The organism is Halosimplex halobium (assembly GCF_051414055.1).
Classification (GTDB): domain Archaea; phylum Halobacteriota; class Halobacteria; order Halobacteriales; family Haloarculaceae; genus Halosimplex; species Halosimplex halobium.
In genome coordinates, this window is the sequence record NZ_JBLKNX010000016.1 from 1 (window position 1) to 114,252 (window position 114,252).

Below are 114,252 nucleotides of genomic sequence, written 5' to 3' on the forward strand. Positions count from 1 at the left end.
TCGCGTTCAACAAACTCTAAGTCGATCTCGTCTAAACATCCGCCGAGGCGGTCGTTTTCGGGCATAGAACACTCAGAAAACGAACCGCCTCACTTTTCAGCCTTATCTGAACACCGCCCGTCGTAGGCCACGATGCCGGCCGCCTCCATCGGCGGGATGCGCTCCTCGACGAGTTCCGCCCTGACGGTGTCGAGGGTGATCGCGTCCATCGTCTCGCCGTCGCTGGCGGCCTTGAACCGGGCGGCCTCGTTGACCAGCAGTACCATCCCGCGCTCGCCGTCCGGCTCGTCGAGCAGCGCCCGGACGACCAGCCGGGCGAGCGGGTCGTCCAGTCCGTCGTCGCGGTCCCGCGGCAAGGGCCCACCTTCCTTCGTTCGGTCCATGCGGAGGGTGAGCGCTACCGGGTAATAACGGTGTCTCCCCGGCGAACGACTGTCATTCCAGCGGCCGTTCCGGAGCTACCCAGAGCAGCCAGCCCGCGCCGACCCGCGACGCCGCGCGGACGACTCGGCCGACGCCCCGGCGGCGACCGATCGGTCACCCCCGGGCGCTGGTAGCTGCGATCCCTCGTTTCTCCGCCGCCCTCATCGTCGGTGGTCGTTCGTCGTGCGGCTTTGGTATCGCGCCAGACGGTTTACACCGGTCACTTCGGACCACGGAGAGCCGTCGCTGTCGGACGCCAGGGCACACCGCGGGCGAGGAAAACAGGCCGGTCAGGCGATCTGGTCGCGGTACTCGTCGGCCGACAGCAGGTCGTCGAGTTCGGACTCGTCGTCGAGGTCGACCTCGATCAGCCAGCCGTCGCCGTAGGGATCCTCGTTGACCAGTTCCGGGCGGTCGGCCAGGTCGTCGTTGACGGCCGTGACGGTGCCAGAGACGGGCGCATAGATGTCCGAGACGGCCTTGATCGACTCGACGACGCCGAAGTCCTCGCCGGCCGCGACTTCCTCGCCCTCGTCGGGGAGGTCGACGAAGACCACGTCGCCCAGCTCGTCCTGGGCGAACTCGGAGATGCCGATGCGCGCGCTGCCGTCGTCGACCCGTGCCCACTCGTGGGAGTCGAGGTAGCGCAGGTCGTCGGGAACGTCGAAGCTCATCTGTCGAGGAATGGGGGCGCGGTGGTACGTGCTTTCTTCGGTTCGCCCCGCACCGAGACGCGGACCCGCTCGTCGAGACCGACATCGACCGGGAGGTACGCCAGGCCGATCCCCCTCCCGAGCGTCGGGCTCATCGTCCCGCTCGTGACCGTCCCGAGGCGCTCGCCGTCGGTCGACTCCACGGGGTACCCCTCCCGGGGAACGCCGCGGTCGACGAGTTCGATCCCCCGGAGTTTCTCGTCGACGCCCTCGACGTCGACCCCCTCCAGCGCGTCGCGGCCGACGAACTCGCTGTCGAGGTCGACCGCGAACTCGATACCGGCCTCGTAGGGGTTGCGTGGGTTCTCGTCGGGGTCGAAGTCCTGCCCCGAGAGGAGAAAGCCCATCTCCAGGCGGAGCGTGTCGCGGGCGCCGAGCCCGCAGCGCTGACAGTCCAGGGCCGACCAGACCGTCTCGGCCTCGTCCCAGGGGTAGATCAGCTCGTACCCGGGTTCGCCGGTGTAGCCCGTCCGAGAGACGAGTGTCTCGACGCCGGCAACCGACCCGACGGTCGTCTCGAACCGCCCCAGGTCCCCCAGGTCGGCGTCGGTCTCCGCTGCGAGCAGGTCCCGGGCGTCGGGGCCCTGGAGCGCGACCATCGCCAGCGACTCCGTGCGGTTCTCGACGGTCGCGTCGAGCCCCCAGGCGTCGCGGTGGTCGACCCAGCGGTCGGCCATCTCGGCGTCGTGGCCGGCGTTGGGGACCACCAGATAGTCGGCCTCGACCGACCAGTCGGCGGGTGGGCGGGAGACGACGGTGTCGTCGAGCATCACGCCGCGGTCGTCGGTGATCGCGGCGTAGTTCGCCTCGCCCGGGTCGAGGTCGGACACGTCGTTGGTCACCAGCCGGTTGGTGAGGCGGTCGGCGTCCGGCCCGGCGACGGCCAGCTGGCCCATGTGCGACACGTCGAACCGGCCGACCGACTCGCGGACCGCCTCGTGTTCCGCCCGGATGGAATCGAACTCGACGGGCATCTCCCAGCCCCCGAACTCGGTGAGCGTCGCGCCGCTCGCCTCGTGCGATCCCGCGAGCGGCGGCTGTCTGAGCGACATACCCCGATCCCCGCCTGCCAGCGACGTAACTGTTGCCGTCGCGCTCGCGTGCGCGCCCGCGAACTCCGCCACGCACCGACAGATGCTACCCTCCCATCGACGGGTTTCACCCTCGACGGATCCTCCCCCGTCGACCCCGGCGTCCGACGCTCTCAATCGATAGCCGCTATATCAAACAGCGGTCGACGCGGAGAGCCGCGCGGCTGTCGCCCGGGGCTGCAGCTGGGCGGGCCCGCGAGTCGGCGACCGTCTGGGTCGACGGCCGCAGGTCGGGGGCCCCGCTGGTCGACGCCCCGGATCGGCGCCCGCCCGGTCCGCTCACCGATCCGCCGCGTACGGCCGGTTGCCGGTCGGTTTCCCACAGTTTCCGACCCTGAAACTGTGTTCCCCTTTATATGTCTATCCCGGCTGTCGGGTCGAACGCGATGGTTCCCGCACTGTCCGCACGGTCGACCGCCCTCCCGTCCGGCGAACCGCCGGGCGGCGCATCACAGGCACCCGCGGAGGTGGTCCCGTGAGCCGCCTCGACCGCCCGTTCCGGTTCGTCACGGAGCACAACCTCGTCGTGCTCCTGCTCATGCTGCTGGTGACCGCCGGCGTCGTCGCCGGGATCGGCCAGCTCCAGACCCAGAGCCAGCTGAACGGCTCGGAGGCGGTCGGCGACACCGAGGTCGCACAGGCCATGGAGTACATCCAGTCGAACTACGGGACGAACGACAGCGAGTCCAACGCCACGTCGGTCAGTCCCGCGCCGGTTTACGTCCGGAGCGACGACGCCCTCTCGAAGGCCGCGCTGCTGGACTCGCTGGAGTTCCAGCAGCGGGCGCTGGACAACGAGTCGGTCGCCGCCGCGCTGGGCGACCGCGAGCCGTTCGGCGTCGCGAACCTCGTCGCGATGCGCGCGGCCGGCGACCGGGACGCCTCCCTCGACGAGCAGGTAGCCGCCCTGGAGTCGGCGGACGCGAGCGAGGTCGAGTCGCTCGTCGCGGAGACGCTCTCCGCAGGCTCGGCCGCGGGCGCGCTGCTCCCCAACGACTACGAGCCCGGCACCGCGACCGCCGAGAGCCGCCGGATGCTGTTCCGGTTCGAGAGCGCCGACGCCGGCGACACCGCGGCCGAACAGCGCGCGGCCGCGACCGCGGCGCTGTACGAGCTCGCCGGCGACCGCGAGGACCCCGACTACTTCACCCTCGGCGAGCACGCGGTCGCCGCGTCGAACGCCAACATGAACCAGCAGACGATGGAGCTGATCGTCCCGGTCGCGCTGCTGGCCATCCTCGCGGTGCTGGCCTTCTCCTACCGGGACCTGGTGGACGTGGTCGTCGGGTTCACCGGCGTCGTCCTCTCGGTGCTGTGGATGTTCGGCATCCTCGGCTGGATGCAGATCCCCGCGGGGATGACGATGATCATCGGGCCCGTGCTCATCGTCGGGCTCAGCGTCGACTACGGGTTGCACGTGTTCATGCGCTACCGCGAGGAGCGCGGCGAGGGTGAGAACATCCGCGAGCCGATGGCCAGGGGGCTCTCCTCGGTCGCGGTCGCGCTCGGGCTGGTGACGCTGACGGCCGCGGTCGGGTTCATGTCGAACGTCACCAACGAGTTCGCGATCATCGAGCAGCTCGCGATTGGCATCACGCTGGGCGTCGTCTCGACGTTCGTCGTCTCGCTGACGCTCGTCCCGGCGCTGAAGGTGACCGTCGACGGCCTGCTCGAACGGGTCGGCCTCGACCGGCGCAAGCAGCCGCTCGGGCAGACGCGGCTGCTCGAACCGTTCCTCACCGGCGGCGTCCGCCTCGCCAAGCGGGCCGCGCCGGCCGTGATCGTCCTCGTGCTGGTCGCCGGGTCGGCCGGCGCCGTCGCGTGGACGGACCTCGACCGGCAGTCGGTCCAGCAGGACACCGACGGGATCGCCGAGTGGAAGCAGAACCTCCCCGGGCCGCTGGGCTGGGAGACCAGCGAGTACGACGAGCAGAGCAGCTACGTCGACGACCACTACCGGGCGGCCGAGGAGGACGCCCGCCGTCGCTCGCAGATACTGCTGGACGGGGACGTGACCTCGCCGGCGGCGCTGGCGGCCGTCGGGACGATCCACGACGGCGCCCCCGAGGAGGACGCCGTGTTCCAGCGGGCGGACTCGGTCCCGCTCCGGTCGCCGCTGTCGGTGATGGAGTCGGTCGCCGCACGGAACGACGAGTTCGCGGCGACGTTCGCCGATGCGGACACCGACGGCGACGGTGTCCCCGACCGTGACGTGACCGAAGTCTACGACGCGCTGTTCGCCGCCGCGCCCGACCGGGCGAGTCAGGTCGTCGAGCGCACGGACGGCGAGTACCGGTCGCTTCGCGTCGTCGTCCCGATCGAGGGCGGTGCGACCATCGCCCAGCAGGCCGAGGCCATGCAGGCGGTCGCCGGCGGCGTCTCGGCCGACGGCGTCGACGCCGTCGCGGCCGGGTACGGGGTGCTCAACCAGGCCGAACTGGGCCAGACCGCCGACAGCATCCTGACGACGCTGATCGTCGCCCTCGCGGCGGTCGGCGTCCTGCTGACGCTGGTCTACCGGGTCGCGACCGGCAGCGCCGCTCTCGGCGCGGTGACGGTCGTCCCCATCGTCCTCGTCACGGCGCTGGTCGTCGGCGGGATGTACCTGCTGTCGATCCCGCTGACGCTGCTGACCGCCCTCCTGTTGAGCCTCGTCGTCGGGCTCGGCATCGACTACAACATCCACGTCAGCGACCGCTTCGCACAGGAACTGGAGCGCGGGCAGACGGTCACCGGCGCGCTGCGGACGGCGGTGACCGGCACCGGCGGCGCGCTGCTGGGCAGCACGCTCACCTCCGTCGGTGCGTTCAGCGCGCTGCTGCTCCACCCCCACCCCCAGATCACGAGCTTCGGGACGCTCGTCGTCCTCGCGCTGTCGCTGTCGTTCGTCGTCGCCGTGTTCGTCCTCCCCAGCCTGCTGTTGCTGTGGGCGAACCACGGCAGCCCCGAGGCCGTCCGCAGCGAGTCGCCGACCCCCGACGGGCCGGTGGCGCAGGACTGACGGGTCGTCCGATTTTCGTCGGGGCCCCGGTACTCAGTTCCGCCGGCGCCGAACGAGCGCTCCCGCGAGAGCCGCGGCGACCGCGCCGACCGCGAGGGCGGCGCCGAGCGGGGTCGGTCCCGACCCTGACGTGGTCGTGCCGAGCAGGCTGTCGTCGCCCGATCTCGACCCGGTGTCGTCGCCGTCGCCGCCGTCGGCACCCTCACCCTCGGCTCCGTCACCGCCGGACCCGTCGGCCGCGTCGGTGCCGCCGTCGGCCGTCGCCGTCCCCGACGCGCCGATGGCCGCCAGGTCCTCGTCGGGGATCAGCCGGGTGCTCTCGAACCCGGTGAGATAGTCGTAACAGGCCGCGATGGCGTCGGCGTCGAAGTCGGCGCTGCCGGTCGGCTCGGCGACGCCGCCCTCGCCGATGTCGGCCATCGTCGGGCCGCTGGACTCGTCGCCGGTGCCGACCCGCTCCACGTCGTAGGGCTGGTACGGCGAGTACACCTCCCAGACGACCTCGCCGTCGGGCGTCACCTCGACGATGCGGTGGGCCCGCCGGTCGGCGATCAGCGTGTTGCCGTTGGGCAGGCGGTCGGCGTCCCGCGGTTCGTCGAGGTTCCCGCCCCGCAGCACCCACGTCCGGTTCCACTCGTCGCCCTCGCGCTCGTACTCGACCACGCGGTCGTTGAGGCTGTCGGCGACGATGACCGTCGCGTTGCCGTCCTCGCTCTCGAGGTAGTCGGGGTTGTGCTGCTCGTGGAGGATCGAGGTGTTGTCGTCGCTGCCGAGCGTCCACTCGACCTCCTTCGTCTCGCGGTCGATGGCGACGACCTTGTCGAAGTTGCGGACCGAGACCATGAACGTGCCGTCGCCGACCTTCTCGACGTCGTTGTTGTGGGTCCAGTCGCCGCCGAACTCACCGCCGCCGGACTTCGGGTAGTGTTCGGTGTAGTTGGCGAAGTAGTACTCCCAGGTGATCGCCTCCTGGGTGAGATTGTAGACCAGGACGCGGTCCTCGCCGTCCTGGCTCATGTCGTTCATGAGCAACTCGTCGCCGTTGATCAGGTCCACGTCGTGGGTGTCGTAGACGCCGTCGAAGTGGCGGACCGAGACGTGCTCGCCCGTCTCGGGGTCGATCTCCTCGATCTGGGTGTCGCGGTTGTACGTCGTCGCCTGGAGGATGTTGCCGTTGTCGAGCACGTCGATGTCGTAGCTCCACCAGCGGCCGGCCGCGGTGTCGTTGTGGACGCCGACGATGGAGCCGTTCGGCCGGGCGCCGACGACCATCGCCGAGGTCTTCTCGCCCTGGTAGGCGCCCTGGATCGAGAACAGGGTCGTCCGCTCGGGCGTCCGTTCGATCGTGCCGACGCAGGGGTTCGACGCCCCCTGGAGGCCGGCGGTCGCGAGACCGGCACCGGGCGCGGCGCCCGCACCGGGATCCGTACTCGCGAGGCCGCCGGTGGCGCCGGCGACCGGGACCGCCAGCAGGAGCGCGACGAACAGCGTGGGGAGGACGGTTCTTCGCATCTGTCACGGGTATCGACCGAGGCGGTTAACTCCGTTACGACTCCCGGCCGAGCGGCGCCGGCCGCGACGGGGGGTCAACTCCCCGAAACGTCACGCCTATACTCGACGGCGGGGAAATCGGGTGCATGAGCCTGCTGGGGCGGCTGTTCGGCGACGGGTCGGCGGACACGGACGGGCCGGGGTCGGCAGTGGACACCGGGACCGGGGCGGACCTGGAAGCGCGCGGCCACGACCAGCCGCGGGTGGGGTTGTTCGTCGACGGGCCGAACGTCCTGCGCGAGGAGTTCGACGTGGACCTCGACGACGTGCGGTCGGCCGCCGAGCGGTACGGCCAGCTATCCTTCGGTCGCCTCTACCTCGACGAGAACGCGCCGTCGGGGCTGATCCAGGCGGCGGAGGCGCGGGGGTTCGAAGTCGTCACGACCAGCGGCGACGTGGACGTGAAACTCGGCGTCGACGCGACGGCGGCGACCGTCGAGGAGGCCATCGACGTGCTCGTCGTCGCCTCCCGGGACACGGACTTCAAGCCGGTGCTGGAGGCGGCCGCCGAGCGGGGGCTGGCGACCATCGCCGTCGCCCCCGGCGAACACGGCCGCTCGGACGCGCTCCGCAACACCGCCCACGAGTCGATCACGCTGTAGCGGCGACCGAGTGGAGACGGGGCGACCCGGGGCCGTCCCGCCGCTCGCCAAGAGTTAACTCGCCGGGGGCGCACCGGCCGGTATGCGCAGAGTCGACGGTCGGAAGCTCGTTGCCGGGCTGGTCGCGGCGCTGCTGGTCGGCCTCCTCGCTGGGTACGCGCTCGCAGTGGTCCTGTGAGCGCGTCTCGGCCGGTCGCGTTCAGCCCGTGATAATCGGGGGCGAGTCTTTAACCGGGCGAGCGGGAATCCTCGGACATGCTCCGGATCGACGGGCGCGTGCTCGCGGCGTCCGTGTTCGGCGTGTTCCTCGTCGGCGCGCTCGTCGGGTTCGCGGTCGGCGGCGGGAGCGGCGCGCCCGGCGGCCCGGCGACGCCGACCGACGCCGGCCCGGGCGACACCGCCCCCACCCCGACGCCCTCGCCCGCGCCGACGCCGACGCTCACGCCGACCGCCGGGCCGACTGCCACCGCCACGGTAACTGCGGCGCTGACGCCCACGCCGACCCCGACAGCGACCCCCACTCCGACGGCCGTGCCGACGCCGACCGCGACGGCGACGCCGACGGTGACGCCCGAACCGACCGCGACGCCGACGCGGACGCCGATGCTGATCCGGCGGTTCGACACCGAGCGGATCGAGAACCACCTCCGACGGCTGATCAACGACTGGCGCGCCGAGCGGGACCTCCCGCGGTTCAGCCACGCCGACGGGACGGTCGTCCGGAAGTTAGACCGGATGGCGACGGCCCACAGCGTCGACATGGCCGACCTCGGCGAGACGGTCCACCGGATCGACAACCGCTCCAGCGCCGGCCGCTACCGCGATTACGCGCTGTTCGAGACGTGCAAGTTCAAGAAGCGCGGCGACCAGTACATCGTGACGCCGACGCGCAACCGCCTGGAGGTGCTGGACAAGACCTACGCCGGGGTGACCTACCGCGGGCCGGGCGGCCCCCGGTACAACGAGAACGAGTCGATGGTCGCGCGAGCCATCTTCGAGGACTGGCGGACCAACCGGGTGTTCCGCGAGCGCCTCTCCTACGCCAACGCCACGCGGCTGGGCATCGGTATCGAGACCACCGACAAGAACGAGGTGTACGTGACCGGCAACCTCTGCGGCCTCTACGGGAGCGCGTAGGGGATTCGGCCACCGCGCCGGTCCCACAGCGAACGGTTTTTTCGACCGCGCGCCGGAGGGCCGGACATGAACGCCGAGATCGACGGCCCGGTCCTCGACGACCACATGCACCTGGACCCGGTCCACGGCCGCGGCGTCGACGCCGCCCGCGAGTTCGCCGACAGCGGCGGGACGCACCTGCTCGTCGTCAACAAGCCGTCCTGGCACCTCCTCGACTCCCTGCCGGAGGGCGCCGAGGACTTCCGCGAGGTGTTCGAACTGACCGTCGACGTGGTCGAGCGCGCGAGCGAGGAACTGCCGGGACGGGCCTGGCCGGTGCTGGGCGTCCACCCGGGGCTCGTCTCGCAACTCGTCGACGACGGCCTCGACCCCGAGGAAGCCCGGGACCTGATGCAGACGGGACTGGACACTGCCGCCGAGTACGTCGCCGACGGGCCGGCGCTGGCGCTGAAGTCCGGCCGCCCCCACTACGACGTGAGCGACGCCGTCTGGGACGCCTCGAACGAGGTGATGCGACACGGGTTCGACCTCGCGGCGGAGACGGGCTGTGCCATCCAGCTCCACGCCGAGAGCAGCGAGGACTTCACCGAGGTCGCCGAGTGGGCCGAGGCGCGGGGGCTCCCGCCGGAGCGCGTCGTCAAGCACTACGCCGGCGGCCGGCTGGGGGGGATCACCAAGAGCGTCATCTCCCACAAGGACGAACTCGAACTGGCGATCGAGGAGGACGAGCCGTTCATGATGGAGACGGACTACATCGACGACCCGGACCGGCCGGGCGCGGTGCTGGGCGTCGGAACGGTCCCCTCGCGGGTGCGCTGGCTGCGCGAGGAGGGGTACGACGAGGCCATCGAGCGCGCGCACGTCGAGACGCCCGCCGCGGTCTACGGCATCGACACCGAGGCGACGCTGGAGTGAGCCGGTATCTTTTCACTCGCTGACGGGAACGCCGGAGTATGGACGACCACCGCTGTCCCGACTGCGGCGTGTCGATGGAGTCCGTCGAGTTCGGCATGAGTGACGCCTGGAACCCCCACATCAGGACCGGCGAGAAGCGCGAGGGACTGCTCGGCAAACTCGGGATGGGTGAGACCGAGGACGTGACGACGCTGATGTGTCCCGAGTGCGGCTTGCTGCGTTTCTACGCCGATATCGACGAGGACGAAGAACCGTACTGAAGTCGGGCCGTACGGCACAGTTTCGGTGCGGTTGCGGTGGCCGGGAGCGCGTGCCCGCGCATCGGCGCGGGCCGCGCGTAGCGAGGGACCGGAGGTCCCTCGGACCTCGCGGTGTAACCGCGAGAACCCGGGGAAGGGCGGGCCCGCCACGAGCATCCGGCGCCACCGGCGCCGGTTCACCGCATCGAGGCCGAAGGCCGAGATGCGGCCTTTTTCACCCATGTTTTTGCTGGGGGGGTTCCCCGCAGCGCGCCGGCGGCGCGCGAGGAAACCCCTCCAGGAAAAAGATGGGGTCGAAAGCCATATGACCGGAGCGACGAACGACGTTGTATGAGCAATCAGCCGGGGGAGTACTACACGCCCGAACGCTGGCAGAACTGGCTGGACAGGATCGACGAGGAGGACCTGGACCCGGAGGACGACGACACGGCGCAGCTGCTGTGGAACATGCAGGACGACACGGCCATCGCCGTGGTCAAGGTCGTCTCCGACTTCGAGGAGGGCATCCTCGAGGAGGAGGAGGCCCTCTCGGAGATCGAGGAGATGCGCGAGGTCGTCCTCGCCGAGCCGGCGTTCGACGACGAGGAGGCGCTAATGTTGGTCGACAGCGTCCAGACCTCGCTCGTCTGTGTCTTCTACTCCGCGGAGGAGTTCATCGTCGGCGGCACCGCCGAGGACGCCGAGATCGGCGAGTACGTCGGCGCCGCGGCCGACGCCGAAGCGGAGGAAGACCTCGACACCGCGCTGTCGTACTGCGTCCAGGCGGGGACGCTGGTCATCGACGGCGCGGAGTTCGACCCCTCCATCGCCGAGGAGGTCGAACCTGGGCTGGTCGTCCAGTGGGTCAACGGGCTCGACAGCCTCCAGACGGCGATGAAAGACCCCGAAGTCGTCGAAGAAGACGACGAGTAGCCGGCCGACAACGGGCCGTCCACGGCGGGTCCCCGCTCCGTCGTGACGCGCCCGCCGTCCGCCGAGCCCGGGCCCGTCGGTGGGAGTTATCAGGGTGGAAAATCGGGGACACAGGTTTTTGCACGCCGAGGCGGTAGTCCGGGGACATGGAGCCGTGGGACGACAGGGGCCAGTCCATCCAGATCGGGGCGGTCCTGATCTTCGCGGCGCTGATCCTCCTGCTGTCGCTGTACCAGGCGACGATCGTCCCACAGCAGAACGAGCAGGTCGAGTTCGACCACAGCCAGCAGGTCCAGAGCGACCTGCTGGACCTGCGGAACGCGGTGGTGTCGACGTTCGGCGAGTCGGCGAGTCGAGCGGTGTCGGTCCAGCTGGGGACGACCTATCCCTCGCGGGTGCTCGCGGTGAACCCGCCGCCGGTGTCGGGGTCGCTGTCGACCGCGGGGACCGCCGACGGCGACGTGTCGTTCTCGCTGGCGAACGTCGAGGCGCTGGACGAGGAGACGGACGACTTCTGGGATACCGGCGGGTCGCCGCGGGCGTACTCGACGGGGTCGGTGGTCTATCGGCCGAGCTACAACGAGTACGGGCAGCCGCCGCGGACGGTGTACGATTCGACGGTGCTGTACGACAACTTCACGTTCGAGGGGGCGACCATCGCGCGCAGCGACCAGACGCTGGTCGACGGGTCGACCATCTCGCTGGTGGCGCTGAACGGGTCGCTCCGGCGGTCGTCGTCCGGTAGCACCGCCGTGGACGTGCGGCCGGTCAGCGCGTCGAGCACGACCGTCGCCGTTCGGAACGAGCCGGGCGAACGGGTGACGTTGCGGATTGCGACCCGGTTGCCGGAGCAGCGCTGGGAGGAACTGCTGGCCGACCAGCGTGCCAGCGAGGGGGGCAATATCAGCGACGACGACGACGCGGTCCGGACGGAGCCGCTCGGCGTTCCCGGCTACAGGACGCTCGTCGTCGAGCTGGTCCCGGGCACCTACGAACTGCGGATGGCGAAGGCGGGTGTCGGGACGCGGGTGACCGACACGTCGGCGGCGTACATGACCGACGTGGCGGCCGACGGCTCGACGGTGCCCGAGGAGGGGGCGGTCCGGCTGACCGTCGAGGTGCGCGACGCGTACAACAACCCCGTCGCGGGGGTGGACGTGACCGGCGAGTCGACGGTGCCGTCGGCGGGGGTGCTGGCGACGAGCGAGACGACGACGGGCGAGGACGGGCGGGCCACCTTCCGGTTCGAGGCGAAGTCCGTCGACGCGGCGACGGAGGTACCCGTCGAGTTCACCGCCACGGTCGACGGCGCGTCGCCGTCGTTCGATCCCGGTGACCCGGAGGACGTCGAGGCCGTCGTCGAAGTCCAGAACACGCAGGTCGACGGCGCCTCCGGCGGCGGCAAAGCACCGTTCTCGGTGACGTGGGACTCACCCGAAGTCTCCGAAACCGGCACGTACCTCTCGCCCTGCGACTCCTCGGACTGTACGTGGGACGTCGGAGCGGACGCCGACGACACGCTCGACTTCTCGGCAGTGGTCGAGGATATCGCCGGCGGTGTCGACAACACGACGGTGGACGGGACGACCGTCGACTTCGCACTCAACAACGGGACGGTAGGGACGCTCTCGTCGGAATCGGACATCTCCGACAACAGCGGAACGGTCGAGACAACCCTGACAGCGAGCGAGAACGGAACGGTCCGTCTCTACGCGGTCAGTGGCGGTGCGAGCGACACGCTCAACGTCACCGTCACGAACGTGACCGGGGCGAGCAGTCAGGGGCCGACGCTCGGGTTCCGGGTCGACGACTTCAGCGACCGGCGAGACAACGAGCCCAACTTCGTCGCTTCCTACGACGTGAGCGACACCAGTTCCTCGTACGAGCGTGTTGAGGTGTCGTTCGCCGCCAGCGACGGGAACCCTTCGGGTACCAGACAGAGTACCGCGACGCGCGGCAGTCTCGGCTACCAACCAGAATCCGGAAACGGCGAACAGTTCGACATAACGCTCGACGTCATCTATACTGACGACCAGGGCAACGAGTACGTCGCGGCCAGCAAGACCATCACCGACACCGCGGATGCTCGCAACCCGACGAGCCAAAACGCGGACCTTTCGGAGTCCAACAGCGCGAGTCTCGACAGCGTGACTATCGAAGACCGATCGAAGGTGAACAATAACAATGTGTGGTACCGATATAGCTACACAGTCTCCGGCTCGGGAAGCTTCAGTCAGGTCCGGTTGTTCGCCCTCAATCTCAACGGCAACGGGGCAACGGGGTTCCGCGACGAGACGAGTCGGTCCGGGAAAAACGTGGATCTCAAGCCCGGAGACGGCACGAACACCCAGTACCGCGTCGGGGTCGCCGTCTACGACGCCGACGGAGCCATCGTCGAAGTAGTCGACCAGACGGACGCCGCGGACGGCGATGGCGTCGTTCTGACTGCCACCGTGGCACTTCTCACAGTAGCACTCGCCGGACACGCGCTTCGACGGTCGTCGATACGCTAGTCGACAGGCCCTTATACCAGTCGCGCGCAAGTGGGGCCTATGACATCGGTCGGTATCGACGCCGTCGAGATCCGGACGGGGAAGCTCAGGCTGGACCTGCCGGAGACGTTCGCCCCGGCGCAGGGCGACGACCCGGGCAAGTACACCAAGGGGCTCGGCCTCACCGGGAGTTCGTTCCCGGACGTGTACGAGGACATCGTGACGATGGGGGCCAACGCGGCCCACGACCTGATGGAGCGCAAGGGGCTCGAACCCGAGGACATCGGCCGCATCGACGTGGCGACGGAGTCGGCGTTCGACAACTCCAAGCCGGTCTCGACGTACATCGCCGGCTGTCTCGAACAGGTCTACGACGGCGACTTCCACCACGCCAACAAGGGCGAGCGGAAGTTCGCCTGCATCTCGGGCACCCAGAGTCTGGACGACGCGTACAACTGGATCCGCGCGGGGCGCAACCGCGGCCGCTCGGCGCTGGTGATCGCCACCGATACGGCGCTGTACGCCCGCGACGACCCCGGCGAGGCCACGCAGGGCGCGGGCGCGGTCGCGCTGCTGGTCAGCGAGGACCCCGACCTGGTCGAGCTGTCGGCCGAGCAGGGCTACGGCAGCGCCGACGAGACGGACTTCCTCAAACCCCAGCAGCAGTTCCCGAGCGTCGACGGCAAGCGCTCGGTGCAGGTGTACCTCGCGCGGATGCGCGAGGCCATCGAGGACTTCGAGTCGGTCGCGGACACCATCCACCCCGACGACTACGTCCTCGGGCCGTTCCACACCCCCTTCCCCGGGATGGTCCGCAAGGCCGCCGCGCTGGCGTTCCGTCACTTCAGCCGCGACACGGAGATCGAGGAGCGACTCTCCGAGGACATCGGCCGCCAGCCCCGCCGCGAGGCGTTCGACAGCGAGGAGGCGTTCCGCGAGGCCGCCGCCGACTACACCGACGAGCTGACCGACACCGACACCTACCGCGAGTGGTACGCCGAGACCGTCGAGCCCACGCTGACCATCTCCCGCGAGGTCGGCAACTGGTACACCGGCTCGGTCCACCTCGCGCGGCTCTCCGGGTTGAAAGCCGCCTACGAGGAGGGCACCGACCTGACCGGCGAGCGACTGCTCGTGGGTTCCTACGGGTCGGGCGCCCAGGCGGAGATCCACGCCGAGACCGTCCAGCCGGGCTGGGGGGCGGAGATCGAGGCCCTCGACGTGGACGACCAGCTGGCCGCCCGCTACGAGCTGACCTTCGAGGAGTACGAGGACGTCCACGACGTGCACAACCACGACGCCGAGGCCGGCGTCTCCGACGTGGACCAGTTCACCACGCCCGACTCCGAGTTCGTCTTCGACGGCTGGGGCCGGATGGGCGAGCGCAAGTACACCTACGTGGAGTGAGCGCCGGCGGTCCCGACCCGCCCCCCGCGACGCGTAGCCTGGATCCAGACCGAACCACTCAAGCGCGATTCGGCCCACGGATCGCCCACAATGGGCACGCCGCTCCCCTCGCGCACCGAGCAGGCCGAGGAGGTCATCGAACGGCTCTGGGAGGAGTACCCCGACGCCACCATCTCGCTGAACTTCTCGAACCGCCTCGAACTGCTCGTCGCCGTCGTCCTCTCCGCGCAGTGCACCGACGAGCGAGTGAACAAGGAGACAGAAGCCCTCTTCGGGAAGTACCAGTCCCCCGAGGACTACGCCGAGGCCGACGTGGACGAACTCTCCGAGGACATCGGGTCGATCACCTACCACAACAGCAAGGCCGACTACCTCAAGTCCTCCGCGCAGACGATCATCGACGAGCACGACGGGGAGGTGCCTGACACGATGGAGGAGCTGACCGACCTGAAAGGAGTGGGGCGAAAGACGGCGAACGTCATCCTCCAGCACGGCTACGACCTGGTCGAGGGCATCGTCGTCGACACGCACGTCCAGCGGCTCTCCCGCCGGCTGGGGATCACCGAGGAAGAGCGCCCCGAGGCCATCGAGGAGGACCTGTTGCCGGTCGTTCCGGAGGACGAGTGGAAGTGGTACACCCACCTGCTGATCAGCCACGGCCGCGAGGTGTGTACGGCACGCAATCCCGACTGCGACGAGTGTGTCGTCGAGGACATCTGTCCGTCGTCGAAGCTCGACCACGGGGTCGACCTGGCGAGCGGCGAGCCCTGGGACGACTGACGGGCCTGTTCCGGGGCCGACGCGGCGCGCAACTGGTCCGGACGACCGACGCGGCGACCACTCGACCCGGCCGCCGGTCGGCTACGCGTTCACGTCTTCGAGGTGGTTGGAGACGACGACGCGGCCCTTCGGAGTGAGCCTGGGGCCGTCCTCGCCGTCGACGACGAGGTCGTCGGCCCGGAGGTCGTTGAGGACCATCGTCAGCTGGCTGCTCTCCACGTCGAGGACGTTCGCCAGCGAGACGCCGGGCCCGGTCGAGTAGACGGCCACCAGGAGCTCGACCTGTTCCTCCGAGAGGGACACGTCCTCGAGGTCGGCCACGAGGTCGCTGTACTCCAGGCGGAGGTAGCGGCCGAGGATCGACAGCTTCCGCGGCGACTCCAGCGCGGCCAGCGAGAGGGTCGCCTCGCCGCCCGAGAGGTGCCGGACCGCCAGGACCGACCGCTCGGTGCCGCTGATCTCGCGGGAGGTTCGCTCGAAGTCGCTGACCGTCGAGAGGTCCACGTCGACGGTGTCGTCGGCGCGGCGAAAGCGGACGCTACCGGGCTTGAGATACAGCTTCGCGGGGGCGAACGACTCGTCGGTGACGCGCCCGCCGACGCGGGCGGGGTGTTTGACGGTCACGTCGGTCCCGTTCAGGATGGCCTTGAACAGGACGGTCGTGAACTTCTCGATCTTGTCGTCGTCGGCCTCGACGGCCGCGACCATGCGGTTCCCGCCCTTCTCGAAGGCGACCGTCACCGTCGAGTCGAAGAAGTCACCCAGGTCGTCGGGCACCTGGCCGACGGCCACGTCGAAGATGGAAGACAGGGGGATGGTCACCTTCCCCTCGTCGCCGGCGAGGACGAGCCGCTTCTCGCTGAGGAGGATCCGCCCCTTCACCGGCTCGGCGCGGGCCGAGGCCTCCGAGTTGAAGGTGGCGACGAAGTCCGCGATGACTGATTCCGACATGGGCGGCGTTAGGACACCCTTCCGCCCCACGAATATTGAGCGTTTCGTGCCAGTATCACGTACGAGAACGGTCGATGCCGGTCCGGGACAGCCGACGCCAGCCCGCGACGGCGACGCCGGTCCACGGCGGCCGACGCCGACTCACAGCGGCCTTCGACCGGTCGGGAGCCGGCGTCGGGATAGCGCGGCCGGCGGGCCGGAGATGGCCTCCGGGCCTGCTACGCGGCGTCGGGATAGCGCGGTCGACGCGCGGAGTCGTCGCTGCCATCGACGAACGGGAGGGCGACCCGCTCGGCGGGGCGTTCCGCGCCGTCGACGCGGACGGCGAGGTCGGCGGTGCCGTCGCCCGCAGTCGCGTCGCTGTCGACGGCGGCCAGCGCGACCGGTTCGTCGCGGGTCGGACTGACGGCCCCACGGGTCACCTCGCCGACGGCGGCGTCGCCGGCGAACACCGCCGCGCCGGCGTCGGGGACGGGATCGGTCTCGCTCTCCGCGTTCGCGTCGGGGTCGACGACCAGTCCCACGAGCCGCTGGCTGGGCCGGCCGCGGTTCTCGACGCGGGAGACGACCTCCTGGCCGACGTAACAGCCCTTCTCGAAGTCCAGCGCGTTGCGGACGCCGCAGACGTTGGGGATCCGGCCGGCGAGTTCGGACTCGAAGAGGGGCGTGCCGGCCTCCAGCGTCAGCGTCTCCCAGGTGCGGTAGCCGAAGGGGGCGGCCGCGTTCCCGCGATTTTCGAGGGTGTCGAACACCTCGGCGGCCGCGTCGGTGGCGCAGACCACCTCGTAGCCCTCCTCGCCTGCCAGTCCGTCGTCGCGGATCACGGTGACGCCGGCGTCCGCCATCGTCCCGCGGGCGAACGAGAGGGGGCGCTCGGGGGAGCCGGCCTTGTTGAGGACGCTGGCGATCTTCTCGGTCGCCTGGGGGCCGTAGACGCCGAAGACGCCGAAGTCGTCGGAGGCGTCCGTTATCTCCACGTCCTGGATGAACGTCTTCGAGCGCCAGTCCTCGGCGACCCGTTCGTGCTCGGTCGGCGGGAGGAAGACCAGCAGGCGGTCGCCGGCGGCGGCGTTGTAGACGTACATGTCCGTCTCGATCTTTCCCTGCGGGTCCAGCAGGAGGGCGTAGCAGCCCTCGCCGTCCTCCGTCGGGACGCGGTTCGAGACGGCGTTGTCGACGAACTCGACGCGGTCGTCGCCCTCGACGGTGAGGACGCCGTAGCCCCGCTCGGTGACGCCGACGACGTTGCGGACGGCGACGTGGGACCGCTCGGGGCGGCCGTAGTGGGCGACCACCCGGCGGTCGCCCCGCTGCTCGAACGTCGCGCCGTGGTCCTCGTGGACCGACTCGATGACCGTCATTGCCCCGACGTGGGGCCGGTGGCGGGTTACGTCTTGCGGAGCGGAGAACGGCGCTTGGGGGGCGCGATCGGTCGCGACGCCCGTCCCCTCACCGCGCCGCGCCGGCCCGGTACTGCCCGTGGGCGACGCCGATCGCCAGGCAGATCAGCCCGAAGACGACCATCGAGGGAGCGACCATCATCAGGATCGTGTCGGTGCCCATCGGGATCGGCGCGCCGATCAGTCCGCCCAGGCCGACCGCGATCAGGACGACGAACGCGGCAGCCGTCTTCGGCAGGTCGAGTTCCATGGCAGGGAGTTAGGAACGACCTCATATCAGGATTGTGACGGAGATAGCCGAACCGGACCGCCGCGGCCAGGGCGTTTTGGGGACCGGGACTGCCAACGAGCAGCCGAGAAGCGGACGGTCAGGCCGGCGTGACGGCCACGTCGCCGTCGGCGTCGACGCGGACCTCGTAGCCGAGGTACTCGAAGTGGACGGCGCCCCGCGCCGCCAGGGCATCGGCGTCGCCCGGGCGGAACAGCGCGTCGAGCGCCTCGGGGTCGACCACCGAGTAGAGCGGCGTCGCGAGTTCGCCCGGGTCGACGCCTTCACGGTCGGCCACCCGCCGGACGACGGCGGCGCTGGGTGATTCGGGGCTGTCCGGTCGGCAGACTGTGGTTGCTGTCATCCTGCGTTCCTACCGGCTCGCCGCCGACCAACCTGGCGTCGAATACTGCGGTCCTTTTTGTACCGGTGCCGACCGGCCGCGACGGCGGGTCAGGCCGGGGCGAACAGCGAGTCGAAGAGTTTGCCGACGATCCGGCGGAGGTGCGTCGAGAGCGTCGAGCGGGAGATGCCCAGTTCGTCGGCGACTGCCTGCGCGCTCGCGCCGTCGGTGTCGTAGTACCCCATCCGGGCGGCAGTCCGCGCGACCTCCAGCTGGCGCTCGGTGAGCCGCGAGCGGACGCCGCGTCTCCCGCTCTCGACGGCCTGCGGCCCGGAGCGGTAGAGCTTCCGGAGGTCGAACTGGACCCCCTCCTCGCGACAGTACTCCCAGTACTCGCCGAGTCGATCCCGCTCGGGCGCCAGCAGGCGGAACCGCCAGCCGCGGTCGGCGCTCTCCAGCGAGAGTACCTGCACACCCAGCGACGCGATCTTCGGGGTCGTGAACTTCGCGTCCGGCCCCGGGACGACCTGGTAGACGCGCTGGTCCGAGAACGTCACGGTCGCACGCCACTCCGCGACCGTCGGGTCGGCGTCGAGCGCCGCCTCGAACGACGCGAAGTCCGTCTCGGAGACCGCGTAGAAGAACACCGGGTGCTCGAACGCCGAGAACGGTTGGGACTCGACCCGGACGGTCGCGTCCGAGACCGTTCGAACGGTCGGCGTCAACGGCAGGTCGGCGTGATCGACGACGACCTCCGCGATGAAACTCTCTCCCACTCCACCACCGCCATTGTCAGATGTTCACACGCCCCGGATAAATCGTTTCCGGGCTGGCACGTTCTGTCGGCGGTCATGGAGTACACGTTCGAAAACGTCACCGCGTGAGAGGATACCAGCCCGGAACGGAGCGCATCGCGGCCCTCACCCGCGTAGCAGCGACCGGATCTGGTCGAGCGAGAAGACGGTGGTCGGCCGGTCCATGTGGACGCCGATCTCCCCGGAGAACGCCCGGAGGCCGACCCGCTGGACGGGTTCGGGCAGCGAGTAGGCCCGGCGGATCCAGTGGCCCAGTTCGATCTCCCGTTCGAGGTCGTCGCGCCACGCGCGCTCGTAGGCGGCCAGCGTCGCGGGGTCGCGGGGGTCGACCTGCCGGGCGGCGTGGTCGGCGGCCGTCATCCCGTAGAGGATGCCGCCGCCGGTGAACGGCTTGGTCTGGGCGGCGGCGTCGCCGACCAGAAACGCCCGGCGGTTCGTCACCGAGTCGGGCGGGCCGACGGGGATCAGGCCGGAACAGCGGTGGTCGGTCTCGACGCCGTAGTCGGCGGTGAACCGGTCGAAGCGGTCGCGCACGTCCGCGCTCGGCGGCGTCGCGAGGCCGTACTCGACGCCCGCCTCTCCGCGGGGGATGCGCCAGGCGAAGAAGTCGGGGACGGTGAGGTGCACGTCGACGAAATCGGAGGCGTCGTCCTCGTCGGAGAACCCGAGCACGCCGTGGAGGAGTTCGTCGGGTTCGGGCATGTCCAGTTCGCGCCGGACTCGCGATTTCGGGCCGTCGCAGCCCGCGACCATCCGCGCCTCGTGGGTCTCGACGCCCTCGGGGCCCCGGACTTCGAGTTCGACGCGGTCGCGGTGTTCGGTGACGCCGACGACGGTGTGGTCCTCCCGGAGGTCGACGCCCGCCTCCCGGGCGGCGTCGGCGAGTTCCCGGTCGAGCCCCACCCGGTCGATGACGTTCGACACCCCCTCGTCCTTGTAGAAGGGGTACGTGCGGGCCGGGAAGTCGCCGTCGCGGCCGTCCGAGCCGTGTCCGTCGTCGCCGGCCACGTTTCGGTCTCCCGGGGCGTGACCGTTCGACCGGGGGTCGCCCGGCGGGTCGCCGCGCGGGCCGCCGAGGTGGAAGCGGGCGCCGTAGACGACGTTCTGCAGGAGGCGGTCGCGGGCGCCCTCGGGGGTGTACTCCCAGATGTCGGTGGAGACGTGGCCCGAACAGGCGAGGGGTTTCCCGACCTCGCCCTGCTCGAAGGCGAGCACGTCGTGACCCCGCTCGGCGGCGCGGCGGGCGAACCGCGAGCCGGCGGGCCCACAGCCCACGACGACGAAATCGTGCATACACGCCCCGTGGCGTGTCGCGATGAAATATCTTTCAGTCCGGAGTTCGCGGGCGACGGCGGTCGGTCCCGCGGTCCGTACCGACGCTGTTTGCTGGTGGCCTTATGTCGGACCGGTGCCAGTCACCGCCATGAGCGAGTATCAGCCGGGCGTCTGCAACATCGGGCGCGACGAGCAGCGCAAGCGGCGCGCGCTGGGCGCGGTCTCCTTCCTCGCCGCGGCGGCCTACGTCGGCTTCGTCGTCGGGACGGGGCGACCCGCCGGCCTGCTGCTCGGGTCGTTCCCGCTCCTGTTCGGCGGGTTCATGGGCGTCGTCCAGGACCGGATGGGCTTCTGTGCGGGCTTCGGTGCGCTGGCCCGCTACGACCTCTCCGGGTCGGGCGGCGACAGCGGGTCCGTCGGCGATGAGGAGGCGGTGAAACAGGACCGGATCAGGGCGTTCCAGGTGGTCGCCGTCTCGGCGGCCGCGGCGGTCGTGGCGACGATGGCCGTCTACGGCGTCGGGGCGGCGCTGTGATCAGCGGGCGAAGCGGGCCTCAACCGGTCAGTCGCTTCGCTCGCTCGGCGGTCAGACCACGGCCAGCCCGTGTGGCGTCTGTGACTCGTAGGCGTCGGGCCACTCCAGCGAAATCCGCTCCCACGAGGCGCCGGCGTCGGCCGAGCGGTAGAGTCCGCGATTGTTCAGCGCGAACAGGACCGAACCGCCGGCCGCGGCGAGGAGTGACCGGACCGTCCCTTCGGGGTCGGGCAGGCCGTCCATCGCGAGGCCCCACTCGGCCGACGCCGCCGGGCCGGTGGTGTCGTCGCCGCCCGGTCCCGCGTTCGTCGTCCGGTAGACGTACGCCTCGGCGGTCGAGACCCGGTGGGCGCTCCGGGCGCCGCCCGCGGCGGAGACGACGACGGTATCCGGGTCCGAGCGCGGGACGGCCAGCCCCCAGACGTACCGGTGGTCGGGCCCTTCCTGGGGGTATACCCAGGTGTCCCCGCCGTCCTCGGACCGGGCGTAGCCGTCGCCGGCGGCGGTGTACACCCGCCCCTCGCGCTCGGGATGTGTGGCGAGCGTGTGGTTGTCGTAGCGGGCGCCCTCGGTCCGGTCCTGCCAGGTCTCGGTGCCGTCCGCGCTCTCGGCCGCCGTAGCCGCGAGCGCCTCGTCGGTCCGCACGAGTGCCCCGGCCTCGATGGCGACGTACAGCCGCCCGGGGTCGTGCGGGTCCGGTTCCAGCCAGCGGACGTGGTGGGTGTGCGGTCGCGGCGGGAACGACCACTCCGACTCCGAGGGGAGGTCGGTCAGCGGCGGCAGGGGGACCCACGAGTCGCCACCGTCGGTCGAGCGGTAGACGGCGGAGGGTTCGGTCCCGGCCCACACGGTGTCGGGGTCGTGCGGGCTGACCGCCAGCGCAGTAACGCGGTCGTCGATATCGGGGGCGACCCGTTCCCAGGTGTCGCCGCCGTCGGCGCTGCGGTGGATCCCCGACTCGACGGTGCCGACGAACGCCCGGTCAGGCTCGTCGGGACTCGCGGCGACGCACCGGCAGCCGCGGCCGACGAGGCGTTCGTCGGCGGTCCAGTCGTCGGTCGCACTCGGATCGGACCCGTCGGCCGTCGGGTCGTCTCCCCCGCCGCGGACGACGAGCACGCGGTCGTCGAGGGCGGCGTAGGCGGTGGTGTCGCTCATACCGGACGGAGAGGCGGGAGACACTTGACTGCTCGCTGAAATCGATTTCACCGGACTGGAGTCGAATGCGAGACTCGCGCTCCGGCGTTTCGCCGGCGATTCGAGCGGGTATCGAAGCCGGCGTCGTACCCGCGATCAGCGCGAGGTCCCGTCCCATACCGACAGGTCCGCGACCGTCTCGACGGCGTCGCCGCGGGTCACCGCCGCCCAGAGCCCGTCGAACGGCGGCCGCCCCGCGTCCTCGCCCGTCGTCTGTCCGTCCCACGCGTCGAGACGGCGCCGGGTCATCCCCAACCCGCCCGCGTCACCCTCGGGAGAGTCGACGGCCGCTCCGGTCGAGCCGTCGTCGGTATCCGCGCCCGTCGGACCGTCGTCGACGGCAGCGCCGGCCGAACCGTCGTCGACACCGCCGAGACCGTCGAGGCCGGTGGCGGCATCGTCCCCGCCCAGATCCGGCTCCCCGCTGTCGTCGTCCGCTCCCGGAGCTGGGCCGTCGGCGGCGCCGCCGATCTCGTCGCCGTCCGGCGATCCCAGCCCGTCGCCGGGCGCGGCCAGGCCGCCCTCACCGGACGACGACGGGTCGCCGTCCCCCGGTGCGTCCAGGTCTCCCAGTCCGCCCGACCCGCCGTCGCCCTCCCCGGAGCCGACCGACAGGTCGTCCGCCGGCGTGTCCGAGGCTGGGCCGGGGTCAGTGCTCTCGTCGACCCCGAGTTTCGCACGGAGGTCGTCGCCGTCGAGCGGGGTCACGTCGTGGGTCGCGGCAGCCGACTCCGCGACGCCGCCGGAGCCGACGGTCAGGCAGGCCGCCGAGTCGGCGCCGGTCTTCTCGGCGAGCGCGCGGAGCTGCTCCAGCTGCGCGGACTCGACCGCTCGCTCGCCGGCGACCCAGACGATCTCGCCCCGAATCCCGCCGTCGACCCGCTCTTTCGCGAAGACGAAGACGTGCGAGCCGTGTTCCTTCACGGTCGTCCGGTAGCCCTCGGCGGCCCAGGCGTCGGCGACGAGGGCGGCCAGGTCCGCGTCGCTGGCGCCGCTCAGGTCCGCGGGATCGACTGGGTAGTCGTCGGACTCGTCCGCGGGGTCGGGGTCAGCGGCCATTCGTCCGGGCGCTCACGCGTTCGCGGGTCGGTTCGTCGACGACGGTGTAACTGTTCTCGGCGGCCACGTCGTCGAGCCGCTCGACGAGCGCCTCGAAGTCGGCTTCGAGGCGGTCGCCCTCGAAGTACACCGAGTGTTTGGCGCCGAGCGTGACGAGCAGTTCCGTCGAGGACTCGGCGGCCGAGACGGCCGGCTCGTGGTGGACGACGCCCTCACCGGGCGGTTCGCCGTCGTGGACCGCCGCCGTCGGCGTGTAGACGGTTCCCTCCTCGATACAGTAGAGCTCCGCCCACTGGCGGGTCCGCCGGACGTAGTCGTAGAGGAAGGCGACGGCGCCGACCAGCAGCAGGGGAGCGCCGGCGACCCGCGGGCCGGTCACGAGCAGCGAGACGCCGACGGCGACCAGCGACAGGCTGGCGGTCGTGAGGTTGATTACCTCCGCCATCGGCGACCCCTCGGGCAGCGGACTCAGCGACGACTCGAACGGGCGCTTGCGGACCTTGAACCCGCCTTTCGAGAGGTACACCTCCTCGTCGAAGGCGGCCGCGGCGCCGCCCCGGCCGGGTGAGGTGTCGTTCGTCGGGACGTAGCCCAGGTCCTCGGCGATCTGCCGGAGGTGGACGTGGAAGGAGTGCAGCGAGAACAGATCGGGGATGCGGACCGACACGCGGTGGGTGTGGTCCATCGCTACCTCCTCGCCGTCGGTCCGGGAGGTCGCCACGACCGCCAGCCCCAGCAGGATCGCGCCGAACCACAGCGCGGTCATGGCGGCGCCGAACTCGCCGCTCAGGCCCTCGGCGTCCCCGAAGGCGACCGAGACGATCAGCGCGACCGTCCCCGCGACGGTCAGCGCGACGCCCAGCGACCGCCGCAGCCGGATCCAGTTGAGTCGCTTCCAGTTGGTCGCCTCGATGATCTCGTAGCGGTTCAGCGGGACGGTTCCCGACCCGCCCAGCAGGCCGCCGACGCCGTCGCCGCGCCCGCCGAGCAGTCGCCCGACCGCCCCGCGGTCGTAGAGGTAGAGGACGACCGCGAGGGCGACCAGCGGGACGGCCAGCCCCGAGAGCGTCGTCACCCAGTCCGGCCGCGGGCTGTACGGGCCGGGTGGCGGGAGCAACCGCCCAAGCAGCCCGAACCCGACGCCCGCGAGCCCCGAAACGACCGCGCCCGCTCGTGCGAGTCCCATGACGAGCGGGTCACTCGTCTGTCAGCAGTTATAGCTGTCCGCGCAGGTCTCAGATCTGATATCAGTCCGGTCGCGAACGTTTTTGTCGGATCGGGGGACCACGTTCGTCCGTGCGACGGACCTATTGCACTGTAACGCGTTGCAACACACATGGAGAACGTCACGACGCGCATGAGTGACGACGAGCTCGATCTGGTGGAGCGGCTGGCCGACGCGAGCGGGGAGAGCCGGAGCGACGTGATCCGGAAGGCCGTGCGTCGCGGGGCACGGGAGGAGTTGATCCGCCTGGCGCTCCAGCGGTACCGGGAAGGGGAGGTCGGGATGCGTGGCGCGGCCGACCTTGCGGACCTGCCCATCGCGGAGATGATGGCCGAAGCCAACGAGCGCGGCGTCCTCTCGAACTACGACGAGGCCGACCTGGCCGGAGACGTGGACGCGCTGCGATGAGCCCGGAGCGTGGTGAGGACGACGGAGAACGGACACTCCTCGTCGATGCGAGTGTCTTCATCACGCTGGCAGCGGTCGACGCCGTCGACCTGCTGGTCGGGATGGAAGGAACCGGCGTGGTTCCCGAGCGAGTCGCCGAGGAACTCGCCGACGATCGGTCGCGAGCAGCGCTCGCCGGATACCGGGAGGACAGTTCGATCCGCGTCGAACGCGCCGACGACCGCCTGGAATCGGCGCGGACGCATCTCGGTGTCGACGGTGAGTCGGGTGACGTAGGACTGCTTGCTCACGCCATGGCTACCGGCGAATCGGTGGTCGCGGTGACCGACGACAGACCGCTCCGGCAGACCTGCAAGGCGCTCTCGGTCCCGGTGTCCGGGTCGCTCGGTGTCGTGATACGTGCCGTCGAGCGCGGCGAGATCGGCGATGCGGAAGCGAAGGACCTGGTTTACGCGATGGACGAGGTCGGCGCGCGCCTGAGCGCGACCCTCGTCCGCCGGGCGGAACGGCTGATCGACGACGCGAGCGACGAGTGAGCGTCAGTCGTCGTCGGCCCGCGGTGCCGTCTCCGCTTCGCCGTCGGCGTCGGCGGTGACGACGCGGTCGCCGCGCGGACCCTCGAGGTCGACCTCGGGCAGCAGGTCCCGGAGGTACTTCCCGGTGTACGAGCCCTCGGTCCGAGCCACCTCCTCGGGGGTGCCCTCGGCGACGAGCCGGCCGCCGGCCTCGCCGCCCTCGGGACCCAGGTCGACGATGTGGTCGGCGTTCTTCACGAGGTCGAGCTCGTGTTCGATGACGACCACCGTGTTGCCGTCGTCGGTCAGGCGGTGGAGCACGTCGATGAGCTTGCGCTCGTCGTGGGGGTGCAGCCCCGTGGTCGGCTCGTCGAGCAGGTACAGCGTCTCGCCGGAGTCTTTCTTGCCGAGCTCCTCGGCGAGTTTGACGCGCTGGGCCTCCCCGCCGGAGAGGGTGGTCGAGGGCTGGCCGAGCTGCATGTAGCCCAGGCCCACGTCCTTCAGGAGCTTCAGGCGGCGGCGGATCTGGCTGTGGCCCTCGAAGAAGTCGTAGGCCTCGTCGATGCTCATGTCGAGCACGTCGGCGATGGTGGCGTCCTTGTAGGTCACGTCGAGCGTCTCGCGGTTGTAGCGGGCGCCGCCGCACTCCTCGCAGGGCACCTGCACGTCCGAGAGGAAGTTCATCTCGATGGTGACGGTGCCCTGGCCGCCACACTCCTCGCAGCGGCCGCCCTTGACGTTGAACGAGAACCGGCCCTTCTGGTAGCCGCGCTGGTTGGCCAGGTCCGTCTCGGCGAACAGCTCGCGGATGTGGTCGAACACGTCGGTGTAGGTCGCGGGGTTCGACCGCGGCGTGCGGCCGATGGGCGACTGGTCGATCAGCCGCACCGTCTCGATGGCGTCGAGACCGGAGAGCCCGTCGTGCTCGCCGGGGTTCACGTCGGAGTTGCCGTGCATCTCGCGGGCCAGCGCCTTGTAGAGCACGTCGTGCATCAGCGTGGACTTGCCGGAGCCCGACACGCCCGTGATCGCCGTGAAGCAGCCGACCGGCAGGTCCACGTCGAGGTCCTTCAGATTGTGCTGGCGGGCGCCCTCGATGGTGATGGTGCCGTCGGGGTCGCGGCGCTCGGCGGGGACGGGGATCGCCTTCTCGCCGGAGAGGTACTCGCCGGTGACGCTCTCCTCGGTGTCGAGCACCTCGTCGTAGTCGCCGTTGACGACGATCTCGCCGCCGCGCTTGCCGGGCCCGGGCCCCATGTCGATGATGTTGTCGGCCCGGCGCATCGTCTCGGTGTCGTGCTCGACGACGAGCAGGGTGTTCCCGAGGTCCCGCAGTTCCTCCAGGGTGTTGAGCAGGCGGTCGTTGTCGCGCTGGTGCAGCCCGATGGAGGGCTCGTCGAGGACGTAGAGCACGCCGACGAGGCCGCTCCCGATCTGCGTGGCCAGGCGGATGCGCTGGCTCTCGCCGCCGGAGAGCGTCGCGGCCTCCCGATCCAGGGTCAGGTAGTCAAGGCCGACCTCGCACATGAACCCGAGGCGGGCGCGGATCTCTTTCAGGATCTCCTCGGCGATCTTCGTGTCGCGGGGGCCGAGGTTGCGTTCGAGGTCCTCGAAGTGTTCCAGGGCGTCGCCGATCGAGAGCTGGTTCACCTCGGTGATGGCGGTCCCGTCCACGAGCACCGCACGGGACTCGGCCTTCAGGCGGGTGCCCTCGCACTCGGGGCAGGTCGTCGTGGCCATGTACTCCTCGATGTGCTCGCGGGCGCGGTCGGAGTCGGTCTCGACGTGGCGGCGCTCCAGATTGGGGATCACACCTTCGAAACGCTCGGTCTTCTCGCGAGTGCCGTTCTTGGTGCGCCACTCGAAGTGGACCCGCGAGTCCGTGCCGTAGAGGAACTGCCGCCGGATCTCGGGGTCGAGTTCCTCGAACGGCGTATCGAGGGAGACCCCGAAGTGTTCGGCGACGTTGTCCAGCTGCCGCGAGTAGTAGGTCCGGTCGTAGCTCCAGGGCTCGAAGACGTGTTTCAGCGGCTTCGAAGGGTCCTGAATGACGAGATCCTCGCTGACCTCCTTGGTCTCGCCGAGGCCCTCACATTCGGGACAGGCGCCGTAGGGGCTGTTGAACGAGAACGAGCGGGTCTCGATCTCGCTGATGTCGACGTTGCAGTGCGTGCAGGCCAGGTCCTCCGAGAACTCGACGACGAGGCGGTCGTCGGCCGCGTCGTTCTCGTCGCCGTCGTCACCGTCGCTCGCGCCGTCGGCGCCCAGGTCCCCGACCGAGCGGGCCTCCGCGCCGCCCAGTTCCACGTCCTCGGGCGGGTCGGGGACGACGACCTTGATGATGCCGTCGCTCTCCTCGAGCGCCGTCTCGACGGAGTCCGTAATTCGGGAGCGGTGCTCCGGGCCGACCTCGACGCGGTCGACCACCACGTCGATGGTGTGGTCGTAGTTCTCGTCCAGATCCGGCCGGTCCAGCGAGAGGTCGTGCTGCTCGCCGTCGACCTCGACGCGGGCGTACCCCTCGGCGACGAGGTCGTCGAAGAGGTCCTCGAAGGCGCCCTTCTGGTCGCGGACGACCGGCGCGAGGACCTTCGCGCGGGTGCCCTCCGGGAGTTCGAGGGCGCGGTCGACCATGTGCTGGGCGGACTGCTCGCCGACCTCGCGGCCGCACTCCGGGCAGTGGGGCGTGCCGACCCGGGCGTAGAGCAGGCGCAGGTAGTCGTGGAGTTCCGTCACGGTGCCGACCGTCGAGCGGGGGTTGTTGGCGGCGTTCTTCTGGTCGATGGAGATCGCCGGCGACAGCCCCTCGACGTTCTCGACCTTCGGCTTGTCCATCTGTCCGAGGAAGTTCCGGGCGTAGGCCGACAGCGACTCGATGTAGCGGCGCTGGCCCTCGGCGTAGACGGTGTCGAACGCCAGCGAGGACTTCCCCGACCCCGACAGCCCCGTGACGACCGTCAACTGCTCCCGCGGGATCGTAACGTCGACGTCCTTGAGGTTGTGTTCCTCTGCCCCTCGGACCTCGATGACGTCTTTGCTCATATGTTCGTAGTAACCATATTATGTACACGATTTCCACTCTGAACCAGGTCCATCTTACCAGCGTCCAAGCGATGCAGATACTTAATCAAACCACTTCCAGCGTCCAACGACAGGTCCGAAGACTGTGATGAAGGAGGGTTGCGGCAATATATCGAAGATGCGAAACAGTACAGTACATCTGTTGCTGCAAAACTTTCGATGCTTGCGCTTCAGGAGGGCGCGATTGATGTCCCCGGTATTTGAATAGAGCCAGACGAGGCACTACCCGGTCGATCACTCCCTTTGACCCGGTCGTTACGAAAATGAGTGGCGTCTCGAGTCGTCTATTCCGATGAATAGTCGCCTAACACTATTTTCTCTCGGAGGTTCTCTCGCGAGGTTTGTAACGAGCATAGCTCTACTTATAAGTTCAAAAGCGGATAGAGCTCGCTGAGCGGGTTTCACCTGGGTGAAACTCCATCAGTGACCCGTTTTCCTCTCGCGAGGTTTGTAACAGCAATCGATATATCGTTTTTCGCGCGCACTCATCGAGTCTCGACGCTCGAAACTCGCTCAATGACCCGTTTTCGCGCTTGCATGGTCGGGGTTTTTGTCCCAAGGATACCCCTATCATGCAGAGAAATTGGACTGGAAACAGTGGGGGTAGACAGGACTCAAAACGATGTCGACAACACTGATGAAACTATGAGAACAAACTGATAAAACGACTAGACGAACACACGAATAGACGGCTAGACGCGTAGGTGAATAGGCGACTAGACAGATGGTCAAGTAGGCACCCAGACGTGGAAGCGGATAACCGCCTACACGATTAGACGGTGAAACGACTAGCACGAACTATACACTCGAACTGGATGTACCTTGACAACGCAAAGAGTCCCTCAGGGTGTTTCCCGGGTCAACCAACCCCCACACCCTTCAGACACAGTTATCGCTCTGACAAGACCGTGACGAGTACTCAGGGTATATTATCAGTATGACGACGGCGGCGAGTTGGGTTCGAGAGAAGCCTCGGGATCACCCTCTCTAGAGGGTCTATGGGCACTGTCTAGTTGAACACCTCCTCGGCAGGAGTGCGGCCATCTAGTGCCTGGTTCGGTCGATGTCGGTTGTAGTAGTGCCTGAACCACCGCAGCCACCGTTTCGTGCTTGAGTGACTGCCCCGCCAAACCGAGTGAAAGCGGTCGATCCGCATGGCCACAGATTGAAACCACTTTTCGATGTGGTTTCGGTCGGTATAGCCTGTAGATAATTCAGACGAGACGAAATAGCGCGATACACCGTCTCCAGTCTGAACCGTCGGGGTTTGGGACGCTGATACCTGCTGTGTACGTTCCTGTGTCCACAGTTGCTTCCTCGTTGATGAAATCCACGACTTCTCTAAAAGTCCACGTATGCGTTTCACCGGGCGAGAGCGTCAATTGTCCATTACCAGATGAGCGTTTCTCAATCGGGTTCCATCCAGCGGACGATTTCATCATTATGGACCATTGGTATAGGTTGAACTCCAGTTCGGTCGATGATTTGTTGTGAAGCGTCAGTTCAACCGTTCCTGTTGACGCGTCCACCGTAGTTTGTGATGGGAGGAGATAGGCACTCGCAGACCCTGTCTCGACAGTATGTGAGCAGACAGCGGCCCCTGAATATGAATCGTGTGGTGGGCAATCGTACTTGGAGAGTAGAGTCGGTGTGATGGTGGAAGTCCCCGGCCCCGTTGCATCATTTGAACAGCCAGCAAGTCCGGCCATCGATGCACAGGTAGCGACAAGCAACTCCCTACGGTTCATATTCTATCTCTGTCTCGTCTACACAAATGACTGTGTGAGACGAAAAGGACTCTTTGAACGATAAGCAGACCGACTGACCAGCTCATTTATAACAAAGATCTTGGAACTAATTCCTGTGAGATTTCTATAACACCCTTTCTCCGATCCTCAAAAACCAACGGCCCGGACAGTGGCCGACGGTAGTGAATGGGGGCAGTTCCACCGTCAACGTTTCGGGCAGGCCGAGCCGTCAGTTGGCGAGCGTCCACGGGGTGAGTAGATCGACCGTCGTACTGGACGACAGCGTTCATGTGGGGGGTCGGGGGGAACGGTGTCGATGGCAATTGGGGTTGGAGACGACGGGTCACCCACACCCACGCTGGACGCATCCCGTGTCAGGAGTTGACGCACAAGTATGTTGCGAAGTGACGTTCTCATAACTGTACGCTGCTACCCAACTCTGTTCAGGGTATGTACGGATAGAAGGGACCCCACTACGCCGGAGGACTCGCGCTGTCACTCCCGAGCGCGTCGAGTCGCCCATATGAGATCGTGTCAGGATTGGCGTCGATCAGTCCATACTCCGCGAGGTATTTTCGGACGGTCGTCGATGAACAGTCCATCTCGTCGCGGGCCGCTATCTCGTCCGCTAACAGCGCTTGCTTGACGTGTAGGCGGCGGAGAATTTCCTCGTGTCGCCACGGTCGGGTCACTCCGAGACGTTCCATGTAGACACTGACGCGGCTCTTCTTGACACCAAGCTCGAAGGCGATCTCCCGAAAGACAGTCTGCGCTTGTGGTAGCAATGCCATAGAAATTCGCGGTCACGGTAGGGTTGCTCGTCGGGGATTTCGTCTTCAGAGAGACGAAAAGTCATGTAGGAGACTACGTGATTTGCGCCAGTAATGTGTTCGGTGACTCGGAACTGTAGTCGAAAAGCAAAAACCTAACCAGAATGGGTGCTAGATCGACTGTCATGAGTGACCGCCCTTCGCTTGAGAAGCAGGCGGAAACCCATCTCAAACAGGCTCTTGAAGCGGACAGTCCCGAAAAGAAAAACTTCCACATTCGCAGTGCGCTTCAGTTCGGAGAGTGCATAGAGGCTCCTGAACAGACCGACCGCGCTGGGACTGACTAACCAGGCTACCTCTATTCCGGAGCCACCACATCTTCGCAGGATGGACACTCCGCCCACACGCCCTCGGTGCCGTCGTCTTTCTCGTATTTGACAAGAAGCCAAACCTCCGAAATACCCTCACCGCACTCCGGACACTGCCCAAGCTCCGACGCGTCACTGTTCATGCAAAGGGGGGAAGGGGAGCGTGTGACAACCCTTCCATATGGAAATCCGCCACCCTCGAAGGTAAATCTTCGGCGGGTCTGCACCCTGAACGCACCGGATTTCCGGTGGATCTGATCGTCCACCAAGACTAACCCGGTTGCCTCGGTAGTCCGAGATATGGGTATCCGTGGGGTCTTCGCTCACCTACTGCCCGGTGACGGAACTGTGGTGGTGGTCGAGTGTCGACAGTGCGGGGCCACGGTCGATCCCGAGACGGATCAGTGTCCCGAGTGTGGGGCCAGCGAGTTTTCGAGGTACGAGATCGCGGGGTAACCGGCACTGTGTCTGTGACTGAGTGTGACAGAACTGTTGGCCCAGACATCTTCTGGCATCTCGAATCAGTCAGTACAGGGCGTATATTCAGCAGTGTGGCACGGGGAGAACTACAGTGACTGCAGCTTTGACCCAATTGATGTTTTGGCTTTATTAGTCATCAATTCTTTTGCTGGTGTTATGGAAGCTCGTTACAAGAAGGTTAGAGACCTTTTCGGTGGGAAGCGAGGAGCAGTTTTTCGTGTACCTGAGTATCAGCGAGGGTACGAGTGGGAGAAAAAGCACTGGCGGGACTTATGGACGGACGTAAACCGAATTGGTAAGCAAGTGGAACAGCACTACCTCGGAAATATTATTCTTCTCAAACGGGATTCTGGAGGTCTCTACGAGATCGTGGACGGACAGCAGCGGATGGTTACGATTTCCATTCTGATGATGGCAGTCCGTGACACGCCACACTTCGGGACTGAAGACGGGCGGCTGGATGATGTTCGTCTGGAAGATATTCTAGAGGTTAACAGAGGCGACGATCCAGAGCCGAAGATTCTTCTTGCAGATGAGGAGGCGAAGGAGGAATTCAATAAGCTCTGGCGGGGCGAGGTTGAAGAGGCTAACGGGCGGGTGCGGAACGCTTACGATTACTTTTCTGGCGAAGTCGATGGATTGGAGGAACGGGAACTGGAGGAGTTGCTGAACAATATCTGTGATTACCTCCGCGTAGTGGAAACCGTAGCCACAGACCCAAGTCTCGCATATTCAATTTTCCAGTCCCAGAATGAGAGGGGCAAGGAAGTTTCGCCTCAGATTCTCGCCAAGGCTCGGATACATGGGGCAGCGGAAGATATGGATGACTTGGAGAAGTCGAAGGAGATCACCCGCCGGTGGGGGCACATCTATAATCTGCTGGAAGACAACTTGGGCGGTCCTCGGTTCCAGAGACGGCTTCGTATTCGTCGTCCAATGACACAGATTCTCATTAATTCTGAGGTTCCTACGCCAAGACAGGTGGATAAAAGCGAACTTTATAGGAACTTCGAGAAGGTTCTGGACAACTACGATGATGTGTATGACTTCGTGATGTGGTTCCAGGATCAAGTTGACATATACCTACAAATCAGCAGCAACAGTTACGATGTTGAGGGCCAGAATATACCTGATGACGCCATACGCCATTTACAATATCTAAACTCTGCCTCAACCCACTCTGAGGTACTGTCTCTCGCCATCTACAATAATATTGAAGACGATATCTTATTGAAGGAGAACTTCAGACTGGCGTCAATCCTGGCTATGCGAATGGAACTAAGTTCAACATCGTCTGCAGATACTCGGGACGCGATTTACGGTACAGCGGCGGAGGTTAGAAAGACAGAAGACCAGAATGACATTCGACAAACGCTCCGTGACTGCATCAAAGAATATACTCCATCTGATGGAGAGATGGAAGAGTATCTGAAAGCCAACTCTATGAATATCCGTGGCTCTTGGAACTTTCGAACGCTATTAGCCTTGGTGAGTATCGAAGAGGAGCGTCGGGGTCCATGGAAGATGGAGATCGAGAATCTTCATATTGAACACATCGCTCCTCGGAATACGTACGGGAACCCTGATTATTATGAGTGGCGCGAAAAGTTGGATGATGATCGATTCGAACAGCAGAAAGATATGCTTGGAAATCTGACTCTGTTATTGGATAATGACCATGCTTCTGTAGTGGAAACGTCATTCCCCGATAAAAAGAGAACTTACAGCAATTCAGATGTGAAGATTGCAGAAGAAGTATCAAGATATGATGATTGGACGAGTGAAGATATAGATCAGCGGACGGAAGACTTGGCTAAAGAACTAATCGAACGCTGGTCTCTTTAGGGGATTAAACCGCCGGGCGATAGCGACGGTCTGTATCCTGAATATCCCCTCTCGGAATTTGGGGTATTTTTCCTTCGTGGTGAGGGTGTCATAGACGATCGACACACCCACTTTCTGACCTCCTGAATCGTTCAGTACAGCGAATAGAATTACTTCTTAGTACAGAATATTTGTTTATTAATATTTTTCTACTGCAAAACTAACTTTCCTCTGAATATTTTTTATATATATTGCGGATTGCAACCGGGGCACGTCTGAAATCGAGGCTAAGTGTGACGGTTGATAGGCTTGATTGATCTTCCTCAACTTCTTTGAGCAATTTATAAGCTTGATTCAAGTTCTCAAATCCATCTGAGTCTGGTTCAATCAGCACTTCTTTTGGTCTACGCTGGCCTGGCTCTACAAGATCCTGGAATTCAGATTTCCGTGAGGCGTAAATATCACGTACGGCGGAACCCAAAATATCATCATCCAATTCCGACAACGTGTCACTCTCAACCACTCTAACAGATTGGACTAATTTGATAGCCTTGCGGACTTTTTCGATAGCCTCTTCATTTTCCCGAGTCATCTTTCCTATGATTTTTATGAAATCACAACATAATAAATACACAGGCCAACAGAATGGAGTACCCATCCAGTACCATCTTGAAATAACTTTCTTGAGAACTGTTGTATAATACTCAACAGCATAGATTAAGACGTTACCAGCAGGCATAGATAATTGACGAAGGATGACCGAACACTTTGAGAAATTGGCAGCAATCAGTCTCCGATGCGTCAAGGAAAAATTCGGACAAGAATATCATGATCGCCTTTCCGAAATCCGAGAGAGATCAGTGGAAGACCTCGAACTCGATGAACACGAAATCGAATTAGTCAACGAAGTATATCCCGATTGTAAGGCTAGATCTTATACTCCGCCCGAACTCCGATAAAGTACGTCGGTGAGATGTTTGCAGCTCTACTTATCAGCGCATTCAGTCAGTTCTACGGTGAAAACAACCCCTTGTAAATAGTTCTACGACACCCTCCAATATCGTTCTATATCGTCTTGGAATCTACCATCATCGGAAAATACAAATCCGACAGTAAAGGGACTGAGAGGGCTTATTCAGCATCCACTTTACTCCTCCAACTCTCGTAGGAGATGTTGACTACCTCTCGACAATACCAACTAAGAATTGCTGTAGAAGAATTCTGGTTGGATGTCTTTCAATTCGTCAGCTAGGTACGCGTATGTCGCGACATCAGTGACGTATTCCTTTTCACTGTCATTAACGGCCTGAATTCGTTCGCGGATTCCACGAACTGAATCAGTGGAATTCAATGCTAAGGTCCGGGGAAGAGGCCGCGGAAGGTTTAGTATCCCAATATCACGAAGTGTGTTCATAACTTGAACAAGCACATCGCGGTTGGGGAATACCCAGACACTTGGCCCTGGTTGATACGCGAGTTTAGCGGCCTCAGTCCGAAGTCGAGAGTATTCTGGTACGGTTGTCTCCACTTCAGCACTCGTTAAAACTTTACCAGTCTCCGAATCTCGTGCGAGGAGGTCATAGACGACTCCTTCATCCGGAACATATGTATCCATAGAAAAAGTTGTCTTGGCATCTTGTTCTGCGACATTCTTCCCATAGAGTGCAATTAATGCGACTCCCAAACTGTGGACAATCGATTCGTTGAGGTCGCCCACTCCTGATCCGACTTTCGTCGTGTCGACCAAGTCCCTAGCTTCGGTTGTTAAGTTCCAAAATTCACGATGATAGATCCTCTGACGAACATCCCCGTTAACACGCGGTTGCTCCAAAAGTCCGCGATCTTGGAGAGACTCAAAGTCAACACCACTCTTCTTTCGCAACCATGTATGCCCTTCAAGCAAGTGATGGTCCTCCTCCTCATACGTAATTGTCCAGTTCGGCGTTTCGAGCATCGCCATTTTTTCCAAAACATTAACCTCTGCATCACTAAGCTGGTAAAGTTCGCGAAGATGCTCTTTACGCTCCTTCCAAAGACCCACTCGTGCATCTTGCTCAACTTTCCGAAACAGAGTTTTTTCATGAGGATTTGGTTGCTCAAAGTTCTTTTCGTGATCTGCCATACTGTAAATTATGCTTTAGTAAATAAAAATTCAACGCAATATTGGAATTCGAACTTATTTACAGTACGGTCATAGCTTACAGAACCTTTCATGGAGATACAGCACCCCCTCACATGCTGTAATAACGAGATCTAAACCATACAACCTACCAAGTAACAGGGGTTAGAGTACTGCGATTCGGGGTAAACAAGAGAGAATATCAGAAGGTCAATTTTCAGGTGTCGATGTTATTCCGGAAATTAGCTCGTTCATCTGGATCAAAATTACATATGAGTCGTTCGTTCACCTCATCCGCATCTCGTCGCATTCGGTGACGGTTCTGTTGTTCTAAAACGGTATTTCCTTCAAGTTTCTCTGGTATTGTCGAGTATGAAACAATCCAGTCACTATCGACACCTTCTAAGCAGTCGACAAAGTCTTCATGGTCAAATTCTTCCATATAGCGCTGTTCCGCGCCAATATATGGTGGATCGGCATAAAACAAAACATCAATACTAGTATCGTCGTAGTTCGAAAAGATCTTACGATAATCTTGTTTCTCTATCGTAACTTGCTGAAAACGGTCCGCGAGAGCCTGCAACCGCTTTTTTGCATTATCGAATGTTCGAGCTGGGGAGCGCTTTGCCCGAGCTTTGAAACTATTCGGTGAGTCAGATACACCGAGATACTGCATATATCTGAGCGAGAAATACCGTCCTGCTCGTTCAACAGGATCGTCAGGTCGAATCCCCTGATAGAACTCTGCTATCCACTCTTGGTATTGTGATCGTGAATAAGGCACATTCTGTAGCCATTCTGCAAGTTCATCAGGCCGATCTCGAAGAATTTTAAAGAACTGTGTCAGGTCCTCATTAATATCGTTATAAATCTCATACTTTGACCGAGGTTTACTGAATAGAACACCTGCAGCACCTCCAAACACTTCCACATATGTATCGTGAGTTGGCATCGTATCAATAATCCATTCTGCGAGATGGTCTTTGGAGCCGGGATAAGGGAATGTTCCGGTCTGGTTACTTTCTCGAGGAGTATAGCCTCCGACGTTTTCTGTTGGGTCAATTTCGCGTGGATAATAAATACGGGGAGAGCGCCCAGAACCACCGTCGCTTCGAAGATATCCAAGAGACACTAACGCATCAAGGGTATTCCGGACCGTTCGTTCGGAAGGCGGATTAGTTTCGATGCACTCTTTGATCTCGGATGCTTGAAATGACCGGCGGAACTCTATAAATCGCAACGTTTCAGCCCAAACCTTGTCCCGTTGAGTTACCACTTTATGAGAAAATATTTTCTAGCAAATTGAGCTCTTTGGTTCATTATTAAAGAGCGCGCCATAGAATCATTTGGGACCCCAGTTCACCTTTGAGCCCGGACGTTACTAACAAGGTATAGCCACAGTAAACACGATTAATGAGACGATTTGAGGTTGGAGACCGAGTTCGAGTCGACATTCCGAATAAGGATGATCCCGATCACGAGCAGTTCCATCGAAAACACGGAACAATCATCGAGATATTCGAAGATGACGCTGGCAAAGAAACAGGAGACCCGCGTGATTCGTATCTATTTAGCGTTGAAATCGATGACGGCTCAATCGAACACTTTCGATGGAAAGATCTCCGACCGGCTTCAGACCAATAACTGCATACGCTCTTGCGTAGTACATCCAAATCAACTATTCCAACTTCTCAAGACGCGATCGTACACGTTGCCATTCTTCGCCGATAAATCCCTTTCCAGACAAATAAGTTAAAAAATAGCGCAGTAAAATCCGATACAGATCAACCGGACCATCGTCAACATCAAACACAGCTACTTCCAGCCGTTTCAGATGGCCCCGCATCACTCCCTCATACTGGGCACGATCCAGATACCACACATCAGCAGCATCATAGATTCGCTTCGACTCGCCATACTCCGATATCGTATGATGTGCTACGTCGCTAATACTTTCAATATCGCCTTGCTTCGGGTGATTTTTTCGATTCGCCCAGTCTTGCACCTCTTGTAGGATTTCGCGCTCATCCCACTCTGGATCAGCACCTAGGTCCGGATACGCTGCATCGTAGTCCTGCAAATGCTCAATATAATTGTACTTTGACGGCTTCGACAGATTAAATTCGCTTTCCATCAACCCCCATACGACACCATCCGGTACTGTTCGCCCATCTCCATCAACCACTTCATCGGCCTGATATACCAACATCCCGCGCAGCACAGGCAGCCGTTGTCTGTATGTCATCGATACTACGTTTTCCTTGTCGGTCCAGTCCTCTTCCCCTGGGCGAATGTGTCTCTCGAAATCCTGTAGTCCGTCTTCAATGTTGTTAACAAGGTTGTCGTAGGTCGGATTGGGATCAGTCTGTTCCGACATTCCACCGTTTTCCTCGTCATTCTCTGGTATCTCATCATCCGTATCAAGAATGTCGACAAGAATCTCATCGGCTTTTTCTTCTACTGCGTCCCGGATAAACTCTGATTCATAGGAATAATCAGACACAGCTACTGCTTTCTTGATTTTCTCCTTGAGGTCATTGTCTGTTCTAGCCTTGATTTGAGGCATATACTTAGGCGATCCTCTCAGAAGTTAAATGTCTAATGATCGGTACCAATCTACTTTATTTTAACTAGTAGGTTATCGCATTGTTCCCACAGAATTTGTATATAATGATACAGCTTCTTTTTACGAGGCGTAGAAATTTAACCACTCGAGATCATGTGATATCATCGATTCTAGTACCACCTTTAAATATCTAGTACCACATCAGAAATTTATTTTGTACGCACTCAAACTCAGGAAAGGAGGGAGGGGGTCACCTCCACACCCCACACTGACCCCGCAACGAAATACCTAAATTACCAAAAATGGCCCCATAGCCTGCCATCACCGTTGAATCATTATGGCAACTCATAATCTTCCGGGTGAGCTTTCATTACGGCAACCGGCATTCCCCCGGTTGTCTGTCTAATATTGAATAGATATCATTTTGCAAAATACTTATCACTATAGGTAACATACTATACCGTACGCCATCCTGATCGCAGAAGTAAGGGAAGGGACTGACCGTCGACGAGAAGGAGAGTGACCAACTCTCCGACCCACGCCGTTTCTGTTGTTGTGCGTGCGAGAGTTAGATGTGTTGTAGTGGGTGATTTTGAGGGGCTCCGGTCTACCCTCCCACCTCACCTTTTGCGAGGGGCTTAGTTAAAAATAATTTTTTGAGGTAGTACCCCATTTATATATGCTGGTACCGGACATCACTAATCGCAGGCCTGCAGTGGTGAAAAACTCCCAGAGATTCTCTCTAACGAGAATACCACAGTATATTTCGATACAGAATCAAGATCTACATCCAAATTAATTAACCTATGGTGTTCCCCGAACTGGCCCGACTCGTTTGACCTTTCCGCGCTCAATTCGCTTCGGTAAATCCCTCTCGTGAGGGGGAGCTAGCTGAGGCAAGGTTTGCTGGCCCCCCTCCAAATATCTGCTAATGTAGTACTCATTTTTCCCCGGACAGCCATAAACGGTGAAACGTTCCCCATCATCGGAAAAGTCACCGTGATTATAGCAGGAAGCCGACCGCCGATAAGTCGGAACATAGAATTCATGGCTACCCATCACTGGGGGCGGAAACTGAAACTCCTCCCAGGTAATGGGTGCGCCTAGTGTGAGTTCACCGTTTGGAAGAGAAACAATACCTAGAGATGGCGGAAGACGCATATGATCTCGCAACCGACCTTCTGTTTCAAGACGTGCATCCATAGCTGCTGGTTCGAAAACCCAATATATCGAATATCCAAATCTAAGATGCTCAATCGTTGACTGAAGCCGATCTTTATTCGATGCGGTAGTTTCAATTTCAATCACAAAACGATGTGGTACACCTGGAGGAGAATTCGTGAGTTGACAGCGAATATCCGCAATTTGGTCAGATGTTTTCTTTTCTGTTTCAATTGTCCCAGAATATGAAGGGTTCGATCGAAGTCGATTAACGATAACTGACTTGATCGCCCAGTGATGGTGGGATTCGTTTTGACGCTCTACGTTTGGATCAAGCTGAAGTGTTGGGTGAATATCGATCACTAATCTCACCAGATTCATATTGAGGAATTATTCAGATAACTAGACCGCAACAAAACAGAAAACTTATCAATTTTGCACAGCCCTAACCACTATTCTCAAAGACTTCCAATGCATTATTCGATATAGGTGACTGAATCTCTTCATTTCTACCCTCACTGTAGTTATTTATGCTCAGTATCGAACGTTATCCGATGGCACCTGACCGCTCTATAGAGAGGGAGATTCTAGAGATTGTCGCTTACTTCGACCCCATCGATTACCATTTACTGAAGCGCTTGACGAGAGACAGGGTTGGGGCTGTCGAGACAGAGGTCATCCGTGGGGGGCTGGCGAATTTGAAAGAACTCGGCCTCGTTCGCCGCGAGAAGATGCACGAGCATATCCATATTACAGACCAAGGATGGAAGCACTTAGGTGGAGAGACCTCTCGCTATGACTGTTCTGTCGAGGCTGGAGATACAGCTGTCTGTCCGGTATGCGCAGTCGACGAACAAGTCGAAGAAAATTGGGAGGACTGCTGGTCTTAGTCTTTATTACTAGCCGTTGAGCAGTTGCTGGTGAGAAGCTCAGATATGCAACTGCTTCAACGGCTACGACAGAAGGTTTTGGACGAACAAAACGAGTCTGCGACTACCAGTATCCCTCCCAGCGACGCCTACGCTATTCTGCAGAATGAACGGCGGCGGCTGATTGTAGAGTATCTCGCAGAGATGGACTCTACCGAGACTGACGCCGGTGAAATTGCGGACCACCTCGCTTCCCGGGGAGAAAACCGGCAACACGCATACATCGCTGCCATCCAACAGCACTTGCCAAGAATAGCGCAGTCAGGGCTTATAAGCTATGATAACGACAGAAAGACTGTCACTGTGAAGCCGGTGTTAGAAGACGTGTGGGAGGCGCACTGTACGGTAGAGGAGCAGCTGCGTTAGTCGTCGTTCTCGACGCGTTCGCGGTGTGCTTCTAGGTCTTTTTGCACATCGTCCATCACGTTCATCAACGCTACGTATTCGCTGCCTGCGCACAGTCTAGTGCGGAATTCTTCGGCCAGTTCTGGTTCGTGTTCTTCGAGAATTTCGAGATCTTCCTCGATGCGGTCCATACGTTTTCTGATGCGGCTTTTGATTTCTGGGCGGCGGGGGTTATTGGCGTCTTGGGGGATGATTTCTCGGTCTCGTTCTGTCAGGATTCCTCTGTCTCTCATACTCACGTGTATGTGTGCGTGACTAATAAGGTCTTGGTCCATGAAACAGTAAATTGTCCTAAGCGCCAAAGTCTTTTATTTACCCATCCCCTTCTACCAAACACGATGTCACAAAACGAAAGCACAAACAACCAACCAGACATCAGCAGTGAAGACGTAGAAATAACCGCAATCGACGTGCACGATGCCTACGGCAACGACACGAACGAACGCGTCGAAACCATCGACGAAATCCCGGACGACACAGACTACATCCGCGTCTGGTACAACACCAGGTACTCAGTGCGGTACACGCGGACTGACGACGGACGCACTCAATGCGACTACTTCGACAACGATAGTTACGGGCCGCAGATTTTCGCACAGCCAGAGGTTGTTGACGACGATCCGGTCACCACAGCAAAAGTCGAGCAAGAAATCATCTTCTCGAAACTAAATCACGACGGAACGACGGAAGAAGCACTGCTGCGTGTTGTCGGGCTCGCTGAAGGGCAAACGGGGGAGATCTGATGTCTGCTGAATCGTACGCGTACAAGTACTCTGTCGTCGATACTGCCTCAGACAGACTGTACAACAGTAAAGCGAGCGCAGTTACTGATGCGTTTGATGATGCGCTGAAATTTGCGGGGTATGAGGCGTCTAACGTTGATGTACTGGAGAATGGAGAAACTGGCGACTGGGAGATTCGCGCGACGCGAGAGAAATCCGGATTACTGGCTGATGCGCCGGTCAGGGAATCGCAGATATTCCGCGTTCAGCGCGTCAAACGCAACTAACTCTTCGAGTCCCCTATGGTTCAAACCAGACATACAGCATGCAATTGAGGAAAAGAAACGAGAATACCACTGCGACGGATGCAGCCGGCATCGAGACTTCGTCGAGAAAGTCTCCACAGGCCCAAGTCCGTTAGACTGGGTCTGCAGTGACTGTCACGACGACGAACACCAGCAGCGAATAACAGGCTTTGGCGGTGACCTCAATGAATAGTTCTCTGGTCCCTCGCAGCGTTCGTCTCGAAGCGGAACACGCGGCTCCTTCGACTCTTTTCGAACCTGGCCAACGGAAGGCAGTCAGAGTCGCCATCAATTTTTACCGGACGCTTGGTGTCGCGCTAGCCGATTACCAGCGGTTGCAGAAGAAGATCGAACAAGGGATGGCCTCTTGAAGCGCCACCGGCGGCGTCTTCAAAACACCCTCAACAAGCACGCAGAACAACGCCTGACTGCGTCCAAACGAAAACTCAACAGCTGGGCACGCAGTGCCATTTGGGACGTACACAGGCCCCTAACAGCAGGCGATTCACTGTGATTTTCAAACGGTTATTTTTCTGTGCTTTAGCGCCTTTGGCGGTGATTGGCCTGTCAATGAGTGCTGCGGTTGTGACGTTCGCGGAAATTGGTGCGTAGTGTTTGGTGTGTCGATTTTTGCGCTTATTTGTTCGTTTCCGCGCCTCTGTTTTTGTTGCTAGTCCTAGGTTTTATTTTTTCGTCGTTGGTCGACGCGCTTGTATGACCAACAGAACCGACGACAAAGGAGAAGAGATTGATGAGAAGTGGGTTGAAGACCAAGCGTGGCGAATTCTGCAGGAAGAAGCGCGTATGGGCGATACTGGAGCAGAAACACCTCCACCAGAGCAAAAGTGTGAACGGGATGACTGTGGTGAAGACGCCGTTATGGGGCCTGGTGATATGTGGTTGTGTCGAGAGCATCAAAAGGAGCATTTTCGCGAACGTCACGGGTAGCACTTCTGCAATTGAAACAAACCGAATACGAACCAGAACAATCACCGTTCGTCTACTGACCAGAACACCTAGAGTACCTCATCAAAATCCCCAGCAACGGACAAGTCGTCATCACTGCGGTCCTCACCAAAGAAAACGCAGAAAACGCCTTCAACCACCTACAAACAAAAATCGAATAGCTATTCGACGAGTAACCTACTCCGAATCCGACATCGCTTTCGGCCTCACCGGCGTCGTCGGCGTCTTCACCGTCTGCTCAATATACTCTCTCGTCTCATCATCCACACCAAACACCGCATACACGACTTCATTCAATTCACTCTCAAGGTCTTTGATGTCCTGCTCAATACTATCGAGACTCCCAGCAGCCCCATCATACGTATCCACGAACTCCTGCAGCGCACTCTCAGTACGCGGCAACTGCGCCTCAGAAATCTCCTCAACCGACTCAAACCCAAGAATCTCGACAGTCTCTCGGAATGCTTCGGCAGCCGCTTCAGACGTGAATTCTATCGAGTCCTGAACATTCAACTGCAACGTCAAATGATTCAGGTACGGATCACCAATCTTCCCATCAGACAGATTCATACTGTTCACATACCCTGCCAACGACAGCGACTCCCGGTCAATGTCTTCCTGCTCGAACACTAACTCCGGGTTCTCCTTGATGTCTTTTGCCTCGTGATACTCTGAAACTCTGTCCTGCAAGTCACTCGCCAGCTTTTCGATCGTCGAAACGTGCTCGCGTTCACACTCTTCCGGGTCCGGGATCGGGATTTCCTTCAGATACTCGCTAATGTACCTGAGGAACTCGTCTTTGTAGGTTGGCGCAATCCGCCGATAATAGAACTGCACCGCATTGCTATTCAGCACTCCCAGCAAGAATTCCTCGCTAGCATCACCATTCGAAAGTACGTAGTAACAGGTATTCAGGCAGTAGAATTTCTTGGATTCGTCGAGCCAGAAGTTGTTGTACAGGACGATGTCCGGCGTTACGATTTTCTTGCGCTCGAACATCTCAGGCGACTTCGTCTTGTCAATCGCAAACCACGGCTCACCACCTTCGTCAACACACCATCGGTCTTCGAGACTATCCTTGTGTTCCTCGAGATACGACTTGATGTTCGGATAACTGTCGATGTCCGTGTCGTTCCGGGTGTAGATGACGTATCGGTCTTCCCACGGTGAATACCACCGCTCCACCTGCTTCCCTCCGACAAGCGGATGCACAAGTTCATCTTCCATGTCGTACTCGTCGATGGTGGCTTCATTAACGACGAACGCGTTGTTGTCGCCGGTCCTGAGTCCACGCTCGACGTTCTCGTCATCGCAGTACGTTTCGAGCTTCCGTCCACCCTCCTCTAACGCTTTCATCGCGGTTTCTTCTCTTGCGCTCACGAACCGCCAGTCACCGTCGCTAATCATGTCCGACGAGACCGGGTACACATCTATTGGCAAGCCGGACTCGAACTGCGTTGAGCCAATCCCGAGCTCATCAAGAACATCGCGCGTGTCTGGCGGTGTTTCTCCAGGTTCTTCAGGAACGACAGCATTGAGGAATTCGGGAATCGTGGGCGTATCTGGACCGTCACCGTTGTCGTCGACATCGTCCCACCCGCGCAGTAACTCGTTCTCTAATAGCTCCGGGAAGATCTCTGCGTCGATATCCCCGAACGTGAACCGGTAGTCATCGCTGATTATGAACTCGTCTGGACTGCGCTCGCTTTGCTCTTTGTTGATGCGTTTCCCAGTGATGACTAGCGGGAACGCCTTTGCGCTGCGGAACACGTCTACGCTCCCGAAGTCGATCAGCGTCTCCAGCTTGTAGTTTATCGGTGCGAACTGCCGTAGTTTCTCGCCGTAGCGCGACTGCACGAATTTGTTTGAGATGATGAGTCCGAGCTGTCCGTCGTTGTCGAGCCAGTTCGCTGCGCGCTCGACGAACAAGCAGTAGAGGTCGTAGTTGTAGTGTGCGCTAAAGTACTCATCATAGTCTTCGCGCGCTGGGCCTTCAGGAAGGTTTTGTACGCGCACGTACGGCGGGTTCCCGACAACAAACCCATAGTCATCTCGCAGTTTCGTTTGGCTGGCTTGCTGTTTCTCTTCCTGGTATTTCCGCTGCAGAACGTTACTGTGCAGGGACGAGAGGTTTGTTTGTGACTCTGTGCGGAGTGAGTCGGTCTGGTAAATGCGGAACCGGTCGAGCGTGTAGTCTTCGTCTTCGTCCTTGACCTCGCGGTACAGGTCAATCACCTGGAAGAGAAGATTCATCTCGCAAATGTGGGTAGCGAACGGGTTGATGTCGAGTCCATGAATGCGGTCCTGGATGATATCCAGCGACTCTTTCGGGCCAACACCCTTGTTGTCGAGGCGCTCCCGGAGACGCGATGTCGCCCGCACAAGGAATGTCCCACTCCCGCAGGCCGGATCAAGAATGTCGTACTCGGGGAGTTCTAACGGTTCATCAGACGTGTACCCGACCTGATCGAGAATGAAGTCAACAATACTGGTCGGTGTGTAGAACTCACCGAGTTCTTTCCGTTCTTGCGGGTCGAGGTGTTCTTCGTAGAGGTGCCCGAGAACGTCGCGGGAGACGTCGCTGAACTCGTAGTGGTTGAGATGCCACAGTGTCTTCTGCAGGACTTCGTCGAGCTCCTCTCCGTTTTTCAGCGGCCAGTCGAAGATCTGCTGCGTGTAGAGGTGGTCGTACACTTCGGAGAGTTCCTGGCTCGCAAAGTCGAACAGGTCGCTGTAGTCGTGTTTGGTGTAGCGACTGTAGTTTTCCCAGAACTCGAAATAGTCGGTCACGCCACCGTTACTGATCATCCGGTTCGTGAGGCCCTGGTCTTCTGCAATCCGGATGAGCAGGATTTTGTTGATTTGGACGTAGACAGATTCACGGCAGAAAATCCGCTTGTTGTCTTCTTTGTCGTTTTCTTGGCGCTGTGAGAGATTCACCCACGTCTCGTAGTCACTGTGGAACTCTCGATACTGCGCGTACTCCTCGCGTAGATTCCCAAGTTCAACCTCGAGTTCGGCAATCTCGCTGCCTTCGTGACCTTCGTCGCGCAGGCGCTCAATTTGTTGTTCGAGGTCTTCTGCTTGTGAGATGTATTCCTCGTAGCGTTCTTCGTACTCGTCGAATGCCGCCAGCGTGTACGGCATCAGGTACTCGTCCAGACAGGTAGACAGCGACTGGATTAGATTGCGGAACCCTTCGTCGGTGGCGACGTCCTGCCGGTCGTGGATCTCGAAATTATCGTACCGGTTAGGGTTGCTCACTTCCTGTTTTCGTAGCTGAATCAGCTGCTGGATGTTTTGACGTTCGTCCAGCGAGAGTTCATCGGCTAGCGCGGACCCTGAGGCTTTGTTGACGACCGCTTCAAAGTTGATGTCGGCCAGCAGTTTGCCGTTGACGCCATGCCTAGTTTCGTCAGCTTCATCATCGCTACACCGTCGATATACTAGCATTTGGTCAACGTTAGTGGCGATGAGATATCGGGCGTAAGACGTTTCTGATGCGTATCGGAATGCTTGATCGATTCCGTCTTCGGCGTCAACATCACGTCGTTTGCCTTCGACAATTATGACAGGATGGCGGTCGCTGTCGAGGAACCGGAGATCATTCCAGTCATCTTCTTGAGTGTAGTCTGATGCATCCCAACCGAGCGCGTCAAGGAAGAGGTGTCGTACTAGCCGGGGCATCAGGTCATGTTCAGCTCGTTCGCCCTCTTCTATTTCATCGTACAGTTGTTGATAGGCGGTGATGACCTGTTCGAGAAAATCTCCGTCGGAAATGCTAGAGGGAGAGGATTGTTCTTGTTGAGGCATGAGGATCGTAGGCTGTTGACTGACTGGTGTATGGTTTTTGAAGTGATATCAGACTTTCCCTCCCAGCCTCGATCGACGGGCCTAATCGCTAGCGCGAAGGCTAGTGACATGACAGCCTAAGTACCAATATTATCGATGTTACTGTGACAGCAGATGTCTCCTGATACAATCAGTGCTAAAGTACTCAGTAAGTCTACCACTGGTGGTATATGATACATAATAACTTATTTGTCATTAAACGCCTACTGGGTATGCTCGGAATCCTCTTCTGCTGCTAAAACGGATTCCTCAGCCGGTTCATTCAATCGTTCAAGAAATGTTGCGGCGTTTGAATTACCGTATACTTCGATTTCATCGATATAGATTGATGAGATGTCGGGCGCGTTAATTATCACCCCTCCACCTGGGTTATCGTGGATATCGATCTTAGATTCATCATTGACGGCAGCAAGACAAGCGTTGAAAATATCCTGTTCGGCATCTTTCTTATTGGTATACAGTTTAATAGCCTCGCCGTCGTCGGCAACCCATACGGTGCCGACTGCTGATGGGTGTTCCGTCATACCGAATCTACTCAATTTCTGTACGTCCGCGGTACTTATCTACTTTTACAACACCAATAGACACCAACATATCCCAGGGTGTCATAGAACGGTTACCACACCCATCTTCTGACCTCCCGAATCGCTCGATACAGACAAGACCAGGGTGTCATAGAACGATTGTCACACCCTGAGCTACAATTTTTTGTAGGCAAGATAGATCACTACAGCAGGGACTCCGAGAATAATGCCACCTACAAGTACAACTCCACCGGCCAGCAGCCCGAAGAAAAGCCACCCAACTAATCCCCCTGAGCCATCGGCATTGCTCTCAGTGACTTGTGATATGGCGGTCTGATCAGTTGTCTGCGTACTCACCTCGGTTCGAGGTGTGCCCGTTTGCGTAGTTGATGAGGGGGTCGGGCTCGCTGTCGGGGTGGATGTCGCCTGCACCATCGAGTCACTCATCACATAGATGGCTCCGTCACGCCCGGATGTCTGAAACAGAATCGGGCGACCAGACTGAGTTGCTGCTGTCGCTCGAATATCGTCTGGGGCATCGCCAATCAAATACCAAGTATGTGTCTCACGATTATATTTCAACGTCCCTGTGTGAATGGGGTAGTTCGCCGGGCCGTCATCTTGAGCGGATTCCGAGGCTATCAAAAATACACCGTACTGACTCGGGATGATTTTCCCGTATAATTGGTTGATCTCTCCTGCTCGCCTCTGTGACCCCCAGACACCGCCATCAGCCCCCAATCGAACAGATCCATACGGCTCGAAACTCCAATATGTTGTCTCATATGGCTCCGTACTAGTACCCCAGTACGGAGGTTTCCGTGTCAAGTGTAGACCTTCTGCTCCAGTCTTGAATGACTGAATTTCAAGATCAACCGTCCGCGTATCCTGAACCATGCCCGCTGCCCCCCGTTCGATTGGAATATCGAGGTCATCTTTCGGAGAAATTGCAGGCGTCGTCCATTGTTCACTGAGCGAGTGATTCGCTTGGACTTCATACCGAACAACGTTCACCCCGCTACCGAACGACGGCTCCCCTTCGTCAAACTCTGGTAGATACCACTGACTGTATTCATACGCAAGATATATCGTGTTTTCATCAGCTGCCACATTTATTCCAGAATAAATTGTGGCATCCTTCACCCATGCCGTGCCCATGAAATCCGTGTACTCTACGTCTATATCGCTCGTTTTGAGCTTCTGTGTTGTTCGGACTGACCCATCAAACGCGAGATTCTGATACCGGATCACGAAGAAATCTTCACGCAGAATCGCCGTGTCTCGTTCCACGCGGTTTCGCAAAATCTCAAACATAAACTGATAATCATACGGTTGCATCGAGTAGATGAGGTGGATTCCGGACTCGGTTATAGCTACGTCAATCTGGTTGGCGAAATTCTTGACAGCCTCATCACGGGGCGGAATATCAGTATACAACGTATGAGGACCAACCACGACCCTCCCATTGTTGATCACAAGATGCCTGAATTCAGGGCCAGTGTCTAAACCTCGATGGATGTAGAACACATGAACTCGGCCCCTTGGATCTAGTACCGCTGTCGGGTGAACAGACGGAACTGCATTTGTCGTGAGTCGAAGCACCTCACCCGCAGGCTTCCCATCCTTCGACACAGGCAGATAGTACAGCTCCGGGCTTTCACCATGGCGTTGACTCTCCCACACAAGATGATTCACCCCCGCTGAATCAGCCCCAGTAAACGATGCATCTTGTCCCGGTTGTTGGAACACGTCATCAAGTTCGTGTTTCACCCACCCCTGATTCTGCTGAGTAGGTGCTGCATCACTTCCAGTCACACCAGTTCCCACAACGCTCCCTGAGATCACCAACAGACAGACTACACCGAGTGAAGTCCATTGGAGCCAGGACATTCCCAATTCACTAGGAAACTGATCCTAAATAAGAATTATGCTACCCTCATCCGTGGTACAAAGATCCGCGTGCTGAGGAACAATGGGAGCGAGAATATAGTAGAATTTGAAAGCATTTGCACGGTCAACCGCACGCAATCGTGCGGTAATTCGAGTGATGTATTTCAAATTCTACTATAGGCTGTGAGAGCTATTGTATGACACCTTCGACAAGACACTTATCATTGCCACATCAATTAGCATCCGGTAATCATGCGCCATGCGATCCCCCTGCTCTTGGTTTTCCTTGCGTTCAGCGCCGGTTGTATCACGTCGAGCAATTCAGCGACGACACCATCCGAAGCACCTCATACTCCCACACTTACTGCTAGCCCTATAGAAACGACACCCACTCCAGAGGCTCTGCCGAACGTACCAAAACCCCGAGAAAATTGTACGGTCGAGCCACTTCCAAATGGAACGTACTCAACTCTGCCCACACAGATCTCAGAATCGAGTGCAGCGAGCTTTACTCGTGACTTCGAGAAAACCTACGGACGCGCACAGCTTGCTAATGATCAGAACACAGAGGTGAGCGGGTTCGATGGGTGGTCTTCCGATGTCGTCAATCAGACAGCCGCTGGGTACGTTGTGCAGGTCACGGTGAGATTGGACTTTGTCCAGGAAAGAGATAACACGACTCTGGCAGGAAGCACGAATTCCCACGGGTGGTACTACGTGACAGAATCGTTTGCTGTCCGTGCCCCGTCCTCCTCGGAAACCATTCCACAGTACGGATGGGAAACTATTGTGTGTAAATAGGGGATTGAAACTGGTCACTTCGTATGTATAGTGAGCAGGCGATTCATCACCAGCTGCATTGAATCAACCCGCCTTATGAACCGTTCTATGACACCCTCTCGAAAGCTTGGTATCCAGAATCCCCGCACTGGCGTCGGGTTGATGGGGGGCCTGACAGGGTCGAGCGAGCGTACTCGGTTTCGGTCGATAATTTCTCCACAGTCCTCAACGACTTCGCAGGTGATTCTCGATGAGTGGTTCTCACAAATCGACACTCGACGTTTACACCCTCGAAATCTTGCGGTTTTGGGTGTGTTTTTGCTGATCCCAGCGTGGGTGTTGCTGTCTATCGCGGTCGTTTCTGTGACGTTCGCAGAAGTGGGTGCGTTAGTGCTTTTTTCTGGGCCTGTCCTGCTTGTGTACTTCGTCGCTCGCTTCTCCTGACTCTGGTCCTGAACTTTATGTGCTGCGTCTCTGGGTCCACATCGCTCGTGACACCAATCGGCAGGGGCGACTGCGGTCCGTCATACGCCCTAGAACGATACCTGTGTTGTTGATTGGGTCATTTCTGATGTCATCGATCAGCCGAGGGACGCTCTCTGAGGTTTTAACATTCGAATCAATAAACCGGCAAATCCATTCCGCGAACCCGATTGTGAGGTCACCTGCCAGCGACTCACAGTCAATCTCTGAGCCGAGACGGAACTCCTCGATAAGGACAACGGCTGCTTCATTGATCGCCTCAAGGAGTTCCTCGCACATCTCACCATCTTCAATCCGTTCTGAGAGAGCGTCTACTGCCTCGCTCTTGCTATCAAACTCAATGTCCACGACCGTTTCTTGGCCCATGCAGGTGGGTCTCGAGGGTTTTTGATTAAGTTTCGGACCAGGGCGATATCATTTCGATGACGGGGTGTGCGGAGTATTACAAAAAAGGACATTTCCGCGAGCGTCACGGGTGACTGACGGTTCCGTCGGTTTATCGTGACACTAGTGCTTTAACAACACTTGGTAAGAGATAGGTAGGGTATGTCAAGAGAACCATCCAGCCGGTTCAAAGCCGCATTCGTCGGGTCTATCGCATCATTCATCTTCGGCATCCTACCCATCGTCGGGCCAATGTCAGGCGGGCTTATAGCCGGGTTTCTCCGCGGGTCAGATGGCGGAGAAAGTGCCTTCGCAGGGATGCTAGCAAACATTATCGCCTCAATCCCTCTGTTGGGACTTGCGGTTCTCGTTGGTGTTGCGCAAATTGTTGAGGGAGTGCCAGAGAATGTGTTCGGACTGGCACTCGTAACGATATTCTCCTGCCTGTACTTCTACGGGTTCGGCGCGCTTGGCGGGTACATCGGTTCAGCATTCAGCAACCGGTCATCAAGGGGGTTGTGAGAGGCAGGCGTGGATACTGATTAACTCTCAGTCGTTTCTTCTACACACTCACGAGCTTCTCCTTCAGAATCTCTTTCGTCGTCCTCTGTACCTATTTCATTCGCCAGATCTGGTACATCCTCGCTGTCATTCACAAATATTCAGTACCTCACAAAGCATCGCCGGTTAATCCGACCTGAGCCATCTGTTCTGTTGTGATGAGTCATCCGTAGTGGTTGAGCAGCGCTGCTCGAAGACGGAGCTGTCGCTGTCGGCGGCGGTCAGCCGCCGACGCGACAGCGTAGCCACTCACGAGGCGGCGTTCCCGGTCGGTGACTACCTGTGGAACCGGTCGTCTGGTGGCCGGTTGGCGGGGACGGCCCGACGCACCGCGAGGGCCGTCCACGCGGCCCGTCGAACCATATTGACGAACTCCTTGTACGGCCACCACCAGAGGCGACGCCCCCCGCAGCGGGGCGTCGCCACGTATTCGTAGTGAAGATACCGCCACGCATTCTGCAAGAGCAGACTCACCACGACGTACAGCAGTCTCACCGTCGCGTCTCGCGTCGTTGTCGTCGCAATCGCTTGCTCGGACAAGCGATAGCTCGACTCGATACCGAAGCGTTTCGAGTAATGGTATCGAGCATGGCGTGGTGTCTCGATAAACGGCGCGTCAGCGGCGTAGCCGTGACGCGCCACACCGTGGTCGTCATACCGTCCGTTCAGGTATGTACAGTCGATGTAGACGGGAAACTCGACGGTCCAGCTGTGGCCGTCGAGTTTCCCTGTCAGGTCGTGTTGAATGACGCGGCTCCACCCTTCCGCGAGTTCCTGCTGAATTGTCTCTCCCCACTGGATGATCGGGACCACGTAGGCGTAGTTGTGCGCCTGGAGCAACGTGAGACACTTGCTATCGTAGAATCCGCGATCGAGGTAGACGGCCTTGACTTCGGTGTCAAGGCCGTCAAGAGCACCGAGAAACTCAGCGAGGACGCTGCTGGCGGTGTCGCCGTCTTCGAGACGGCGCACCGCCAGCGTGTGCCGTTTATTCTTCACACGCGCGTAGAGTGTGGCGTAGGCGTGGAACGCGGTGGTTCCGCGCTTGGCCTCGGAGTGGTAGAGGCCGTCTGTGTCGTCTTCGTCACCGTAGTAGGGCCGCAGGTGGAGGTCTGCGCAGACCTCCACCTGCTCGGGGAGCAGTTCGACAATATCCTGCCGAAGGAGTGTGTTAGCGACTCGTTCGAGCCGTTCCGGCTCGAACTTCGTCCGCAGGTGATAGAGGATCGTGTTCGCTGATGGCGAGTCGTCACTGGAGTTGCACAGCGTCGAGATCGAGGTTCCGTCGGCGGTTGCGCCGACGAGAACCTCGTAGATGTCCTCTGTATTGATTTCAGCGTTGTTGGCGAGGTTCAGGGAAACTTCCTCGTCAAGCCGGTTGACGAGGAAGTTAAGGAGCTGGTCTTCGTGGATTTCACTGTCTGCTTGCTGCTGGTGCTTGGACACATCTTCAGCAAGCAGACGCAGCGTGTCATAGAAACGTTCCCAACCTCGTCCGGTTATCCGTGAGTGGTCGATATAGAAGACCTACCTATCGTTCGGTGCGAAGGGGACGCACTTGATGAACTCGTTGGACAAATGGTGTTTTAACTCTACCTTGTCTTTTTGTGTGCCATCTGGTTAGGTAGAAGTATGAACCGTCGCGAATATCTCGCTGGAGTCGTCGGAGGGTTCGCGGCTGTTTCAGGGTGTCTTACCTCGACAGGAGGTTCTGGAGGTGGACTTCGGAGCGTTTCTGTGGTCGGAACAGAGACGAAAGGGATTAAGGTAGATACTGAGATGCTCGAATCCACCGTTACGAAAGACCACACTGCGGAGGTTCGTCTAACATGGACGAACTCTGACTCACAGAAAACTAGTGTCAGTATCGGACGGGAGTCGGCAGAGATTCTGAGTAGTCACACTATTGAGAACGGGGATTGGCAAGGCACTGGATTGGTGTTAGTTCCTCCCTCCTATAATCCACAAAAACGTTCAGAAGCCTGCTGGAAGCCCAAAGACTACTTTGGAGGGGGTGGTGATGCTGAATCGACCACACTAACATCTGGGGAATCATTCCATCACAAGTATCGACTCTGGACAGATCCAGACAAAGAGGGATGTCTACCAACCGGAACATACGACTTTGGCCACTTCGGAGACGCTACTCCCTCATGGCGAGTTACGCTTCGAATCAAAAAATCTTGACAGCGAGAATCCATCTCACAGCTTCTCCTGCCCCGGATTGTTTCTTCGCTCATAGTTGGTGATTGCAACGACGAGTCGGAGGCACAGCGCAAGGAACACTTCAGTTCGTGCGTGGACGCGGCCTCGGGCGCGGACGTGCCCGAGGCCGCAGTCCTTGACCGCGTCGTTAGTTCGTTCGACTCCTGTCCGGCTGTTGTACGTTTCGTCCAAGATGGATTGTTTCAGCTGAACGTCCTCGCTGTGTTCGGTGATACAGTCTTCGACCCTGTACTCGATGTCTTTCGGGTCGTCAGTGTTTCGCGGGTTGTACGGGGCGACTGGTACGACCCCTGCGGCAAGCAAGAGGTCGTGCCAGTCGAGGATATCGTAGGCGCTGTCTCCGAGCATCCAGATCGGTGTATCGACGGCGAGCGCGTCACGTGTGACGCGCATCGCCGTCTCTTGAGATGTTTGCTTGGCCTGTGTGAACTCCGCTGCGATCGGGATCTTTGCGCCGGTCGAGACGATAGTACAGCCGAAGCCGTAGTAGTATTCCTCAGCTGTCGGATCGTAGTTCCACGAGGCAGCGCCGTTGTACTGGATCGCTTCGACGTGGGTCGAATCGATCGAATACGTGGAGTCGAGCAGGCCGCGGGCGGCGGCCTGCTCGACGAGTCTGTCGAAGACATCGTCGATGACGTGTTCGAGGTCGGTGAGAAAGCGGTCAATCGTGTCTCTGGATGGCGGTTTGTCGAGTCCACAGTAGTACCAGACGAGGCCGTGCTGGAGTTCTCGTGTAACCGGACGCGTGCCGTAGACATCCTTGTAGTAGCAGTGCAGAAAGCCGCGAAAGAGGTCTGGTGGTTCGTGAACCCGTGTTCGCCCCCGCTTCGAGGGGGCGAACACGTCGTACTCCAGCAGAAACTCGAACTCAAGATGCTCAAACAACGATACTGTCTCGGTAGCCGCCGCATTCAAGAAGTCGTCTACCGAAGCTACGTCTTGCAGGGCGTTGGTACTGCTGGACACAGTTTCCAAACCCTGCGGCCTCCCACGGGAGGCTTTCTATGACACGCTCAGCAGACGTTCTAACTAACCGGCTTTGTGAGGTACTGATATTACGTCTCCATCCACCTCACCGATAACCGTCGCTCCGTGATCCGCGATAACAGCTGAATCAACTGATTCGGCGGAGATCTTCAGTCCGTTTCGAACCTTCATTGATTTCACGTCGAGACTATCGGTGTCTTTCACTGTTCGCTCTTGCGTAGGAGATTGTTGACGCTGCTGAGCGATCGCTGTGGAGTCAAAGAGGACAAGGGCACCGCGTCAGCGGTGCCCGACACGAATGATTCCGCTCGATGTGTTTGGGTCGGAATCGGTCGCAGCGGACCTGCTGCAACAGGTTCGCTGGCGTGACGGTGTGACTTGTCCTCGCTGCCGTTCTGACCGGACGGTCAGAAACGGCAGCTACAGAGAGTTTCAGCGGTATCTCTGTAAGAATTGCGACCGAACATTCAACGACAAGACTGGCACAATCTTCGCTCACTCGAAGATTGTGCTCCGTCGGTGGCTGTTCTCGATTTACGCGTTTCTCCGGTTTAACACGAGTCTCCGCCAACTACAGTGCGAAATCGAGGTAACACACAAGACGATGCACCGGCGCATCGAGCGCTTCGCCAGAGCGCTCGATGCGCCTTCTCTCAATCTCGTCGGACCGGTCGAAATCGACGAAGTGTACGTCTCTGCCGGGAAGAAAGGCCGCGATCGCGACCGAGAGTCGCGCTCGCGTGGCCTGTCCACGCGTGGGCGTGGTTCGTATAGCGGCGACAAGCCACCGGTTTTCATCATCGCTGACCGCGGCACCGGACAACGGTACGTGATCCCGGCGAAAACCGCAGACGAATCGACGATTCGACTCCTGCTTGCTGACCGCAAAGAGGAGTCGCTCACGGTCTATACCGACGGCTTTCGAGCGTATGAACCGCTCGAAGCGGACGACGCATTCGACCGCGAATACGTCGTCCGCGGCGACGGTGAATACGCCGATGAGGAAGTTCACGTCAACACCTGCGAGAGCCACGCGTCGCAGGTGCGACGGTGGCTCTCGCCCCACCGAGGTATCTCCAAAGACAAGCTAACACAGTATCTCAGAGCGTTTCAACTACGTCGAGAGCTGTTTCGGAAACCCGGTCGAGCTGCTCTCAAACACGCTGTTCGAGCGACGCTGTGAAATCAACAATGTGCTACGGATGAGCGTTGGTAAATATATGATTCGGTCCTAACCTCAACCGGAGTACTCGTCCTCAACTACCCTTTCACCATTGTCGTTCGTCACGATCACCGTATCTCCACCGTTATTCCAAACCGCACTGTCTCGTCCCCAGTACAGCTTAGAGCTCGAATCAGACCCGCTGCCGGTGTAGATCGTCACTGAATCCCCTGAATCCAGGGTGAATCCGTCTGGGAACGAATAGGTATGGTCAGCGCTGTCTGAGAGCGTCCATCCGGTCATGTCGATACCCGAGTCACGGTTGTTCGTGAGCTCGATATATTCATCGTTCAGATTCTCGTGGTCGTTGCCTTCGGCGTCGGCATGGACGTTCGACACAACCAGTTCATCGGACCCTCCATCCGGGATTGGTGTCGGAGACGTGTATGCCCACACACCAACGTTACCGTTTCGAGCTTCGGTCTCAGCCGACTCATATACAGTTCTCTGCGAGAACTGACTGTCGTACAACCTCGCATATCCGTTCTCGATTAGTCGCAAATTGAATGACTTGCTAGCCGACTCAGACAGATACGCGTAAACGAGCAGTCGGTCAAATGACCCGCGACGATCGCTCTCCGAATCCACTTCGATATAGATTTCCTGGCCGGCCAGTCGTTCCTGAGCGTATTCAGTCGCGTTATCACCCCAATTCGATAACCAGTCACGGCCATCATACGAGTCCGGGATTCCCTCCCACTCGTCTGGCGAAACATCACCGAACGTTTCCGGTGTATCAACGCCAAGAAGCCGAATTGTCTCTGTGGACCCGTCCGGCATCTCAACATCCATCGTATCCCCATCGACGACCTCGGTGACAGTGACTGTCCATGAGGTTTGTGGACCGGATGGCGTTGGCGTAGTCGTTGCTGTCGGCGTTGCAGTTACGGTCGGTGTCGTCGTTGCAGTTGCGGTCGGTGATGGTCCAGTCGCTCCGGCTGGTGTCGGCGTCGGTGTCGGCGACGGTGTCGGAGAAGATATACTACCATCATCAGACGGAGACTGAGAATCGATATTGTCTGTGGGCGCCAGCACACCGCCAGCAGTGATCCCCACCAGCACTATCGCCGCTAGCGTGAGAGTCCCGAACGCGGACACGTCAGGACCGCCTGCTCGCTCCGAAAGCATGCCAACGATACTGCGTGTCGGGGGAATCACAATTAGTCCAGTGACACCCCAGATAATCGCTGCAATCACCCCGACGAACCCATCGCTCGCAGCATTGATCGCCAATAAAAGTAGTAGGATTCCGAGTGCGTAGATTACCCAAGTGAGTCGGTTTCCTTGGTTGCCGGTCGATTCAGACATAGTGGTGCATTCCTGTCCAGTCCTTTCAAGTCTTCCGTCCAGCGACAATACTCCTGGACCAACCGGGTTGGTTGAAAATCCCTGCTTCGTCCATCACCGCCGTTGAAAATGGTCGTAAACGCGTTCTGTCGTCGATACACTGCGGTGCCGGAGCCTATTCCGTACGTCCACCAGTCGAGTTTCCGGGTTACCCAACATATAGTTCGAAAGCGAGTGTCTGAGTGCATGTGGGTGAAATTCTGACGGGTCTGCTGGCTCACCGTCGCTCCGGTGAACCGTGATGTCTGCGTGAACTGCGAGGTCTTCGACGACGTTGCGCATCGACTCCGTCGTCATCTGGCCTGACTGCCGTGACGGGAAGACGTAGTCGCTCTCTCGATCTTGGTACCACTCGCTGTTGAAGTAGCTGCGGAGAAGGCGAACGGTTCCGAAGTGGCCGAACGGATCGAGTCGCATCGTGACGCTCCCCGGTGATAGGTCTTCGTTGGGGTAGTCTTTCTGCACGTGTCCGGGAATGGTCACCTCTCCCTCAGAGAGTCGGAACATCGACTGCTTGAGACCACGCAGTTCGTTGGCGCGCAGGCCGAGGTCAATTCCGAGGACTACGAGTAGTTCGTCACGAAGGCGACGTCCAAGGGAGTCGTAGCGGAGGGGGCGGTCGTGTGCTGCGTCGCGGAGTGGGTCTACTTGTGTGAGGTCGATGTACCGGTGCACTGTTTCTTGTTTGCTCATACTATATGTTGTTTCTGAAGAAACTTAACTAGCCGGGTCAGTTTTGGCATCTGCAAAACAGGGTGTTTGACCCCCTGGTTTGGTTCGATATAGTGTCGAAAACACGCTTCAGTTTTGGATTCTGTTAGAAGAAACCCAAACTGAACACTCAGCTAATCAGAGCTATCCCAAGTCGCCGAAGAGTTCCTCATGTCGCTCTTCCAACCGCCGAATCGTCTCCTCACGCTCCCCCATCGCATCATCCCGGTGATCCTGAAGCGCCTCAAAGAACCAAGAGTAGAACTCGTTCAGAACCTCTTGGTAAGAGTGCATCTCCGCCTGGATATCAATCTCCTCACCCAACCCCTCAAGATACTCCCTATGCTCTGGGTCGAAATCACCGTGATTCAGCAGTTCGTCACGCGACACAACGATACCAAACCGAACCCCTTCATCCTCCTCGAATAGGGTAATGTCAATCGAGGGAAGTCGGCTCTTCACCATGAAATGCCGAAGCTGCTGGAGGAACTCCCATCGTTTTTCGATATCGTGCTTTCGCTTGCCCTTATCGTAGATGTCATCAAACTCGTTCGTACCGTACTTGTCCGCCCGCTTGATTCGCTGCGTCTGCTTGATGAGCGTGTAGACCGACACAACGTAGTTGTGATACCGGCGCAGATACTCCTGGAGAAACCCATCCATGTCGCCCTTATCCTTCTTTAACTGGATACTCAACCCCTGCTCTCGAAACCACTGATCCAGCTCGTTCACTTCCTCAAAATTCCGATTCACCGTGTATATTGACCGTTTCAACCGACGGAGCTCATTCGCAATTTCCGTCCCCTCAGTCTCTTCCAAATCCTGCAAAATATCTCGGAAGCCGGGGTCGTCGTCCATACCCGTCTTTGTGGCGGAGTAGTTATAAATCACTTCAGCAAGAAGGACGCGACAAATGGATTTCTACGTACCACAAGACGGGGATGTAGACGACGAAGAGCTGTACCAAGACATCGTCTACTACCTCGAGGAACATCTTGGCCATTCAGTACAGACCGACACGAGGTACAGCTACCTTCGGTTCAAAGATGATGGCGACATCTATGAAGCCGAGGTCGGAGAGGTGTTCGACCCAGTTGATGAAGTTGTTGTAGCCATCTTTGAGGGTGGGTTCGTGTTCTACATCTGCACCCCATCCGTGTTCGGTTAAGACGCTGAATCAAGAGACAGCGCCCGATTGACGAAGCTATCGTTGTAGACCGCGTGGGGAGAGAATGTGTTCAAGCAGTTCTCCCCGAACCTCATACGACGGCGATTGACTTCCCTGTTTCCAGCCGAGCTTATCGAAGACATCGCGCGCGAGCGCGATGTCGTCCAACGCAACCGAACTATCGACATCACGATGCTCGTCTGGACGCTCATCATGGGCTTCGCCGTCGATGGCGAAGCCCGTACCATCGCCGGATTTCAACGTGCGTACTCCGCAGCAACCAACCAGACCGTTGCCCGCTCAAGCTTCTACGATCGGTTCACACCGGCGCTCGAAACACTGTTGAGCGACCTCCTCGAGCACGCTCTCGAGGAGGTCGCGGTTCCTCACACGATCGCGCCGCAGTTCGAGTTGTTTCGAGAGGTGCTGATCGCCGATGCAACCGTGTTCAGGTTGCATCGGCTCCTCGATGCGTTTCCCGCGACTCACCCGGATCAATCCGGCGCGAAACTCCACCTCGTGCAGAACGCGACCAAGCAGACGATCGAGCAGTTCCAGCTCACCGATGAACGCACCCACGAGAGCAGCCAACTCCGCACCGGGAGTTGGCTGCGAGGCCGGCTGTTACTGTTCGATCTGGGCTTCTACAGTTTCCGCCGGTTCGCGTTGATCGAAGAGAACGGCGGCTTCTTCCTGACTCGGCTGAAGTCGAACGCAAATCCATTGATCGTCGGAGAGCGGCGGAAATGGCGCGGGCGCGCCATTTCCTTACCGGAACGTCGTCTTCGAGACGTGGTGGGTGATCTCAGGCGAGAGCTCATCGACGTAACTGTGGAAATCGAGTTCAAGCGGCGGGCGTATGCTGGAAAGCAATCAACCGATAGGATGGAGTTTCGCGTCGTCGGTGTCCGCAACGAGGACACCGACGACTACCATCTGTACGTGACGAATCTACCCGATGAGTTCACGCCGAGGCAAGTGGCGGCGTTGTACGGGCTGCGGTGGGAGGTGGAGTTGTTGTTTCGAGAGTTGAAATCGCTGTACGGACTGGAGAAGTTCGAGACAAGCGATCCAGCAATCGTGGAGCTTCTGGTGGTGGCGGCTCTGCTGACACTGACGGTCAGCAGAGCCTTGCTGGGCGTGTTTCAAGAGCGGTTTCCTGAGACAGTGTTCCCGCGAGAACGCTGGGCGAAGACCTTTCGGTCTGTCGCCCAGCTCATCCTTGGAGATCTGGCCCAGTCGCTCGGGTATCCGCCGCCGAACTTGACGGAGTTGATGTTCCGTGATGCCCGTCAACCAGAGAAATCACGCCTCTTACTGAGCGAACGAGTAGCTGAGGCCTTCATGAGCCCGTCTAATGCTTAACCGAACACCGATGATCTGCACCCAGAACAAGGGAACGCCCGGTTCGGACGAAGGGCCGATTATTGTAGAGAAGGGCGGAAAGGTTCTCTATCACCGAGAATTCGATAACTACTGATCGACTCTGCTATTCAGAGGTCGAAACCACTGTGGGTTATTTTCTCGGTCAAACTCGAATCAAGCGGATAAGCATAAGTAACCTCTCAAACAACACATGAGTGGTAACCATGTCCAGTGACCGCGTTCAACTTCGACCCAGGCTCTGACATCTACGTCGATACTACAGAAGACAACGTAACAATCCGTTTTGACGGCGACACCTTCGGCCTCAACCCAACTTCAGACGGTTTCGCCGTCACAAACGACTGGAACAACCGCCACTTCACCCTCGCCTTCGACGAGAACTCGATTCTATACCATGTCGTGCGAGAAGACGAAGACGACCGAGCAAGTGGGAAACGCGGCATGCCGCCAGAAGAGTTCGCCGCTGAGCTATACGGGTACTTCCGAGCCCTGGCTCCTGCCGTCCCGGAAGAGCAGTTGAACTTGGACTTTGTCGGTAGTGCGGACGTGGACGAAATGCAGGCCTATCTTGAGGAACACAATGTTGTCCACGATACTGATTCCGGACTCCGCGTAGATCGAGACAGTCGTAACGAACTCGAAGAGGTACTGAACAGTGACCCTCGAACTCTCGGGGAACTATATCAGCGGGTACTAGAGCCAGTACCGTTCGAAGAGGCGACAGACCCCGAGAGTGGTAAGAATATCTTCCTGTACCCAACAGCGACGGCTATCTGGGTCTTGTTCATGTTCCCGGATGAGTATGTCGGGGTCACTACTGCGCGGAAGGCACTGGCTTTTGCAGATAAAGCTGGAGGGTCGCAGATGATGGATCACGTCCTTCGCGCCCTGGCTGACGGATAATCCACAATATCCGCAATAAACGACGAACAGCAACGTCGATAGCACAATCAAACGACGCGAACCCCACTTTTGGTTGGTAAGAATCGGTTCCGCGTCAGAGAATCAGGGTTCTACGACACAAAATACCCGATGCTCAGTACAGGTGAAGCACGTATCGTTCAGTACAGAGGAGTATCGGAGGGGACTTCAAAGCGAGTTATTAATCCAGAAAAATGTTTTATCTTCCTCATTATACGTAACGATGTGGACTTGAATAGACGGTCTCTCCTCAGGGGAGCCATTGTTGTTGGAGGGGGTGGATTTGTTGGTTGTAACACGAGGAAAAACGCTGACGACACGATGGAGGGATTAGCGCGTGTTGAGTTTGCCAATTATGACACCACCGAACATACTCTTGACGTAACGCTCTTGAGGGGTTCTGAAGGAGGGGACGTGGTGGTAGAACAAACAGTAATCCTAAGCCCTGCGACTATCCGGACAGACGGTGAACGAGAACCAACCGAAGAATGGGTTTCGGATATTCCAGAACAGACCGGGAAGTACCTATTGAAGTGGTCGATGGATGGCGGGGACCAAGAAACATATCAAACTGAAGATATTCAGGGGTGTATGATAATCCGGGTAGAGATTGCCAACGATGGGAAAATCACCCCATCTCTACAGGGTTCAGTAGACTGCTACGGCCAATAATGATGGCTTCGACTGTGTTGATTCTGTTCCCTTGACTATGTCTATGGAGTTACTGAGCAATCAATTCGCAAGCACACTAAACAATGGATTCAGTCTCGATAGGTGTGAAAGAACACGCCTTCTCTGACACCCTTCGAGATCCTTGTCGACGAGACTCTGGAGAATTTGGTAAGAGAGAATCGTGGTATGCGTGTGCGTGCCATTACGAGGATTTATCGGCGGGTGGTAGGTGATTCAGTACGGTCCAGTTTGGTAAGAGAGATTTACTTATCGGATCTCCGTAAGACTTTATACCTATAGGTCCTATAGGTGTTAGTGTAGCATGACAGACCAAACCCAAACCGAATTCCCATACGCAGAAGACGAACAAACCATCGACAACGCCGCAGAAATCTACCAGTGGATTCAAACCCACAACCTGACCGGCGCACCCGTCACAAACGACCTGCTTCGCCTGTTCGACCCCAACCACAGCCTGAAGGCCGAACGTGCACGCTTCGACCCGGACGAAGGCACACTATCCATTGAACTCTGGAACCCGACCTGGTTCCAAGCAGAAACTGTAGAAGAATACTACAACGACTGCATTGAGAACAGCCCTGACGGCTACCATTTCCACGTCGAAAAAGCGGGAGACATGCCAGACGACCGCCCGTTTGATGCAACAAAAGCCGCTGAAACCATCATCAACGCGGAAATAGACATCGAATCACCGCCGAACGGAGTGCACCCAGACGACATCCGTGATGCGTTCGAAGCCGTCGCGGCAAACATCACCAAAGGTGCTGAACCCACCGAGGAAAATCTCGTCGCCGAAACTGACAATTACTGGTTGGCCCGCTACGGCCCGTCAGTCACAAGCAGTATCCAAGACACAATCAAAAACGAACTGCCTGATGCGCGCGACGACTACGAACACCCGCGCAACGACGAATACTACCGGATTATTCAGAATATCGTAACCGGAGCTGGAACCCAATACGTCGGTACAGAAGCAGTTGGGAACGACGAATACACGCTGATCCACGTCAAACCATCTGCGTACCAGTCATGAAAGTCTATATCGAAACCACGGTGGTTACCAAGGATAACTAAATCATGGCTCAGACACTTTGGCTGAACGACCGGTGCAACGAACTCCTTGACGAAATCAAGGAACTAAACCCGAACTACGACAGCAAAACCGCTGTCGTCGAACATGCACTGGAACACTACGCCAACGAACTCCGCGAAGAACAACCCGCCGAATAACACTTTCCTTCTCACCGCCGGTCCGATTTCTCCCTTGACCGCGCATACTCCAACACGTCATCAGGCGCCCCATCATCGTCCACAACAGACACATTCCCAATGTGATCAGTACGAACCGTAACCTCATAACTCTCGCCACTCCGTTCATCCTCAACACGCACATCTGCGTACGACCAATAATCGTCACCTTCGTAATGCTCTCGCCGGTATCCTTCGCGCGACGACGAGAACTGACCATCCGGAGTTTCTGTCGAGACAACCGAATTACTATTCCGACCCCATCGATCTGGATTGCGGTCAGTCAATTGTTCAACGAGATCCGTGAACAGAACACGGTCACCTTCCTCAAGACCCACCTCCTCACCCAACTCTTCCTCAACTTTTTGGTCGCGTCGCAAAGCGGTTTAGAGTTTGCCTCTGGTGCTCTCAATTGAGAGGTCATAGCTCATTGCTGTTTTGGTCGATCGCTGGAGTAGTTCGTCAAGGAACGATTGGTAGTGCTCTGGATCAGCGTACTTCACCAGCCGAAGCTGGAGTATCGCCTCTAATCCCTCCGTTGTCCAGCGCATCCACTGGTGCTTGCACCGTTTGCTGACTTCGCCCATCAGCCGTTCGACGGGGTTCGAGGTCCACGGCACCTCGAACCCCTCGACGGCCTGTTCGGCAAACGTCACGATCGACGGCACCGATTCCTTGTCGCGGTCGGCGGTCACAAATGACGGTTACACAGGAAATGGCTTAAAAGTGCAGACGCAATACCCATTCAATTCATATTGAATTGGCAAGTTTAAACCCGAAGCCGTAACAACTGGTCATAAGATGGTCAGCCCCATTCTGAAGTGGGCCGGTGGGAAACGGCAACTCCTCAATGAGTTATACAGCCGATTCCCCAATATCTACTCCCACTATCACGAACCATTCTTCGGCGGTGGTGCCTTGTTTTTCGACCTTGAACCTGAAAATGGGACAATCAACGACACCAACTCTCGCCTCATCAATTTCTACAGGCAAGTGCGCGACCGGCCCGAGAAACTAATCACCTTACTCCGGTCATTTGACGACCCCGAATCAGACCCTGACCCTGACCGCCGATTCTCGAATACCAATCGCAAAGGAAAGGAGATTAAGAATTACTACTACCAGCAACGTGAGTTGTTCAATAACCGGCCCTACGACGACGAGTACGACGAACTCGAAGAGGCCGCACTCCTCCTCTATCTCAATCGAACGTGTTACAATGGTCTCTACCGCGAGAATAGTAGCGGAGGGTTCAACGTTCCTATCGGAAGGTACAGCAATCCAGATTGGGTGCGAGCAGAAGAAATCCGAAAAGCCAGTCGAGTTCTTGAGAATACCGAGATTCAGAATACTGGATTCGAGTACATTACCGAGGTAGCAGAGGAAGGCGACTTAGTTTATTTTGATCCGCCATATGAGCCGATGAGTCCAACTGCCTACTTCACCGATTATAGTGCGGAAGGGTTCGGGAAAGCCGACCAAGAAAGTCTTCGGGATGTAGCACAGAAACTTAATGAGGGAGGTGTCAGTGTAATCCTCAGCAACAGCGGCGTGATGTACGAGATGTACGACGAAGCCGGATTCTACGTTGAGGTAGAAGGCGCAACACGAGCAATCAATAGTGACGCAAAGGATCGAGAGGAAGTGGACGAAATAATTGCTACGAATATTCCACCCGAGGAGCGGCGGCGTGCCGGTCAACAGGGACTTGCAGACTTCTGAGAGGTTCTACACTACCTTCGTCTCGATGAATCGCTCTACGTCATCGGGGAGTTCGCTTTCGGCTTGGTGGAGGTTGTAGAGGTCAGTAATATCGTTGACAATCGGAGATGTCTCTCCACAAAGACGAAATCACGGCTTTAGTTGGTCAAAGTGAGGTGCAAGATACGCAGGCATACTGAGCAATAGATTCAGTCACAAAGGGTGTGAAAGAACACGCCTTCTACGACACAAATCAGGTCTTCAAGTTAGGCTAACAGCTGCGAGGCAGCAAGCCAGCACAAAATAAACAGAATCGAGGCGGTCCACTTACTAATTCGAACACCCAAAACCCCGGCCAGTCGCCCTCTCGTATACGGAACTCCAAGCACTCCTGCAAGCAACAGCAACACAGAAACCGCGACATCAGCCGAAAGCAAATACAGCACTCCAAGCAATAGCGCAACCCCGCCAAGCAAATACGCCACTCCAGACAGTAGCAACCCACCTAACTCCGGGTCACCCTCACTCTCAGAAACATCTGCAACCTCGCCATCGACGACAGTTCTAATATCGTGAATAACACCGTCTAAATCACTCACCACAAAGAGTTCCTGACGCCCGTCAGTACGCTCAATACGCAGTCGGTCTCGCAACCCACCACCGCGCAACGCATCAGTAAGACCATTGCTGAACTTCTCTTCAACGCCCACACTCTCAATCTCCTCTACTGGTATCCTAACTTCAGTACCCCCAGTCAGTTCGTCGACTTTGTTCGGAGCGAATTCGATCGCGTCAGACGTAATCGTGAGAACACCACCAACCGCTCGGTCCTCAGACTGCGTATAGTTCGCGTTAATTTCTCTGACTACAGTTTCCTCACGATTCATTTCCAACTGAGTTTACTCTCACATCACTTAGTAGTAGCTGTGACAGCTATCGCCCCAATATTTAATCAGTTAGCACAGACAGAACCACCATGACGGATTTGCTTTCACTACCAGTCACAGAGCTTGCACAAGAGACGAAGAAAGCAATCGAGTACTGGAAGGATTACAAAAACCAAGAAATACGTATTGAGCAAGTGTCTGCGACTGTTTCTGGAAGTGACGAAAAACGCCTGAGATACGGGTTACAAGGCACCGTTGTTGATGTTCTCTCGATGCCTCCCGGATTCGTTCTGGAAGATGCTATCGAATACTATAATCCTGAAACGCTCGAGACCGGTGAACACGGTATTCCTGAAGGAGGAGCGTACCAGCCCGACACGCATGATGAAATATTCATCGCGTTCGATAGCGTTGAGCGGATAGTCTTCGTCGACAAAGAATAACTCCATGTCGTGAGTATGTGGTTAGACGGTTAGACAGCTACACGTCTACTCAACTGCCCGGTTCAATGCCTAACCGTGTAGCTGACTGTCTGTATAACTGAATATACGGATAATCGATTCATCGGCTACACGCTTTCCACGACTACTCGACAGTGCCGTGTTCACAGTGATTATCTTGGCATATCACGACAAAACACACCAAGACATGCAAAAAGAACAGGAACCGTCCCTGAAAGAACTCGCCGTCTACCTCTTCTTCCGATACCACGCGTACATTTTCCTCGCCGCATTCCTCCTCGCTCCCATCGCAATCCTAGCCGTGAACACCGCCACAGACCCCACTATCTACCAAAACATGATGCTGGGAATCGGATGGACACAAGCCGTCATCACCGGATATCTATCGTTCAAGATCTTCGAAGTCAGCAAACGCGACTCCGAACTCCCAGACCTCAAATACAAGATCGCGGACGTCGAAGACGTCGGCTCTCCCTTCGAGAACCACAAAGTGATTCGCTGCACGGTTCGATTCAGAAACCAGTCGTTCGGTCGTGCGAAAATCACAGATATCGACCTCAATGCGGACTTCGACGAACGACTTCTCGAGAGACACAAAGTCCCTGGCGAGGGAAAAATCGCGCACACATTCCCCGAGGGACGGCCAATCCCGACAATTCTCGACAAAGGCGAATACGTCGATGTAATGTTCCAAATTAACGGCTTCAACTACCTCGATTCAGTTAGCCTGGAAATTACCGATGAGAAGATGGGGACGTGGGAATGTGGGTTGTTATTGTCTGATATTAGTTATCGGCTGTCTACAAAGCGTCGGGGCCGTGAGTCAGAAGAAACAGTTGAGGAAGACGCTGAAGAGACCGCAGAGGAATGAGCTCTCCACGTCTAAACGCGTAGCTAGCTACCTGTATTGCCGAATATACGGATATTCAATAGAGCATCAAATGGCCGTTTCTTCGTCTCGAACCAACTCGTCAATGAACTCAGAGTCAGTAAACGCAGCTGTGAACAAGTCTAGCACCTCAAACGCGAGATTCATCCGATGCGGCACATCGTCTCGGTACCAGTCTAACCGTTCAGTACTCCCGTGTGCTATTTTGTTACGTAGTGCCCTGAAGTTCCCGATTTTACCTCGTGTCTGTCGTGACAGCAGGTTGCACCTGATCAGGAACTGCTCTCGGTGTGACTGGCTCATGTCCGAGTAGATATAATCGAATGCGGTATTCGAGATCCCATCTTTCACTACATACGCAACCAATACGTGTGAAGTGATATCCTCAATCGCCGCGTACGTAGAAATCACCAATGGAATTAACTCATCTTCCACATCGTTGATGTTCCCTAGGTCATCCCAGTCAGATTCCATGGCCCGCCAGTCGTCCTCTAACGACTCTATCATGGACCGTAGGTCCATCAGCTCGTTGTCTAATTTTTCCATATCGGCCATATGCCACTCCTGGCTGTCGCTCAGACAAAAAATTACTCGTCAGTGTATTCGACTACTCGGTTAGTCGTCTAATCGTGTAGTTGACTGTCTGTCTAACCGAATATACGGATATACATGTAACCGTCCCGGCCAAGGGTTATTCCATGGGCGGAGTGTTACTGGTGAGTATGTCAAAATACGACTTCGACACCTTTCGAGACGATCTTAAAAGATTGCGAGAAGGGACCCTTAGCGCCGACAAAATCAGAGAAAAATACGGAAGCGAAGAAGACGTAGAACGCTCCATCGCAGCCGCACAAGCCCGCAAAACACAACAACTGACTAGCGAGGAACTCAACGCGCTGATGGCCGTGGACAGTCCAGACTAACCGTCCATCTCTCGAAACTCATCAGCTAACGCCTCAAGCGCCGCGGGGAGCGACTCAACCCTGTCTGTCCGACCATCACCCCATCGACCCTCCCACGAATCCTCATCTTCGTAGTGAACGACTGTGAACTCCGCAAAATCATCGATCCCCTCCTCTTGATAATACTCTACAAGCAGTTCCTCACTTGCGTTCGAGACTTCCGCTTCCTCATCTTGTTCGCTGTCCCCGTATCCCGGATTGACATACCCAGGCGGATGTTCTTCGCCCATACAGCCGTTCTCGGTCCGACACCACTAAAAGGTATTTGGGATGTCACTTTGTGACTCTACGGAGTCACACCCAAGGTTCACACTTACTTCGGTCCATACTTCCGTCCGATATCCAGCAACGTAGATGTCTTAAACTGCAAATACCGCTCCGTAATCTCCGTCGAGGTATGCCCGAGCAAGTCTTTCAGCGACTTGATGTCCCCGCCCGCCTCCACGAACGCCACAGCGTATGAGTGGCGCAACGCATGACTGGTGTATTTCTTCCGCTCACGCCCATTCGCATCCACATACAACGTCTCCTGCAAATCAGCATTCTCAACAGCCTGCTTCACCGTATCCTCGTTAATCGTCCGCACCGAGATAGGCCGCAGCTCGTCATTTTCGTCTCTCTCACGGCCTGTAAACACATACTTCGGGTCATCCCCACCAAGTCGTGTCCGCTGCTTCCGCTTCCAATTCTGCAAATACCGATCCAAAGTCGCTGGGTACGGCACATCGCGGGGGTCCGTCTTCCCACGTTTCTTCGCCGTGATATACGTCACCACACGCTTGTCCTCATCAATATCATCCCAGCGTAACCGCTTCACCTCCTTCGCTCGCGGCCCCGTCGTGTGCATCAATTTTATCAGAAACCGGGAGCGAGCAGCAGGAAACGGTGCGTTAGCAATTAGCTCGTCCACTTCCTCAGGCTCAAAGTAATAAATCGTATCTTCTTCATCAGGCGTTTGTTGCTCCTTCTTCGCAGGCGGATTCCCCTTTCCGAAGTAGTGTTCAGTGTCGATATAGTCGGCAGGATTCTCATCCCTCTCTTTCGGAACAAGCCAGTCGAAGAACTTGCGGATGAAGAAGAATTGTTGCTGCACGTATCCTCGAGCGTTCTCTCGTTCGACGATGCAGTGCTGGATGTACGCCCCGATATCATCTGGGTCGTGATTGACGTAGTCAGTGCCTGCAAAGTCTAGGTAATCATCGACACGCAGCAGCTGTCTATGATCTGACTCAGGCCGCGTATCACCCGCCTTGATGTACGTCTGATAGCTTCTCGGCACGTGCTGAATGTCCTGCTTCTCCGTCGTCATCGATTCTCTCCCTGCTCCGGTTCGCTTTCAGGATTTGGTTCAGGTGTGTAGATGTACGCCTCCATCGTCTCGCCCGTATCGTTGATTTGCACCTCTGGATTTTCGTTAGACGCGAAAGTCTGTGCCTGCATCACAGTCCCAAGATCTCTATCCCATAGTTCTGCAAAATGGCGTGCATCACCAGTCGCCATGGCTTTGTCCTTGTGGGTAGCGTCGTCAGGCAATTCTTTCCGTGCGTCGTCTAGTTCGGATGGACTCGATGCTTCCGGTAGTAGTGGGTAAATCGTATCCGCTAGTTCTGCTATTTCACTTGTTTCGGACACTCGCTCGTTGATTTCGTCGATTCCATCGACGGCTTGTTCCATCCCCTGTTGCAGCTCCTGCAAAGGCTGTAGTACAGGCTCCCAGTCTACCTCTACACCTCCGTCGCCACTACCGCCTGCTTGCGCACGCTCGATGTGACCCTCCACCCCGTGCCGGACGAGTTCCGTTAACGAATCGATGTTCTCGTCTTCTTCGACGAACTCCTGCCACCGTTGCTTCCGTTCTGATGTGATGGCGATGTGGATGTCGTCGTCTTTGGCCATATCAGGTGCTGTAGCGCCTCGATAATAAAACTATGTACACATTATGGTTACTGCTAGAGCGTGTTGTCTTTGCTCATCTACCCTGGGTCAAGGCCCGGTGGTGTGAAACGCTGTCGGTTTCCCGGTCCGCCGAGGTGGAGTTTCCCGACCCAATGAGACGCCGATTTCCGGTCCGGCGGAGCGGCGATGTTCGGTCCACCGTGGCGCCCGATCAGCCCCCGGACTCCCCCGCCAGGTTCGCCCGCACCCGCTCGACAACGTACTCGGCCTCGTCGTCGGTGAGACACATCGGACTCACCGTGACGGTCCCGTCGTCGACGCCGTCGGCGCCGACGAACACCCGGGGATCCTCGCGCCTGAGCGCGAGGACGAGGTCGGCCGCCGAGACCCCCGCCCGCTCGGCGTCGACGGCGACCGAGACCGTCGGCGCGACGGACTTGGCGCCGCCCTCGATCGTCGTCGCGAGGCCGTCCACGGCGTCCAGGTCCCCGGCGATTCCCTCGGCCCGCTCGCGCCACTCGTCGCCGAGCGCGTCCTGGTCCGCCTCGAGGAACGCGTCGAGCGCCGCCAGCAGCCCGACCAGTTCCTCCTTGCCGACCTTGAGCGGGCGGCCGACGCCCTGGCGCGGCACGCCGTCGAAGCGGTCGGCGTCGAGGAGGCGCTCCGGCGGGTCCCACACCGGTTCGGCAGCGTGGGTGTCGAGGTGCTGTGCGGCGACGGACTCGATCAGGTCGGCGCGGCCGGCGAGTATACCCGTGGTCTGTGGTCCGCGGATCGCCTTCCCCCCGCTGAAAGCGACCAGGTCGGCGCCCTGCTCGGTGAACCACGAGAGGTTCGACGCCGGCGGGAGTTCGGCCGCGGCGTCGACGATCACGGGGAGGCCGTGGTCGTGGGCGACCTCACAGACCTCGGCCAGCGGCGGTCCCTCGTAGGCCTTGTAGACGTGTGCGACGGCCGCCGTGTCCTCGCCGATGGCGTCGGCGTACTCCCAGGGCTCGACGTTGCGGGCGCCGGTGCCGAGCGTCGCGTCGTTGGTGCCCACGTCGACGATGGTCGCCCCGGCCGTGCGGAGCGCGTGGTCGTAGCCGGTGCGGTGTGTCCGGGGCATCACGATCTCGTCGGCGACGCCCCCGGTGTCGGGGAGGCGGGCCATGACGCCCGGGTCGGTCCCGGCGATGCAGGCCGCGGTGCCGAGGAGGAGCGCGCCGGCCGCGCCGTTGGTCACGTAGCCGGCCTCGGCACCCGTCACCTCGGCGATGCGGTCGCTCGCCGCCGCCTGCAGGTCCGAGAGCCGGACGAACGCCTCGGCCGCGCGGTCCATCGCCTCGCGCGCCTCGGGACGGATGCGGCTGCCGCCGATCCGCGTCTTGGTCCCCGCGGCGTTGACGACCGTCGGGACGCCCAGTTCCGCGTAGACGCCGTTCGATGACATGCCCCCCCGTTGGGCGGTTCGCGGGATAAAGTGGCGGTATCGGGGAAGCCCGGACGGGGCAGCCGGTCGGTCAGTCGTCGCGCGACTGTGCGGCCTGGACCTCGTCGAGGTACGCCCGCCAGACCCGGTCGGGCTCCGCGCAGGCGATGCTGGAGATCGACGCGCATCCGTCGTAGCCCCACGTGAACACGCTGTCCACGTCGCGCTCTATCGCGGTCCGGGTCGCCGTCCTGACCGCCTCGTCCGCGTCCGGCCCGAGCCGGAACCCCTGGATCCAGATCTGGCTCCGCAGGTCGTGGCGGTCGGCCAGGTCGACCACCTTCTCGGCGAAGTAGCCGACGAAGGATTCGGGCGAGCCGGCGCCCTCGAAGACCCCCCAGTACGGGTCGGTGGCGATCACGTCGAGGTCGTCGCAGACGGCCAGCGTCTCCCAGTCGGTCAGGCCGTGCTCGGCGTCCTCGCTGGGCAGGAGACAGACGGCGTTCTCGGCGCCGTCGTCGGCGGCGACCGCCATCATCTCCCGGAGGAACGCGAGCAGGGAGTCGGCTTTGAACGCCCGCACGTCGTCGGTCTCCTCGCGGGGCATCTCGCGGCCGTACTCGGCCTCGAAGGCCGAACGGCAGCGCTCGCAGCGACAGCCCCAGGCGCCGTCGGGGAATTCGCGGTCGAACCACTCGGGGATGAACCAGTGGGGCTCGTCCCAGAAGAGGGCGTCCGCGCCGAGCCCCGCCGCCGAGCGCGTCCACTCGCGCATGTACGCCCGGAAGTCGGGGTGGTTGAAACACGCCGCGGCGACCCGCTCGCCCTCGTTCGTGACCTGGCAGGCGTCGGGATTCCGGCCGACGAACTCCGAGAGCGCCTCGCCGCCGAAGACGCGCCCGACGCTCCAGGGGTTCACGTAGGTCCGGAAGCCCCGCTCGGCGCTCTCGGCGACGATGTCCGCCATCGTCCCCTCGTAGTACATGCGGTCGCGCTCGCTGTAGGTGTGCAACACCGCGTTCAGGCCCTCCTCGGCGAACCGGTCGAGGTCCCGCGCCGCGTGGTCCCGGTTGCGCACGCCGAAGTAGCTCGTTCCGTATTCCATGATAGTCCCGACGCGCCGGAACGGTCACCGTCGGATACGTCCCGTACGGATCCCAGCGACAAAAAGCACCCTCGCCCCGGTAGGTCTCTCCGACTGGGGCGGCCTCCCCGACTTGGGCGGCCTCTCCGACTGGGGCGGCCTCCCCGACTTGGGCGGCCTCTCCGACTGGGGCGGCCTCCCCGACTTGGGCGGCCTCTCCGACTGGGGCGGCCGGCCGGAACCGGGGTTTCGGCGACCCACGGGCGGACCCAACGGTTTCGGTGCCCCGGGTCCGATCGGCGAGCGTGACCGACCCGAGTCTCCTCGTCGTCGGCGCCCACCCCGACGACTGCTCGATCAAGGCGGGCGGCATCGCGGCCAAGTACGTCGAGGCCGGCCGCGACGTGACCTTCCTCTCCGTGACCGACGGGAGCGCGGGCCACCACGAACAGGACCGCGAGGCCGTCGCCGCCCGCCGGAAGCGCGAGACCGAGGCCGTCGCCGAGACGCTCGGCGTCGACTACGAGGTGTTCGACGTCCCGGACGGTGAACTCGAACCCACGCTCGAACACCGCCGGCGACTCATCCGGTTCGTCCGCGAGGTCGACCCCGACCTCGTACTCGGCCCGCGGCCCGATGACTACCACCCCGACCACCGCTACACCGCCGAGTTGCTCCGCGACACCGCCTACATGCTCATCGTCCCGAACGTCTGTCCCGACACCCCGCCGATGGACGACAACCCCGTGTTCGGCTACGTCGCCGACGGCTTCGAGAAACCCGCACCGTTCGAACCCGACGTGGTCCTCGACGTCTCCGACGTGGAGGACCGAAAGCTCGACGCCCTCGACTGCCACGAGTCCCAGATGTACGAGTGGCTCCCATACACCTTCGGCGTGCTCGACGAGGTGCCCGACGGGGACGCCGAGCGCCGCGAGTGGCTCGCCGACGATGGGATCGATTACTTCGCCGAGAACACCGAGGTCAACGTCGCCGACCGCTTCCGCGGGGAACTGCGAGCGCGCTACGGCCCGGACCGGGGCGAGCGGGTCTCTCACGCCGAAGCCGTGGAGATATCGGCGTACGGCGCGGCGCTGACCGACGACCTGTCGGACGCGCTGTTTTTCTTCTGACCGGCGAGCGCGGCGGTCGGCCCGTGTGGCACTACTGACGCCGAGATTTAAATACCAGGGGCGGAACAGTTAGGGCGAACATGACCGGGACGTACGACATCGCGGGGATCGAGCTGGGAGACGACAGCTACACGGTCGAACAGTCGCTGATCCGCAACAAGTACAAGGCGACCGACGCCGCCGGGAACGTGGTCCTGCGGGGCAAGCAGAAGCTGATGAAGATGAAAGAGGAGTTCCCGTTCACGGACGGGGACGGCAACGACGTGTTCACCGTCAAGGCCGGCGGGATCATGGACGTGGCCGGCAACTACGCCCTGATCGACGCCGAGACGGACGAGGAGCTCGTCGTCCTCGACAACGACTTCTCGATCTTCCAGGACACCTGGACCGTGCGGGACGCAGACACCGGCGAGGCGCTCGCCCAGATCGACTCGCGGGGCGCCCTCTACACGGTCGCGCGCCACTACCTCCCCTTGGGCGCGTTCATCCCCCACAAGTACGAGATCACCGACGCCGACGGCGACCACGTCGGCACGATCCAGGGCCACGTCTCGCTCCGGGACCGCTACGACATCACCATCGACGACGCCACCGACGTACCGAAAGAGCCCATCGTCGCCGCGGCGATGGTCATCGACGCGATCCAGAACCACTGACGGGTCCGACCCGGAGCGCAACCGCCACTCGCCGCGGTACGCCCGGCGACCGGCGAGTGGTGCGTCCGCGACGCCGACGAGTGGTGCATCCGCGACGCCGACGAGCGATGCGTCCGGCTACTCCCGCTCGGCGTCGCGCTTCCACTCGTGTTCCTGGCGGCGCTCGGCGACGTGGCGGCGGCCGTCGGCCAGGTCGGCGCGGGCGCGGTCGGCCAGCCCGCTCACGTCGGCCATGAAGTCGTCCTCGAACGACTCCAGCACGTCGTACGACCAGCGGTGTTCGTCGACGACGCCGCGCGGGAGGTGGCTGTCGCGGATCTCGTCGGCCAGGTCGGTGTGACCGCTCTCGCGGAGCAACTCTTCGGCCTCGGCGAAGTGCTCCATCGCGTGGCCGGTGTTGTGGTGGAACGCGACGAGTTTGCCGTGGGCCCGGCGCAGCCACTCGACGCCGAGTTCGACCTCGTGGAGCGCCTCGACCTCCCGGTCGGTCATGTCGCTGCCCGGACGGTCGTCTTCGATCGCCATGTGATCGACTACCACGCCCGCGGAGAAAGGGCTGTCGCCGGCCCCGCGCGTAGGTGGCGACTCCTCGCCTATCAGGCGTAGGCGGCGAACTCCTCGCCGAAGGCGAGGAAGTACGCGACGCCGACGACGCCGACGGCGGTCGCGACGGAGAAGGCGAGTTCCGGGCCCGCAGTGAGCGTGTCGAGCGGGCCGGCGGGCAGGACGACGGTCCAGTCGCTGTCGTAGAGGTAGCCGCCCAGGGCGGCGCTGGGGATGACGATCGTGTTTCGCAGGAGGTAGTACGCCCCGGTGACGCGGCCGCCGGCGTCCCGTTCGGCGGGGCCGACGATGAGCGCCTTGTGGGAAGGGAGGCCGGCGAAGCGCAGCCCGGAGAACGCGAACAGCAGCGTCACGACCAGCGGGTCCGCCGGGGCGAAGATCAGCAGGACCGGGAAGACGGCGTAGACGGCGAACCCGACGGCGACGACGGGCTTGAGGCCGACCCGCTCGGCGACGACCGCCGCAGGTGCCATCGAGGCCAGCGCGACCACCATCTCGACGCCCAGCAGGACGCCGAAGAGGACCGCCGGGTTGAGGTAGAACCCGAAGAGGGTCGCGTCGAGCTCCCAGATGCGGGTGACCACGAGGATGAAGAAACCGTAGACCATGCCGTTGGCGAACCGGACCAGCGTGTCCGCGACCAGCAGCGGCCGGAGGGGCTCGGGCAGGTCGGCCAGGTCCGAGCGGATCTGGTCGACTCCCTCGAACTCCGTGCCGAACGAGTCGGCGTCGGCCTCGTAGCTGACGTGCTGGACCGCCGTCGCGACGACGCCGAAGACGACGGCCACGCCGAGCACGTAGAGGAACCCCGGCAGGATCGCCTCCTCGGCGGCGCCGCCGGCGAAGACGAAGAGGAGTCCGGCGGCCAGCAGCGGGCCGAGGAGGAAGGCCGTCCGCCGGAACGTCTCGGTGCTGGCGAACCCGCGAGCCAGCCGGTCGTCGGGGACGCTCTGCTTGACGATGGCGAACGTCGCTCCGAGCCCGAAGGACTTCCAGGCCTGGGCGAGCACGAGGCCGACGAAGATCCAGACCCAGGGTTCGAGGACGACGGCGCCCAGATCGACGGGGCCGACGAGCGGCGCGACCAGCCAGACGAGGAACCCGAGCGTCGACAGCAGGCCGAACAGGGTCAGGGCGTACCGCGAGCCCACCCGGTCGGAGAAGACGCCCCCCGCGTAGGGGTAGACCGCGCTGATGATGTTGCCGAAGGAACCGTAGAGGCCGACGACGAAGGGGGAGGCGCCGAGGACGACCAGGTACTCCGAGAGGTAGCGGCCGGTCATCTGGAAGCCGAGGCTGAACGCGAACATCGCGACGGAGAGGACGAGCACGTCCCGCTCCAGCGAGAGGAACTGCCGGACGGTCGACCGGACGCTCGGCGACTCCGCGGCCATGGTCGGGGGTTCACTCCCCCGGACCTAAACCCCCGCGACGCGGCGACGATTTCCGGTTTGGACTCCCCTGCGGGACGTTCCCGACCGTATCGCTATATAGGGACACCGGGAACCAGCGGCCGACGGCTCCGGCCCGGCGGGACCGGTCACTCGCCGCGGCGCCGGGCGAGCAGACTCCCGACTACGAGCGCGACGAGCGCGCCCGCGACGCCCGGACCGGGTCCGAACCCGCTCGCTGTCCCGGTCGCGGTGTCGGACGCCGTCGGCGAGTCGGTCGGCGAGTCGGTCGCGGTCGGCGTCGACGCGCCGCCGGGCTGGACGCCCTCGACGGTGACCGCGGCCTCGCGCCCGTCGGCCTCGGCCGAGATGGTGACGTTGCCGGCGGTCTCGACCGGGACGCTGAGGACGCCGTCCCCGTCGGTCTCGCCGACCGCCGTGCCCGCCCGGCTGACCGACGCGTTGGCGACGGGGTTGCCGTACTCGTCGCTGACGGTCACCCGGACGGGCTCGCCGACGACGACGCGGTCGTTGTCGGCGCGGACGCCGATGGCGGGCGTCCGCTGGATGGTCGCGTTCAGCGAGGTCTCGGACTCGCGGACCTGGAGGCGTTCGGTGACCGACTCGTAGCCCGGCTTCGTGATCCGCACCTCGTAGGCGTCGTTGACGGGGACGCTGACGGTGACGGTGCCGGTCCCCTGGGTCGTCACGTCCGCGACGCCAGGGACGGTGACGTTGGCGTCCGTCACCGCCCGCGGCGGGTCGAAGTGGTCGTCGCGGACGGTGAAGGTGACCAGCACCGACGCCTGGCGGACCTGCATGGTCTCGCTGACCTCGCCGTCGACGGTCAGCGTCGTCCGGTTTCGCAGGTATCCCTCCTTGAACGCGACGAGCGTGTAGTTGCCCTGCTCGATCTCGGGGGTCCTGTACTGGCCGTCGGCGGCCGTCCGCTCGTTGAGCACCGGCCGGCCGTCGTGGAACATGCGGACGATCGCGTTGCCGAGCGGCCCCTCGCTGCCCTCGACGGTGACCGTCGCCCGGCCGGCCCGGGCGACCTCGATGGTCACGTCCCTCTCGCTGGCGTTCTCGACGACGTAGGGGTGGTTGCGGACGTAGTTCGGGTGGTCGACGTGGATGGTCACGTCGGCCCCCTCGGCCACGTCGACGAACGCCTTCCCGTTGCCGGCGGTGGTGCGGTCGACCGGCCCCCCGCCGTCCCACGTGGCCGACAGCTCCGCGTCGGAAAGCGGATTCCCCCCCTCGTCGACGACGGTCACGGTGAGCGTAACGGTGTCCGACGACTGCGCGCCGACGCCCCCGACGAACGACGCGCTGGCGACGAGCACCGTGAACACGACCGTGACCGCTCGCGTGCGTACCCGTGACATAGCTGGGTGGACCCTCGGCTGGCGGCCTCATATCTCTGTTGGCATCTCTCCGCCGTCCGGGGGATCCGGGCGCCGGTGGTCCCGCGGTCGCCCCGTCTGTGGCCGTTCGGCGACGAAACCGCCGTCAGCGACCGTCGTCGAGGTCCGCGGCCAGCGACTCGACCTCCGCGCGGGTCGCGGTCGTCATCGCGCCGGGGATCGTCCGCGCCAGCGTCGCGCTCGCGACGCCGTAGGTCAGCGCCTCGCTCGCACCCGCACCCGAGAGGACCCGTTCGAGGAAGGCGCCGGTGAATGCCTCGTGCTGGCCGGCCGGGTCGACCGCGTCGACCTCGACCCCGTCCTGCTCGTGGATCACGCCGTCGCTGCAGACGAGCGCTCCGCGCTCGCTGCGCGTGATCACGACCGTGTCGAAGTCCCGCTTCGAGGCGATGGCGTGGGCGAACTTCCGGGGTTCGTCCGTCCGGTCGAAGACCGCCCGGGCCTGGTCCTCGTTTGCGATCAGCACGTCGACGGCGTCGAACACGCCGTCGAGCGTCTCGCGGGCCGTCTCGACCGACCAGAGGCCGGGCTGGAAGTCGAGGTCCATCGCGACCAGCCCGCTGCCCGCCGCCCGGAGGACCGCCTCGGCGGTCTCGACGATGTCGCCCGACAGCGAGAGCGTGCTCCCGGCGACGAACGTGGCGTCGGCCCGCTGGACCCGGTCCATCGGCAACTCGCCGGGCGTCACCGACGCCGCGGCGACCCCCTCGCGGTCCTGGACCAGCCGTTCGGCCCGCGGCGTCGGCCCCTGTTCGGCGAACTGGAGTCCCTGCCGGGCGTCGTCGGCCCACGCGACCTCCGTGTCGACGCCGTGGGCGTGCAGTGTCCGCTCGACGCGCCGGCCCAGCGGCGAGTCGGGCAGCTTCGACAGCCACGTCGCGTCGGCGCCCATCGCGCTGGCCGCCACTGCGACGTTGCTCTCCGTGCCCGATACCCGCATCCGCACGTCCTCGGCCGTCTCCAGCCGCTCGTCGCCCACCGGCGACAGCCGCAGCGATGTCTCGCCGAACGTCACCAGCTCTGTCATACCCCGTCCATGGACAGCATCCGGTTTAGTTCATGGGGGGTCGTCGTGTGATCAGTACGGGCGGAAAGGCGCCGTCCGCACTCACGGAGCGGGGGTCCACGGCCTCGAACGGGACGCCGATACCAGGAGAAATATTTTACTATGAGTGTATCGTTATTATGAACGATGATCGAGTCTGAGAGTACAAACGATACAGAGGGGGAAGTCGTTTCGGTCACTAAACACGGCCAGGCGACGATTCCGAAACGGTTCCGCGAGAAACTCGGGATCGAGGCTCCCGGAAAAGTGCTGTTCCGGGAGACCGACGAGGGCGAAGTGACGGTCGAGCGAGTCCGGTCGCCGGGTGAGATGCGCGGCTTCGCCGCCCGGAGCGAGGCATCGACGGACGAACCCGCGACCGAGATCCTCCGCGAGAAGCGGGAACGGGACCGATCGGACCGCGACGCGCGGTTCTCGTCGGAGGAGTGATGTCGGTCCCCGACAGTGTCGTCTTCGACGCCGAACCGCTGATCGCACACGCGGACGACGAACCCGGGGGCGACGTGGTCGAGACGTACCTCGACGCGGTCGCCGTCGAGGGGACCGCCGGCTACGCCAGCTGCGTGACCCTCGCCGAGGTCCGGTACACCATCGCCCGGAAGTACGACCGGGCGACCGCCGACGAGTATCTCGACTGGCTCGGCGACATCGGGGTCGAAACCGTGGATATCGGGGATCTCTGGAGAGTCGCCTCGGAACACATCCTCGCGCACAACCCCGCGCTCGGCGACTCGTTCGCGCTGGCGACGGCTGAACACGTCGGGGCGACGCTCCTGGTCGACGGTGACGACGACTACGACGGGGTTTCCGACATCCGGATCGAGCGGTTCCGCGACGGCTCCGCGTAGCTGTCGGCGGTGACACGCGGGTCGGCGGCGGGATCGACAGGCCCGTCGGGTTCCATCGGCCACCGGGGTGACTTCGGCCGTCTCGGTTCCCGAACTGGACTCCGCCGGTGATCCCGATCGGTCAGTCCCGCCGGCCGCCGTGGCCGGGGTAGTCCCGCTCGAAGCGGGCCTCGATCTCCTCGGCGTCGAACTCGACGACGACGGGGCGGCCGTGCGGACAGGCCCACGGGTTCTCGCAGTCGTCCAGCCGTTCGAGCAACTCCGTGATCGACCCCTCTGTCAGCGAGGTGTTGCCGGTGATCGAGGGGTAACAGGCCAGGTCGGCCAGCAGTTCGTCGGCGGCGGCCTCGACGGTCTCGGCGGCCGACCCCTCGCCCTCGACGAACGCCGCCAGCGCGTCGCGCAACAGGTCGGGGTCGGCGGTGTCGGCCATCAGCGAAGGCACCGTTCGCACCTCGACCGTCCGGTCGCCGACCCGCTCGGCACGAAACCCCAGCGTCGACAGCGCCTCACCGTAGGTCTCGAACAGTTCCGCCTCCCGGGCCGTCAGCGAGAGCTCGACCGGCTGGGCGAGCGCCTGCGTCGTCGTCTCGCCGGCGAACTGCTCGCGCAGCCGCTCGTAGTTGATCCGCTCGTCGGCGGCGTGCTGGTCTATCATGACCAGCCCCTCGTCGGTCTCCGCGAGGACGTACGTCCCGTGGAGCTGACCCAGCACCCGCATCGAGGGGAGTGCGTCGAACGCCGACGCCCCGTCGTCGCCCGTCTCGACCGGCTCGCCGTCGCCGAGCCGTGCCTGGTCGTGCCCGCCGGCGAACTTGCGACTCCGGTCGTCCCGGTCGCCCGTCGGCGTCGAGTCGGCGGACGCCCCGTCGCTCACCGAACCGGACGCGGGTCCGGCGTCCGACGACTCCGGGGTCGCCCCGTCGGCAGTCGACGCCGAAGCCGTCCGGTCGTCGTCCGGTTCCGTTTCGGACTCCGGACTCGCGTCCGCGACGGCCGCGTCCCCGTCGTTCTCCGTGGCCGATCCCCTCGACGGATCGGTACCCGGCGGCGTCGAGCGGGGCGAGGGCGCCGACGGGTCCGAGGAGAACGTCGGGCCAGTGGTCGACGCGGTAGTCGAGTCGACCGTCCCGTCGGTCCCGGACTCGCTCGATCCGGCGGTCGACTCGCCGGCGGTCGCCGACGCGGTTCCGCCGGACGATTCGGCCACACCGGACGAGTCGTCCCGGCTCGCCGACCCATCAGTGGCGCCCTCGCCGTCGGTTGCGTCGGCCTCCACGTTCGCGTCGGAATCGCTCCGTTCGGGCGCGATCTCGGCCTGTTCGGGCGCGGACTTGCCGCGGGGGGCGCCGCTGCGGAGCAGGCCCTCGTCGAGTAGCGCCGACTCGACGGCGGTCTCGATCTGCTCGCGGACCCCTTCCTCGTCGGCGAACCGGACCTCCAGCTTCCGGGGGTGGACGTTCACGTCCACGTCGCCGGCGGGCACGTCGAGGAAGAGGACGGCGAAGGGGTAGCGGTCGGGCGCCAGCTGGTGGCCGTAGGCGTCGATGACGGCGTCGCGGACCGCGCTCGCGGTGACGTACCGGCCGTTGACGTACGTCGACAGGTACTCCCGGGTGCTCCGGGTGGTCTCGGGGTGGCTCACCAGCCCGGACACCCCGTCCAGCGGGGCCGCCGGCAGGTCGGCGGCGTCCCTGTCGCCGTCCGCGCCGTCCGCGCCGTCGCCGCTCCCCATCGAGACCTCGACCATCGACTCGGCGACCTCCCGGCCGTAGACGGCCATGACCGCCTCGCGGCGGTCGCCCCCGCCGGTCGTGGCGAACGTCTCGCGGCCGTCGTGGGTCAGCGAGACGGCCACGTCGGGGTTGGCCAGCGCGTAGCTCGTGACGACGGTGTTGACGTGGGCGAACTCCGTGCCGTCCTGCTTGAGGTACTTCCGGCGGGCGGGGACGTTGTAGAACAGGTCGTCGACCTCGATGGTGGTGCCCTCCGGGCAGCCCGCGGGCTCGACGCCCGTCACCTCGCCGCCCTCGACGGTGAGCTCCGTCCCGCGGTGACTGTCCACGTCGCGGTCCGCCCGCGGACGGGTCGTGATCGTCAGCCGGGAGACGGCGCCGATGGCGTGCAGCGCCTCGCCGCGGAAGCCCAGCGTGGCGACGCCCGACTCCAGGTCGTCGATGTCGCGGATCTTCGAGGTGGTGTGTTCCTCGACGGCGCGGCGGACCTCGTCCTCGGTCATGCCGACCCCGTCGTCGGCGACGGTGACGCCGTCCTTGCCGCCGCGCTCGACGGTCACGTCGACCCGGGTGGCGCCGGCGTCGAGGCTGTTCTCGACGAGTTCCTTCACGACCGAGGCCGGGCGCTCGACCACCTCGCCCGCCGCGATGCGCTCGACGGTCGCCTCGTCGAGCCGGCGTATGTCGACCATCACCACCCCGTCGGGGCGGCGCCCTCAAAACACTCCCGGAGCACCGGCCGGGACACGACCCGAACCGAGCCGGGTTGCCCCGGCCGGTTCACTCGCCGCCGGGGCCGTCGCTCTCCCCGGTCCACTCGGCGGCCCGGTGGTTCTCCACCGCGCGCTCGACGGCCTGTTCGAGGGACTTGAAGTGCATCTCCTCGACGGCGCCGTCGGGCGTGTACCAGCAGTAGTCGTCGTGGTCCTCGCCCAGCTGCACGTCGCGGCTGCGGGCCTGCACGCGGTACAGCACCGCGTACACCGGCTCGTCGCCGCTCCCCCAGATGTCGGTCACCGTCTTGACCGGCTCCTCGACGGTCGTGTGCAGTCCCACCCGCTCGTGGAGCGTCCGCCGGAGCGCCGCCTCGGGGTCGGCCTCGGCCTCGATCCGACCCCCCGGGAACGTCCACGGCCGCAACCCGCTCGTCACGAGCAACACGTCCCCGTCCGGGCCGAAGACGATCCCCCGCTGGGTCACGTGCCCCCTGAAGTACGACTCGCCCATGGTGGTGGGAATCCGGCCGTACCACCGTCAACGTTTCCCTCCCGTCACCGCCGCCGTCGGCCGGTTCGGCGTCGCCCGGCATCGGCGATCGGCCCGGGATATGTATACGAATTCTGTTTAGTATCCCGAATAGTTAGGAATCTTATCTGAATTCGGCGGTGCGGTCGCGGCGGCGCGGCCCGGTGACCAAAACCCATACGTCGGTCCGCTTGCAGGGTGGGCTATGGACGACGACGCCGCCCGCATGGACATCGGACTCGTCGGGCTCGGCGAGCACGGGGAGACACACGCGGAGTTCCTGGAGGAGCTGGGTCACACGGTCCACGCGGTGGACCTGGACCCGCGGGCGAAGGAGCGCTTCCGCGACCGCTACGACGCGACGATGTACGAGGGGCTGGACGAGCTGTACGCGGCCGGCATCGACGCGGCGATCATCTCGACGCCGAACAAGTTCCACGAGACGGCGGCGCTGAAGGCCTTCGACGCGGGGCTGGACGTGCTGATCGAGAAGCCGCTGGCCCACGACCTGGCCAGCGCCGAGCGGATCGTCGAGCGGGCCGACGAGACCGACAGCATCTGCATGTGCGGCTATTTCCACCGGTTTCGCAACCGCTGTCGGCTGGCGAAGGCCTACGCCGAGAGCGGCCGGCTGGGCGAGGTCACCCACATCGACGCCCGGTACATGCGCCGCCGGGGGGTCCCAGGGCTGGGGACGTGGTACACCTCCCGGGAGATCGCGGGTGGCGGCGCGCTCATCGACGTGGGGTCGTTCGTCGTCGACCTCGTGCTCGACTTCTACGGCTGGCCGGACCTGGAGAAGGTGGTCGCGACCACGCGCTCGGACTTCGGCGACCGCGAGGACTACGCCTACCTCGAGATGTGGGGCGAGGACGACGAGGCGAAGATGTACGACGTGGAGGACTCGGCGACCGCCTTCTGCGAGTTCGAGGGCGGCCGGACCGCACACCTGGAGGTCGCGTGGGCGGCCAACGCCCGCCGGCGCCACGAGTACAACATCCGCGGCACCGAGGCCGGCGTCTCCCTGGACATCACGACGCCGCTGGAGTCGGTCGACCCCTCCGACGGCCAGCACCGCGACTTCCGGCTGTACGAGGTCCGGTCCGACGTGGTCGACCACTACGTCGACAGCGAGCTGATCCCCCCGGCCAACGACCCGTTCCGCGAGGAGCTCGCGACCTTCCTCGCGGCCGTCGAGACCGGCGAGCCGCCCGACCGCTGCACCGCCGAGCAGGCGCTGGCCGTCCAGCGCGTCGTCGACCGCATCTACGAGGCCGCCGACCGCGACGGGATCTGACCGGGCCAGCGGCGACAGCCCCCGACCCGGCCGACGGCGGCTCCGACCGGGTCCGGTCGAGAGCGGCGCCGGCGGGACGCCCCGCGTCGGCGGACCGGGCGACGACGCGCCGGCGGGACACGGTTAAGTGTGGGCCGCGACAGTGAGGGACATGAGCGACGGTGACAGCCGAGGCGGGGACCGGATCGCCTCGGTCGGCACGGCCTTTCGGATCCTCGAAGCGGTGCGCGAACGCGACAGCGCGGGCGTGACCGAACTCGCCGAGGCCCTGGACCTCCCGAAGAGCACCGTCCATCACTACCTCGCCACACTGGCCGACGACGGGTATCTCCGCGCCGAGGACGGCCGCTATCGGCTCGGACTCGGGCTGTTCACGCTCGGCGCGACCGCGCGGACGGGCGAGCGGATCTACCACGTGGCCAAGCCGAACGTCGACCGGCTGGCGGAGACGACCGGCGAGCAGGCGCGCCTGGTCGTCGTCCACGACGGCCGCGCGATCACCCTCTACCAGGCGACCGGCGACGCGGTCGACGACCCGCCGACCTACGCCGGCACCGTCGAGGACCCCCACTGCACGGCCGCCGGGAAGGCCTACCTCGCGGAACTCCCCGAGGAGCGGCTCGACGAGTTCCTCGCGGACCACCGGCTCTCCCGGCGGACCTCCAACACGATCACCGACCCCGAGGAGTTGCGCGGGACCCTCTCGACCATCCGCGAGCGCGGCGTCGCCTTCGACGACGAGGAACGCGACGAGGGCGTCCGCTGTGTCGCCTCGGCGGTCTCTGACCGCTCGGGCGAACTGCTCGGTGCCATCAGCGTCTCCGCCCCCGTCGACCGCATGCCCGACGACCGGTTCCGCTCGGAGATCCCCTCCCAGCTCCGCAACGTCGTCGGCGTCGTCGAGTTCAACACCACTTACTCCGAGTGGTCGGACACGCTCTGAGTCCCCGGCTCGAGTCGGTTTCCGCTCGCCCCGCCCGCGGACCCCTTCCCCCACCTTTCTACGACCCCTAATTACCACATTCCAATATATGACATATTTAGAATGGTTTCGGGACCACCATCGATACGCTCTGTCGGTATGCAGAGAGAGGGAGAGAAGTGTGGCAGGCGGTCCGTGACGCATGGCCGTAGTACCGGGTGTGGAGACGGCATCCTACGGGGGAGTAGGAATGACTCAGTCTGACAGTGGTCGGTACGTGCCTGCCGACCTGAATTCGATCCGGGGGAATCTTAAACATATTCTAGAAAAAACTACATTTCGGGACAGGGGGTCAGCCCCGGCGGTGCCAGACCGCCATCGCGCCCGGGTCGCGGTTGTCCCAGGCGTAGTACGGCACCAGTTCGAGGTCGGTTTCTTCGCGCTCGGTCTCCTCGACGGAGCGATACAGTTCCCCGTCCCACCCGTCGCGGTCCGGGACCGTCGCGTCCGCTTCGAGGACGGTCACGCCGTCGAGCCGGTCCGCGTCGTGGCTCGCCTCGAGCGCCCCGGTCTCGTCGACGGCGTAGTGATGCAGCGGCCGCTCGTTGTCGACGGCCTCGGCGCAGTAGACCAGGGGGCCGCGCTCGACGGCCAGCCGGCCGGCGTCGGCCTCGACTTCGGGGTGGGCTGCGACGAACTCGGGCTCCTGCTCCAGCGTCACCTCGACCCGCTCGCCGTCCCAGTCGCGCTCCAGGCGGACGAACCCGGACCCGTCGTGGCCGACTTCCCCGCCGTCGACGGTGACCGTCGCGCCCGCGGCCCACTCGGGGATCCGGAGATTGACCGGAACGGCCCCGTCGGCCTCGATATCGAGCGTCACTTCGCCGTCCCACGGGAGCGCGCTCTCCTGGTCGAGGTCGACCGCGGTCCCGTCGACCGTCGTCGAGAGGTGGCTGCCGACGTACTGGGTGACGTACAGCTCGCCGCCGGCCGTCGAGTAGACGTACTGACCCAGCGAGGCGAACAGCCGGGCGGCGTTGGGCGGGCAGCAGGCGCAGGTGAACCAGCCGCTGCGGTGGTGGTCGCCGTCGCTCGCGAGGGGGTTGACGTAGAAGAACTCCTCGCCGTCCATCCCGACGCCGGCGAGGAAGCCGTTGTACAGCGTCCGCTCGACCAGGTCCGCGTAGGCGGGGTCGGGGTCGAGTTCGAACAGCCGCTGGGTCCAGAAGACGCTCCCGACGGCGGCGCAGGTCTCGGCGTAGGCCGACTCGTTGGGCAGGTCGTAGTCCTCGGTGAACCCCTCGTGTCGGTGGGCCGAGCCGATCCCGCCGGTGACGTACATCCGCTTCTCGGTCATGTTGGCCCACAGCCGGTCCAGCGCCGCGCGCAGCTCGTCGTCGTCGCGCTCGGCGAGCAGGTCGGCGACGCCGGCGTAGAGGTAGGTCGCCCGCACGGAGTGGCCCTCGACGGCCTCCTGCTCGCGGACGGGCGCCTGCGCCTGGGCGTACGTGCCGACGTACTCGCCCTCGTCGTCGAGCAGGAGGCTCCCACCGCCCTCGGCTGGGATCAGCGCCCCGTCGTCCCACGAGGCCCCGCCGATCTCGTCGGAGTGTTCGAGTTCCCACTGCAGGCGGTCGTCGTGGCCCCGGAGGTCGACGAAGTACTGAGCGAGGTCGAGATAGCGCTCCTCGTCCGTGACGCGGTAGAGCCGCACCAGTGCGAGTTCGATCCCCTCGTGGCCGGGGACGCCGTCGATCTCGTCGCCGAACGTGTCGTCGATGTGGTCGGCGAAGGCGACGGCCACGTCGAGCAGCGAGGTCTCGCCGGTGGCCTCGTGGTGGGCGACGGCCGCCTCGATCAGGTGGCCGGCGCAGTACAGCTCGTGCATGATGTTGAGGTTCGTCCACCGGTTGTCGGGCTCGACGAGCTGGAAGTAGGTGTTGATGTAGCCCGACCCCTCCTGGGCGCGGGCGACCAGGTCGATCACCTCGTCGACCCGCTCGCGCAGGTCGGGGTCGTCGGCCTTCGCGAGCTCGTAGCTCGCCGCCTCGAGCCACTTGTAGGCGTCCGAGTCCTGGAACCACATCCCCTGGAAGCCGCCGGATTTCCCGTCGATGACCCGGCGGAAGTTCTCCAGGGTCCCCGACTCCGCGAGTTGGTCGTACTGGTACTCGATGGTCACCTCGCGGTTGCGCTCGATCCACGGCGACCAGAACGCGTCGTCGATTGTCACCTCGTCGACGCCGACGGTGTACTGGCTGGGCATGAGAGTGCGGAGTGTCGCGCCAGCGGAACCATAACGCTACTGATCCCGAGTGCCAAAACATTATTCAATTAGGAGGCTGACTTGGCAGTATGAGTTTTGCGGAATCGGCCGACCAAACTCACGACGCCATCATGGGCGCGACCTACAGCGCGCTGTGCAAACACGGCTACGCCGATCTCACGATGCAGGACATCGCGGACGAGTTCGACAAGAGTCGGTCACTCCTCCACTATCACTACGACACGAAAGAGGAGTTACTCGTCGCGTTTCTCGACCAGGCTATCGGATGGCGGCGCGAACGCCTCCGGGACTCCGATACCGAGGACCCGCTCGCGCGTCTCGTGGAGTTCGTCGACCGGTTCGTCATCGAACCGGGCGAGGAACAGCGCGAAACGTTCGCGCTCGCGATCACCGAACTGCGGGTTCGGGCCGCCCACAACGACGAGTTCCGCGAGAAACTCTCGGCTCGCTACGACGAGAACGTCGCGACGATCGCCGCGATCGTCGTCGACTGCGTCGACTCGGGCATCTTCCGACAGGTCAACCCCTACAAGACGGCTCACATCATGTACACGTCACTCGTCGGTGCCCGAACGGTGCAAGTTACCTTCGGCGTCGAACGTGCCACGTTCCGAATGCGCGAAGGGATCGCTCGGTGGATCGATCAGGACCTGCTCGCCGTCGACCGCGAGGTCGGCGAGTATCAGGGCGGCGACTTCAGCAAGCGACGGAACTGACGCCGCCACAGTAAGACACGGTACGACCACCTTAGATTCCGCTCTCCGGCCCGATCTTAGCGTAGTTACAGCCGCTCGACGATCTTCTCCCCAGTCCCGATGCGGAAGATCAGAGATCCGAACCGCCGGCTCCAACCACCGGTTCCAACCGCCGGTTACTCGACGGAGATGCCGGCGACCGTGCCCGGTTCGAGTTCCGCAGTGACGGTACCGTCGCCGTCGACGCTCACGTCGAGGTCGTCGGCGGCGAAGGCGTCGGCGTTGTCGGCGTCGACGACCATGTCCGGCTCCTGGCCCTCGAAGAGGACCGAGGCGTCCACGTCGTCGCCCGTCGCGTCCTCGACGGTGAACTCGACGGTGTGGGCCGCGCGGGTGTCGAGGTTCGTCGCGGTGACGTACACCTCGCCGTCGTCGACGGAGGCCGACGCCCCGACCAGCGGGAGTTCGTCGTCGCCGACCTCGCGGGTCGGCGTCTCGACGGACGTGGTGACGGCCTCGTTGCCCTTGTGGGGGGCGTAGAGGTCGTAGACGCGGTAGGTCGGCCGCTTGAAGGCGTCGTCGCCGTCGGTCTCGACGAGACACTGGAGCACGTTGACCGTCTGGGCGATGTTGGACATCGTCATCACGTCGGCGTGGTCGTTGAAGATGTCCAGCACCGCGGCGGCCGACAGCGCGTCCAGGACGGTTCCTGGCTGTTCGAGGCCGGTCCCGGGGTCGGCCTCGGTGTGCCAGGCGCCCCACTCGTCGACGATGACGCCCACGTTTCGAGTCGACGCCGTCGCCTCGATGGTTCCGGCGATGCGCTCGACGTGGTCGTCGAGCGCGAGCGCGCCCGTGAGGAACTCGTCGTAGTCCTCGGCGTCACCGTCGAGGATCGACATCGTCCGCCCGTAGTAGTGATGGAGCGTCAGGTGGTCCATCTGCATGTCGGACAGCCAGATGCCGTCGGTCATGTCTTCCATGAACCGGCGGTTCCACTCGTGGTTCGAGAAGCCACAGCCGATGAGTTCGAGGTCCTCGTCGAGCAGCTGGCCGTCCATCGACCCGATGTAGGTGGCGAACTGACGGTACTCGCCGGCGTACTGTTCGGGGCCCATGTTGCCGCCGCAGCCCCAGTTCTCGTTGCCGATGCCCCAGTAGCGCACGCCGTACGGGTCCTCGTGCCCGTTGGCGCGCCGACGGTCGGCGAGTTCGGTGTCGCCGTCGTAGTTGCAGTACTCGACCCAGTTGGCGGCCTCCCCCGGATCGCCGGAGCCGACGTTCACGGCCAGGTAGGGTTCGGCTCCGATCCGCTCACAGAGCTGCAGGAATTCGTCGGTGCCGAACCGGTTGGACTCCTCGGGGATCATCTCCCGGCCCTGGCCCCAGAAGAGGTTGCGCCGGCGGGGGCGGTCCGCGACGGAGCCGACCCCGTCCTCCCAGTGGTAGTCGTCGGCGAAACAGCCGCCCGGCCAGCGCAGCACGGGCATCTCCAGCTCGTCGAGCAGCGCCACCACGTCCTCGCGGAAGCCGTCCTCGTCGACGGAGTCGTCCGTGTAGATGCCGTCGTAGATGCACCGGCCGAGGTGTTCGGCGAAGTGGCCGTGGAGTTCGGGTTCGACCCGGTCGATACCTGCCTCTGTGTGGACCGTAACGCGGGCGTTTGCCATGCAGTCGTATGGTATCCGATAGCGGTATCATAAAACGATCGGTCGGCGGGACCGCCGGGACGGCCGCGCCGCCCGGCGATGGGTCTCCGTTCGGTGATGCGCCTCCCCCGTGTCGACGGGTCCCCGTTCGGGCCAGCGGATGAATCCCGCCGCTCGCCTACAGCTGTTCGACGGTGTTGGTGAGGACGCCGATGTCCTCGATCTCGATGCGGATCACGTCGTCCTCCTCGAGGGACACGTCGTCCGGGACCATGATCGACGTGCCGGTCAGCAGGACGCTCGCCTCGGGGACCTCGTTGTAGCGGGTGTAGTAGTCGACCAGTTCCTCGCAGCTCCGGACCAGCTCGGCGGTCGAGGTCCCCTCCGCGAAGACCGTCTCGCCGTCGCGCTCGATCGACATGTGCATCTCCAGGTCGAGCGGGTCGCCGACCGTCTCCCCCGTGGCGATGCAGGGGCCGATGGCGCAGCTCTTGGCGTAGATCTTGCTCTGGGGCAGATAGAGGAGGTTCTCCCGCTCGATCGAGCGGCTGCACATGTCGTTGCCGACGGTGAACCCGACGATCTCCTCGCCGTAGAGGACGATCGTCATCTCGGGCTCGGGGGCGTCCCAGTCGGAGTCGCCGCGGATCCCGACGCGGTCGTTCGGGCCGACGGTCCGACTGGGGGTCGCCTTGAAGTACACCTCCGGGCGGTCGCCCTCGTAGGCCTCCAGGTAGGACTCGGCGAGCCCGCCCTCCTCCTGGCGGGCCTCCTGGCTGATGGAGTAGGTGACGCCGGCGGCCCACACCTCGTCGGGGTCCAGCGGCCGGACGAGGTGCTCTTCGACCGCGGCGAGTTCGACCGTCGGCGCCTCGTCGACGAGCCCCCGCGCCACGTCGTCGACGGTCCGGTCGGTCAGCGACGCCGCCGACGCGAGGTCGAAAAACGACGTCGGCCCCGCCTCCGTCTCCGAGAGGTCGTACGCTGCCGAGTCGTCTTCCGCGATCAGCGATATGGATCCGCCTCGCTCGCTGCGGTAGTAACGCATACAGCCCCATGGTGAGTTCGCCAGTATAAACTTTGCTATCGAATCGGTTTCATGTCCGGTCGACCGTCGTCGTCGGGTCGATGCCGCGGGGCCGAACGGAGGCCGCCGGCGGCCGACCGGACATCTGTCGTCCGGCAATTCCGGACGGCTGTGTGCCACCCTCACACGCAGTGTCGTCGGCGACCGCTCAGGCGTGCTGGAGGTTGACCTCGATGATGTTCGCGGTACTGAGCACCTCGGAGGGGATCTCCTCCTCGAAGCGCTGGCCGTTCATCCGGCTCTTCGGGGCGGAGACGCTGACGCCGCCGACGACGCCGTTCTCGGTCGTGATGGGGGCGGCGACGCAACGGACCCCGTCGACGCGCTCCTCGTTGTCGACGGCGTAGCCGCGCTCGCGGATCTCCGTCAGTTCCGTCTCCAGCTCCTCGCGGTCGGTGATCGTCTCGGCGGTCACCGGTTCGAGCCCGTGTTCCTCGACGATGGCGTCCCGTTTCTCCCGGGGGAGCTCCGAGAGGATGGCCTTGCCCATCGCCGTCGTGTGCAGGTCGACCTCCATCCCCTCGTAGGTGTCGAGGTGCACCGACTGCGAGCCCTTGACCTTGTAGAGGAAGACCCCGCGGCCGTTCTCCTCGACCATCAGGTTGGCGTGCTCGCCGGTGTCGCTCGCCAGCTGGCGGACCTCCGCCTCCGCCACCTGAAACAACTCCGACTGCGCGCGTGCGCGACCCCCGAGGTTGAGAAAGCGGACGCTGACGCGGAACTCCCGGCCGTCCTTGACGAGGTAGCCCGCGTCGGTCAGCGTCTTCAGGTGGTCGTGGACCGTGCTCCGGGGCTTCTCGAACTGCTCGACGACCTCCGGGAGCGTCGCGCCGCCCATCGCGTGGACCGCCTCGACGACGTCGAGGCTCGTCGCGGTCGATTTGATGGGCGGGTCGCGTTCGGCGTGCATACCAGACACACGGGGCCGCCCCCTCATTAATCGTCCGGCATCGTCGGACGCCGTCGCGGCCGGAGACGTTCGGCCCGGACCGGCAATTTTAAGTGAATTCTCGGGCGCTACTCGACTGAGCATGTCAGACGTGGAAATCACCGGCGTCGAGACGTACCTGGTAGCCAACCCGTGGAAGCCCTGGGTGTTCGTCCAGCTGGAGACGGACGCGGGCGTGACGGGGCTGGCCGAGGCGACGACACACGACAAGCCCCGCACCGTCGCGGCGGCCATCGAGGAGATGTCCGACTTCTTCATCGGCCGTGACCCGTTCGACACGGAGTCGCTCTGGCTGGAGATGTACCGCGACGAGTGGTTCTCGAAGAACGTCATCAACACGACGGTCGTCTCGGCGGTCGACATGGCCTGCTGGGACATCAAGGGGAAGGTGCTCGACCAGCCCGTCTACGACCTGCTGGGCGGTCCGGTCCACGGCAAGGAACTGCGCGCCTACGCTAACGGCTGGTACACCGACGCCGACGGCGAGCCGGAGGGGTTCGCCCGCGCCGCCGAGCGCGTCGTCGACGACGGCTACGACGCGATGAAGTTCGACCCCTTCGGGACGGCCTGGCAGTCGATGACCACCGAGGAGAAGAACCACGCCGTCGACATCGTCGGCGCCGTCCGCGAGGCCGTCGGCCCGGACGTGGAACTCCTGATCGAGTGTCACGGCCGCTTCTCGGCCGCCCAGGCCGTCGACATCGCGAAGAAGCTCGACCAGTTCGACCCGGCGTGGTACGAGGAGCCGTGCCCGCCGGACTCGATCAACAGCCTCGCCGAGGTCGCCCGGAAGTCGCCCATCCCGGTCGTCACCGGCGAGCGCCACATGACCAAGTACGACTTCTTCGAGCTGGTCACCCGCACCGACATCGACGTGTTCCAGCCCGACCTGATGAACACCGGCGGCATCACCGAGGGCAAGAAGATCGCCGGCCTCGCCGAGGCCGACCACGTCGACATCGCGCCGCACAACCCCCAGGGACCGGTCGCCGGTGCCATCTACTCGCATTTCTGTACCTCTATCCCGAACTTCCGCATCCAGGAGATGTTCCAGACCTACGACGAGCCGTGGGTCGACGAGCTCCTGAAGGACCCGCTGGAGGTCGAGGACGGCTACGTCCAGGTCCCCGAGGGCCCGGGCTACGGGGTCGAACTCGACATGGACGTGGTCCGCGAACACGAGTACACCGAGGACGCGGTCCACACGATCGACCTCTGGGAGGAGGACTGGGAGAAGCGCGCCGACGAACTGCGGTGACCGCCCGATAGAAACGACGAGCGGCTCTTTTTATTCGACGTCGACCGTTTCGCCGGCTTCGGCCGCCTCGTGGATGGCGGCGATCGCCTTCATGTCCACGAGCCCGTGTTCGCCGTCGGCGTACAGGGGCTCGTCGGCGAGCACCCGCTGGGCGAAGTACTCGAACTCCTCGGCCATCTGGTCGACCCCCTCGGTGTCGAACGCGACGGTGTCGCCGTCGCGTGCGACTGTCAGCTGCGTCTCCATGTGGAACGCGGGTTCGAGTTCGACGCGGCCCTCGGTGCCGACGACCTCCAGCCGGGTGTGGTCGGCGCCGTGCTGGGAGGATGAACAGGCGGCGTGGGTCCCGTCGTCGAAGACGACCGAGAACGTCGCCACCTGGTCGGGGACCTCGTCGAACGCCGCGTGGGTCGAATCCATCGTCGACGTGACGCGGACGGGGTCGGCGTCGAGGAGGAACCGGGCGGTGTTGAGCGGGTAGATCCCCAGGTCCATCACGGAGGTTCCGTATCCGGTCAGGTCGGGGTTCAGCCGCCACTGGTCGGGGTCGTCGATCATCTCCAGGAGCGGCTGGGAGTTCTCGCCGTGGACGAGGACGGGCTCGCCGATGGCGCCGTCGCGGATCAGTTCCCGTGCCCGGCGGACGGCCGGTTCGGTGTGCATCCGGTAGGCGACCATCAGCGGCACGTCGGCCTCCTCGCAGGCGTCGACGAGGCGCCCGGCCCGCTCGACGGTCGCCTCCATGGGCTTCTCGCAGAGGACGGCCTTCCCGTGGCCCGCCGCGGCCTCGACGTGTTCGAGGTGGGTCGCGTTCGGCGTGCAGACGTAGACGGCGTCGTAGGCGTCGGCAGCCTCGCCGTCGGCGAACTCGTCGTAGGTGAGCCCGTGTTCGACGGACTCGTACTCCGCGCGCACGCGGTCGGTCTTCTCCGTCGAACTGCTGACGACGGTCGTCGTCACGCAGCTCCCGGTCGATTCGATGGCGGGCAGGACGAACTCGGTCGTCCACCACCCGATGCCGACGAGCGCGAACCGGAGGCGCCCGTCCGTAGCCGTTCGCCAGTCTCTCGGCTCGTCGTCGAAGAGCGAACTCGACATGACGTGCGTGCATGACCCGCGAACCGATATAATTGTGTCCCTCACCGTTCGACCGCGTCGATTCACCCGCCATCCGTCGCGACACGTTTGTCCGATACTATCGGACACACTGCGGCTCGGCTCCGCGGCACGACGTTTCGATTACACCGGTATGACTGTAATCCCGTATCACACGGGGTCGGGCGTGTGATCCCGCACGTTCCCGGTTCGAGCCTGACGACCGCCGCCACCGGTGACGTGTCGTCTTCGTCGGTGGCGACCCCGTCGGTCGCGGGACACACCTGTTGAGGTCCCTCCGGAACGGCCGGAGATCGGGCGTTTAATCCATGTGACGACTGATCCGGTTATTCCGGACACCAGTCCACGTAGACGACGGATCACCGGAGCACCGACGACTCGCCAGCCGTTTTATCTTTTGAAACAGATTGCGGTGCAGCTGGTGGGATCACGCCGTGGCTACACGCTTAGATTACAGGTATACGAACGGAAGGGGATCGGCGTGGTCCCGTCGCTACACTCGCGTACGGTCCTCCTGGGCTGGATCGGCGCGCCCGGTCCCTGGCGTGTGTTTCACAGTCTGAAATTGGCGCCGTTTCGTCGGGCGGTCGGCGCGCCGGGCGGTCGGCCAGGTCTGTCCCAGGTACGGTCGCGTGCAAAAGTTTATATACTATCCGGGGAACGGTGGATAGTATGCGGGACAGTACCAACCTGCGTGACCAGCTGTCACGTCGGCAGTACGCACAGTTGCTGGCCGGAATGGGCGCGGTGGGCCTGGCAGGGTGTCCGTCGGGGAGCGGCGACGACTCGACGGACGAGCCGACCGACGCGGACGACTCGGCGGCGACACCGACGGCCACGCCGGCCGAGGGGACGGAGCAGCCGGCCGACACCGAGACGGAGACGGACAGTCCGACCCCCCTGGGCGACCCGGTGACCGAGGAGATCCGGGTCTTCCAGGCCAACTCGCCGAGCGTGTTCGACGCGAACGTCTGGGCGCCCCAGGACAACACGACGGGGGTCGCGTTCATGACCGACCTCCAGGCGGTCCAGAACGTCCACACGCGCCGGATGGCCTACAGCGGATTGGAGATCGAGACGCCGTGGAAGCCCCGGACCGACAGCGTCTCGGTCATGACCTGGTACAGCGGCTACGAGGTCGACGCCCCCTACGACGTCTACGAGAGCCACGACGACCGCGCGACCTACTGGAACGGGGACCCGCTCGACGCGGAAGCCCGGGAGACGCACTTCCACGTCGACTACTTCCAGGCTGGCAACAAGTTCACCGAGGACACCGCCTTCACCCAGGAGGCGGCCAGCCAGTGGGAGTACCACTGGTGGAACCCCGACGGGAGCGACGGCCTGCCGGACAACCCGCAGGCGAGACACGTCCTCGCGTCGCAGGCGGCGCCCAACGACGGCGACATGCCGATCCACCCCGACTTCACGCAGCCGTATCTCGAACGCTATCGGGACGCCGGCAGTACGGACCAGGTCTCTTCGGTGACCGACGAACTGGTGAGCGACCGGATCTCGCTGCAGCAGCTCATGGAGAACGGGTGGGGGAGCGGTCCCTACGAGCTACGCTCCGAGGACGACATCGGGTCGGCGGAGCTCACGTTGCGCCTGCGCGACGAGGCCGCCGCCAGCGCGGGCGACACGGAGACCGCTCACCCCAACGCCGCCAACACGAACGTCCCGCAGCTGACGATCAAGTGGGGAGACGGCAACCGCCGCCAGACGCTGGCTGGCAACGGCGCGCTCGACCTCAACGGCAACATCGTCGCGCCGAACGGCCTCTACTCGCGGGAGATGCTGCCCGACCACATGCAGGAGCTGACCCGGTGGCTGCGCTCGACGGGCGGCGACAAGTGGCGGCTCAACTGGAACAACCCGCACCTCCAGAACCTCTGGGTCCGCCGGGCGCTGGTCGCCGCGGTCGACTGGAACGCGGTCGGGGCCAACGGCTGGGGCCCGGAACGGTCGGTCTCCATCGAGAACCACACCTACATGCTCGACGCCCAGTCGCAGTCGGTGTTCTCCGGCGAGTTCCTCGACAGCCTCCACGCGTGGCCGATGGAGTCCGACACCGAGGCGGCCGCCGAGTACCTCCGCCGGGGCGGCTACAGCAAGCAGGGTGGCCAGTGGGTCGACCCCAACGGTAACGCCGCCGAGATCGACATCATCTTCCCCTCCGCGATCGCCGACTACGCCGGTGCCGCCCAGACGATCCGGGCGAACCTCTCGAACATCGGGTTCGGCGTCAACTTCTCCAGCCAGGGGTGGTCGACCTGGTCGAACAACCTCAAGGCGTCGAACGGTCTCAACTACGACTCCTCGATCTTCTGGCACGGCTACGGCGAGCCGTTCGGCTACTACAACTCCAGCCCCGGCTGGGTCTCCGGCACCCTCGTGATGGGCAAGGCCGACGCCCCGTCCCAGCGGGTCGACCCCGACACCGAGATGGACGCCCAGGGCAAACCCCTCCAGGTGGAGATCCCCTCGGAGGTCGGCTCGATCGAGGCCCCCGACGAGGCGGGGATCAACCCCGATCTGTCCGACGGCGAGGAGATCGACCTCGCCAGCATCGTCCACGAGATCCGCGAGCCGGGCAAGTCCGAGGAAGCGGTCCAGGAGCTGTACCGCAAGTGCGCCCGCTACTACAACTACTACCTCCCGCACTTCGTGTTCCACCAGTACAACTGGGGCGCCTGGGGCAACGTCCGGGACTTCGAGTGGCCCGACCCCGGCCACCGCGGCCTCGACTACGAGCGCGGCTTCGGCATCAGTACCGCCCTGATCCTCGGCGGCCTCGTCGAGGCCAGCTACGACACCGACTACCAGCCGCCGGAGTGACCCCGCCGAGCCGTCCGCCCCGTCCGGCGTCACCCCGCTGACACTCCTCCGGGCCCGACCTCGCTGGACGCCCGGATCGTCACCCGGACCCGACCGCCCGCCGCCCCCGCGGGGCCGGGTCCCGAACCGCTCCTTGTCCTCGCCGTCTATTGATGATTTCGGTTCGATAGGTGTGACGAAATGATCGACTCCAAATAAAACGCCGGGAGAAACCGTCGATGGATAGATCCGATGAATTTCTCATACTAAACGCTCCTTCCGGGTATTTCTCTCCGAATCAGTGATAGACCGGTCGAACCGATATTCGAGCTAGACTGGCGATTCAAGCGGTTGCTGTCCAGTTTATCCGATCTCCCGTATCTCCGGGGTGCGAGATAGTAACGGATTCAGAATATACTTCTATAACTGTCATATACGGAACGCCGGCCGGACAGGCAGTCGGATCAGCCGCCGTAGTCGCGGCCGGCGGCGGCGTTTGGGATGTCGCGCTCCTCGGCGTCGATGCCGAGGTCGTCGAGGGCGGCGCGCATGTGTTTCGAGGCGACGAACTCGGCGCCGTCGTCGACGCGGCGGGCGTGGGCGCGGGCGAGCACCTCGCCGCGGCGGTCGTCGGGGATCGCGAACTTGTCGGCGACGAGTTCGACGGTGAGGCCGTTGTTGTCCTCGGTGTACAGCGCGTGGAAGGCGCCCCGGTCGTACTCGTCGACGGGGTAGCCCGCCTCGCGGAGCCCCTCGCGGATCTCGCCGACCCGGCGGTGGTCGATCCGGTAGGCGACGTGGTGGACGTCGCCGCGGTCGGGCTCGTGGTCGTCGGTCGACGCCCGGTCCTCGGAGACGAAGGCGGTGAGCAGGCGGCCGTCGCCGGTGTCGAAGTAGAGGTGGGTCAGTTCGCTCCGATCGAGGTTGGGCTGGCGGAGCACCAGCGCCATCCCGAGGATGTCGCGGTAGAACTCGACAGTGTCTTCGACGCTGGTCCCCTCGATCGTGATGTGGTCGGTGCCCTCGACGCCGACGACGCTGTCGGGTCGCTCGGCGTCCACGGGCGGGTCTGACGGGTCTGACACGATGGCCGAGACTACGGGTGGGCGCGAATATACCTTGCGACCACCGGCCGTCGGCGGCCCGGTGGACTTTTCCCCGGATCGACCGAATTCGAAGGTATGAATCCCGACGGCGACGACTCCCGGCGACGGTTCGCGTTCGACTACGACCCCGGCGAACTCCGGTGTCGCCGGGGTGCGGTCGCGGACCTGGACGAGTTGCTCGCCGCCCGCGACTGCGACGACGCGCTCGTGGTCACCGGCTCGAACGTCGGCGCCAACCGCGACGTGATGGACCCGGTCGAGGCGGGCCTGGGCGACCGCCTCGCCGGCGTCTTCGACGAGACGACGCCCGAAAAGTACCTGCGGACGGGTCTGGACGCAGCCGAGCGCGTCCGCGAGGCGGGTATCGACGCCGTCGTCGCGGTCGGGAGCGGCAGCAGCCTCGACGTGGCGAAGGTCGCCAGCGCCCTGTCGACCCACGACGACCTCCGGGCCGCCGCCGAGGGCGCGCTCGACTCCGGCGAGGTGGCCGTCGCCGACGAGCGGGAATCGGTACCGGTCGTCGCCGTCCCGACGACGCTGGCGGGCGCGGATCTGTCGGTCATCGCGGGCGTGAGCCTCTCGCTGGACCCCGAGGGCGTCCCCGACGACGAGATCCCCAGCGGCTCGGTCGGCGACCGCCGGCTGATGCCGACGGCACTGGTCTACGACCCCGCGCTGTTCGAGACGACGCCGAAGGGCGTGCTCTGCGCCTCCGCGATGAACGGCTTCGACAAGGCCGTCGAGTGTCTCTACTCGCCGCATCGCACCCCCGTCACCGACGGCACGGCGATGCGTGCGCTCTCACTCGTGCGTTCGGGCTTCGAGACGCTGCCGGAGGAGGACATGGACGAGGAGAAGCTCTACGAGGCGGTCGCGGGCGTCGTCCTCGCGCAGTACGGCATCTCGACGCCCGACGTGTATCGGGCTTCGGTCATCCACGCCTTCGGCCACGGCTTCTCTCACGACTACGACGCCCACCAGGGCACCGTTCACGGCATCCTCGCGCCCCACGTCCTCCGGTACGTCTTCGACGAGGTCCACGGCCGCCGGGAGTTGCTCGCCGAAGCGTTCGGCGTCGCCGACGAGGGTGCGACCGACGAGGAACTCGCCGACGCCGTCGTCGACGCGGTCGCCGCCGTCAGCGACGACCTGGAACTACCCGACCGACTCCGGGAGGTCGACGGTCTCTCGCGGGACGACTTCCCGGCCATCGCCGCCGCGATCCGCGACGACGGCCTGATGGACGCCGCGCCCGAGGGGTTCGACCCCACGACCGAGGACATCGAGGCCGTCCTCGACGAAGCCTGGTGAATGGAACGAAGCCTAGTGAATGGAATGCGGTTGGCGCGCGCTGGAGCGCGCGTTCATGCGCGCGACCGTAGCCGCGCGAGGGATGAGAAGCGCAGCTTGCGAGCATCGCAATCGGCTGGGGAGGTGTGAGGCCCGTTGCGGTGCTGTGCGGCGCGGTCCTGGCGGACTGAAAGGGCGAGGCGCGCTCGCGCGTATTTTAGTCGTCTGAGCGGGCACTATCCGAAGCGGCCGCAGGCCGCGAGGATATCCCGCTCAGCGACCGCGAGCGCGCCGAGGGCTTTCAGCGCTCGCCGTCGAGAGCGATCACGGTCACTCCTAGCGAGCGCGCCGACGGATTTCACTTGACCCCGTCGACTATTCCACGAAGGGGCCGCGCTGGACGATGGGCTCGCCGTGCGGCGCTCCGGCGATAGCGGCCAGCCGAACCCCCTCTTCACTCTCGACAGCCACTCTCGTCCCCTCGTCGATCCCCTCCAGCACCGCGAAGTCCTCGGTGCCGAACACCTCCCCGTCAACCATCCCCGACCCATCGACCCCGTAGAGGAAGCCCGACCAGCCCGCTGGCGGGTCCCAGCTCCACGACCCCTCGACGGCCACGTCGCGGTAGGTCACGTCGGTCGCCAGCTCGACCGGCGAGCCGTCGCCGACGACGGTCGTCACGGTCGCGTCCCCGACCTCGGCAGTCGGCAACTCGTCGCCGGGCACGTCCTGGAACGCCGGGTCGGCGTCCTTCCGGTCGCGGGGGAGGTTTACCCACAGCTGGAGCCCGTTGCAGGGCGCGTCGTCCGCTGGGAGTTCCGAGTGGCGGATGCCGCTCCCCGTCGTGATCCGCATCGCGTCGCCCGGGTAGGCGGTGTGCGATTCGCCCAGCGAGTCGTCGTGGACCATCCCGCCTTCCAGCATGTACGAGACGATCTCGAACCCGCGGTGGGGATGGGTATCGAAGCCCTGGTCCGCGGCGATGAAGAAGCGCTCGAAGACGACGAACGGGTCGAGATGGTCCCGGACCGGCGTCGGCATCACCCGATTGCCGCGCATCCCGCCCGGGTGCGTGATGTCCTCCGCGCTCTGCACCTCGACGCCACCGTCCGTGTTCTCGTCCGTGGCCATTTACCGTTTGGTAAGGATCGAGTGAACTAATACTCGGCGGTCGACGATGGGGAGATATTTATATTTGACTTTTTATCATATTCGAGTACGATAGATTTTCCTTCATATTTACGGCGTGCCGCGTCTGTGCGAGTTGAGTAGTGGTTTCGAGTTGGGTCTTCGTGGAAGAAACGAGGGTGACCGCAACCGACAGCGAGCGGTGAACGCCCTCGCCGCGCTCGCGGTCGCTGAGACGGGATATCCGCGCTCTCCGCACCGCCCGCCCGGATAGTGCCCGCTCAGGCGACTGCACAAGCGCGAGCGCGCCTCGCCCTTTCAGTCCGTCAGGACTGCACCGCGACCGCTCGCAGACAGCCACACACCTGCCCAGCCGATTGCGCTCCGCGCGCCTGCGGCGTGCGGTGCTCATCCCTCGCGCGACTGTTTCGAGCGGCCCGCCAGGAGGCGGGCACGCTCGACAGCACGCGCCAACCGCACCGCAACCGTTCACTGCCACAGCCGTCACCTGTGTCTCTCATTCTCGCAGAATCATATTGGATATAGTTTTATTATGTAATTATTATGTATCTTCGAACGGGCGCGAACTTCCGGGAGTCGCGCACTTAACTCGGACGCGGCCCGGCAGGGGACCATGGACGTGAACGCGAGTTCCCTGCCGCGGTGGCGCGGGTTCAACCTCCAGGCGAAGTTCATGGCGGACGACGAGGAGTGCTTCCGCGAGGCGGACTTCGAGTGGATGGCCGAGTGGGGCTTCGACTTCGCCAGACTGCCGATGGACTACCGCTGCTGGACGGGCGAGGACTGGCGCGACTTCGACGACGACGCGCTCGAAGAGATCGACGAGGCGGTCGAGTACGGGCGGAAACACGGCGTCCACGTGCAACTCAACTTCCACCGCGGCCCGGGATTCACCGTCGCCGACCCGCCCGAGGAGACCGACCTGTGGACCGACGCCGAGACCCAGGAGGTGTTCGCCGAACACTGGCGACGGTTCGCCGAGCGCTACGAGGGGATCACCAGCGAAGAGTTGAGCTTCGACCTGATCAACGAGCCCGCCGAGACCAGCCACGGCGCCTACGCCGACGTGGTCCGCGACACCGTCGAAGCGATCCACGAGGTCGACCCCGAGCGACTCGTGGTGGCCGACGGGATGCGCTACGGCCGGGAACCCGTCTTCGAACTCGCCGACGTGGACTGCACCCAGTCGACCCGCGGGTACGACCCGTTCCCGCTCACCCACCACGAGGCCGAGTGGACCGACGTGAACCTCGACGAGCCCCCGACCTGGCCCTACGTCGACGACGGGGGGAAGGTCCACGATCGGGAGTGGCTGCGGGCGACCCGGATCGCCCAGTGGGAGCGGCTGGAGTCGATGGATGTCGGCGTCCACGTCGGCGAGTGGGGGGTCTACAACCACACGCCCCACGACGTTGCGCTCTCGTGGATGGAGGACGTTCTCTCGCTGTGGGAGGCGGCCGGCTGGGGCTGGGCGCTGTGGAACTTCCGCGGCCCCTTCGGCGTCCTCGACAGCGAGCGGACGGACGTCGACTACGAGGACTGGCACGGCCACGACCTCGACCGGGAGATGCTGGAACTGCTCCGGGAGTACTGACGGGCCGACCGGCGTCCGGCGGCGCCGGAGCGACTCCCGGTCCGGATTTCCCCCGCCGGTAGCTATTTTCGCCGGTCCGCCGATCCCCGTCCATGAGCATCGACCGCGTGGCCGTGACCGGCGGCAACGGGAAGATCGGCGAGGCGATCCTCCGGGAGTTCGCCGACGCCGGCTACGGGACCGTCGACCTCTCCCGCGGGAAGCGTCGCGAAGAAGTGGCCGACAGCTACCGCACCACCGACCTGCTGGACGCCGGCGAGACCTACGGCTCGCTCGCCGCGAGCGACGCCGACGCCGTCGTCCACATGGGCACGATCCCCTCGCCCGTGCGCCACCCCGAGCACGTCACCTTCGAGAGCAACGCGATGTCGGCCTACCACGTCCTCGAAGCCGCGGCGGAACTCGGCCTGGAAGCCGTCGTCCTCCCCTCCAGCATCAACGTCATGGGCGCCGACTACCAGGACGCCCCGACGGACGTGCGCTATCTCCCCGTCGACGAGGACCACCCGCTCACCCCGCGGGACCCCTACGCGCTCGGCAAACGCACCACCGAAGTCCTCGGGGACGGCTTCGGCCGGCGCCCGGACGCGCCGCGGATCGCCTCGCTCCGGTACCCGTGGGTGCCGAGCGGCGAGCAGATCCGCGAACAGTTCGTCGGAACCGACCGCTCGCTGGACGCCGTCCGTGCGAGCGGCCGCTCGACGCTGTTCTCCTATCTCCACGTCGCCGACGCGGCCGCGATCGCCCGCCGCGCCGTCGAAGCCGATTTCGACGGCCACGAGGCGTTCTGGGCCGTCGCCGCCGACACGAACGTCGACGCGCCGTCCGAGCGGGTCGCCGCCGAGTGTTACCCCGACGCCCAGGTCCGCGGCTCGCTCGACGGCCGCGAGTCGCTCATCTCGACGACGAAGGCCCGCGAGGTGCTCGGCTGGGAACCCGAACACAGCTGGCGGGACCACTGAGTCGCCGCGGGAAGGAGCCGGAAAGGTCGAACCGCGGCCGGTGGTTACCGTTCGTTACTGGTCAGCGGCGGCCGCGGCGGTTCCGGACTCGCTACCGGAGTCGCTCGAACCGCCGCCGGAGCCGCTCGCGGACCCCCCGGCGGAGCCGCTCCCGGAACTCCCGTCAGAGTCGCCACCGGAGTCGTCACCGCCGACGATGCCGCCCTCGTCGCCCTCGCCGGCGCCGTCGGTCGCGTTCGTCGACTCGACGACCTCGACGGGGACGGTGATCGTCCCGGGGACGCTGTAGGGGATCCCGTCCTCGTCGACGACCCAGTCGACGCGGAAGGCGACGGTGTTGTTGCCGGTCGCGACCGTCTCGTCGCCGAAGCGGTCGGTCCCGATCTCGAGGGTTCCGACCTCGACGTCGCCGCTGGGCGTGTTCGCCTCGAAGGCAGTCGCCTCGGTGGTCGCCTCGCCGCTGCCGAACCCGGCGCCCATGGAGATCTGCGAGGCGTTGACCCGCAGGTTCAGGCGCGGGCGGACCGCGGGCTCGCCCGTGCGGTTGGCCGACAGCGAGAGCGCGCTGATGCCGTTGTCGACCTCGGTGAGCGTGATGTTCGCCGCGGCCGACCCGTCGACGGGGACGGTCAGTGAACTCCGGTTGAGCGAGACGCCGACCTCGCGGCCGGCGTCCTGCGCGACGACCACGCGGCCGGTGGCGACGGCCCCGGCCTCGCGGGTGTCGGGGCTCGCGACGGTGACCTCGTAGAGGCCGGCGTCGAACGCGGCGGCCGAGACGTTCAGCCGGATCTCCTCGACGTCGCCGACCTCGATGCGGGCGACCTCGCGGCCGTCGACCGTCTCGACGCCGTCGAAGCCGTCGACGGTCCCGAAGGCCTCCCGCAGTTCCTCGGCCGAGACGGGCTCGCCGTTCGCGTCCGTCGCCGAGGCGTGGAGGACGAAGTCCGTCCGTTCGGAGGAGTACAGCGACATCGAGACGCCGTCCTCGCCGGCGGCGGCGTCGACGAACGTCCGGTTGGTCTCCAGGTGGAAGAAGTCCTGGCTCGCCAGCTCGAACGCGGCGGCCTCGCGGTCGCCGGTCTCGACGACCCGGCCGTCGTCGAGGGCGACCGGCTCGCCGTCGGCGTTCCGGAGGACGTACTCGCCGGCGGGCAGCGTCGCCGACTCGAGGATCACCTCGTCGTCCTCGAAGGCGAGCCGGCGGACGACGTGGGGCTCGAACTCGTCGTACTCGGCGGGCAGACGCACCAGCTCGTAGGTCTCGCCGACGGCGGTCGCGTCGGCGAACCGGAGGTTCTGCCCGCGGTAGACCGTCTCGTTGGAGGTCGGGCCGGTGTCGGCCTCGAACGTGTACTCGGCGTCACCGCGCCGCGGCACGTCGACGGTCGCCGTGGTCACCGAGTAGTTCCCGGTGAGTAGGTTCGTGACGCCGGCCAGCGTGACGCTGTCCGCGCCGACGTGGGTCGCGGTCGGCGAACCGTCGAACTCGGTCGACTCGACGAACTGCTGGGTGCCGTCCGCGCCGACGCCGCGGAGGCGCAGGGTCGTCGCGTTGACGCCCGCGAATTCGCCCCGTTCGACCAGCAGAACGCCGTCGTCGCGTGGCGCGACCGTCTGGACGGTCGAGCGGGCGTCGGCGCCGTAGACGCGGCTCCAGCGGGTGACCCCGTCGTCGTCGAGGCGGCTGACCCAGGCGTTAGAGCTGACTCCGCTACCGAAGGTGGTCTGGGTTCCGGCCAACAGGACGCCGCCGTCGTCGGTCGGGACCGCGCCGACGACGCGCTGGTCGACGCTCCCGCGGACCGTCCGGTTGAGTTCGACCGCGCCGGAGGGGCTGGTCTTCAGCACCCACGGGTTCGAGTAGCCGGTCGTCCCCGCGACGAGGAAGCCGTCCTCGGTCGTCCGGAGTGTCGTCGGCTCGGCGCTGATACCGTAGGTCTCCGTCCAGATGGCGTCGCCGCCGGTCAGCTCGGCCAGTCGGACGCCCTCGCCGTCGGGCAGCGCGTGGACCACGGCGACGCCCTGGTCGGTCGCCCGCAGCGTCTCGCCGCCGGACCCGACCGCCGCGGAGAGGCTCGCGTTGAGCTCGTACCGCCAGGTCAGGTCACCGTCCGCGGTGAGGTGGACGACCTCGGTGGTCGTCTCCGGCGGGTACGACTCGATCTGCGTCGGTCGCGTCGAGACGAGCGCGTACACGTCGCCGTCCGGGCCGACCGCGACCTCGGCGATCTGGGTGGTCGCGTTCTCCGTCGAGAACGTCCGCTCCCAGACGGTGCGGTCGTCCTCGACGCGCACGACCGAGCCGTTCACCGTCTGCGGGGTGGCACGGACGCTGTAGTTCTCCGGCAGCACGACGCCGCCGGCGACGGTTCCGTCCTCGGTCTCCTCGATCGCCGTCGGGACGATGTCGCCGTAGGGACTGTTCGACTGTGCGTCGGCCGCGGCCGCGGCGGATCCGTCCGCGGCCTCGGCCGGACTGGAGGGCCCCGCGGCGGCCGCACCGGCCGGCACCACCGCGGCGAGGGTGCCGACGACCATCAGTGCGGCCAGCCAGCAGGCCGTCTGTTCGCGAGACATGTACAGGGTCCGACTCACGGACGGACGGAGTAGGTTCCGCTTGCTCAAAGAGCGGTTTCAGTGTCACTCGGTGGCACGGTCGCGCGGTCGCGCCCGGAATTTATGTCGCAGAGGGCCCTACGCTCGGGCGTGACCGAGGACTACGCACCCTCCGACGTGCCGGTCTACGAGAGCCCGGCCGCGCGGGACGCGGCCTACGAGACCGCCGAGCGCGAGGGGAGCCCCTTCTTCGCGGTCGAGCGCTACGAGGAGGGCTACACCGTCACGTACGACCTGCTCCCCGCCGGCAAGGAACTCGCCAGGCCCGCGCGCAAGGAGCTCGACGAGCGGCTCACCCGCGAGATCGAGGCGCTGGTCGGCGACCCCGACGTGCCGGTCCGCGAGGTGAGCAAGAGCATTGGGGTCTCGCTCGGGAGCGTCTCGCTGTTCGACCGCGAGGCGACCGCCCGCGAGATCGCCGCCGTCGCCGCCCGGACCGCCCTCGACGAGTCCAACTGGGTCGAGGCCTCCGAACCGACCCCCGCCGACACCGAGTTCCGTCAGAACTGACCTCGACCGCCCGTCTCAGACGCTCTCGCCGAGCACGTCCTCGGCCCAGGCCGCGGGCACGACGAGCAACTGGCGGTCGGTCGCCAGGTCGTCGCTCGTCGCGAAGACGACGCCGTCGCCGCTCTCGACGGCCATCGGTCCGCCCGCCGCGTCGTCCCAGTGGTCGGTGACCTCGTCGGGGACCGTCAGTACCCGGTCGTCGTCGACGGTCGTGGTCGCGACGTAGTCGACACCGTCGCCGCCCTGAACCGGGTCGAACCGCTCGGAGACGACGACGCTCCCGTCGTCGCGGACGCCCCAGTGGGCCTCCTCGCCGAGCGAGAGAAAGCCCCGGTTGAACGCCTGCTGGGGGACCGGCACCTCGTTGCTGTGCTCGTCGTACGCCGCCTCGCCCAGCCGGTCGTACGTAACCGCCTCGTCCGGCCCGGCGTCCGCCGCCGTCTCCGTGGCTTCTTCCCCGGTCCCGGCGTCAGCCGTCCCGCCCGCGCCGGTATCGGTCGCTCCGGCGTCGGCCGGTTCGGTGTCTCCGCCCCCCTCGCTGTCTTCGGGTGCCTCGGTGTCCGCCCCGTCGGCGGTCCCACCGGCTGCGCCCCCGCCGACTCCGGTTCCGTTTCCCTCGCCGGTGTCGACCCCCGCCCGGTCGCCGTCCGCGGCGTCCTCGATGTCCGGTCCGGTGTCGACGACCTCCGAGGCCGCGTCGCCGCCGGCGCGGTCACCCTCGTCGCTCGACGACCCGACATCCCCGATGTCCGGGGCGGTGTCGACCACGTCCGACTGGTCGATGTCGATCGGTTCGCCGTCCGGTCCGCGACGGGCGCGGCGCTGGGCGGCGGCCACCGCCAGCAGCGCACCGCCGACGACCAGCCGGCCGAGTCCGCGGGCGCGCTCGCCGGCACGTAACGACCGGACTCCCCGGAGGACCGCCGCGCCGCCGAGGACGCCCGCGAGCGTCCCCGACTTCGCGTGCGTGCCGATCCGCGAGCGGAGTCCGGACGCTCCGCCGTCGCTCTCGCTGGGTTCCCCCGGCTGCGCGCTGTCCTCGTCCGCGATACTGCCGTGGCTGGCGTCTCCCCGACTCATGGGTCCCCCTTGGAGTCTCGGACGTAAATCCGTCCGGTCGGTTCGGGGGATCGGTCTCCGGATCGGAACTGCGAGAGTGCCGACGCCTCAATCGGACGCCGCCGGACCCGGGCCGGACCCCGCGGTCGGGCCGGCCCCGTTTCCGGGCTCGGCAGCCCCGTTCCGGACGACCGGCGGGTGACAGAAGGGGGGCGTCGCCTCGGTATCGAGCGGCCGGCGCATCCGGACGGCGCCCAGCCCCCCGCCGGCGACCGACGGTTCGGACTCCGTCTCGAAGCCCAGTTCGTCGTAGACGTGCCGCGCGGCGCGGTTGTCGGGCTCGACGACGAGCACGAGCGCGTCGCGGTCGGCGACGGCCGCCGTCGCGACGACGTGTTTGCTCACCTCCGTGCCGATGCCGCGGTCCTGGTAGTCCTGGTGGACGAAGACGGCGAACTCCGGCTCGGCCGCGTCGGTCGGCGTGTACAGCGCGTGGCCGACCGGCCCCTCGTCGCCCTCGACGACGAAGTTACAGCCGTCGTCGAGGCAGTCGTCGATCCAGTCCTCCAGCCGCGGGCGGTGGCGCGGCGGCACCCCCTGGGCCTGTTCCCCCGGCGCGAAGTCGTCGTACATCGCGACGAGCGCCTCGCGGTCCTCGCCCGTCGCGGGGCGGACCACCCACGCCTCGCCCGTCCGGTCGACGAACCGCGGGCACCGCGGCGGGCAGTGGGCCGACCCCTCGCACTCCGTCGGCGCCCAGTACGTGCACGTCCCGTCGGCGTCGGTCATAGACGAACGTCGCGTCCCTATCGGGTTAAGAAGGGGACCGCGCTCTCAGTCGCTGGGAACGGGTCAGTGGCGTCGGTGCGGGACCCGCTACCGGGCGACCGCGTAGCAGTCGCCGCCGCTCGTGAAGGTGAAGACGGTGTCGCCGGCGACGGCGGGCGCGCCGGGGGAGCCGCCGAAGACCATGTCGCCGCCCTTCACCCGGTCGCGAAACTGGCGGCGCCACCGCGGGGCGTCGTCCGCGCGAGCGACGGCGAGCAGTCCGTCGCCGTGACCGACGTAGACCGTGTCGTCGGTCACCGCCAGTTCCCCGAAGTCGCGGTCGCCGTAGTGGTCCGTCGCGGTCTCGACGCTCGCACCGACCTCGGCGGGCGAGCGGCGCCACCGCTCGCGCCCGTCGGCCGCCCGGCGCGCGACGAGGTCGACCCCCGAGCAGTAGACGGTCCCGTCGGCGATCGCCGCGGAGAACGCCGTCTCCGCCGGCGCGGTGGCTTCCCACTGAGGGTCGCCGGTCGCCGCGTCCAGTGCGGTGAACGTCTCCGGCCCGGTCTGGGCGTACACGGTCCCGTTCGCGACGGTGGGCGGTCCGCGGGGTTCCTCCGAGGTCGGCCGGTGCCACAGGCTCGACCCCTCGTGGTCGAGTTTTCGAACGCCCGTCTCCTGCACGACGTAGACGCCCCCGTCGTCGACGGCGACACGCCCGGTCTCCGCGTCGAGGCGGGCCTCCCACTCGACGCCCCCGGCGGCGAGGTCGACGGCCGTGACGCCGGGGGCCACGGGGCCGCCGGAGAGGTAGACGGTCCCGTCGCGGACCGTCGGGCGGCTCCATCCCCCCGGCACGTCGGTCGTCTCCCACAGTTCCGTTCCGTCGGCGGCGTCGTAGGCGACCGCGCCGACCTCGTCTTCGACCGTCCCCTCGAACAGTTCGCCCACGACGACGACGCCGTCGCTCACGACCGGCCCCGTCGGGAACGTCGCGTCCGGACGGCGGTCCCACCGGTAGCTCCCGTCGGCCCGGTCGAGTGCGTAGATCCCGTCCCCGCTCGGGACGAACACCGAGTCCGCCGAGAGCACGACTGCGGAGCTGATGTCCGGCGGGTCGACGGTGCTCACCCACCGATCCGCGCCGGACTCGTCGGACGCAGTCCCCGAGACGTAGCCGGTGTGGCCGGCCGTCCGCTGGTGCATCGGGACGGATCCGTCGCCGCCGGCCTCGGAACTGACCTCGTTTCGCGCCAGTTCCGACGACCCGCCGAGGCGCCGCAGTCGACCACACCCCGCGGTGAGCGCGGCGCCGGCCGCCCCGAGCGAGTGCAACAGCGCGCGTCGCCTGGTCACGGCGCCATCGTCGAACGGCCCGTACAAAAGCTCCGCGTCCGACGTGCCCCGGATCCGCGGCGACGAGTCGCGACTCCCGACCGTTCAGCGGTCGTTTGACCCTCCAGAAGGCCCTTTCCGGTACCAGCGATAGTTCCGACCATGCCCACCCGACGCCGAACGCTCGCACTCGCCGGCGGCGTCCTCGCCTCACTGACCGGCTGTCTCGGCGAGGGCGATACCGGAAGCGGGACGGAGCCGTCGCCGACCGATGCGAGCCCGACGGAAGGACGGCTGCCGACTGTAACGAGCGACGCCGCCCCGACACCCTCGCCGTCCGCGACGCCCACCCCGGGGCCGGACGGCACGCCCACGGTCGCCGGGACCGACGAACCGCGGAAGACGGCCGACCCGGCCACGCCGTCGCCGCCCGCGACCGTCACCCGGGTCTCGGGCGACCTCCCCGAGTGGACCGCCGCCCGCTGGGTCGACACCGACTACGCCGACGTGCTCGCGCTCGACGCGGGCGAAGACCGTCTCTACGTCACACTGGGGTCGGACGGCGGCGGCCGCTCGGCCGTCGCCGCGCTGTCGCCGGGCCGAACGCAGTTCGACTGGCTGCAGTCGTTCGCGGGCGAGGCCGAGGCGGGCTCACACCACGAGCCGACCGACGCCACCGACACCTGGGGTGTGACCGTCGGCGACGGGACCGTCTACAGCGTCCACGGCCGCGGTGATTCCTACGAGTGGACGGCGCTGCACGCCCTCGACGCGGGGACCGGCACCGAACGTTGGTCGTTCAGGCGCGAGCGCCGCCTCGGCGTCGCCGGCTTGCTGGACGGCGCCGTCGTCGTCCGCGCCACGGAGTTCTTCGAGCCCGAGCACACCCACGACACGCCCGAGGAGCCGCTCGAGACGACGATCCACGCCGTCGACACCGACAGCGGCGACTCGCGGTGGTCGGCGTCGCTTGCGGATGCGACCGCCTTCACAGTCGGTGACGATACGGTCTACGCAGCCAGCGGCCGGACGCTGTCGGCGTACGGCCCCGACGGCGACCGGCGATGGCGCCGCGAGCTCTCCGGTACCGTCCGGCTGGCGACCGTCCTCGGCGACACCGTCGTCTGCTCGGTCGGCGAGAGCGACGACGGCAGTTCGCTCGTCGGCCTCTCGACGGGCGGCGAGACGCTGTGGACCCGCTCGCTGTCGGCGCGGTGGTTCGTCCCGACCGATGACCGGGTCTACGTCGGGGACGACTCGGTCGCCGCTATCGCCGCCGACGGGACCGTCGCCTGGCGCGAGCGGGCCTACGCCCACGACCCGCTGCTCTCCGCGGACGGGAATCGTCTGTACACCCGGACCAACGTGCAGATGAACGCGGTCGACGCCTACGACCTCCCCGGCGGCGACCGGCCGTTCCGGTTCGTCACTCCCTCGAACAACGGCTGGCCGGTCGCCGCCACGGCGGAGACGCTCGTCGCCGAGGCGATCACGCCCGAGAAGGCCGAGTTCACCAGCCTGTTCGCCGTCGACGCGGCAACCGGCGAGCCGCGTGCCGTCTACCGGCCGAGTGACTCGGTGTTCACCGTCACGGGGTTCGACGGGACGGTCTACGCCGGGTTCGGGGACGGTCGCCTGGGCGTCTTCGAGGCCGCCGAGTGAGTTCGACCGCTCGGCGACGCCTCATACGGATTATTGCAAGCGTTTACCGGGTCGACCGCACGACTGCGTGCGGTCGATCCCGGAATGACTTGCAATAATCCGTATCACTCCTCGTCGAGTTCCGCCTGCCAGTCCTGCACTTTCGCCATCAGCTCGACCGGCGGCGTCTCGTTCACGTCCAGGTCACGCAACTCGTCCAGCACGTCCTCGACCTCGGGGTCGAGCGCCGACCCCGCGTCGGCGGACTCGCCGACCGCGTGACTCCCGTCGGTGGCGAGTTGTTCGCCGTCGGTCGCCGACTCCGCGGCGGGCGTCGACCCGCCGTCGCCCGGTACTCCGTCGCCGCCACCGCCGGTTTTGAACTGCCCGCTGCTCAGGTCGAAGACGGCCTGGGTGGTGCCCGAGCCCGAGTCGCTCCCGCGAACCTCGATGGCCTCCTCCTCGCGGAGCCGGTCGAGCACCGCCCGCGAGCGGTCGACGACGGGGTCGGGCACGCCCGCCAGGTCGGCGACGTGGATCCCGTAGGAGCGGTCGGTCGGCCCGTCCTCGACGGTCCGCAGGAAGGTCACGTCCCCGTCGCGCTCCTCGGCGGCGACGTGGACGTTCTGGACGCTGGGTAGCTCCTCCCCGAGCACCGTCAGTTCGTGGTAGTGGGTGGCAAAGAGCGTCTTCGCCGCGACGTTGTTGACGATGTACTCGCTGGCGGCCCACGCGATGGAGATGCCGTCGTACGTCGCGGTCCCGCGGCCCACCTCGTCTAAGATTACGAGCGAGTCGTCGGTCGCCGAGTGGAGGATGTTCGACAGCTCCTGCATCTCGACCATGAAGGTAGAGCGGCCCTGCGCGAGCTCGTCCAGCGCGCCGACGCGCGTGTAGATGCCGTCGACCAGCCCCACCCGCGCCGAACGGGCGGGCACGAAGCTCCCCACCTGCGCGAGCAGGGTTATCAGCGCCGCCTGGCGCATGTAGGTCGACTTCCCGCTCATGTTCGGCCCCGTCACGATCAGGAACTGCCGGTCGTCGTCCATCCGCAGGTCGTTCGGGACGAACTGCGTCGTCTGCTCGACGACGGGGTGGCGGCCCTGCTCGACGACCAGTTCCCGCCCGTCGGACAGTTCGGGCCGCGTCCAGTCGTTGCGGACGGCGTGGGCGGCCAGGCTCGCCAGCGCGTCGCACTCCGCCAGCGCACGCCCGGTCTCCTGGAGGACCTCGGCGCGGGCCGCGACGCGGTCCCGGAGGCGTTCGAATATCTGCCGTTCGAGTTCGTGACGGCGCTCCTCCAGCCGGAGGATCTCCCGTTCCTTCTCCGCGAGCTCGTCGATGACGTACCGCTCGGAGTTCTTGAGCGTCTTTATCTGCTCGTACTCCTCGGGCACCGCGTCGGTCTCGCTCTTGCCGACCTGGATGTAGTAGCCGTCGGTCTTGTTGCGGTCGACCGAGAGGTGCGTGATGCCCGTCCGTTCCTTCTCCCGTTCGGGCAGGCGCTCGATCCAGTCGAGCGCGGCCTCGTGGTCGTCGATGATCTCGTCGAGTTCGGGGTCGAACCCCCGCCGGATCAGCCCGCCCTGGGTCACCGTCCCGGGCGGGTCCTCGACGAGCGCCTCGTCGAGGTCGGCGGCGAGTTCCGCCGCCGCTTCCCTGTCCGGGCGGTCGAGCACCGCGGCCAGCGGCGAGTCGGCGAGCCGTTCGCTGTCGGCGACCAGATCCCCGACCGCGGAGAGCAGCGCGAGCGTCTCCTGGGTCGCCCGGAGGTCCCGGGCGTCGGCGCTGCCCGACGCGGCCTTCGACGCCAGCCGTTCGAGGTCGTAGGCGTCGCCGAGCGTCTCCCGAAGCTGGTCGCGGGCCATCGCGGCCTCCGCGAGCGCCGCCACCGCGGACTGGCGGCGGGCGAGTTCCTCGCGCGAGCGCCGCGGGCGCTGGAGCCACTCCCGGAGCAGTCGCCCGCCGGCGCTTGTGACCGTGTGGTCGACCGTGTCGAACAGCGACCCCTCGCGGTCGCCCTGCATCGTCTCGGTGAGTTCGAGGTTGCGCTGGGTCGTCGCGTCAAGGTCGACGTAGGCCGACTCGTCGAACGACTGCAGGCGCGTCATCGACGCCAGCACGCCCGCGCCCGTCTCGTCGACGTAGGAGATGATAGCGCCCGCGGCCCGGACCGCGGCCTCCGCGTCGGCGATGCCGACGCTCTCCAGCGTCTCGTCGCCGAACTGCTCGCGGACGCGATGCCGGGCGCGGCCCGGCGCGAACGCCTCGGTGGTGTGCAAGGAGAGGGAGGCGTCGGTGCGCTCGCGGATCTCGTCCAGAAAGTCGTCGTCCGAGCGGACATCGGGGCCGGGCAGCACCTCCGCGGGGTCGAACTTGTACAGCTCCGTCAGGGCCGCGCTCGTCGCGTCGGCGCCAGACTGCTCGGTGACGAGGAACTGCCCGGTCGTCACGTCGGCGACTGCGATGCCGTAGGTGGCGTCGCCGTCGCTGGTTTCGTCGCGGACGACCGCCGCGAGGTACTGCGCGTCGTCGTCGCTCGTCTCGAGGTGGGTGCCCGGCGTGACGACCCGCGTGATCTCGCGGGCGTGGCCGTCCTCGGTCTCGTACTGGTCGGCGACGGCCACCCGGTAGCCGCGTTCGACCAGCGCCGAGAGGTAGGGAGTCAGGTCGTCCAGCGGCACGCCCGCCATCGGGTACGACGAACCGTGCGAGGACTTCTGCGAGACCTTGAGATCGAGTTCGTCCGCGACGGTCTCGGCGTCCTCGGCGAAGAATTCGTAGAAGTCGCCGCACTGCATCGCCAGCAAGTCGGCGTCGGTCCCCTCCTTCAGCGAGAGGAACTCCCCGACGATACCCGTCGCCTCGGTCATACAGGGAGGTGTGTCCGAACCGGGGTAAAAGGCTACGGGTCCGGAGCGGAAGTGAACGCGTCCGGCGGGACTCCCGCTGACCCTACTCGTACTCGACGCCCACCTCGTCCAGTTCGTCTTTCAGGGCCTCGGCGGCCGCCTCGAACCCCTCGGGGCCGCTGTAGCCGTAGGCCGACCCCGCGAACGCCAGGTGCGGTTCCAGCGACAGCGGGCCGTCGAAGCCCCTGTCTCGGAGCGCCGCCACGGTCTCGCCGATGCGGCCGTCGCCCTCGCCGGCGGGGCGGATCTCGCCGCGCTCGCCGAACTCGGCGTCCTTGACGTGGACCTGGTCGACGTACTCGACGACCTGCAGGAGCGCGTCGGGGTACGGGCGGGCCCCGATCTCCAGGTAGTTCGCGGGGTCGAAGACCGCCCGCAGGTGCGGCGAGTCGACGGTCGTCAGCAGGTCGCGCATCCGCCCGGGCGTGTCGCCGTAGATGTCCTTCTCGTTCTCCAGGGCGAGCGTCACGCCCGCCGACTCGGCCTTCTCGACCGCCGCGCGGGTCCGCCGGAGCACTTCCTCGCGGTGATCGGCCGGGTCGTCGCCGTCGGGGATGTAGTAGGAGAACACCCGCACGCGGTCGGTCTCGAAGCGGTTCGCCAGTTCCAGCGCCCGCTCCAGTCGCTCCAGGTGGGGGTCGAAGTCGTCCTCGATGCCGATCTTCCCGATCGGCGAGCCGATGGAGGTGACCGAGAACCCGCGGTCGTCCAGCGTGGCTTCGAGGTCGTCCAGCCGGTCCTCGGAGAGGTCGAGCGCGTTTTCGTTCC

At 63.2% G+C, this 114,252-nt stretch carries 103 protein-coding genes and 2 pseudogenes (1 of these 105 only partly in view); 45 read left to right on the plus strand and 60 right to left on the minus strand.

Annotated elements, in window-relative coordinates; all coding sequences use genetic code 11:
- Positions 1-89: 89 nt before the first annotated feature.
- The 3 genes from ACMGFG_RS16640 to gcvT form a co-directional block, all read right to left on the minus strand.
- Complete coding sequence (locus ACMGFG_RS16640) at positions 90-383, minus strand: hypothetical protein (protein WP_436931445.1); 294 nt, start codon at positions 381-383, stop codon at positions 90-92.
- Between the two features lie 330 nt (positions 384-713).
- Positions 714-1,097 carry a glycine cleavage system protein GcvH gene (gene gcvH / locus ACMGFG_RS16645; protein ID WP_436931446.1) on the minus strand — a complete coding sequence of 128 codons (384 nt, stop codon included), beginning with the start codon at positions 1,095-1,097 and terminating at the stop codon, positions 714-716.
- Positions 1,094-2,188 carry a glycine cleavage system aminomethyltransferase GcvT gene (gene gcvT, locus ACMGFG_RS16650; protein ID WP_436931447.1) on the minus strand — a complete coding sequence of 365 codons (1,095 nt, stop codon included), beginning with the start codon at positions 2,186-2,188 and terminating at the stop codon, positions 1,094-1,096. The genes gcvH and gcvT overlap by 4 nt, the downstream gene beginning before the upstream one ends.
- Positions 2,189-2,702: 514 nt before the next feature.
- Between gcvT and ACMGFG_RS16655 the strand changes: the two genes are divergently transcribed.
- Complete coding sequence (locus ACMGFG_RS16655; RefSeq protein ID WP_436931448.1) at positions 2,703-5,228, plus strand: efflux RND transporter permease subunit; 2,526 nt, start codon at positions 2,703-2,705, stop codon at positions 5,226-5,228.
- Between the two features lie 33 nt (positions 5,229-5,261).
- On the opposite strand, the gene ACMGFG_RS16660 is transcribed toward ACMGFG_RS16655, so the two are convergent.
- Positions 5,262-6,740: an aryl-sulfate sulfotransferase gene (locus ACMGFG_RS16660; protein ID WP_436931449.1), complete on the minus strand. Its 1,479-nt coding sequence runs from the start codon at positions 6,738-6,740 to the stop codon at positions 5,262-5,264.
- A gap of 125 nt (positions 6,741-6,865) precedes the next feature.
- Between ACMGFG_RS16660 and ACMGFG_RS16665 the strand changes: the two genes are divergently transcribed.
- The 8 genes from ACMGFG_RS16665 (at position 6,866) to nth (ending at position 15,284) form a co-directional block, all read left to right on the plus strand.
- Positions 6,866-7,381, plus strand: coding sequence for an NYN domain-containing protein (locus ACMGFG_RS16665; protein ID WP_436931450.1), 516 nt, complete (start codon positions 6,866-6,868; stop codon positions 7,379-7,381).
- Positions 7,382-7,636: 255 nt separating this feature from the next.
- Positions 7,637-8,518, plus strand: coding sequence for a CAP domain-containing protein (locus ACMGFG_RS16670; protein WP_436931451.1), 882 nt, complete (start codon positions 7,637-7,639; stop codon positions 8,516-8,518).
- A gap of 66 nt (positions 8,519-8,584) precedes the next feature.
- Positions 8,585-9,433 (plus strand): TatD family hydrolase, encoded by an 849-nt coding sequence (locus ACMGFG_RS16675; protein ID WP_436931452.1) that lies wholly within the window; start codon positions 8,585-8,587, stop codon positions 9,431-9,433.
- A gap of 38 nt (positions 9,434-9,471) precedes the next feature.
- Positions 9,472-9,693 carry a hypothetical protein gene (locus ACMGFG_RS16680; protein WP_436931453.1) on the plus strand — a complete coding sequence of 74 codons (222 nt, stop codon included), beginning with the start codon at positions 9,472-9,474 and terminating at the stop codon, positions 9,691-9,693.
- A gap of 330 nt (positions 9,694-10,023) precedes the next feature.
- Positions 10,024-10,605 carry a DUF2150 family protein gene (locus ACMGFG_RS16685; protein WP_436931454.1) on the plus strand — a complete coding sequence of 194 codons (582 nt, stop codon included), beginning with the start codon at positions 10,024-10,026 and terminating at the stop codon, positions 10,603-10,605.
- 146 nt (positions 10,606-10,751) lie between these two features.
- On the plus strand, positions 10,752-13,118 hold the full coding sequence (locus ACMGFG_RS16690) for an Ig-like domain-containing protein (protein ID WP_436931455.1): 2,367 nt from the start codon (positions 10,752-10,754) through the stop codon (positions 13,116-13,118).
- A 39-nt stretch (positions 13,119-13,157) separates the two neighbouring features.
- Positions 13,158-14,504 carry a hydroxymethylglutaryl-CoA synthase gene (hmgB, locus tag ACMGFG_RS16695; RefSeq protein WP_436931456.1) on the plus strand — a complete coding sequence of 449 codons (1,347 nt, stop codon included), beginning with the start codon at positions 13,158-13,160 and terminating at the stop codon, positions 14,502-14,504.
- A gap of 90 nt (positions 14,505-14,594) precedes the next feature.
- Positions 14,595-15,284, plus strand: coding sequence for an endonuclease III (gene nth / locus ACMGFG_RS16700; protein ID WP_436931457.1), 690 nt, complete (start codon positions 14,595-14,597; stop codon positions 15,282-15,284).
- Between the two features lie 81 nt (positions 15,285-15,365).
- Here the strand turns inward: nth and ACMGFG_RS16705 are convergent, their stop codons facing one another.
- From ACMGFG_RS16705 to ACMGFG_RS16730, 6 genes are all read right to left on the minus strand, one after another.
- Positions 15,366-16,235, minus strand: a complete 870-nt coding sequence (locus ACMGFG_RS16705) for a CheF family chemotaxis protein (RefSeq protein WP_436931458.1) — start codon at positions 16,233-16,235, stop codon at positions 15,366-15,368.
- 218 nt (positions 16,236-16,453) lie between these two features.
- Complete coding sequence (gene ygfZ / locus ACMGFG_RS16710) at positions 16,454-17,596, minus strand: CAF17-like 4Fe-4S cluster assembly/insertion protein YgfZ (protein ID WP_436931459.1); 1,143 nt, start codon at positions 17,594-17,596, stop codon at positions 16,454-16,456.
- Positions 17,597-17,684: 88 nt separating this feature from the next.
- Positions 17,685-17,885, minus strand: a complete 201-nt coding sequence (locus tag ACMGFG_RS16715) for a DUF7333 family protein (RefSeq protein WP_436931460.1) — start codon at positions 17,883-17,885, stop codon at positions 17,685-17,687.
- Positions 17,886-18,003: 118 nt separating this feature from the next.
- A complete protein-coding gene (gene ddfA, locus ACMGFG_RS16720; RefSeq protein WP_436931461.1) occupies positions 18,004-18,267 on the minus strand; it encodes a DdfA family disk-determining factor in 264 nt (87 codons plus the stop codon).
- A gap of 89 nt (positions 18,268-18,356) precedes the next feature.
- The gene (locus ACMGFG_RS16725; protein ID WP_436931462.1) at positions 18,357-19,022 is read right to left on the minus strand and encodes a helix-turn-helix domain-containing protein; all 666 of its coding nucleotides are present in this window, start codon (positions 19,020-19,022) and stop codon (positions 18,357-18,359) included.
- 144 nt (positions 19,023-19,166) lie between these two features.
- Positions 19,167-20,354, minus strand: coding sequence for an FAD-dependent monooxygenase (locus tag ACMGFG_RS16730; RefSeq protein ID WP_436931463.1), 1,188 nt, complete (start codon positions 20,352-20,354; stop codon positions 19,167-19,169).
- A gap of 130 nt (positions 20,355-20,484) precedes the next feature.
- On the opposite strand from ACMGFG_RS16730, the gene ACMGFG_RS16735 reads away from it, so the two are divergent.
- On the plus strand, positions 20,485-20,871 hold the full coding sequence (locus ACMGFG_RS16735) for a hypothetical protein (protein WP_436931464.1): 387 nt from the start codon (positions 20,485-20,487) through the stop codon (positions 20,869-20,871).
- A 51-nt stretch (positions 20,872-20,922) separates the two neighbouring features.
- Here ACMGFG_RS16735 and ACMGFG_RS16740 read toward each other — a convergent pair whose 3' ends face one another.
- The 3 genes from ACMGFG_RS16740 to ACMGFG_RS16750 all read right to left on the minus strand — a co-directional run bounded on the left by ACMGFG_RS16740 (position 20,923) and on the right by ACMGFG_RS16750 (position 24,313).
- Positions 20,923-22,029: a WD40/YVTN/BNR-like repeat-containing protein gene (locus ACMGFG_RS16740; protein ID WP_436931465.1), complete on the minus strand. Its 1,107-nt coding sequence runs from the start codon at positions 22,027-22,029 to the stop codon at positions 20,923-20,925.
- Positions 22,030-22,164: 135 nt separating this feature from the next.
- Complete coding sequence (locus ACMGFG_RS16745; RefSeq protein WP_436931466.1) at positions 22,165-23,127, minus strand: hypothetical protein; 963 nt, start codon at positions 23,125-23,127, stop codon at positions 22,165-22,167.
- Positions 23,117-24,313 (minus strand): hypothetical protein, encoded by a 1,197-nt coding sequence (locus ACMGFG_RS16750; protein WP_436931467.1) that lies wholly within the window; start codon positions 24,311-24,313, stop codon positions 23,117-23,119. Before ACMGFG_RS16750 ends, ACMGFG_RS16745 begins: the two co-directional genes overlap by 11 nt.
- Before the next feature lie 150 nt (positions 24,314-24,463).
- On the opposite strand from ACMGFG_RS16750, the gene ACMGFG_RS16755 reads away from it, so the two are divergent.
- Both ACMGFG_RS16755 and ACMGFG_RS16760 read left to right on the plus strand, forming a co-directional pair.
- Positions 24,464-24,760 carry a UPF0175 family protein gene (locus ACMGFG_RS16755; RefSeq protein ID WP_436931468.1) on the plus strand — a complete coding sequence of 99 codons (297 nt, stop codon included), beginning with the start codon at positions 24,464-24,466 and terminating at the stop codon, positions 24,758-24,760.
- The gene (locus ACMGFG_RS16760) at positions 24,757-25,296 is read left to right on the plus strand and encodes a PIN domain-containing protein (protein ID WP_436931469.1); all 540 of its coding nucleotides are present in this window, start codon (positions 24,757-24,759) and stop codon (positions 25,294-25,296) included. Before ACMGFG_RS16755 ends, ACMGFG_RS16760 begins: the two co-directional genes overlap by 4 nt.
- A gap of 3 nt (positions 25,297-25,299) precedes the next feature.
- On the opposite strand, the gene uvrA is transcribed toward ACMGFG_RS16760, so the two are convergent.
- The 5 genes and pseudogenes from uvrA to ACMGFG_RS16785 all read right to left on the minus strand — a co-directional run bounded on the left by uvrA (position 25,300) and on the right by ACMGFG_RS16785 (position 31,385).
- Positions 25,300-28,317: an excinuclease ABC subunit UvrA gene (gene uvrA, locus ACMGFG_RS16765; protein WP_436931470.1), complete on the minus strand. Its 3,018-nt coding sequence runs from the start codon at positions 28,315-28,317 to the stop codon at positions 25,300-25,302.
- 1,048 nt (positions 28,318-29,365) lie between these two features.
- Positions 29,366-29,557, minus strand: a pseudogene (locus ACMGFG_RS16770) (IS6 family transposase); the annotation flags it as partial.
- Between the two features lie 13 nt (positions 29,558-29,570).
- Positions 29,571-30,104 (minus strand): hypothetical protein, encoded by a 534-nt coding sequence (locus tag ACMGFG_RS16775; protein WP_436931573.1) that lies wholly within the window; start codon positions 30,102-30,104, stop codon positions 29,571-29,573.
- A gap of 473 nt (positions 30,105-30,577) precedes the next feature.
- Positions 30,578-30,895 carry a hypothetical protein gene (locus ACMGFG_RS16780; RefSeq protein WP_436931471.1) on the minus strand — a complete coding sequence of 106 codons (318 nt, stop codon included), beginning with the start codon at positions 30,893-30,895 and terminating at the stop codon, positions 30,578-30,580.
- Positions 30,896-31,232: 337 nt separating this feature from the next.
- Positions 31,233-31,385, minus strand: coding sequence for a DUF7837 family putative zinc-binding protein (locus tag ACMGFG_RS16785; protein ID WP_436931472.1), 153 nt, complete (start codon positions 31,383-31,385; stop codon positions 31,233-31,235).
- Between the two features lie 337 nt (positions 31,386-31,722).
- Here ACMGFG_RS16785 and ACMGFG_RS16790 point away from each other — a divergent pair, with 337 nt between their 5' ends.
- A complete protein-coding gene (locus ACMGFG_RS16790; RefSeq protein WP_436931473.1) occupies positions 31,723-33,567 on the plus strand; it encodes a DUF262 domain-containing protein in 1,845 nt (614 codons plus the stop codon).
- 199 nt (positions 33,568-33,766) lie between these two features.
- On the opposite strand, the gene ACMGFG_RS16795 is transcribed toward ACMGFG_RS16790, so the two are convergent.
- The 3 genes from ACMGFG_RS16795 to ACMGFG_RS16805 all read right to left on the minus strand — a co-directional run bounded on the left by ACMGFG_RS16795 (position 33,767) and on the right by ACMGFG_RS16805 (position 36,941).
- A complete protein-coding gene (locus ACMGFG_RS16795) occupies positions 33,767-34,285 on the minus strand; it encodes a hypothetical protein (protein WP_436931474.1) in 519 nt (172 codons plus the stop codon).
- A 459-nt stretch (positions 34,286-34,744) separates the two neighbouring features.
- Positions 34,745-35,668: a hypothetical protein gene (locus ACMGFG_RS16800; RefSeq protein ID WP_436931475.1), complete on the minus strand. Its 924-nt coding sequence runs from the start codon at positions 35,666-35,668 to the stop codon at positions 34,745-34,747.
- 214 nt (positions 35,669-35,882) lie between these two features.
- Positions 35,883-36,941: a DNA adenine methylase gene (locus ACMGFG_RS16805; protein WP_436931476.1), complete on the minus strand. Its 1,059-nt coding sequence runs from the start codon at positions 36,939-36,941 to the stop codon at positions 35,883-35,885.
- Between the two features lie 137 nt (positions 36,942-37,078).
- On the opposite strand from ACMGFG_RS16805, the gene ACMGFG_RS24285 reads away from it, so the two are divergent.
- Positions 37,079-37,309, plus strand: a complete 231-nt coding sequence (locus ACMGFG_RS24285; RefSeq protein ID WP_495849354.1) for a DUF8139 family protein — start codon at positions 37,079-37,081, stop codon at positions 37,307-37,309.
- 34 nt (positions 37,310-37,343) lie between these two features.
- On the opposite strand, the gene ACMGFG_RS16810 is transcribed toward ACMGFG_RS24285, so the two are convergent.
- Both ACMGFG_RS16810 and ACMGFG_RS16815 read right to left on the minus strand, forming a co-directional pair.
- Entirely contained in the window at positions 37,344-38,231 is an 888-nt protein-coding gene (locus ACMGFG_RS16810) for a hypothetical protein (RefSeq protein WP_436931477.1), read from the minus strand.
- 804 nt (positions 38,232-39,035) lie between these two features.
- A complete protein-coding gene (locus ACMGFG_RS16815; RefSeq protein ID WP_436931478.1) occupies positions 39,036-39,764 on the minus strand; it encodes a hypothetical protein in 729 nt (242 codons plus the stop codon).
- A gap of 182 nt (positions 39,765-39,946) precedes the next feature.
- Between ACMGFG_RS16815 and ACMGFG_RS16820 the strand changes: the two genes are divergently transcribed.
- Both ACMGFG_RS16820 and ACMGFG_RS16825 read left to right on the plus strand, forming a co-directional pair.
- Positions 39,947-40,282 (plus strand): hypothetical protein, encoded by a 336-nt coding sequence (locus ACMGFG_RS16820; RefSeq protein ID WP_436931479.1) that lies wholly within the window; start codon positions 39,947-39,949, stop codon positions 40,280-40,282.
- A gap of 45 nt (positions 40,283-40,327) precedes the next feature.
- Positions 40,328-40,687 (plus strand): DUF7344 domain-containing protein, encoded by a 360-nt coding sequence (locus tag ACMGFG_RS16825; RefSeq protein WP_436931480.1) that lies wholly within the window; start codon positions 40,328-40,330, stop codon positions 40,685-40,687.
- Here ACMGFG_RS16825 and ACMGFG_RS16830 read toward each other — a convergent pair.
- Positions 40,684-40,959, minus strand: coding sequence for a hypothetical protein (locus ACMGFG_RS16830; RefSeq protein ID WP_436931481.1), 276 nt, complete (start codon positions 40,957-40,959; stop codon positions 40,684-40,686). The genes ACMGFG_RS16825 and ACMGFG_RS16830 overlap by 4 nt on opposite strands.
- A gap of 105 nt (positions 40,960-41,064) precedes the next feature.
- Between ACMGFG_RS16830 and ACMGFG_RS16835 the strand changes: the two genes are divergently transcribed.
- The 3 genes from ACMGFG_RS16835 to ACMGFG_RS16845 all read left to right on the plus strand — a co-directional run bounded on the left by ACMGFG_RS16835 (position 41,065) and on the right by ACMGFG_RS16845 (position 42,701).
- Positions 41,065-41,469 (plus strand): hypothetical protein, encoded by a 405-nt coding sequence (locus ACMGFG_RS16835; RefSeq protein ID WP_436931482.1) that lies wholly within the window; start codon positions 41,065-41,067, stop codon positions 41,467-41,469.
- Positions 41,469-41,735, plus strand: a complete 267-nt coding sequence (locus ACMGFG_RS16840; RefSeq protein WP_436931483.1) for a hypothetical protein — start codon at positions 41,469-41,471, stop codon at positions 41,733-41,735. Before ACMGFG_RS16835 ends, ACMGFG_RS16840 begins: the two co-directional genes overlap by 1 nt.
- Positions 41,736-42,467: 732 nt before the next feature.
- On the plus strand, positions 42,468-42,701 hold the full coding sequence (locus ACMGFG_RS16845; protein WP_436931484.1) for a hypothetical protein: 234 nt from the start codon (positions 42,468-42,470) through the stop codon (positions 42,699-42,701).
- Between the two features lie 195 nt (positions 42,702-42,896).
- On the opposite strand, the gene ACMGFG_RS16850 is transcribed toward ACMGFG_RS16845, so the two are convergent.
- The 4 genes from ACMGFG_RS16850 to ACMGFG_RS16865 all read right to left on the minus strand — a co-directional run bounded on the left by ACMGFG_RS16850 (position 42,897) and on the right by ACMGFG_RS16865 (position 50,614).
- Complete coding sequence (locus tag ACMGFG_RS16850) at positions 42,897-46,532, minus strand: Eco57I restriction-modification methylase domain-containing protein (protein WP_436931485.1); 3,636 nt, start codon at positions 46,530-46,532, stop codon at positions 42,897-42,899.
- A 242-nt stretch (positions 46,533-46,774) separates the two neighbouring features.
- On the minus strand, positions 46,775-47,095 hold the full coding sequence (locus ACMGFG_RS16855) for a hypothetical protein (RefSeq protein ID WP_436931486.1): 321 nt from the start codon (positions 47,093-47,095) through the stop codon (positions 46,775-46,777).
- 174 nt (positions 47,096-47,269) lie between these two features.
- Positions 47,270-48,622: a hypothetical protein gene (locus ACMGFG_RS16860; RefSeq protein ID WP_436931487.1), complete on the minus strand. Its 1,353-nt coding sequence runs from the start codon at positions 48,620-48,622 to the stop codon at positions 47,270-47,272.
- 1,602 nt (positions 48,623-50,224) lie between these two features.
- On the minus strand, positions 50,225-50,614 hold the full coding sequence (locus ACMGFG_RS16865) for a hypothetical protein (protein ID WP_436931488.1): 390 nt from the start codon (positions 50,612-50,614) through the stop codon (positions 50,225-50,227).
- Between the two features lie 180 nt (positions 50,615-50,794).
- On the opposite strand from ACMGFG_RS16865, the gene ACMGFG_RS16870 reads away from it, so the two are divergent.
- On the plus strand, positions 50,795-51,154 hold the full coding sequence (locus ACMGFG_RS16870; RefSeq protein WP_436931489.1) for a DUF5518 domain-containing protein: 360 nt from the start codon (positions 50,795-50,797) through the stop codon (positions 51,152-51,154).
- A 315-nt stretch (positions 51,155-51,469) separates the two neighbouring features.
- Here the strand turns inward: ACMGFG_RS16870 and ACMGFG_RS16875 are convergent, their stop codons facing one another.
- Together ACMGFG_RS16875 and ACMGFG_RS16880 are read right to left on the minus strand one after the other, a co-directional pair.
- The gene (locus ACMGFG_RS16875; RefSeq protein WP_436931490.1) at positions 51,470-52,639 is read right to left on the minus strand and encodes an ISH3 family transposase; all 1,170 of its coding nucleotides are present in this window, start codon (positions 52,637-52,639) and stop codon (positions 51,470-51,472) included.
- Between the two features lie 756 nt (positions 52,640-53,395).
- Positions 53,396-54,388 (minus strand): transposase, encoded by a 993-nt coding sequence (locus ACMGFG_RS16880; protein ID WP_436931491.1) that lies wholly within the window; start codon positions 54,386-54,388, stop codon positions 53,396-53,398.
- A gap of 319 nt (positions 54,389-54,707) precedes the next feature.
- Here ACMGFG_RS16880 and ACMGFG_RS16885 point away from each other — a divergent pair, with 319 nt between their 5' ends.
- Positions 54,708-55,592: an IS1595 family transposase gene (locus tag ACMGFG_RS16885; RefSeq protein ID WP_436931492.1), complete on the plus strand. Its 885-nt coding sequence runs from the start codon at positions 54,708-54,710 to the stop codon at positions 55,590-55,592.
- A 54-nt stretch (positions 55,593-55,646) separates the two neighbouring features.
- Here the strand turns inward: ACMGFG_RS16885 and ACMGFG_RS16890 are convergent, their stop codons facing one another.
- The 3 genes from ACMGFG_RS16890 to ACMGFG_RS16900 form a co-directional block, all read right to left on the minus strand.
- Complete coding sequence (locus ACMGFG_RS16890) at positions 55,647-56,939, minus strand: lamin tail domain-containing protein (protein ID WP_436931493.1); 1,293 nt, start codon at positions 56,937-56,939, stop codon at positions 55,647-55,649.
- 93 nt (positions 56,940-57,032) lie between these two features.
- Positions 57,033-57,671 (minus strand): tyrosine-type recombinase/integrase, encoded by a 639-nt coding sequence (locus ACMGFG_RS16895; protein WP_436931494.1) that lies wholly within the window; start codon positions 57,669-57,671, stop codon positions 57,033-57,035.
- Between the two features lie 162 nt (positions 57,672-57,833).
- Positions 57,834-58,547 (minus strand): hypothetical protein, encoded by a 714-nt coding sequence (locus ACMGFG_RS16900; RefSeq protein ID WP_436931495.1) that lies wholly within the window; start codon positions 58,545-58,547, stop codon positions 57,834-57,836.
- 55 nt (positions 58,548-58,602) lie between these two features.
- On the opposite strand from ACMGFG_RS16900, the gene ACMGFG_RS16905 reads away from it, so the two are divergent.
- From ACMGFG_RS16905 to ACMGFG_RS16930, 6 genes are all read left to right on the plus strand, one after another.
- Entirely contained in the window at positions 58,603-58,857 is a 255-nt protein-coding gene (locus ACMGFG_RS16905) for a hypothetical protein (RefSeq protein WP_436931496.1), read from the plus strand.
- A 66-nt stretch (positions 58,858-58,923) separates the two neighbouring features.
- Positions 58,924-60,222 (plus strand): IS4 family transposase, encoded by a 1,299-nt coding sequence (locus tag ACMGFG_RS16910; protein WP_436931497.1) that lies wholly within the window; start codon positions 58,924-58,926, stop codon positions 60,220-60,222.
- Positions 60,223-60,453: 231 nt separating this feature from the next.
- Complete coding sequence (locus ACMGFG_RS16915) at positions 60,454-61,146, plus strand: hypothetical protein (RefSeq protein WP_436931498.1); 693 nt, start codon at positions 60,454-60,456, stop codon at positions 61,144-61,146.
- Positions 61,147-61,275: 129 nt separating this feature from the next.
- Entirely contained in the window at positions 61,276-61,836 is a 561-nt protein-coding gene (locus tag ACMGFG_RS16920) for a hypothetical protein (protein WP_436931499.1), read from the plus strand.
- Between the two features lie 322 nt (positions 61,837-62,158).
- Positions 62,159-62,890, plus strand: coding sequence for a hypothetical protein (locus tag ACMGFG_RS16925; RefSeq protein ID WP_436931500.1), 732 nt, complete (start codon positions 62,159-62,161; stop codon positions 62,888-62,890).
- Between the two features lie 44 nt (positions 62,891-62,934).
- A complete protein-coding gene (locus ACMGFG_RS16930) occupies positions 62,935-63,087 on the plus strand; it encodes a hypothetical protein (RefSeq protein WP_436931501.1) in 153 nt (50 codons plus the stop codon).
- Between the two features lie 404 nt (positions 63,088-63,491).
- Here the strand turns inward: ACMGFG_RS16930 and ACMGFG_RS16935 are convergent.
- Positions 63,492-63,773, minus strand: a pseudogene (locus ACMGFG_RS16935) (ISH6 family transposase); the annotation flags it as partial.
- A gap of 133 nt (positions 63,774-63,906) precedes the next feature.
- On the opposite strand from ACMGFG_RS16935, the gene ACMGFG_RS16940 reads away from it, so the two are divergent.
- The gene (locus ACMGFG_RS16940) at positions 63,907-64,827 is read left to right on the plus strand and encodes a DNA adenine methylase (RefSeq protein ID WP_436931502.1); all 921 of its coding nucleotides are present in this window, start codon (positions 63,907-63,909) and stop codon (positions 64,825-64,827) included.
- Between the two features lie 245 nt (positions 64,828-65,072).
- Here ACMGFG_RS16940 and ACMGFG_RS16945 read toward each other — a convergent pair whose 3' ends face one another.
- Entirely contained in the window at positions 65,073-65,693 is a 621-nt protein-coding gene (locus ACMGFG_RS16945; RefSeq protein WP_436931503.1) for a hypothetical protein, read from the minus strand.
- Between the two features lie 89 nt (positions 65,694-65,782).
- On the opposite strand from ACMGFG_RS16945, the gene ACMGFG_RS16950 reads away from it, so the two are divergent.
- Positions 65,783-66,136, plus strand: coding sequence for a hypothetical protein (locus tag ACMGFG_RS16950; RefSeq protein WP_436931504.1), 354 nt, complete (start codon positions 65,783-65,785; stop codon positions 66,134-66,136).
- Positions 66,137-66,341: 205 nt separating this feature from the next.
- Positions 66,342-67,025, plus strand: coding sequence for a hypothetical protein (locus ACMGFG_RS16955; RefSeq protein ID WP_436931505.1), 684 nt, complete (start codon positions 66,342-66,344; stop codon positions 67,023-67,025).
- Between the two features lie 66 nt (positions 67,026-67,091).
- Here ACMGFG_RS16955 and ACMGFG_RS16960 read toward each other — a convergent pair whose 3' ends face one another.
- Entirely contained in the window at positions 67,092-67,598 is a 507-nt protein-coding gene (locus tag ACMGFG_RS16960) for a hypothetical protein (protein ID WP_436931506.1), read from the minus strand.
- Positions 67,599-67,765: 167 nt separating this feature from the next.
- On the opposite strand from ACMGFG_RS16960, the gene ACMGFG_RS16965 reads away from it, so the two are divergent.
- The gene (locus ACMGFG_RS16965; RefSeq protein WP_436931507.1) at positions 67,766-67,966 is read left to right on the plus strand and encodes a hypothetical protein; all 201 of its coding nucleotides are present in this window, start codon (positions 67,766-67,768) and stop codon (positions 67,964-67,966) included.
- On the opposite strand, the gene ACMGFG_RS16970 is transcribed toward ACMGFG_RS16965, so the two are convergent.
- The 5 genes from ACMGFG_RS16970 to ACMGFG_RS16990 all read right to left on the minus strand — a co-directional run bounded on the left by ACMGFG_RS16970 (position 67,963) and on the right by ACMGFG_RS16990 (position 72,420).
- Positions 67,963-68,235, minus strand: coding sequence for a hypothetical protein (locus ACMGFG_RS16970; protein WP_436931508.1), 273 nt, complete (start codon positions 68,233-68,235; stop codon positions 67,963-67,965). The two genes, ACMGFG_RS16965 and ACMGFG_RS16970, sit on opposite strands and share 4 nt — an antisense overlap.
- An 83-nt stretch (positions 68,236-68,318) precedes the next feature.
- Positions 68,319-69,314, minus strand: coding sequence for a tyrosine-type recombinase/integrase (locus tag ACMGFG_RS16975; RefSeq protein WP_436931509.1), 996 nt, complete (start codon positions 69,312-69,314; stop codon positions 68,319-68,321).
- Complete coding sequence (locus tag ACMGFG_RS16980) at positions 69,311-69,901, minus strand: hypothetical protein (RefSeq protein ID WP_436931510.1); 591 nt, start codon at positions 69,899-69,901, stop codon at positions 69,311-69,313. Before ACMGFG_RS16980 ends, ACMGFG_RS16975 begins: the two co-directional genes overlap by 4 nt.
- A gap of 211 nt (positions 69,902-70,112) precedes the next feature.
- Positions 70,113-71,333, minus strand: a complete 1,221-nt coding sequence (locus ACMGFG_RS16985) for an aminotransferase class V-fold PLP-dependent enzyme (RefSeq protein WP_436931511.1) — start codon at positions 71,331-71,333, stop codon at positions 70,113-70,115.
- Between the two features lie 70 nt (positions 71,334-71,403).
- Positions 71,404-72,420, minus strand: a complete 1,017-nt coding sequence (locus ACMGFG_RS16990; protein WP_436931572.1) for an alpha-amylase family protein — start codon at positions 72,418-72,420, stop codon at positions 71,404-71,406.
- 281 nt (positions 72,421-72,701) lie between these two features.
- Here ACMGFG_RS16990 and ACMGFG_RS16995 point away from each other — a divergent pair, with 281 nt between their 5' ends.
- Together ACMGFG_RS16995 and ACMGFG_RS17000 are read left to right on the plus strand one after the other, a co-directional pair.
- The gene (locus ACMGFG_RS16995; protein ID WP_436931512.1) at positions 72,702-73,529 is read left to right on the plus strand and encodes a PIG-L deacetylase family protein; all 828 of its coding nucleotides are present in this window, start codon (positions 72,702-72,704) and stop codon (positions 73,527-73,529) included.
- Positions 73,530-73,609: 80 nt separating this feature from the next.
- Positions 73,610-74,185 (plus strand): LURP-one-related/scramblase family protein, encoded by a 576-nt coding sequence (locus ACMGFG_RS17000; protein ID WP_436931513.1) that lies wholly within the window; start codon positions 73,610-73,612, stop codon positions 74,183-74,185.
- A 117-nt stretch (positions 74,186-74,302) separates the two neighbouring features.
- Here the strand turns inward: ACMGFG_RS17000 and ACMGFG_RS17005 are convergent, their stop codons facing one another.
- The 4 genes from ACMGFG_RS17005 to ACMGFG_RS17020 form a co-directional block, all read right to left on the minus strand.
- Positions 74,303-74,710 (minus strand): hypothetical protein, encoded by a 408-nt coding sequence (locus ACMGFG_RS17005; RefSeq protein ID WP_436931514.1) that lies wholly within the window; start codon positions 74,708-74,710, stop codon positions 74,303-74,305.
- Between the two features lie 71 nt (positions 74,711-74,781).
- On the minus strand, positions 74,782-76,143 hold the full coding sequence (locus tag ACMGFG_RS17010; RefSeq protein ID WP_436931515.1) for an MFS transporter: 1,362 nt from the start codon (positions 76,141-76,143) through the stop codon (positions 74,782-74,784).
- A gap of 146 nt (positions 76,144-76,289) precedes the next feature.
- Positions 76,290-77,528 (minus strand): carboxypeptidase regulatory-like domain-containing protein, encoded by a 1,239-nt coding sequence (locus ACMGFG_RS17015; RefSeq protein WP_436931516.1) that lies wholly within the window; start codon positions 77,526-77,528, stop codon positions 76,290-76,292.
- A gap of 124 nt (positions 77,529-77,652) precedes the next feature.
- On the minus strand, positions 77,653-78,594 hold the full coding sequence (locus ACMGFG_RS17020; RefSeq protein WP_436931517.1) for a sugar kinase: 942 nt from the start codon (positions 78,592-78,594) through the stop codon (positions 77,653-77,655).
- A gap of 165 nt (positions 78,595-78,759) precedes the next feature.
- On the opposite strand from ACMGFG_RS17020, the gene ACMGFG_RS17025 reads away from it, so the two are divergent.
- Positions 78,760-79,062, plus strand: coding sequence for an AbrB/MazE/SpoVT family DNA-binding domain-containing protein (locus ACMGFG_RS17025; RefSeq protein WP_436931518.1), 303 nt, complete (start codon positions 78,760-78,762; stop codon positions 79,060-79,062).
- Positions 79,062-79,481, plus strand: coding sequence for a PIN domain-containing protein (locus ACMGFG_RS17030; protein WP_436931519.1), 420 nt, complete (start codon positions 79,062-79,064; stop codon positions 79,479-79,481). Before ACMGFG_RS17025 ends, ACMGFG_RS17030 begins: the two co-directional genes overlap by 1 nt.
- A gap of 121 nt (positions 79,482-79,602) precedes the next feature.
- On the opposite strand, the gene mutL is transcribed toward ACMGFG_RS17030, so the two are convergent.
- Together mutL and ACMGFG_RS17040 are read right to left on the minus strand one after the other, a co-directional pair.
- Positions 79,603-81,909 carry a DNA mismatch repair endonuclease MutL gene (gene mutL, locus ACMGFG_RS17035; protein ID WP_436931520.1) on the minus strand — a complete coding sequence of 769 codons (2,307 nt, stop codon included), beginning with the start codon at positions 81,907-81,909 and terminating at the stop codon, positions 79,603-79,605.
- 88 nt (positions 81,910-81,997) lie between these two features.
- On the minus strand, positions 81,998-82,444 hold the full coding sequence (locus ACMGFG_RS17040) for an NUDIX hydrolase (protein WP_436931521.1): 447 nt from the start codon (positions 82,442-82,444) through the stop codon (positions 81,998-82,000).
- A gap of 223 nt (positions 82,445-82,667) precedes the next feature.
- On the opposite strand from ACMGFG_RS17040, the gene ACMGFG_RS17045 reads away from it, so the two are divergent.
- Both ACMGFG_RS17045 and ACMGFG_RS17050 read left to right on the plus strand, forming a co-directional pair.
- Positions 82,668-83,759, plus strand: coding sequence for a Gfo/Idh/MocA family protein (locus ACMGFG_RS17045; RefSeq protein WP_436931522.1), 1,092 nt, complete (start codon positions 82,668-82,670; stop codon positions 83,757-83,759).
- A gap of 151 nt (positions 83,760-83,910) precedes the next feature.
- Positions 83,911-84,702, plus strand: a complete 792-nt coding sequence (locus ACMGFG_RS17050) for an IclR family transcriptional regulator (protein WP_436931523.1) — start codon at positions 83,911-83,913, stop codon at positions 84,700-84,702.
- A 331-nt stretch (positions 84,703-85,033) separates the two neighbouring features.
- On the opposite strand, the gene ACMGFG_RS17055 is transcribed toward ACMGFG_RS17050, so the two are convergent.
- Positions 85,034-86,947: a glycoside hydrolase family 127 protein gene (locus ACMGFG_RS17055; protein WP_436931524.1), complete on the minus strand. Its 1,914-nt coding sequence runs from the start codon at positions 86,945-86,947 to the stop codon at positions 85,034-85,036.
- Positions 86,948-87,036: 89 nt separating this feature from the next.
- Here ACMGFG_RS17055 and ACMGFG_RS17060 point away from each other — a divergent pair, with 89 nt between their 5' ends.
- Positions 87,037-87,684 carry a TetR/AcrR family transcriptional regulator gene (locus tag ACMGFG_RS17060; RefSeq protein ID WP_436931525.1) on the plus strand — a complete coding sequence of 216 codons (648 nt, stop codon included), beginning with the start codon at positions 87,037-87,039 and terminating at the stop codon, positions 87,682-87,684.
- Positions 87,685-87,839: 155 nt separating this feature from the next.
- Here ACMGFG_RS17060 and ACMGFG_RS17065 read toward each other — a convergent pair whose 3' ends face one another.
- The 3 genes from ACMGFG_RS17065 to ACMGFG_RS17075 all read right to left on the minus strand — a co-directional run bounded on the left by ACMGFG_RS17065 (position 87,840) and on the right by ACMGFG_RS17075 (position 91,309).
- Positions 87,840-89,333 carry an alpha-N-arabinofuranosidase gene (locus ACMGFG_RS17065; RefSeq protein WP_436931526.1) on the minus strand — a complete coding sequence of 498 codons (1,494 nt, stop codon included), beginning with the start codon at positions 89,331-89,333 and terminating at the stop codon, positions 87,840-87,842.
- A 157-nt stretch (positions 89,334-89,490) separates the two neighbouring features.
- Positions 89,491-90,360: a fumarylacetoacetate hydrolase family protein gene (locus tag ACMGFG_RS17070; RefSeq protein WP_436931527.1), complete on the minus strand. Its 870-nt coding sequence runs from the start codon at positions 90,358-90,360 to the stop codon at positions 89,491-89,493.
- A 187-nt stretch (positions 90,361-90,547) separates the two neighbouring features.
- On the minus strand, positions 90,548-91,309 hold the full coding sequence (locus tag ACMGFG_RS17075) for an IclR family transcriptional regulator (RefSeq protein WP_436931528.1): 762 nt from the start codon (positions 91,307-91,309) through the stop codon (positions 90,548-90,550).
- 121 nt (positions 91,310-91,430) lie between these two features.
- Between ACMGFG_RS17075 and ACMGFG_RS17080 the strand changes: the two genes are divergently transcribed.
- Positions 91,431-92,606, plus strand: a complete 1,176-nt coding sequence (locus ACMGFG_RS17080; protein WP_436931529.1) for a mandelate racemase/muconate lactonizing enzyme family protein — start codon at positions 91,431-91,433, stop codon at positions 92,604-92,606.
- A 30-nt stretch (positions 92,607-92,636) separates the two neighbouring features.
- On the opposite strand, the gene gfo6 is transcribed toward ACMGFG_RS17080, so the two are convergent.
- On the minus strand, positions 92,637-93,704 hold the full coding sequence (gene gfo6, locus ACMGFG_RS17085) for a D-xylose 1-dehydrogenase Gfo6 (RefSeq protein ID WP_436931530.1): 1,068 nt from the start codon (positions 93,702-93,704) through the stop codon (positions 92,637-92,639).
- Positions 93,705-94,394: 690 nt separating this feature from the next.
- Here gfo6 and ACMGFG_RS17090 point away from each other — a divergent pair.
- Positions 94,395-96,560, plus strand: coding sequence for an ABC transporter substrate-binding protein (locus tag ACMGFG_RS17090; RefSeq protein ID WP_436931531.1), 2,166 nt, complete (start codon positions 94,395-94,397; stop codon positions 96,558-96,560).
- A 443-nt stretch (positions 96,561-97,003) separates the two neighbouring features.
- On the opposite strand, the gene ACMGFG_RS17095 is transcribed toward ACMGFG_RS17090, so the two are convergent.
- Positions 97,004-97,624 carry a VOC family protein gene (locus ACMGFG_RS17095; RefSeq protein WP_436931532.1) on the minus strand — a complete coding sequence of 207 codons (621 nt, stop codon included), beginning with the start codon at positions 97,622-97,624 and terminating at the stop codon, positions 97,004-97,006.
- 96 nt (positions 97,625-97,720) lie between these two features.
- Here ACMGFG_RS17095 and ACMGFG_RS17100 point away from each other — a divergent pair, with 96 nt between their 5' ends.
- The gene (locus ACMGFG_RS17100; RefSeq protein WP_436931533.1) at positions 97,721-98,956 is read left to right on the plus strand and encodes an iron-containing alcohol dehydrogenase family protein; all 1,236 of its coding nucleotides are present in this window, start codon (positions 97,721-97,723) and stop codon (positions 98,954-98,956) included.
- Between the two features lie 354 nt (positions 98,957-99,310).
- Here the strand turns inward: ACMGFG_RS17100 and ACMGFG_RS17105 are convergent, their stop codons facing one another.
- Positions 99,311-100,066, minus strand: coding sequence for a pirin family protein (locus tag ACMGFG_RS17105; RefSeq protein WP_436931534.1), 756 nt, complete (start codon positions 100,064-100,066; stop codon positions 99,311-99,313).
- A 631-nt stretch (positions 100,067-100,697) separates the two neighbouring features.
- Between ACMGFG_RS17105 and ACMGFG_RS17110 the strand changes: the two genes are divergently transcribed.
- Both ACMGFG_RS17110 and ACMGFG_RS17115 read left to right on the plus strand, forming a co-directional pair.
- On the plus strand, positions 100,698-101,678 hold the full coding sequence (locus ACMGFG_RS17110; RefSeq protein ID WP_436931535.1) for a glycoside hydrolase family 5 protein: 981 nt from the start codon (positions 100,698-100,700) through the stop codon (positions 101,676-101,678).
- A 92-nt stretch (positions 101,679-101,770) separates the two neighbouring features.
- On the plus strand, positions 101,771-102,640 hold the full coding sequence (locus ACMGFG_RS17115) for an NAD-dependent epimerase/dehydratase family protein (protein WP_436931536.1): 870 nt from the start codon (positions 101,771-101,773) through the stop codon (positions 102,638-102,640).
- Between the two features lie 54 nt (positions 102,641-102,694).
- Here ACMGFG_RS17115 and ACMGFG_RS17120 read toward each other — a convergent pair whose 3' ends face one another.
- Positions 102,695-105,220 (minus strand): hypothetical protein, encoded by a 2,526-nt coding sequence (locus tag ACMGFG_RS17120; RefSeq protein ID WP_436931537.1) that lies wholly within the window; start codon positions 105,218-105,220, stop codon positions 102,695-102,697.
- Between the two features lie 129 nt (positions 105,221-105,349).
- Between ACMGFG_RS17120 and ACMGFG_RS17125 the strand changes: the two genes are divergently transcribed.
- Positions 105,350-105,769, plus strand: coding sequence for a hypothetical protein (locus tag ACMGFG_RS17125; RefSeq protein ID WP_436931538.1), 420 nt, complete (start codon positions 105,350-105,352; stop codon positions 105,767-105,769).
- 15 nt (positions 105,770-105,784) lie between these two features.
- Here ACMGFG_RS17125 and ACMGFG_RS17130 read toward each other — a convergent pair whose 3' ends face one another.
- The 3 genes from ACMGFG_RS17130 to ACMGFG_RS17140 form a co-directional block, all read right to left on the minus strand.
- Positions 105,785-106,849, minus strand: coding sequence for a hypothetical protein (locus tag ACMGFG_RS17130; RefSeq protein ID WP_436931539.1), 1,065 nt, complete (start codon positions 106,847-106,849; stop codon positions 105,785-105,787).
- 87 nt (positions 106,850-106,936) lie between these two features.
- The gene (locus ACMGFG_RS17135; protein ID WP_436931540.1) at positions 106,937-107,617 is read right to left on the minus strand and encodes a GNAT family N-acetyltransferase; all 681 of its coding nucleotides are present in this window, start codon (positions 107,615-107,617) and stop codon (positions 106,937-106,939) included.
- 87 nt (positions 107,618-107,704) lie between these two features.
- Positions 107,705-108,952, minus strand: a complete 1,248-nt coding sequence (locus tag ACMGFG_RS17140; protein WP_436931541.1) for an outer membrane protein assembly factor BamB family protein — start codon at positions 108,950-108,952, stop codon at positions 107,705-107,707.
- A gap of 141 nt (positions 108,953-109,093) precedes the next feature.
- Between ACMGFG_RS17140 and ACMGFG_RS17145 the strand changes: the two genes are divergently transcribed.
- Positions 109,094-110,593 (plus strand): outer membrane protein assembly factor BamB family protein, encoded by a 1,500-nt coding sequence (locus ACMGFG_RS17145; RefSeq protein WP_436931542.1) that lies wholly within the window; start codon positions 109,094-109,096, stop codon positions 110,591-110,593.
- Positions 110,594-110,697: 104 nt separating this feature from the next.
- On the opposite strand, the gene mutS is transcribed toward ACMGFG_RS17145, so the two are convergent.
- Positions 110,698-113,445 carry a DNA mismatch repair protein MutS gene (mutS, locus tag ACMGFG_RS17150; protein WP_436931543.1) on the minus strand — a complete coding sequence of 916 codons (2,748 nt, stop codon included), beginning with the start codon at positions 113,443-113,445 and terminating at the stop codon, positions 110,698-110,700.
- Positions 113,446-113,527: 82 nt separating this feature from the next.
- Positions 113,528-114,252, minus strand: the 3' portion of a protein-coding gene (locus ACMGFG_RS17155) for a sugar phosphate isomerase/epimerase family protein (protein WP_436931544.1). The gene runs 115 nt beyond the window's last position; only the last 725 of its 840 coding nucleotides appear in the window; the start codon falls outside the window, past its right edge; the stop codon is at positions 113,528-113,530.

Coding starts and splice junctions, on each gene's coding strand:
- ACMGFG_RS16640 (WP_436931445.1), bottom strand. CDS start 383: ATGGACCGAACGAAGGAAGGTGGGCCCTTGCCGCGGGACCGCGACGAC.
- gcvH (WP_436931446.1), bottom strand. CDS start 1,097: ATGAGCTTCGACGTTCCCGACGACCTGCGCTACCTCGACTCCCACGAG.
- gcvT (WP_436931447.1), bottom strand. CDS start 2,188: ATGTCGCTCAGACAGCCGCCGCTCGCGGGATCGCACGAGGCGAGCGGC.
- ACMGFG_RS16660 (WP_436931449.1), bottom strand. CDS start 6,740: ATGCGAAGAACCGTCCTCCCCACGCTGTTCGTCGCGCTCCTGCTGGCG.
- ACMGFG_RS16665 (WP_436931450.1), top strand. CDS start 6,866: ATGAGCCTGCTGGGGCGGCTGTTCGGCGACGGGTCGGCGGACACGGAC.
- ACMGFG_RS16670 (WP_436931451.1), top strand. CDS start 7,637: ATGCTCCGGATCGACGGGCGCGTGCTCGCGGCGTCCGTGTTCGGCGTG.
- ACMGFG_RS16675 (WP_436931452.1), top strand. CDS start 8,585: ATGAACGCCGAGATCGACGGCCCGGTCCTCGACGACCACATGCACCTG.
- ACMGFG_RS16680 (WP_436931453.1), top strand. CDS start 9,472: ATGGACGACCACCGCTGTCCCGACTGCGGCGTGTCGATGGAGTCCGTC.
- ACMGFG_RS16685 (WP_436931454.1), top strand. CDS start 10,024: ATGAGCAATCAGCCGGGGGAGTACTACACGCCCGAACGCTGGCAGAAC.
- ACMGFG_RS16690 (WP_436931455.1), top strand. CDS start 10,752: ATGGAGCCGTGGGACGACAGGGGCCAGTCCATCCAGATCGGGGCGGTC.
- hmgB (WP_436931456.1), top strand. CDS start 13,158: ATGACATCGGTCGGTATCGACGCCGTCGAGATCCGGACGGGGAAGCTC.
- nth (WP_436931457.1), top strand. CDS start 14,595: ATGGGCACGCCGCTCCCCTCGCGCACCGAGCAGGCCGAGGAGGTCATC.
- ACMGFG_RS16705 (WP_436931458.1), bottom strand. CDS start 16,235: ATGTCGGAATCAGTCATCGCGGACTTCGTCGCCACCTTCAACTCGGAG.
- ygfZ (WP_436931459.1), bottom strand. CDS start 17,596: ATGACGGTCATCGAGTCGGTCCACGAGGACCACGGCGCGACGTTCGAG.
- ACMGFG_RS16715 (WP_436931460.1), bottom strand. CDS start 17,885: ATGGAACTCGACCTGCCGAAGACGGCTGCCGCGTTCGTCGTCCTGATC.
- ddfA (WP_436931461.1), bottom strand. CDS start 18,267: ATGACAGCAACCACAGTCTGCCGACCGGACAGCCCCGAATCACCCAGC.
- ACMGFG_RS16730 (WP_436931463.1), bottom strand. CDS start 20,354: ATGCACGATTTCGTCGTCGTGGGCTGTGGGCCCGCCGGCTCGCGGTTC.
- ACMGFG_RS16735 (WP_436931464.1), top strand. CDS start 20,485: ATGAGCGAGTATCAGCCGGGCGTCTGCAACATCGGGCGCGACGAGCAG.
- ACMGFG_RS16740 (WP_436931465.1), bottom strand. CDS start 22,029: ATGAGCGACACCACCGCCTACGCCGCCCTCGACGACCGCGTGCTCGTC.
- ACMGFG_RS16745 (WP_436931466.1), bottom strand. CDS start 23,127: ATGGCCGCTGACCCCGACCCCGCGGACGAGTCCGACGACTACCCAGTC.
- ACMGFG_RS16750 (WP_436931467.1), bottom strand. CDS start 24,313: ATGGGACTCGCACGAGCGGGCGCGGTCGTTTCGGGGCTCGCGGGCGTC.
- ACMGFG_RS16755 (WP_436931468.1), top strand. CDS start 24,464: ATGGAGAACGTCACGACGCGCATGAGTGACGACGAGCTCGATCTGGTG.
- ACMGFG_RS16760 (WP_436931469.1), top strand. CDS start 24,757: ATGAGCCCGGAGCGTGGTGAGGACGACGGAGAACGGACACTCCTCGTC.
- uvrA (WP_436931470.1), bottom strand. CDS start 28,317: ATGAGCAAAGACGTCATCGAGGTCCGAGGGGCAGAGGAACACAACCTC.
- ACMGFG_RS16775 (WP_436931573.1), bottom strand. CDS start 30,104: ATGAACCGTAGGGAGTTGCTTGTCGCTACCTGTGCATCGATGGCCGGA.
- ACMGFG_RS16780 (WP_436931471.1), bottom strand. CDS start 30,895: ATGGCATTGCTACCACAAGCGCAGACTGTCTTTCGGGAGATCGCCTTC.
- ACMGFG_RS16785 (WP_436931472.1), bottom strand. CDS start 31,385: ATGAACAGTGACGCGTCGGAGCTTGGGCAGTGTCCGGAGTGCGGTGAG.
- ACMGFG_RS16795 (WP_436931474.1), bottom strand. CDS start 34,285: ATGCCTGCTGGTAACGTCTTAATCTATGCTGTTGAGTATTATACAACA.
- ACMGFG_RS16800 (WP_436931475.1), bottom strand. CDS start 35,668: ATGGCAGATCACGAAAAGAACTTTGAGCAACCAAATCCTCATGAAAAA.
- ACMGFG_RS24285 (WP_495849354.1), top strand. CDS start 37,079: ATGAGACGATTTGAGGTTGGAGACCGAGTTCGAGTCGACATTCCGAAT.
- ACMGFG_RS16810 (WP_436931477.1), bottom strand. CDS start 38,231: ATGCCTCAAATCAAGGCTAGAACAGACAATGACCTCAAGGAGAAAATC.
- ACMGFG_RS16820 (WP_436931479.1), top strand. CDS start 39,947: ATGGCACCTGACCGCTCTATAGAGAGGGAGATTCTAGAGATTGTCGCT.
- ACMGFG_RS16825 (WP_436931480.1), top strand. CDS start 40,328: ATGCAACTGCTTCAACGGCTACGACAGAAGGTTTTGGACGAACAAAAC.
- ACMGFG_RS16830 (WP_436931481.1), bottom strand. CDS start 40,959: ATGAGAGACAGAGGAATCCTGACAGAACGAGACCGAGAAATCATCCCC.
- ACMGFG_RS16835 (WP_436931482.1), top strand. CDS start 41,065: ATGTCACAAAACGAAAGCACAAACAACCAACCAGACATCAGCAGTGAA.
- ACMGFG_RS16840 (WP_436931483.1), top strand. CDS start 41,469: ATGTCTGCTGAATCGTACGCGTACAAGTACTCTGTCGTCGATACTGCC.
- ACMGFG_RS16845 (WP_436931484.1), top strand. CDS start 42,468: ATGACCAACAGAACCGACGACAAAGGAGAAGAGATTGATGAGAAGTGG.
- ACMGFG_RS16850 (WP_436931485.1), bottom strand. CDS start 46,532: ATGCCTCAACAAGAACAATCCTCTCCCTCTAGCATTTCCGACGGAGAT.
- ACMGFG_RS16855 (WP_436931486.1), bottom strand. CDS start 47,095: ATGACGGAACACCCATCAGCAGTCGGCACCGTATGGGTTGCCGACGAC.
- ACMGFG_RS16865 (WP_436931488.1), bottom strand. CDS start 50,614: ATGGGCCAAGAAACGGTCGTGGACATTGAGTTTGATAGCAAGAGCGAG.
- ACMGFG_RS16870 (WP_436931489.1), top strand. CDS start 50,795: ATGTCAAGAGAACCATCCAGCCGGTTCAAAGCCGCATTCGTCGGGTCT.
- ACMGFG_RS16885 (WP_436931492.1), top strand. CDS start 54,708: ATGATTCCGCTCGATGTGTTTGGGTCGGAATCGGTCGCAGCGGACCTG.
- ACMGFG_RS16890 (WP_436931493.1), bottom strand. CDS start 56,939: ATGTCTGAATCGACCGGCAACCAAGGAAACCGACTCACTTGGGTAATC.
- ACMGFG_RS16895 (WP_436931494.1), bottom strand. CDS start 57,671: ATGAGCAAACAAGAAACAGTGCACCGGTACATCGACCTCACACAAGTA.
- ACMGFG_RS16900 (WP_436931495.1), bottom strand. CDS start 58,547: ATGGACGACGACCCCGGCTTCCGAGATATTTTGCAGGATTTGGAAGAG.
- ACMGFG_RS16905 (WP_436931496.1), top strand. CDS start 58,603: ATGGATTTCTACGTACCACAAGACGGGGATGTAGACGACGAAGAGCTG.
- ACMGFG_RS16920 (WP_436931499.1), top strand. CDS start 61,276: ATGCTCAGTACAGGTGAAGCACGTATCGTTCAGTACAGAGGAGTATCG.
- ACMGFG_RS16925 (WP_436931500.1), top strand. CDS start 62,159: ATGACAGACCAAACCCAAACCGAATTCCCATACGCAGAAGACGAACAA.
- ACMGFG_RS16930 (WP_436931501.1), top strand. CDS start 62,935: ATGGCTCAGACACTTTGGCTGAACGACCGGTGCAACGAACTCCTTGAC.
- ACMGFG_RS16940 (WP_436931502.1), top strand. CDS start 63,907: ATGGTCAGCCCCATTCTGAAGTGGGCCGGTGGGAAACGGCAACTCCTC.
- ACMGFG_RS16945 (WP_436931503.1), bottom strand. CDS start 65,693: ATGAATCGTGAGGAAACTGTAGTCAGAGAAATTAACGCGAACTATACG.
- ACMGFG_RS16950 (WP_436931504.1), top strand. CDS start 65,783: ATGACGGATTTGCTTTCACTACCAGTCACAGAGCTTGCACAAGAGACG.
- ACMGFG_RS16955 (WP_436931505.1), top strand. CDS start 66,342: ATGCAAAAAGAACAGGAACCGTCCCTGAAAGAACTCGCCGTCTACCTC.
- ACMGFG_RS16960 (WP_436931506.1), bottom strand. CDS start 67,598: ATGGCCGATATGGAAAAATTAGACAACGAGCTGATGGACCTACGGTCC.
- ACMGFG_RS16965 (WP_436931507.1), top strand. CDS start 67,766: ATGTCAAAATACGACTTCGACACCTTTCGAGACGATCTTAAAAGATTG.
- ACMGFG_RS16970 (WP_436931508.1), bottom strand. CDS start 68,235: ATGGGCGAAGAACATCCGCCTGGGTATGTCAATCCGGGATACGGGGAC.
- ACMGFG_RS16975 (WP_436931509.1), bottom strand. CDS start 69,314: ATGACGACGGAGAAGCAGGACATTCAGCACGTGCCGAGAAGCTATCAG.
- ACMGFG_RS16980 (WP_436931510.1), bottom strand. CDS start 69,901: ATGGCCAAAGACGACGACATCCACATCGCCATCACATCAGAACGGAAG.
- ACMGFG_RS16985 (WP_436931511.1), bottom strand. CDS start 71,333: ATGTCATCGAACGGCGTCTACGCGGAACTGGGCGTCCCGACGGTCGTC.
- ACMGFG_RS17000 (WP_436931513.1), top strand. CDS start 73,610: ATGACCGGGACGTACGACATCGCGGGGATCGAGCTGGGAGACGACAGC.
- ACMGFG_RS17005 (WP_436931514.1), bottom strand. CDS start 74,710: ATGGCGATCGAAGACGACCGTCCGGGCAGCGACATGACCGACCGGGAG.
- ACMGFG_RS17010 (WP_436931515.1), bottom strand. CDS start 76,143: ATGGCCGCGGAGTCGCCGAGCGTCCGGTCGACCGTCCGGCAGTTCCTC.
- ACMGFG_RS17015 (WP_436931516.1), bottom strand. CDS start 77,528: ATGTCACGGGTACGCACGCGAGCGGTCACGGTCGTGTTCACGGTGCTC.
- ACMGFG_RS17020 (WP_436931517.1), bottom strand. CDS start 78,594: ATGACAGAGCTGGTGACGTTCGGCGAGACATCGCTGCGGCTGTCGCCG.
- ACMGFG_RS17025 (WP_436931518.1), top strand. CDS start 78,760: ATGATCGAGTCTGAGAGTACAAACGATACAGAGGGGGAAGTCGTTTCG.
- ACMGFG_RS17030 (WP_436931519.1), top strand. CDS start 79,062: ATGTCGGTCCCCGACAGTGTCGTCTTCGACGCCGAACCGCTGATCGCA.
- mutL (WP_436931520.1), bottom strand. CDS start 81,909: ATGGTCGACATACGCCGGCTCGACGAGGCGACCGTCGAGCGCATCGCG.
- ACMGFG_RS17040 (WP_436931521.1), bottom strand. CDS start 82,444: ATGGGCGAGTCGTACTTCAGGGGGCACGTGACCCAGCGGGGGATCGTC.
- ACMGFG_RS17045 (WP_436931522.1), top strand. CDS start 82,668: ATGGACGACGACGCCGCCCGCATGGACATCGGACTCGTCGGGCTCGGC.
- ACMGFG_RS17050 (WP_436931523.1), top strand. CDS start 83,911: ATGAGCGACGGTGACAGCCGAGGCGGGGACCGGATCGCCTCGGTCGGC.
- ACMGFG_RS17055 (WP_436931524.1), bottom strand. CDS start 86,947: ATGCCCAGCCAGTACACCGTCGGCGTCGACGAGGTGACAATCGACGAC.
- ACMGFG_RS17060 (WP_436931525.1), top strand. CDS start 87,037: ATGAGTTTTGCGGAATCGGCCGACCAAACTCACGACGCCATCATGGGC.
- ACMGFG_RS17065 (WP_436931526.1), bottom strand. CDS start 89,333: ATGGCAAACGCCCGCGTTACGGTCCACACAGAGGCAGGTATCGACCGG.
- ACMGFG_RS17070 (WP_436931527.1), bottom strand. CDS start 90,360: ATGCGTTACTACCGCAGCGAGCGAGGCGGATCCATATCGCTGATCGCG.
- ACMGFG_RS17075 (WP_436931528.1), bottom strand. CDS start 91,309: ATGCACGCCGAACGCGACCCGCCCATCAAATCGACCGCGACGAGCCTC.
- ACMGFG_RS17080 (WP_436931529.1), top strand. CDS start 91,431: ATGTCAGACGTGGAAATCACCGGCGTCGAGACGTACCTGGTAGCCAAC.
- gfo6 (WP_436931530.1), bottom strand. CDS start 93,704: ATGTCGAGTTCGCTCTTCGACGACGAGCCGAGAGACTGGCGAACGGCT.
- ACMGFG_RS17090 (WP_436931531.1), top strand. CDS start 94,395: ATGCGGGACAGTACCAACCTGCGTGACCAGCTGTCACGTCGGCAGTAC.
- ACMGFG_RS17100 (WP_436931533.1), top strand. CDS start 97,721: ATGAATCCCGACGGCGACGACTCCCGGCGACGGTTCGCGTTCGACTAC.
- ACMGFG_RS17105 (WP_436931534.1), bottom strand. CDS start 100,066: ATGGCCACGGACGAGAACACGGACGGTGGCGTCGAGGTGCAGAGCGCG.
- ACMGFG_RS17110 (WP_436931535.1), top strand. CDS start 100,698: ATGGACGTGAACGCGAGTTCCCTGCCGCGGTGGCGCGGGTTCAACCTC.
- ACMGFG_RS17115 (WP_436931536.1), top strand. CDS start 101,771: ATGAGCATCGACCGCGTGGCCGTGACCGGCGGCAACGGGAAGATCGGC.
- ACMGFG_RS17120 (WP_436931537.1), bottom strand. CDS start 105,220: ATGTCTCGCGAACAGACGGCCTGCTGGCTGGCCGCACTGATGGTCGTC.
- ACMGFG_RS17130 (WP_436931539.1), bottom strand. CDS start 106,849: ATGAGTCGGGGAGACGCCAGCCACGGCAGTATCGCGGACGAGGACAGC.
- ACMGFG_RS17135 (WP_436931540.1), bottom strand. CDS start 107,617: ATGACCGACGCCGACGGGACGTGCACGTACTGGGCGCCGACGGAGTGC.
- ACMGFG_RS17145 (WP_436931542.1), top strand. CDS start 109,094: ATGCCCACCCGACGCCGAACGCTCGCACTCGCCGGCGGCGTCCTCGCC.
- mutS (WP_436931543.1), bottom strand. CDS start 113,445: ATGACCGAGGCGACGGGTATCGTCGGGGAGTTCCTCTCGCTGAAGGAG.